This is a genomic window from Paenibacillus xanthanilyticus, assembly GCF_042682185.1.
Classification (GTDB): domain Bacteria; phylum Bacillota; class Bacilli; order Paenibacillales; family Paenibacillaceae; genus Paenibacillus_Z; species Paenibacillus_Z xanthanilyticus.
This window is the reverse complement of sequence record NZ_JBHUHA010000002.1, coordinates 1-115343: the sequence shown is the minus strand read 5'-3', so window position 1 is coordinate 115343 and position 115343 is coordinate 1. Positions and strand designations below refer to the sequence as shown.

Annotated in this window: 106 protein-coding genes and 1 pseudogene (1 of these 107 running past the window's edge); 89 read left to right on the top strand and 18 right to left on the bottom strand. The window is 57.6% G+C overall.

Annotated elements, in window-relative coordinates; genetic code table 11:
- Positions 1-206 carry the end of a glycoside hydrolase family 88/105 protein gene (locus ACFSKT_RS17570; RefSeq protein WP_377719685.1) on the top strand. 829 nt of this gene lie to the left of the window's left edge, so the window shows 206 of its 1035 coding nt (coding positions 830-1035); its start codon lies beyond the left edge, outside the window; the stop codon is at positions 204-206.
- 189 nt (positions 207-395) lie between these two features.
- Here the strand turns inward: ACFSKT_RS17570 and ACFSKT_RS17565 are convergent, their stop codons facing one another.
- Positions 396-743 carry a hypothetical protein gene (locus tag ACFSKT_RS17565; protein ID WP_377719686.1) on the bottom strand — a complete coding sequence of 116 codons (348 nt, stop codon included), beginning with the start codon at positions 741-743 and terminating at the stop codon, positions 396-398.
- 84 nt (positions 744-827) lie between these two features.
- Entirely contained in the window at positions 828-2747 is a 1920-nt protein-coding gene (locus tag ACFSKT_RS17560; RefSeq protein WP_377719687.1) for a terpene cyclase/mutase family protein, read from the bottom strand.
- A 745-nt stretch (positions 2748-3492) separates the two neighbouring features.
- Between ACFSKT_RS17560 and ACFSKT_RS17555 the strand changes: the two genes are divergently transcribed.
- The 5 genes from ACFSKT_RS17555 to cyoD all read left to right on the top strand — a co-directional run bounded on the left by ACFSKT_RS17555 (position 3493) and on the right by cyoD (position 8014).
- Entirely contained in the window at positions 3493-3735 is a 243-nt protein-coding gene (locus ACFSKT_RS17555; RefSeq protein WP_377719688.1) for a hypothetical protein, read from the top strand.
- 288 nt (positions 3736-4023) lie between these two features.
- A complete protein-coding gene (cyoA, locus tag ACFSKT_RS17550; protein WP_377720611.1) occupies positions 4024-5016 on the top strand; it encodes a ubiquinol oxidase subunit II in 993 nt (330 codons plus the stop codon).
- A gap of 21 nt (positions 5017-5037) precedes the next feature.
- The gene (locus ACFSKT_RS17545; protein ID WP_377719689.1) at positions 5038-7011 is read left to right on the top strand and encodes a cbb3-type cytochrome c oxidase subunit I; all 1974 of its coding nucleotides are present in this window, start codon (positions 5038-5040) and stop codon (positions 7009-7011) included.
- Positions 7012-7131: 120 nt separating this feature from the next.
- On the top strand, positions 7132-7677 hold the full coding sequence (gene cyoC, locus ACFSKT_RS17540) for a cytochrome o ubiquinol oxidase subunit III (protein WP_377720612.1): 546 nt from the start codon (positions 7132-7134) through the stop codon (positions 7675-7677).
- A gap of 1 nt (position 7678) precedes the next feature.
- Entirely contained in the window at positions 7679-8014 is a 336-nt protein-coding gene (cyoD, locus tag ACFSKT_RS17535) for a cytochrome o ubiquinol oxidase subunit IV (protein ID WP_377719690.1), read from the top strand.
- Positions 8015-8103: 89 nt separating this feature from the next.
- On the opposite strand, the gene ACFSKT_RS17530 is transcribed toward cyoD, so the two are convergent.
- A complete protein-coding gene (locus tag ACFSKT_RS17530) occupies positions 8104-8277 on the bottom strand; it encodes an aspartyl-phosphate phosphatase Spo0E family protein (protein ID WP_377719691.1) in 174 nt (57 codons plus the stop codon).
- Between the two features lie 590 nt (positions 8278-8867).
- Between ACFSKT_RS17530 and ACFSKT_RS17525 the strand changes: the two genes are divergently transcribed.
- From ACFSKT_RS17525 to ACFSKT_RS17515, 3 genes are all read left to right on the top strand, one after another.
- Positions 8868-9032: a hypothetical protein gene (locus ACFSKT_RS17525; protein WP_377719692.1), complete on the top strand. Its 165-nt coding sequence runs from the start codon at positions 8868-8870 to the stop codon at positions 9030-9032.
- A gap of 247 nt (positions 9033-9279) precedes the next feature.
- Positions 9280-10701 (top strand): FAD/NAD(P)-binding protein, encoded by a 1422-nt coding sequence (locus tag ACFSKT_RS17520; RefSeq protein ID WP_377719693.1) that lies wholly within the window; start codon positions 9280-9282, stop codon positions 10699-10701.
- 161 nt (positions 10702-10862) lie between these two features.
- Positions 10863-11189, top strand: coding sequence for an ArsR/SmtB family transcription factor (locus tag ACFSKT_RS17515; RefSeq protein ID WP_377719694.1), 327 nt, complete (start codon positions 10863-10865; stop codon positions 11187-11189).
- Between the two features lie 90 nt (positions 11190-11279).
- Here the strand turns inward: ACFSKT_RS17515 and ACFSKT_RS17510 are convergent, their stop codons facing one another.
- The 3 genes from ACFSKT_RS17510 to ACFSKT_RS17500 all read right to left on the bottom strand — a co-directional run bounded on the left by ACFSKT_RS17510 (position 11280) and on the right by ACFSKT_RS17500 (position 14063).
- Positions 11280-13196, bottom strand: coding sequence for a glycosyl hydrolase family 18 protein (locus ACFSKT_RS17510; protein ID WP_377719695.1), 1917 nt, complete (start codon positions 13194-13196; stop codon positions 11280-11282).
- Positions 13197-13349: 153 nt separating this feature from the next.
- Positions 13350-13631: a YxcD family protein gene (locus ACFSKT_RS17505; protein ID WP_377719696.1), complete on the bottom strand. Its 282-nt coding sequence runs from the start codon at positions 13629-13631 to the stop codon at positions 13350-13352.
- 3 nt (positions 13632-13634) lie between these two features.
- Entirely contained in the window at positions 13635-14063 is a 429-nt protein-coding gene (locus ACFSKT_RS17500) for a hypothetical protein (RefSeq protein ID WP_377719697.1), read from the bottom strand.
- Positions 14064-14198: 135 nt separating this feature from the next.
- Between ACFSKT_RS17500 and ACFSKT_RS17495 the strand changes: the two genes are divergently transcribed.
- A complete protein-coding gene (locus ACFSKT_RS17495; RefSeq protein ID WP_377719698.1) occupies positions 14199-14735 on the top strand; it encodes a DUF309 domain-containing protein in 537 nt (178 codons plus the stop codon).
- A gap of 87 nt (positions 14736-14822) precedes the next feature.
- Here ACFSKT_RS17495 and ACFSKT_RS17490 read toward each other — a convergent pair whose 3' ends face one another.
- Entirely contained in the window at positions 14823-15389 is a 567-nt protein-coding gene (locus ACFSKT_RS17490) for a beta-class carbonic anhydrase (protein ID WP_377719699.1), read from the bottom strand.
- A gap of 59 nt (positions 15390-15448) precedes the next feature.
- Positions 15449-15769 (bottom strand): iron-sulfur cluster biosynthesis family protein, encoded by a 321-nt coding sequence (locus tag ACFSKT_RS17485; RefSeq protein WP_377719700.1) that lies wholly within the window; start codon positions 15767-15769, stop codon positions 15449-15451.
- Between the two features lie 130 nt (positions 15770-15899).
- Between ACFSKT_RS17485 and ACFSKT_RS17480 the strand changes: the two genes are divergently transcribed.
- From ACFSKT_RS17480 to ACFSKT_RS17355, 26 genes are all read left to right on the top strand, one after another.
- Positions 15900-17414, top strand: coding sequence for a carboxypeptidase M32 (locus ACFSKT_RS17480; RefSeq protein WP_377719701.1), 1515 nt, complete (start codon positions 15900-15902; stop codon positions 17412-17414).
- 189 nt (positions 17415-17603) lie between these two features.
- The gene (locus ACFSKT_RS17475; RefSeq protein ID WP_377719702.1) at positions 17604-18290 is read left to right on the top strand and encodes a methyltransferase domain-containing protein; all 687 of its coding nucleotides are present in this window, start codon (positions 17604-17606) and stop codon (positions 18288-18290) included.
- A complete protein-coding gene (locus tag ACFSKT_RS17470) occupies positions 18283-19437 on the top strand; it encodes an NAD(P)/FAD-dependent oxidoreductase (RefSeq protein WP_377719703.1) in 1155 nt (384 codons plus the stop codon). Before ACFSKT_RS17475 ends, ACFSKT_RS17470 begins: the two co-directional genes overlap by 8 nt.
- A gap of 16 nt (positions 19438-19453) precedes the next feature.
- On the top strand, positions 19454-19927 hold the full coding sequence (locus ACFSKT_RS17465; protein ID WP_377719704.1) for a type II toxin-antitoxin system RatA family toxin: 474 nt from the start codon (positions 19454-19456) through the stop codon (positions 19925-19927).
- Entirely contained in the window at positions 19920-21152 is a 1233-nt protein-coding gene (locus ACFSKT_RS17460) for a beta-ketoacyl-[acyl-carrier-protein] synthase family protein (protein ID WP_377719705.1), read from the top strand. Before ACFSKT_RS17465 ends, ACFSKT_RS17460 begins: the two co-directional genes overlap by 8 nt.
- Positions 21153-21317: 165 nt before the next feature.
- Positions 21318-22322, top strand: a complete 1005-nt coding sequence (locus ACFSKT_RS17455) for an ABC transporter substrate-binding protein (RefSeq protein WP_377719706.1) — start codon at positions 21318-21320, stop codon at positions 22320-22322.
- Between the two features lie 37 nt (positions 22323-22359).
- Complete coding sequence (locus ACFSKT_RS17450) at positions 22360-23148, top strand: ABC transporter ATP-binding protein (protein WP_377719707.1); 789 nt, start codon at positions 22360-22362, stop codon at positions 23146-23148.
- Positions 23145-24017 (top strand): ABC transporter permease, encoded by an 873-nt coding sequence (locus ACFSKT_RS17445; RefSeq protein WP_377719708.1) that lies wholly within the window; start codon positions 23145-23147, stop codon positions 24015-24017. Before ACFSKT_RS17450 ends, ACFSKT_RS17445 begins: the two co-directional genes overlap by 4 nt.
- A 48-nt stretch (positions 24018-24065) precedes the next feature.
- Entirely contained in the window at positions 24066-25049 is a 984-nt protein-coding gene (locus tag ACFSKT_RS17440; protein WP_377719709.1) for an aromatic acid exporter family protein, read from the top strand.
- Positions 25050-25439: 390 nt separating this feature from the next.
- Entirely contained in the window at positions 25440-25994 is a 555-nt protein-coding gene (locus ACFSKT_RS17435; protein ID WP_377719710.1) for an outer spore coat protein CotE, read from the top strand.
- A 117-nt stretch (positions 25995-26111) separates the two neighbouring features.
- Positions 26112-27680 (top strand): putative amidoligase domain-containing protein, encoded by a 1569-nt coding sequence (locus ACFSKT_RS17430; protein WP_377719711.1) that lies wholly within the window; start codon positions 26112-26114, stop codon positions 27678-27680.
- A 56-nt stretch (positions 27681-27736) separates the two neighbouring features.
- Positions 27737-30547: a DNA mismatch repair protein MutS gene (gene mutS / locus ACFSKT_RS17425; protein WP_377719712.1), complete on the top strand. Its 2811-nt coding sequence runs from the start codon at positions 27737-27739 to the stop codon at positions 30545-30547.
- 34 nt (positions 30548-30581) lie between these two features.
- Positions 30582-32858 (top strand): DNA mismatch repair endonuclease MutL, encoded by a 2277-nt coding sequence (gene mutL / locus ACFSKT_RS17420; protein ID WP_377719713.1) that lies wholly within the window; start codon positions 30582-30584, stop codon positions 32856-32858.
- On the top strand, positions 32855-33625 hold the full coding sequence (locus ACFSKT_RS17415; protein WP_377719714.1) for a class I SAM-dependent methyltransferase: 771 nt from the start codon (positions 32855-32857) through the stop codon (positions 33623-33625). Before mutL ends, ACFSKT_RS17415 begins: the two co-directional genes overlap by 4 nt.
- Positions 33626-33627: 2 nt before the next feature.
- A complete protein-coding gene (gene miaA / locus ACFSKT_RS17410; RefSeq protein ID WP_377720613.1) occupies positions 33628-34608 on the top strand; it encodes a tRNA (adenosine(37)-N6)-dimethylallyltransferase MiaA in 981 nt (326 codons plus the stop codon).
- Positions 34609-34625: 17 nt separating this feature from the next.
- On the top strand, positions 34626-34868 hold the full coding sequence (gene hfq, locus ACFSKT_RS17405) for an RNA chaperone Hfq (RefSeq protein WP_148931185.1): 243 nt from the start codon (positions 34626-34628) through the stop codon (positions 34866-34868).
- A gap of 207 nt (positions 34869-35075) precedes the next feature.
- Complete coding sequence (locus ACFSKT_RS17400) at positions 35076-37826, top strand: PBP1A family penicillin-binding protein (RefSeq protein WP_377719715.1); 2751 nt, start codon at positions 35076-35078, stop codon at positions 37824-37826.
- 3 nt (positions 37827-37829) lie between these two features.
- Positions 37830-38573, top strand: coding sequence for a peptidylprolyl isomerase (locus ACFSKT_RS17395; protein ID WP_377719716.1), 744 nt, complete (start codon positions 37830-37832; stop codon positions 38571-38573).
- A gap of 205 nt (positions 38574-38778) precedes the next feature.
- Complete coding sequence (locus tag ACFSKT_RS17390; protein WP_377719717.1) at positions 38779-39336, top strand: ribonuclease FAU-1 family protein; 558 nt, start codon at positions 38779-38781, stop codon at positions 39334-39336.
- A complete protein-coding gene (locus ACFSKT_RS17385) occupies positions 39333-40007 on the top strand; it encodes a YdcF family protein (RefSeq protein ID WP_377719718.1) in 675 nt (224 codons plus the stop codon). Before ACFSKT_RS17390 ends, ACFSKT_RS17385 begins: the two co-directional genes overlap by 4 nt.
- Positions 40008-40169: 162 nt before the next feature.
- Positions 40170-41156 (top strand): AAA family ATPase, encoded by a 987-nt coding sequence (locus ACFSKT_RS17380; protein ID WP_377719719.1) that lies wholly within the window; start codon positions 40170-40172, stop codon positions 41154-41156.
- 25 nt (positions 41157-41181) lie between these two features.
- A complete protein-coding gene (gene hflX / locus ACFSKT_RS17375) occupies positions 41182-42474 on the top strand; it encodes a GTPase HflX (protein ID WP_377719720.1) in 1293 nt (430 codons plus the stop codon).
- A 55-nt stretch (positions 42475-42529) separates the two neighbouring features.
- Positions 42530-43834, top strand: a complete 1305-nt coding sequence (locus tag ACFSKT_RS17370) for a methionine gamma-lyase family protein (protein WP_377719721.1) — start codon at positions 42530-42532, stop codon at positions 43832-43834.
- Positions 43835-43896: 62 nt separating this feature from the next.
- Positions 43897-44307 carry a MerR family transcriptional regulator gene (locus ACFSKT_RS17365; protein WP_148931177.1) on the top strand — a complete coding sequence of 137 codons (411 nt, stop codon included), beginning with the start codon at positions 43897-43899 and terminating at the stop codon, positions 44305-44307.
- A 39-nt stretch (positions 44308-44346) separates the two neighbouring features.
- On the top strand, positions 44347-45675 hold the full coding sequence (gene glnA / locus ACFSKT_RS17360; protein WP_377719722.1) for a type I glutamate--ammonia ligase: 1329 nt from the start codon (positions 44347-44349) through the stop codon (positions 45673-45675).
- Between the two features lie 228 nt (positions 45676-45903).
- Complete coding sequence (locus ACFSKT_RS17355; protein WP_377719723.1) at positions 45904-46986, top strand: peptidylprolyl isomerase; 1083 nt, start codon at positions 45904-45906, stop codon at positions 46984-46986.
- Positions 46987-47197: 211 nt separating this feature from the next.
- Here ACFSKT_RS17355 and ACFSKT_RS17350 read toward each other — a convergent pair whose 3' ends face one another.
- Both ACFSKT_RS17350 and lexA read right to left on the bottom strand, forming a co-directional pair.
- Positions 47198-47371: a hypothetical protein gene (locus ACFSKT_RS17350; RefSeq protein WP_377719724.1), complete on the bottom strand. Its 174-nt coding sequence runs from the start codon at positions 47369-47371 to the stop codon at positions 47198-47200.
- 203 nt (positions 47372-47574) lie between these two features.
- Positions 47575-48195 (bottom strand): transcriptional repressor LexA, encoded by a 621-nt coding sequence (gene lexA, locus ACFSKT_RS17345; RefSeq protein ID WP_377501706.1) that lies wholly within the window; start codon positions 48193-48195, stop codon positions 47575-47577.
- Between the two features lie 190 nt (positions 48196-48385).
- Here lexA and ACFSKT_RS17340 point away from each other — a divergent pair, with 190 nt between their 5' ends.
- From ACFSKT_RS17340 to ACFSKT_RS17320, 5 genes are all read left to right on the top strand, one after another.
- Positions 48386-48766 carry a LysM peptidoglycan-binding domain-containing protein gene (locus ACFSKT_RS17340; protein ID WP_377719725.1) on the top strand — a complete coding sequence of 127 codons (381 nt, stop codon included), beginning with the start codon at positions 48386-48388 and terminating at the stop codon, positions 48764-48766.
- Between the two features lie 106 nt (positions 48767-48872).
- Entirely contained in the window at positions 48873-49061 is a 189-nt protein-coding gene (locus tag ACFSKT_RS17335; RefSeq protein ID WP_377719726.1) for a DUF896 domain-containing protein, read from the top strand.
- A 49-nt stretch (positions 49062-49110) separates the two neighbouring features.
- A complete protein-coding gene (locus tag ACFSKT_RS17330) occupies positions 49111-50097 on the top strand; it encodes an aldo/keto reductase (protein WP_377719727.1) in 987 nt (328 codons plus the stop codon).
- A 133-nt stretch (positions 50098-50230) separates the two neighbouring features.
- On the top strand, positions 50231-50752 hold the full coding sequence (locus ACFSKT_RS17325) for an MFS transporter (protein WP_377719728.1): 522 nt from the start codon (positions 50231-50233) through the stop codon (positions 50750-50752).
- A 19-nt stretch (positions 50753-50771) separates the two neighbouring features.
- Entirely contained in the window at positions 50772-51557 is a 786-nt protein-coding gene (locus ACFSKT_RS17320) for an HAD family hydrolase (RefSeq protein WP_377719729.1), read from the top strand.
- An 80-nt stretch (positions 51558-51637) separates the two neighbouring features.
- On the opposite strand, the gene ACFSKT_RS17315 is transcribed toward ACFSKT_RS17320, so the two are convergent.
- A complete protein-coding gene (locus ACFSKT_RS17315) occupies positions 51638-52177 on the bottom strand; it encodes a 1,2-dihydroxy-3-keto-5-methylthiopentene dioxygenase (protein WP_377719730.1) in 540 nt (179 codons plus the stop codon).
- 166 nt (positions 52178-52343) lie between these two features.
- Between ACFSKT_RS17315 and metH the strand changes: the two genes are divergently transcribed.
- The gene (gene metH / locus ACFSKT_RS17310) at positions 52344-55784 is read left to right on the top strand and encodes a methionine synthase (protein ID WP_377719731.1); all 3441 of its coding nucleotides are present in this window, start codon (positions 52344-52346) and stop codon (positions 55782-55784) included.
- A gap of 152 nt (positions 55785-55936) precedes the next feature.
- Positions 55937-56863, top strand: a complete 927-nt coding sequence (gene rnz / locus ACFSKT_RS17305; RefSeq protein WP_377719732.1) for a ribonuclease Z — start codon at positions 55937-55939, stop codon at positions 56861-56863.
- Positions 56864-56977: 114 nt separating this feature from the next.
- Here rnz and tlp read toward each other — a convergent pair whose 3' ends face one another.
- Complete coding sequence (gene tlp, locus ACFSKT_RS17300; RefSeq protein WP_377719733.1) at positions 56978-57193, bottom strand: small acid-soluble spore protein Tlp; 216 nt, start codon at positions 57191-57193, stop codon at positions 56978-56980.
- A 211-nt stretch (positions 57194-57404) separates the two neighbouring features.
- Between tlp and ACFSKT_RS17295 the strand changes: the two genes are divergently transcribed.
- The 17 genes from ACFSKT_RS17295 to ACFSKT_RS17215 all read left to right on the top strand — a co-directional run bounded on the left by ACFSKT_RS17295 (position 57405) and on the right by ACFSKT_RS17215 (position 76632).
- A complete protein-coding gene (locus tag ACFSKT_RS17295; protein WP_377719734.1) occupies positions 57405-58376 on the top strand; it encodes a metal-dependent hydrolase in 972 nt (323 codons plus the stop codon).
- A 150-nt stretch (positions 58377-58526) separates the two neighbouring features.
- Positions 58527-60782, top strand: a complete 2256-nt coding sequence (locus ACFSKT_RS17290) for a DEAD/DEAH box helicase (RefSeq protein ID WP_377719735.1) — start codon at positions 58527-58529, stop codon at positions 60780-60782.
- Positions 60783-60845: 63 nt separating this feature from the next.
- Positions 60846-62240, top strand: a complete 1395-nt coding sequence (locus ACFSKT_RS17285) for a ribonuclease H-like domain-containing protein (RefSeq protein WP_377719736.1) — start codon at positions 60846-60848, stop codon at positions 62238-62240.
- Between the two features lie 87 nt (positions 62241-62327).
- Positions 62328-63143 (top strand): TIGR01457 family HAD-type hydrolase, encoded by an 816-nt coding sequence (locus ACFSKT_RS17280; RefSeq protein WP_377719737.1) that lies wholly within the window; start codon positions 62328-62330, stop codon positions 63141-63143.
- 95 nt (positions 63144-63238) lie between these two features.
- Positions 63239-64054, top strand: coding sequence for a DNA-formamidopyrimidine glycosylase (mutM, locus tag ACFSKT_RS17275; RefSeq protein ID WP_377719738.1), 816 nt, complete (start codon positions 63239-63241; stop codon positions 64052-64054).
- Between the two features lie 6 nt (positions 64055-64060).
- The gene (locus tag ACFSKT_RS17270; RefSeq protein WP_377719739.1) at positions 64061-64897 is read left to right on the top strand and encodes a deoxyribonuclease IV; all 837 of its coding nucleotides are present in this window, start codon (positions 64061-64063) and stop codon (positions 64895-64897) included.
- Complete coding sequence (locus tag ACFSKT_RS17265; protein ID WP_377719740.1) at positions 64894-65199, top strand: cyclic-phosphate processing receiver domain-containing protein; 306 nt, start codon at positions 64894-64896, stop codon at positions 65197-65199. Before ACFSKT_RS17270 ends, ACFSKT_RS17265 begins: the two co-directional genes overlap by 4 nt.
- A 55-nt stretch (positions 65200-65254) precedes the next feature.
- A complete protein-coding gene (locus tag ACFSKT_RS17260; protein ID WP_377720614.1) occupies positions 65255-66040 on the top strand; it encodes an ABC transporter ATP-binding protein in 786 nt (261 codons plus the stop codon).
- A complete protein-coding gene (locus tag ACFSKT_RS17255; RefSeq protein WP_377719741.1) occupies positions 66037-67053 on the top strand; it encodes an SAM-dependent methyltransferase in 1017 nt (338 codons plus the stop codon). The genes ACFSKT_RS17260 and ACFSKT_RS17255 overlap by 4 nt, the downstream gene beginning before the upstream one ends.
- A gap of 89 nt (positions 67054-67142) precedes the next feature.
- Positions 67143-68795 (top strand): serine/threonine protein kinase, encoded by a 1653-nt coding sequence (locus ACFSKT_RS17250; RefSeq protein ID WP_377719742.1) that lies wholly within the window; start codon positions 67143-67145, stop codon positions 68793-68795.
- A gap of 218 nt (positions 68796-69013) precedes the next feature.
- Complete coding sequence (locus tag ACFSKT_RS17245) at positions 69014-69712, top strand: response regulator transcription factor (RefSeq protein WP_377719743.1); 699 nt, start codon at positions 69014-69016, stop codon at positions 69710-69712.
- Entirely contained in the window at positions 69709-71064 is a 1356-nt protein-coding gene (locus tag ACFSKT_RS17240; RefSeq protein ID WP_377719744.1) for a HAMP domain-containing sensor histidine kinase, read from the top strand. Before ACFSKT_RS17245 ends, ACFSKT_RS17240 begins: the two co-directional genes overlap by 4 nt.
- A 61-nt stretch (positions 71065-71125) precedes the next feature.
- A complete protein-coding gene (locus ACFSKT_RS17235) occupies positions 71126-71986 on the top strand; it encodes a carbon-nitrogen hydrolase family protein (protein WP_377719745.1) in 861 nt (286 codons plus the stop codon).
- A 55-nt stretch (positions 71987-72041) separates the two neighbouring features.
- A complete protein-coding gene (locus ACFSKT_RS17230) occupies positions 72042-72662 on the top strand; it encodes a GNAT family N-acetyltransferase (RefSeq protein WP_377720615.1) in 621 nt (206 codons plus the stop codon).
- 15 nt (positions 72663-72677) lie between these two features.
- A complete protein-coding gene (locus tag ACFSKT_RS17225) occupies positions 72678-73346 on the top strand; it encodes a GNAT family N-acetyltransferase (protein WP_377719746.1) in 669 nt (222 codons plus the stop codon).
- Between the two features lie 26 nt (positions 73347-73372).
- Positions 73373-74149, top strand: a complete 777-nt coding sequence (locus tag ACFSKT_RS17220) for an MBL fold metallo-hydrolase (RefSeq protein ID WP_377719747.1) — start codon at positions 73373-73375, stop codon at positions 74147-74149.
- Between the two features lie 506 nt (positions 74150-74655).
- Complete coding sequence (locus ACFSKT_RS17215) at positions 74656-76632, top strand: endonuclease MutS2 (RefSeq protein ID WP_377719748.1); 1977 nt, start codon at positions 74656-74658, stop codon at positions 76630-76632.
- 62 nt (positions 76633-76694) lie between these two features.
- Here ACFSKT_RS17215 and ACFSKT_RS17210 read toward each other — a convergent pair whose 3' ends face one another.
- Complete coding sequence (locus ACFSKT_RS17210) at positions 76695-77336, bottom strand: thiamine diphosphokinase (RefSeq protein WP_377719749.1); 642 nt, start codon at positions 77334-77336, stop codon at positions 76695-76697.
- Between the two features lie 269 nt (positions 77337-77605).
- Between ACFSKT_RS17210 and ACFSKT_RS17205 the strand changes: the two genes are divergently transcribed.
- Together ACFSKT_RS17205 and ACFSKT_RS17200 are read left to right on the top strand one after the other, a co-directional pair.
- Entirely contained in the window at positions 77606-78289 is a 684-nt protein-coding gene (locus tag ACFSKT_RS17205; RefSeq protein ID WP_377720616.1) for a trimeric intracellular cation channel family protein, read from the top strand.
- Complete coding sequence (locus ACFSKT_RS17200) at positions 78286-78768, top strand: low molecular weight protein-tyrosine-phosphatase (RefSeq protein ID WP_377719750.1); 483 nt, start codon at positions 78286-78288, stop codon at positions 78766-78768. Before ACFSKT_RS17205 ends, ACFSKT_RS17200 begins: the two co-directional genes overlap by 4 nt.
- Before the next feature lie 101 nt (positions 78769-78869).
- Here the strand turns inward: ACFSKT_RS17200 and ACFSKT_RS17195 are convergent, their stop codons facing one another.
- Positions 78870-79610 (bottom strand): alpha/beta hydrolase, encoded by a 741-nt coding sequence (locus ACFSKT_RS17195; protein ID WP_377719751.1) that lies wholly within the window; start codon positions 79608-79610, stop codon positions 78870-78872.
- A 288-nt stretch (positions 79611-79898) separates the two neighbouring features.
- On the opposite strand from ACFSKT_RS17195, the gene pdhA reads away from it, so the two are divergent.
- From pdhA to ACFSKT_RS17150, 9 genes are all read left to right on the top strand, one after another.
- On the top strand, positions 79899-80978 hold the full coding sequence (pdhA, locus tag ACFSKT_RS17190) for a pyruvate dehydrogenase (acetyl-transferring) E1 component subunit alpha (RefSeq protein WP_377719752.1): 1080 nt from the start codon (positions 79899-79901) through the stop codon (positions 80976-80978).
- 193 nt (positions 80979-81171) lie between these two features.
- Complete coding sequence (locus ACFSKT_RS17185; protein ID WP_377501648.1) at positions 81172-82149, top strand: alpha-ketoacid dehydrogenase subunit beta; 978 nt, start codon at positions 81172-81174, stop codon at positions 82147-82149.
- 102 nt (positions 82150-82251) lie between these two features.
- A complete protein-coding gene (locus tag ACFSKT_RS17180; RefSeq protein WP_377719753.1) occupies positions 82252-83562 on the top strand; it encodes a dihydrolipoamide acetyltransferase family protein in 1311 nt (436 codons plus the stop codon).
- Between the two features lie 4 nt (positions 83563-83566).
- On the top strand, positions 83567-84988 hold the full coding sequence (gene lpdA, locus ACFSKT_RS17175; protein WP_377719754.1) for a dihydrolipoyl dehydrogenase: 1422 nt from the start codon (positions 83567-83569) through the stop codon (positions 84986-84988).
- Between the two features lie 563 nt (positions 84989-85551).
- Entirely contained in the window at positions 85552-86055 is a 504-nt protein-coding gene (locus tag ACFSKT_RS17170) for a dihydrofolate reductase (RefSeq protein ID WP_377719755.1), read from the top strand.
- Between the two features lie 221 nt (positions 86056-86276).
- Positions 86277-87764 (top strand): glutamate synthase subunit beta, encoded by a 1488-nt coding sequence (locus ACFSKT_RS17165; RefSeq protein ID WP_377719756.1) that lies wholly within the window; start codon positions 86277-86279, stop codon positions 87762-87764.
- A 195-nt stretch (positions 87765-87959) separates the two neighbouring features.
- Positions 87960-88277, top strand: coding sequence for a hypothetical protein (locus tag ACFSKT_RS17160; RefSeq protein ID WP_377719757.1), 318 nt, complete (start codon positions 87960-87962; stop codon positions 88275-88277).
- 54 nt (positions 88278-88331) lie between these two features.
- On the top strand, positions 88332-89486 hold the full coding sequence (locus tag ACFSKT_RS17155) for a hypothetical protein (protein WP_377719758.1): 1155 nt from the start codon (positions 88332-88334) through the stop codon (positions 89484-89486).
- A gap of 18 nt (positions 89487-89504) precedes the next feature.
- Positions 89505-91871 (top strand): type IA DNA topoisomerase, encoded by a 2367-nt coding sequence (locus ACFSKT_RS17150; RefSeq protein ID WP_377719759.1) that lies wholly within the window; start codon positions 89505-89507, stop codon positions 91869-91871.
- Between the two features lie 239 nt (positions 91872-92110).
- On the opposite strand, the gene ACFSKT_RS17145 is transcribed toward ACFSKT_RS17150, so the two are convergent.
- Complete coding sequence (locus ACFSKT_RS17145; RefSeq protein WP_377719760.1) at positions 92111-92848, bottom strand: HAD family hydrolase; 738 nt, start codon at positions 92846-92848, stop codon at positions 92111-92113.
- 724 nt (positions 92849-93572) lie between these two features.
- On the opposite strand from ACFSKT_RS17145, the gene ACFSKT_RS17140 reads away from it, so the two are divergent.
- From ACFSKT_RS17140 to ACFSKT_RS17100, 9 genes are all read left to right on the top strand, one after another.
- Positions 93573-94298 (top strand): phosphonate ABC transporter ATP-binding protein, encoded by a 726-nt coding sequence (locus tag ACFSKT_RS17140; RefSeq protein WP_377719761.1) that lies wholly within the window; start codon positions 93573-93575, stop codon positions 94296-94298.
- Between the two features lie 91 nt (positions 94299-94389).
- The gene (locus ACFSKT_RS17135; protein ID WP_377719762.1) at positions 94390-95001 is read left to right on the top strand and encodes a DUF3298 and DUF4163 domain-containing protein; all 612 of its coding nucleotides are present in this window, start codon (positions 94390-94392) and stop codon (positions 94999-95001) included.
- Between the two features lie 86 nt (positions 95002-95087).
- A complete protein-coding gene (locus ACFSKT_RS17130) occupies positions 95088-95681 on the top strand; it encodes a response regulator (protein WP_377719763.1) in 594 nt (197 codons plus the stop codon).
- A gap of 92 nt (positions 95682-95773) precedes the next feature.
- Positions 95774-95986: a hypothetical protein gene (locus ACFSKT_RS17125; protein WP_377719764.1), complete on the top strand. Its 213-nt coding sequence runs from the start codon at positions 95774-95776 to the stop codon at positions 95984-95986.
- 68 nt (positions 95987-96054) lie between these two features.
- Positions 96055-97692, top strand: a complete 1638-nt coding sequence (locus tag ACFSKT_RS17120) for an amino acid permease (protein ID WP_377719765.1) — start codon at positions 96055-96057, stop codon at positions 97690-97692.
- Positions 97693-97989: 297 nt separating this feature from the next.
- Positions 97990-98664 (top strand): MOSC domain-containing protein, encoded by a 675-nt coding sequence (locus ACFSKT_RS17115; RefSeq protein WP_377719766.1) that lies wholly within the window; start codon positions 97990-97992, stop codon positions 98662-98664.
- A gap of 168 nt (positions 98665-98832) precedes the next feature.
- The gene (locus ACFSKT_RS17110) at positions 98833-99843 is read left to right on the top strand and encodes a phosphotransferase (protein ID WP_377719767.1); all 1011 of its coding nucleotides are present in this window, start codon (positions 98833-98835) and stop codon (positions 99841-99843) included.
- Between the two features lie 125 nt (positions 99844-99968).
- Positions 99969-100880, top strand: a complete 912-nt coding sequence (locus tag ACFSKT_RS17105; RefSeq protein WP_377719768.1) for a polysaccharide deacetylase family protein — start codon at positions 99969-99971, stop codon at positions 100878-100880.
- Between the two features lie 108 nt (positions 100881-100988).
- Positions 100989-102395, top strand: coding sequence for an aldehyde dehydrogenase (locus ACFSKT_RS17100; protein WP_377719769.1), 1407 nt, complete (start codon positions 100989-100991; stop codon positions 102393-102395).
- A 137-nt stretch (positions 102396-102532) separates the two neighbouring features.
- Here the strand turns inward: ACFSKT_RS17100 and ACFSKT_RS17095 are convergent, their stop codons facing one another.
- The gene (locus ACFSKT_RS17095) at positions 102533-103513 is read right to left on the bottom strand and encodes a YpdA family putative bacillithiol disulfide reductase (RefSeq protein WP_377719770.1); all 981 of its coding nucleotides are present in this window, start codon (positions 103511-103513) and stop codon (positions 102533-102535) included.
- Between the two features lie 185 nt (positions 103514-103698).
- Here ACFSKT_RS17095 and ACFSKT_RS17090 point away from each other — a divergent pair, with 185 nt between their 5' ends.
- Complete coding sequence (locus tag ACFSKT_RS17090) at positions 103699-104232, top strand: ADP-heptose synthase (protein ID WP_377719771.1); 534 nt, start codon at positions 103699-103701, stop codon at positions 104230-104232.
- Positions 104233-104332: 100 nt separating this feature from the next.
- Here the strand turns inward: ACFSKT_RS17090 and ACFSKT_RS17085 are convergent, their stop codons facing one another.
- On the bottom strand, positions 104333-104641 hold the full coding sequence (locus ACFSKT_RS17085; RefSeq protein WP_377719772.1) for an HNH endonuclease signature motif containing protein: 309 nt from the start codon (positions 104639-104641) through the stop codon (positions 104333-104335).
- Between the two features lie 377 nt (positions 104642-105018).
- Between ACFSKT_RS17085 and serS the strand changes: the two genes are divergently transcribed.
- From serS to ACFSKT_RS17045, 8 genes and pseudogenes are all read left to right on the top strand, one after another.
- On the top strand, positions 105019-106302 hold the full coding sequence (gene serS, locus ACFSKT_RS17080; protein ID WP_377719773.1) for a serine--tRNA ligase: 1284 nt from the start codon (positions 105019-105021) through the stop codon (positions 106300-106302).
- Positions 106303-106501: 199 nt separating this feature from the next.
- Complete coding sequence (locus ACFSKT_RS17075) at positions 106502-106888, top strand: VOC family protein (RefSeq protein ID WP_377719774.1); 387 nt, start codon at positions 106502-106504, stop codon at positions 106886-106888.
- Positions 106889-107024: 136 nt separating this feature from the next.
- Positions 107025-107987, top strand: coding sequence for an AAA family ATPase (locus ACFSKT_RS17070; RefSeq protein ID WP_377719775.1), 963 nt, complete (start codon positions 107025-107027; stop codon positions 107985-107987).
- A 32-nt stretch (positions 107988-108019) separates the two neighbouring features.
- The gene (locus tag ACFSKT_RS17065; protein ID WP_377719776.1) at positions 108020-109123 is read left to right on the top strand and encodes a DUF58 domain-containing protein; all 1104 of its coding nucleotides are present in this window, start codon (positions 108020-108022) and stop codon (positions 109121-109123) included.
- Entirely contained in the window at positions 109120-110424 is a 1305-nt protein-coding gene (locus ACFSKT_RS17060; protein ID WP_377719777.1) for a hypothetical protein, read from the top strand. Before ACFSKT_RS17065 ends, ACFSKT_RS17060 begins: the two co-directional genes overlap by 4 nt.
- A gap of 77 nt (positions 110425-110501) precedes the next feature.
- Complete coding sequence (locus ACFSKT_RS17055) at positions 110502-110861, top strand: hypothetical protein (protein ID WP_377719778.1); 360 nt, start codon at positions 110502-110504, stop codon at positions 110859-110861.
- A 141-nt stretch (positions 110862-111002) separates the two neighbouring features.
- Positions 111003-111359 (top strand): DUF3243 domain-containing protein, encoded by a 357-nt coding sequence (locus ACFSKT_RS17050; RefSeq protein WP_377719779.1) that lies wholly within the window; start codon positions 111003-111005, stop codon positions 111357-111359.
- Positions 111360-111498: 139 nt separating this feature from the next.
- Positions 111499-112052: pseudogene (locus tag ACFSKT_RS17045) on the top strand (SLOG family protein).
- Here ACFSKT_RS17045 and ACFSKT_RS17040 read toward each other — a convergent pair.
- The gene (locus ACFSKT_RS17040; protein ID WP_377719781.1) at positions 112043-112552 is read right to left on the bottom strand and encodes an MFS transporter; all 510 of its coding nucleotides are present in this window, start codon (positions 112550-112552) and stop codon (positions 112043-112045) included. The pseudogene ACFSKT_RS17045 and the gene ACFSKT_RS17040 overlap by 10 nt on opposite strands.
- Between the last annotated feature and the right edge of the window lie 2791 nt (positions 112553-115343).

The following is a 115343-nucleotide window of genomic DNA, read 5'->3' as shown; positions in this document are numbered from 1 at the left end:
AATACGTGAATCTCGCGATCGAAGGTATTCTGAGTCAAATCGATGAGGATGGCTCGGTTCGCTCCGTCTCGGCCGGCACGGCGGTCATGCGCGACATCGACGGCTACCGGGAAGTGCCGATCAAGCGGGTTCAAGGCTGGGGACAAGGCCTAGCGCTCGTCTTCTTGGCGGATTTGGTGCGCACGAAGCAGCGGGTATTCTCGTAGTGTTCATTTTGTGAAGTTAGATGGATTGGCCAGCCGGTTGACCGGCTGGCTTTTTGGCGTAGCGGCGGTATCGTTCCAACGGCAAAAAAACGTCCTTATGCGCAAGGCATATAGACGTTAGTTTGACGGACTTTATCCCGAATGAACCGGACGGCGCCGCCAACGACGGCGCCAACCGGCACACCATGCTTATTGTTGATAAGGTACATGCTGCTGTTGCGACTGGAACGCCTGCTGCTGCGCATTGAACGCGTATGGCGCTTGCTCGATTTGAACGCGCTGCTCCAGTTGTTTCGTCAACAGTTGTACTTGGTTCAATTGCTGAATGGCGACCTCGTGGCCGTGCAGGGCGTTCTGGATGATTTGCGCCGCTTGCTGCTCGCGTCTAGCCAATTGCTCCAGCTGCTGCGAATTTTGCAGCTCTTGGTGAAGCAGTTGTTGGTATACGGCGGAAGCTTGCTGCGTTTGATTGATCAGCTGGTGAATCGTTTGCTCCAGAAATTGGATTTGTTGCGTAAGGTTCGATTGATTGTACATGGTTGTGTTTCCTCCCAGATGGAATTTATCTACCTGGGTTAATTTGTCACGGCCCGGAATCAATTATGCATCGATTTCCAAAATTTAAGGAAAAAAATTCCCAAACTTACGGCGTGCATGCGCGAGGGCCAACAGCGGCCAATGAATCGGGTAACTTTCATAACGGGAATACACATGGCCGGGCAATGCGGCGCCTGTCGGATAATCGGCGAGCGCGGAAGGTTGACCATGATGGGTGGCTATCCAGTCGGCCGCGCGCGTAATGGCTTCGTTAGGTTTGGCATGCACGGCCGTCAGCGCATCGAGCGCCCAGGCGGTCTGGACGATCGTAGATCGGCCCAAAGGCGCATAATGCATGCCGATATCGCTGGCGCACGATTCGCCGTAGCCGCCGTCCGGGCGTTGAATGTCCAGCAGCCATTGCACCGCCTTGCGGATCGCCGGATGGTCGTGCGGTTCGCCGACCGCGGCTAGTCCCGTTAGCGCGGCCCACGTGCCATAGATGAAGCAGACGCCCCAACGACCGTACCAGGAACCGTCATTCCTCTGATCCTTGTAAAGCCAATGGACCGCGCGCTGAACAAAGGAAAGCCGATTCGTGAGGCCTGCCGTGTTCCCGAGATAGTCGAGCGCCCGTCCGGTCAGATCGGCGCAGGAGGGATCGGTCGCGGCGGCTTCGACGCCTTCGAGCGGCATCCATTGGATGACCGGATGATGATTATTGCGTTCGAACGCTCCCCAACCACCGTCGCTATTCTGCATTCCGATCAGCCAATTCAGGCCGCGATCCGCGGCGTTGCCCGCTTCGGGTTGGATACCGCGCAGCGGCTCGATCGCGCGCAGGGCTGCCGTCGTGTCATCAACGTCGGGATTGATCGAATTGATATGCGAAAACCCCCATCCCCCCGGTTCGGCGTGCTCCGCCTCGAGCGCCCAGTCGCCAGGTTTGTCGTGCTGACGGCCGAGCAAGTAGCGTCCGGCTTTGGCGATTGCCGGGTGATCGCCTCTTAGTCCGGAAGCCTGCAGCGCATGGCTGATGAGGGCGGTGTCCCATACGGCGGACGTCGTCGTTTGCAGATGAGATCCGTCACCGTCCGGAACGAGAAAGCCGATCAGCCCGTCGATAGCCCGCTGGATCAAGGGATCCTCTTTGTCGTAGCCAAGCGATATGAACGCGAACACCATCAGGATCGTCGAGCTGGCATAGCTGTATAGTGTGCCGTCGGCTTCGATTCGGTCCCGTATGTACGACTCGGCGGTGTCCAGCGCGCGCTGCTTAAGCAGTTTAGGCGCATGAATCCAAGCAGACGCCCATTCCTGAAGCATATCGAGGGGACCGCGCGAGAGATGGTCCGACCAGCTCGCTTCCGAAGCTTCGTTCGCGGATGAAGAGGCGAACAGCCAGCGGCTGCCTTCGAGTTCCTCCAATATAGGCACATGCGGGTTATGGAAGCGCGGCTTGCGTTCGCCGAGCACGAGCATCGGCGCCATGTGAACGCGGGCGTAGCCGGAGAAGTGGAAGAAGTGAAGCGGGGAGCTCTTCGGAAGCAGCAGCAGCACAAGCGGAATCGGAAAAAAGGCAGGCCAAGATTTGTACCCGGCCAGCGCGAGCAGAAATTTGGTCATTAAGCTGTTCACCCGTTTCGCCCCGCCCATCCGTTCGATCGCTTTCAGCGCCAGCTTCATATGCGGCGCCTCCGGCGAATCGCCGGCATGGAGCAGCGCCAGCACGCCTTCAATCGTCGCAGAGATATGGCCGTCCGACTCATCGGGATAGACCCGCCAAGCTCCGTCCTTATCTTGTCTCCCCCGAATCCGCCCCGCCAGCATACGAACTTCATTCTCGCGTCCAGTAATTCCAAGCAAGCTGATCATAACGACAAAATGACTGTCGGTCATCATGCCGCTCTCGACGAACCGGTAGCGCCACGAACCGTCCGGTTGCTGCTCATCGAGCAACCGGTTTACCAGCGAAGCGATGCACGCCTCTAGTTGTTCCTTCATATTATCCTCCTCGGCCAAGTCCCGATTTCCATTCGTTCACGAAAGTATATGAGCGCAAGGAAGGCGAACATAACCTGGGGATAGTAAGGGAGCGGGGTAGTGAGACGGCTAACTATTGAGCTACCGGCTAGAGAAGAAAATAAATGAGTCAGCAAATCACATAGGAATAAAAAATTATTAGTGAAGCGCTGTTTAAAAGTAAGCTTTGTCCAACGGACAAAAAGCGTGCTACGGCCAAAAGCTCCATATTCAAGAAGTCATTTCCAACCACTTGTGAGGACGCATCCCTTAGCCTTGTTCAAAAAGACCAAGCGAGTCCACCTCAATGTACACGTCAACGACGGCGGCATCCCACCAACGAGAAGAACGGGTGTCCATCGGGCGGAACGCTCGGAGCCCTCGGCGGAGGGGGAAGCATAAGTGAGCTTTGTCCGTGAGGACAAAAGCGTGCCTACTCGAAAGCTCCCGCCTACCACGAACCAACGCGACGCACGAAATCGGGTGTCCAGAGGGCGGAGTCCACGGAGCCCCCTCGGCGGAGGGGGTTGGGGGAGGGTTAACCTCCTGAGGAGTAGCTCCCCTATTTTATGGGTAAAGAACACTATCACAGCTTTTCAACCCGCGCTTGGCGAATAATTTGTCCGAATTTCGATCAAAATGTGAAAAATTTTTGAACACAAATCGCGAAATTGAGGTATAATAGAGCCATAGGAAGCGTTTACTTTACCGAACGGGAGTGACCATCATGAACAAAGAAATACGCGACGTGAAACGGATTTTCTCGACGATGAATATTATGGCCTGGTTGTGTTTGGCAATCGGCGTTGTTATGTGTATTTGGAACCTGAGCCACTTTAGCGACAAGAACCTGACGCTCATGGTCGGAATCGGATTCTTGGTCGGCAGCGTCTTCATCTATACGATCGGCACGGCGATCAACATGGTGGAGAACCGCAAGCATGGCTCCGACGGCCAGCAACGCATCTAACCGACATTCGTCGGCATAACCAGAAACTGTCGATTGACAAGCGATTCACTAGCGCAAGAACCTTTCGGGACAACCGGGAGGTTCTTTTGCGTTTGAGGCGGTTATTAGTAAATATCGTCGAAATGGTGAAGGAAATATTACAGAAAATCTAATTTTCGTTGACGCCTTTGTTAACGATGAGGAAATCGGAGAAGACTTCTGTTATGGTTATGGCATGAGACAAATTTCACAAAGTTCGACTACAATGAACGGCCGTAAGGAGATGAGGAAGTGAAGAAGCGCAGCGTTATGAAACGAATCACCGCAGCCTTCATGCTGACGCTGACGATGGTTCTGCTGTCGGGCTGTAACCCCATGGTGCTGGATCCCAAGGGTCCGGTAGGCGATTCGCAGCGGGATTTGATCTGGATTTCAACGCTGCTATGCGCAATCATTATCGTGCCTGTCCTGATTCTGACCGCCATTATCGTATGGCGTTATCGGGACAAACCGGGCAACAATGCGGCGTATAAGCCGAAATGGGAGCATAGCACGAAATTAGAGGCGATTTGGTGGGGCATCCCGATTGTCATTATCGTTATTCTTGCCGTCGTGACGGTTCGTTACACGTATCATCTGGAGCCTTCGAAACCGCTCGAGTCCGAGAAGGAGCCGCTCGTCATCGAAGTGACTTCGCTCGACTGGAAGTGGCTGTTCACGTATCCCGAGCAGAATATCGCCACAGTCAATTACCTGAAGTTCCCGGAGGATCGCCCGATCGAGTTCAAGCTGACGAGCGATGCGCCGATGAACTCCTTCTGGATTCCGCAGCTCGGCGGACAGATCTATACCATGTCCGGCATGGCCATGACACTGTTCCTGCAAGCGGATGAGCCTGGCGTCTACTATGGAGCCGGAGCGAACTTCACAGGCAAGGATTTCGGCAAAATGCGCTTCGACGCAACCGCGACTTCCGAAGAGGAATTCGCCGCATGGGTACAAGAAGTGAAGGGAACCGGCAAGGAGCTGACGATTGAAGGCTATGAGAAACTGGCTGAACAGGGCACGGCCGACATCCAGTCGTTCTCCGGCTATCCGGAAGGTCTCTTCAATACAATCGTGAATAAATACGCCTCGCCGGGATCGAGCGGCCATCACCATGGCGGCGAGTCCACCGAAAGCGCGGAGCAATCGAACACAAGCACCGAAGCAACGAAATCTACTGCCGATGATCAAGAAATGAACATGGACATGGACGCCGAAACGGACATGGATCATGAACATCATGCGGATCACGAATAACGGAAAGAGAGGAGAGACCGCATGTTAGAGAAAATTAAAGAGTTCGCCGGCGACTTTTTCGTCACGGGCGACCCGCTCATCTATGGCGCCGACGTCAGTATCGCGCTTGCGCTCATCTCGATCATCACGGTACTGACCTACTTCAAAAAGTGGGGCTGGCTGTGGCGCGAATGGCTTACGACCGTGGACCATAAGCGAATCGGGATCATGTATATCATCGCATCCATTCTCATGCTGTTCCGCGGCGGCGTCGATGCGCTGCTCATGCGGACGCAGATTGCTTTGCCGGATGTCCACTTCCTGGAACCGGAACACTATAACCAAATTTTCACGACGCACGGCGTTATCATGATTTTATTTATGGCGATGCCGCTCATGTTCGGCTTGTTCAATATCGTCGTGCCGCTCCAGATCGGAGCGAGAGACGTCGCTTATCCGTTCCTGAACTCCTTAAGCTTCTGGATGTTCTTCTTTGGCGCGATGCTGTTCAACATGTCGTTCGTCATCGGCGGCTCGCCGGATGCCGGATGGCTGTCATATGCGCCGCTCTCGGAGCTGTCGCATAGTCCCGGCGTCGGGCAGGACTTCTATATATGGGGTATCCAAATATCCGGTATCGGCTCCTTGGCAACGGGCATCAACTTTATCGTCACGATTCTCAAAATGCGCGCACCGGGCATGAAGATGATGCAAATGCCGATGTTCAGCTGGTCCGTACTGTCCAGCTGCGTGACGATCATATTCGCTTTCCCGATTCTGACCGTTACATTGGCGCTGCTGTTCCTTGACCGTTATCTGGGCGCGCACTTCTTCACGCTCGACGGCGGGGGCAACCCGATGATGTACGTCAACTTGATTTGGATGTGGGGTCACCCAGAGGTATACATCGTCATATTACCGGCGTTCGGGATCTACTCGGAGATCGTTGCGACCTTCTCCAAGAAGAAGCTGTTCGGCTACAAATCGATGGTCTTCGCGATGATGATCATCAGCGTACTGTCTTTCTTCACCTGGCTTCACCACTTCTTCACGATGGGCTCCGGCGCGGACGTGAACGCGTTCTTCGCCATAACGACGATGCTCATCGCGATCCCGACCGGGGTCAAAGTATTCAACTGGCTGTTCACGATGTTCCGCGGGCGGATTACGTTCACCACGCCGATGTTGTGGACGATCGCGTTCATTCCGTGTTTCGTCATCGGCGGTATGACGGGCGTCCTGCTGTCCGTCGCGCCAGCCGACTTCCAGTTCCATAACAGTTACTTCCTGATTGCGCACTTCCACCAAGTGCTCATCGGCGGCGTGGCCTTCGGTTACTTCGCAGGCTTGTCGTACTGGTGGCCGAAAATGTTCGGCTTCAAGCTGAACGAGAAGCTCGGCAAATGGGCATTCTGGCTGTGGAACTTCGGGTTCTACATCTGCTTCATGCCGCAATATTTCCTGGGGCTCGACGGTATGACGCGCCGCGTCAGCGAATACAGCTGGGACATGGGCTGGGGTCCGCTTAATTTGGTCTCCACGATCGGCGGTTTCTTAATGGGGATCGGCTTCTTGTTCCAAGTATGGCAGATCGCGCACAGCATCAAATTCATGGAACGCGACACGACAGGCGATCCATGGAACGGCCGCACGCTGGAATGGTCGATACCGTCCCCTGCGCCGCTCTACAACTTCGCGACTTTGCCGCAAGTGCAGGCGCAGGACGATTGGTGGGAAGACAAACAACGCAAGGCAAACGGCTTGCCATCAACGAAAAAGCCGCAGCCGCTTGAACCGATTCATATGCCGAAAAACTCGGCGATTCCGTTCATCATGTCCGTCTGCTGGTTCGTTGCGGGCTTCGGTTTCGTCTTCGATTGGCTGATCTTCGTCATCCCGGGCATGATCGGTGTCTTCATCTGCTTGCTGGCGCGTTCCTTCTCGTACGACACGGACTACTACATTCCTGTCGACGAGGTCAAACGCACCGAGGCTGCTTTAAGGGGGGCGAACTAAGTGTTGACACGCAAGTTTAGGTCGCGGCCGTTCACGGCCGCCCATTCCGATACGGCGCACGGCGGCCATGCCGCCGGTGGCCACGGCCATGACGAACACCACGAACGCGAACATGAATCGATGAAGACGTTCGGCTTCTGGCTGTTCCTGATGACGGACTGTATCCTGTTCGCGACGCTGTTCGCAACGTATATCGTCTTGAAGGGCAATACCAACGGCGGGCCAACCGCACACGAGCTGTTCCACATGCCGGGCATCATCGCCTCGACGTTCATCCTGCTCACGAGCAGCTTCACGAGCGGTCTGGCTGTGCTGGCGATGCATAAGAAGAATGTGAAGGGTCTCATCATGTGGCTCGGCGTCACCGTGCTGCTGGGCGCATCGTTCGTCGCGCTCGAAGTTACCGAGTTTATTACCATGGTGGAAGAAGGCGCGACGATCAGCACGAGCGCGTTCCTCTCCGCATTCTACACGCTGGTCGGCACGCATGGTTTGCACGTCTCGCTCGGTCTGTTCTGGATGATCGGCCTGATGATTCAGCTTTCGCGCCGCGGCATTACGCCGGTTACGGAACGTAAGGTCAACGTCATTAGCTTGTACTGGCACTTTTTGGACGTCGTGTGGATCTTCGTCTTCACGATCGTCTATATGATGGGGGTGATGTAAGATGGCACAACATCAAGACGGCGCGCACGGCCATGATGCGCACGGCGGTCACGGCTCGTTGAAATCTTACGTCATCGGCTTCGTCCTTTCGATTATTTTGACGATCATTCCGCTTGTGCTCGTCTTGAACGACTATGTGGAAGGCACGGCGGCCAACGTCGTGCTGCTCGTCACCGCGGTTCTGCAATTTTTGGTCCAGCTTCTGTTCTTCATGCATTTGCGCGAGGAGAACAAACCGCGTTACAATCTCATGTCGCTTCTGCTCGGCTTGTTGATCGTGCTGACAATCGTGCTTGGCTCGATCTGGATCATGACGTACAACACCGTGGCACATTAATTCGTATACGCTAATCAACAAAAAGAAGCAGCTCCTCGGTTATCCGGGGAGCTGCATTTTTGTGCGTATGAACAACCGCTTTGTCTATTCTACAAGGCGCAGCGCAGCTGTTGCGACAGCTCATAATGCAGCATGATGAGCAAATCGAGTTTTTGGCTGATCTCGACCACGACGGATGCGGTAAGAGGCGATTCAGACGACACCGTATTAAGCAGCAATCGAAGCTGCTCGATCTCGTTATTAATATCCGCTAGCGTAGTCATAAGCCGTGCCTCCTCGTCTAATTTGGTCTAACATCCTTGCGTTCGTTGACTTGCGTGAGCGAGCGGTTGGAAGGGAGAGAGCTAAAGGCATGGGATTAAGGAAAGAGTATGTAAGCCGGCATAGATGAGGTCGAGGAGCGTGAGGTTCCAGTGGGTAGTAGCTGTATCTGCGATCCGCTTGTTCCTCTCTGGGCAACCGTGCTTTGCGCTAAATAAGTATCCATGGCTGGAAAAGGAGGACGAACGCCGAGCGCAACGCCGCTACGAAGGCATTCCTCCATGAGTGTAAGGCAATCGATAACATCTGTAAACAGGCAAGCTATCGCTCATAGAAGCTACCCTTAAGGCTCCGGCGATTTTCGATTCGTCGAATCCGCCGCACCATCAAGAACGCATGCAGTCGGCAGCTCCCCTTTCATTGGTCATAGTACTTATTCGACGTTTTGTTCAACTTCCCTTTATTTTCCTCAAAAAAGTTGACATGCCTTGTCCGGTTGAAGGTTGCGAGTGGGAATTTCTTCCTCATACATAATATTCCATGAGTCGGATAAACTAATGAACGTTGTGCTGAAAGAAGGAGGTGTACGTACATGGCAAACTCGCAAAACGAATTGAACAAAGGCGAGGTTCAATCGACCAAATTGAACCAATTCCCGGTACCGGGCCAGAACGATACGGAGTTCTCGGCCGAGGAAGCGGCTGAAGCATTCGAGCAGCAATCTGCTGCAGGACGCAGCGCTCAGCAAGAACAATAGTGCGCAGGAACCAGACCTTACGGGGTCTGGTTTTTTCATTTCGGAATGCTTGGAGGGCGAGTCATGACCGAAGTCTTGTCATTTTGAACAAGATCGGATGGCGCGTTTTAGTTTTCCTGACAATAAATTGTCCTTTAGCTTCAATTAGCCGCATCGAAAGAGGTAAGATACCGTTATAGATCACATAGGATGTGCTTATATCTAACATAAATGATAAGGGATTCATGGCAGAAAGGCGGGAGATACGATGAATCTTGAGGCATTGCAAGCGCGTGTAAAGGCGGATTTGTCCTGTTTAGCCTACGGGGGACAAGATTGGCTTCAACCAAAGCGTCACCCGGAAGGCCATGTTTACGATGTGGTGGTCGTCGGCGGCGGTCAGAGCGGGCTGTCGATCGGCTTCGGGCTCCTTCGCGAGCGGATTTCCAACTTGCTGATTATCGACGAGAATCCCGAAGGTCTGGAAGGCCCATGGGAGACCTACGCGCGCATGATGACGCTTCGGACGCCGAAGCACTTGACCTCCGTCGATCTTGGTCTGCCTTCCCTTACGTTCCGATCCTGGTGGGAAGCGCAGCATGGCGCGGAAGGGTGGGAGACGCTCGGCAAAATCCCGCGTAGCGAATGGATGAACTATCTCCGTTGGTACAGACGGGTCCTCGACCTGCCGGTCGTAAACGATGTGAAGTTGAAGCTGGTAGAGACGGCTGGCGAAGGCATTCATCGACTGCATATCGAAGGCGCCGGCGCGCCAGCGAAGGAATTGTTGGCACGCAAAGTCGTCCTGGCGACAGGCATTCAAGGCGGGGGAGAGTGGCATGTGCCCTCGATGATCGCCCGTAATTTGCCGGCGGATCGATATGCCCATACGTCGCAGCGGATCGCGTTCGAAGCATTGAGAGGGAAGAAGGTCGCGATCCTAGGCGGAGGCGCCTCCGCCTTCGACAACGCGAACTTCGCACTGAACGAGGGCGTCGCGGAGGCGCACGTCTTCGTTCGGCGAAGCGAGCTGCCCCGTATCAATCCGATCCGCCAGATGGAAGGCTCGGGCATGATCGAACGATTCGCGGCGCTCGGGGATGCGGACAAATATCGGGTCATCGCGCATTTCTTCAAGCATAATCAGCCGCCGACGAACGATACGTTCGAGCGTGCGGCCGCCTGGCCAGGCTTCCGTCTGCACTTGGGCGCGCCATGGCTGAATGTTCGGTCTGCGGAAGAAGGGGCGATCGTGACGACGCCGCAAGGCGAGTTCGCCTTCGATTTTCTCATCATTAGCACCGGATTAGTGACCGATCCGGCGCTCAGGCCGGAACTGGCGCTCGTCGAACGCCATATCGCAAGATGGGGCGATCGTTACAAGGCGCCGGAAGGGATCGCGAATCCGCTCCTGGACGCGCATCCCTACTTGACGAGAGGCTTTGCCTTCCAAGGGCGCGATGAGGAAGGAGAGAAAAAACTCCGCGGCCTCTTCTCGTTTACCTACTCGGCTTTGGTCAGCTGCGGGGTATCCGCCTCCGCGCTATCGGGCATGAAATTCGCCGTGCCGCGACTCGTCGCCGAGATTGCGGATCAGCTGTTCATGGATGATCGAGAAGCCATTCTCGACCAGTTCTATAAATATGATGAACCGGAGTTCATCGGCAATGTACGCGATGAAAAGAAGTAAGGGCACTCATTCCTATATTTCAAGCGTGAAAGACTCCGACCTTCAGCAGGTCGGGGTCTTTGTTACATTTCCCGGCTCGCTCGTTCCTTGACAACAATATTCCCACATCAGTATATTCTTCATATGGAACGTATCTTGGCGAAGAATCGGAGGGGGAAGAAATGGATGTAGCAACTTTGAGCGCGCTTGCCGAACCCAACCGGCTTCAGATGGTCGAACTGCTTCGAGACGGCCCGCTGACGGTAGGGGAAATCGCCGATCAGCTCGGAATCCGACAACCGCAGGCGTCCAAGCATCTTAAAGTATTGAACGAGGCGCGTATCGTAGACGTGCGTCCGCAGGCCAATCAGCGCATCTATAATCTAAGACCGGAGCCGCTTCAAGACATGCAGACCTGGATCCAATCGTTTCGGCGATTGTGGGAAGATCGGTTCGACCGGCTGGATGCTTACTTGGAGGAGTTGCAAAAAGAAAACAAAACCGAATAGGCTGCGCATAAAAAAGAACCTGCATGGCGTGTTGCCGTGCAGGTTCGGTTTCGTATTGGAGTAAATATTGGAGGAAATAATAAGGGCTTCTTATTTGTACTGCAGCAGCATCGACCAGAGGTCGGCGCTTTCGTAACCGAGACGCCATGCGGCAACCCCGGCTAGATCGTATTTGCGCGCCAGCTCAACGCGAGCCTTAACGGTCGCTGTCGTCTCCGCCCAGAATACGTGCGTATAGCCATCCTTGGCATACGTATATTTGATTTGACCGGACTCGGCGTCATACGTGCCGGTTGCGCCATTCTCTTGGATGATGCGCGGCACTTCCTTCATATAGATCGCCTTGTTGTCCACTAGGTTGCCCGAAGCATCGATCCGCCATTCGCGAACATAGAACGGAATGCCGAGCATCAGCTTGTCGCGCGGTACCCCGTAGGCCAAATATTGCTCGATGCCTTCCTCGATCCAGTCCATCCCGCCGACGGAACCGGGCTCGTCGCTGCCGCTCCAGTGCTCGTCGTAGGCCATGATCATGACCGTATCGACGATTTGTCCGATGGCCGCGATATCGTAAGCGGTCAGCGCATTCCATTTGACGTCGCCGCGCGGCAGGTCGATAGAGAGGGTCATTCCTTTCGCATGAAGCGACTTGGCGAGATTGCGGACGAATTCGGTATAGAGCGCGCGGTCCCCCCCGTACATGCCTTCGAAATCCAAGTTCATGCCCTGCAGTCCAAGCGCATCTAGACGCGCTACGAGCGAGGCAATGAATTTCGTTTGCGCCGCCGGATTTTGCAGGAACGCGCGCGTCAGATTTTTATCGAATTGATTATGCACGAGCGGCTCGACCTTAATGCCCGACCCTTGAAGGGACGCGATTACGGCCGGATCCGAGTTGTCCATCATTGTGCCGTCCGCGTTCGTCAGCACGAACCAAGTCGGGGAGGTCGTATCCAAGCCCTGCGTCTGCGAGACCTGTGCCAGCACGGTCTTCGTGCTCGACGTTCCGTTCCAGCCCAGCACCTTCAGCTTGCTCACGTTATTCCAGAGCGCGCGGCCTTCGGCCGACATGACGACCGCGTTCTTTACCTGAGAGGCATGAGCGACAGCAGATTGACGGGTGAAAAATTGCTTCAGCACTTCGTCGTCTTTGACGACCTTGAAGTAGGGGATGTTCGTCCACCATTCCAGTCCGTCCTTCGTGATCGTCGTGCCGCTCAATGCTTTCGCATACGCGATTGCGCCCTCCAGATTGAAAAAGGATCGCACGGCGCGTCCATTCTGATTCACGACGTACGGCGCTGCATTCTGATGGACGACTTTGCCGGTCGACGTATTCAGGACCGCGCTGCCTGGAATGCCGGCCGAGGCACGGATTGCATCGGCCAAGAACCCGTACGATGCATCGTTTACCGCTTCGCCGGCAACCGTAACGATATAGATTGGTGTCGATGCGCGCTTAGCGGTTTTCTGCGCGGCGGTCAAGTTGTCCCATACCCATTGGTTGGCCGACAAATCCATGACGTGGGCATTGGCATAATATTTAGCCGCTAGCTTCGCCTGCGCAAGGGTGGCGAAGCTCCAAGCCGCTGATGTGTTGTCGCCTTGATAAAGCTGATATTTCGGATACGTATAGGATATCCAGCCCGGCTGCTGCAAATCTCGGATTTGGGCGAATTTCAGCTTCTTGGCGAACGCCTTCGCCTGATCCAACGTCTTGAATTCGCGTGCCGGGGTCGAGACGCCGTTCTCGTATACTTTGTAGCGCGGGAAGTTGTCCCACACCCAGACACGATCCGTAATTTTTTCAATATGGCTATAAGCGAAGCTTTTCGCGTAAGCGATCGCTTGGGTATCGGTCTTGAACTCTTTGAGTGCTTTGTCGTTTTGATAGACCCGGTATTTGGTCGTTAAATCCGTAGTGACGGTTGCGGCGGATGCGCCCGCAGTCAATACGCCCTGAGCGGCGATCATGCCGGCCAGCAGGAGGCTCCATTTCTTTGTCATTGGACTTATCTCACCTCGTTGTAGGATGTCTAGCTTTCTATTAGACGTACAAACGAGGCGGATGTTGCGTGAATTCGACAGATTCCGATATTTGGTAGAAGTGCGAAGCATAAAAAAGCCGGAACCAATGAGGTCCCGGCTTGTGTAAACGAATCAATGTTCGGCGATGTCCGCCCAAATCTCATCCTCGACGTCGAGCGTAATTTGGGAGCGGAAGACGCGTCTGTTGTACGTACTGAACATATATTGTTCGATCGCTTCCAACAGGTTGGCTTCCACCAGATACTGACTTCTGCCTTGCACCCATACTTCTGCGGTGAAACCTAAATTCTCATCCCAAGCTAGCTGTACCTCGACGTCGCTCGGGGAGACGCCTTTGCGGTCGGCGGTGTTCAGGCAGACCGCGTTGATAATTTCGTCCATCGAAATCCGCATGATTTAGTAGCCCCGGTATTGATCATTCGGATGATGGGGCTTGCGGCGGTTGCGGAAGTAACGAACGATGCCGCGAATCGCGACGAACAGCAGATAGATGGCGAACAAGTTGACGAGAAGGCCCAAGAAATCGCCCATGAAGCCCATATTCATAAACATGCTGCCGAACAGCAGGCCGGCGAGACCGCCGATCATCATCCCTTTCATGAAGCTGCCGCCGCTATTGAATCCGCGTTTGGTCGTGGCGCCCGTCGCAGCGGTATTTTTCGTGCCGGACGTGGTTTGTTGCACATTATCGGTTTTCTTTGGCGTCTGCGTATAGCTTTGCTTCGGCGATTTGAATGACCCGCCTCTCGGCTTCGCGCTTGCCGATCCCGCAAATACGGCGAAGATGAGCGTGAAAGCCATAATAAGCAGCATACTTTTCTTCATCTGTCGTTCTCCTCCTGATAAGACCCTTTTTGATTGTGTTGCCTTTCCATACAATTACGTCTAATATAATCAAAGGTTTCAACTTTCATTCGGAAACAAGTTTCTTCTTTCATCATATACGAGGCGGCAGGGAGGATGGAGAACATCGAAAGCGAAAAGGAGACGAGGTTTCCGGAGGCATATGTCCGCTATCTGGTGGAATTCCACGCCACGCGCGATTATTTCGAGTGCCATGAGCTGCTTGAGGAGCATTGGAAGCAGCATCCGGACGATCCGCTCGCCGATACCTGGGTCGGACTTATTCAACTGGCGGTAGGCTGTTACCATCACCGTAGAGGCAATCGCACCGGCGCGGTCAAGATGTTCGCGCAGGCGAAGCTTCGGCTAAAGGCGGATACGATGGAGGAGCTTGGACTTGACGGCGAGCGGTCGATCGCGCTGCTGAACGACAAACTCGAAGCCGCCGAGTCCGGCGATGCCTTCCTTGACATTCAATTGCCGATCGTCGATCCTTGGCTGTCCGGCGAATGCCTGCGTATGACGCGCGAGGAAGGCTTGACTTGGGGAGCGCCGAGCAAGGTGGACGAAGCGTTGACCGAGCGTCATCGCCTGCGCGATCGCAGCGATGTCCTAGCGGCGCGGGAAGCCGCGCGTAAAGCGAAAGGCCGTTAAGCCATTGAAGGCATATCGAATAAAAGAGCTTTCTCCGCTTGCCGTAACGGCAGGGGAGAAAGCTCTTTTTCATGAGATCGGTTCGTATTAGTGCTTGTCGTAACCGTTGACGATCAAATCCAATTTGCCCGTCTCGGGATGGATGATGAGTCCGTGGACCGGCGTGTTCGGCGGCAGCAGCGGGTGGTTGCGGACGATGCTGACGCTGTTCTCGACGCTCTCCTTGACGTTGTCGAAGCCCGTCAGCCAGCGATTCAGATTGATGCCGGAATGAACCAGCGTATTGATGACGTCATCCTGAATGCCGACATCCTTCACCTTGCCGAGGACCGAATCCGGGTTCAAGCCCGTCATGCCGCACTCGTAATGGCCGATGATCAGCACTTCTTCCGCGCCAAGCTCGTATACGGCCACGAGAATACTCCGCATAATGTTGCCGAAAGGCTGCGTGACGATCGCGCCCGCGTTCTTGATGATCTTCGCGTCGCCGTTGCGCAAGTTAAGCGCCTTGGGCAGCAGTTCGGTCAATCGCGCGTCCATACAGGTGACGACGGCCAGCTTTTTGTCCGGAAATTTGGTCGTACGGAATTCCTCATAGTTTTGGTTGTCCACGAAGGCGCCGTTATGCGCCAAAATCTGTTCCAGTCTGCTCATCTTGCCCCTCCCGCGTATTCGTTTGATTCGCTTGATTCGTTTGATCGGATTCGCCGCGACTACGATTTTAGCAGCCGGAGATTGGTCGTGTACGTCTGGTTGTCGCTCTTCAGGATGAAGGCGCTGCTAGACGCGCTGTAATCAATCTTCAGCTGCGGTTCGAAGAAAACCTCGTAGTTAGGCTCGTACCATACCGGATACGGGTTGCCGGTGCCTTGCGCGTCGCCGAAGAACGGCGCGTCGATCAGCTGCAGCGTCGGCACGCCGTTCATGACGCAGCCGCAGCCTTCCGTATCGTAAAGCAGCCGGAGCTGTTTGCCCGTGCCTTCGACTTCCGGCGAGAGGCGCTCAATCGCTGTAGGCGTAAATGTAAAATGCATAGGTATGCTCCTCTCCATCTCTGTATTTAGCAAGAGCCGAACCAATTAAAGTTGATTATACGATTTGCAAATTGTAGTATCAAGTAGTAGACGCGTTAGAATTCATTACATATTGAAAGGCGGCATGCTCATGAGCGCAATCGTGCAAGAAACATTAGAGAAGTTCCTTGAACGCATCAAACAGATCAAAAGCTACGAGGAAGCGCTTGGCGTTCTGTACTGGGATATGCGGACCGGAGCGCCGCGCAAAGGCGTGGAATCCCGTTCCAAGGCCATTGGCGTGCTGTCTTCGCAGGTGTTCGCCCTTCAAACCGGAGCCGATCTCGGCGAGTGGCTGACCGAGCTGGAGCGGCCCGAAACGCTGGACTCGTTGAGCGAAATCAACCGCAAGCTCGTGGTCGAGACGCGCAAGGACTACGACCGCAGCGTCAAAATTCCGCCGAAGCTGCATGAAGAATACGTCATCCTGACCACCGAAGCGGAATCGTTCTGGGAAGAGGCCAAGGCTAGCGGCGATTACGCGTCCTTCCAACCTTATTTAGACAAAATTATTACATATACAAACAAATTCATCGATTTATGGGGACCAAGAGCGACCCGCTATGATACGCTCCTCGATATGTATGAGCCGGGTATTACGACCGAAGAGCTCGACCGGGTATTTGGCGGCTTGCGCGAGAAGCTCGTGCCGCTCGCCAGCGCCATCGCGGCATCTCCGCATCAGCCGGATACGAGCATCTTGAAGCAAACGTACGACAAGGAAGCCCAGAAGAAGTTCAGTACGTTCGTTCTCGAGCAGATCGGCTTCGATTTCCAAGCCGGCCGCCTCGATGAGAGCGTACATCCGTTCGCGACGGGGCTGAGCACGGGAGACGTGCGGATTACGACTCGTTATTTGAACGACGACGTGACGAGCGCGCTGTTCGGCACGATCCATGAATGCGGCCATGCGCTGTACGAGCAGAACATCAGCAAGGAGCTGGACGGCACGACGCTTAGCACGGGTACCTCGATGGGCATTCATGAATCGCAGTCCCGCTTCTGGGAGAATGTCATCGGCCGCAGCCGTCCGTTCTGGAACCGTTACTTCGGGGATCTGCAGAAGCTGTTCCCGGGCCAGCTCGACGTACCGGTCGAGGAATTCTACCGGGCGACGAACGTCGTGCAGCCCTCCCTGATTCGGATTGAAGCCGACGAATTAACATATAACCTGCACATTATCATCCGGTATGAAATCGAGAAACAGATCTTCAACGAAGGCGTAACGGCCGCCGAGCTGCCCGCGCTATGGAACGCGAAGTACAAGGAGTATCTCGGCATTACGCCGGAGAACGACGGCGAAGGCGTGCTTCAAGACGTGCACTGGTCCGGCGGCGCCTTCGGCTACTTCCCGTCCTACTCCCTCGGCAACATGTACGCGGCCCAAATAACGGAGACGCTCGAGAAGGAAGTACCGAACGTGTGGGAGCTCGTCGAGAAAGGCGAGCTGCATCCGATCAAAGACTGGTTGACCGATAAAGTATACCAATACGGCAAGCTGCGTACCCCGTCGGAGTTGATTACGGCGATAACCGGCAAGCCGCTTGACCCTGATTATCTCGTCCGCTATTTGGAACGCAAATACAAAGATATCTACAAGCTGTAGCCTATTGATTTGACTTGCGTCTTCCGCGCATAAGGGTTTCGTAATGACAAGACGGTTTTGGAACGTTGGTTCCGAAGCCGTCTTTTTTGTGTGTAAACAAAGTATTTCCAATCCATCTGGATAAATCTTGCAAAAACATCGAACACTACGAAGGAGAACTAAAGGAGGGAGGGGAGCCCACTGAAACGGTTGACAGACAAGGAGCTGCTAGACGACGTTACGGCCGTCGGCGACGAGGAACTGGCGAGAAGTTTGAAGGAAGTATGGCACGTAAACCGCTATCTGGGCGGCAATCCGGCGTTGTTCCGGCATATGCGGAAGCTCATGCGGAACGCGCCCCGCGATCGGGCTATTCGGGTGCTGGACGTGGCAACCGGACTGGCCGACGTATCGCTGGCGCTCGAGTCTTGGTCGCGTCGGCATGCCATTCCGGTCGCCATCACCGGCGTCGATATTCATCCCCGCATCTTGAGACTGGCCGCCGAGCGGACCGCGCACGCGGAAGCGATCCGCATCGAGCATGGCGACGGGCGCGAGCTCCCCTATCCGGATGGCGCTTTCGATGTCGGCTTTTGCAATCTGGCGCTCCATCACTTCGAAGAGGCGGAAGCCGTACGCGTGCTTCAAGAGCTGTCGAGGGTGTGCCGATACGGCTGGGTAGTCACGGATTTGGAGCGTCATCCCGCCGCATACGCGGCCGCCAAGCTGCTGGCCAAGTTCGTCTGGCGCAGCCCGGTCACCCGGCATGACGGCCCGCTATCGGTCAGGAGGTCGTTCACGGCTGGGGAAGCCGCCGAATTAATCGCGCGCGCGAACGTCAACGGGACCGTCAAAAGGCATTTTCCCTTCCGCTTGGCGCTAATCGGCCATGGATAGCGCCGATGTCGCGATCGTCGGGGCCGGGCCGGCCGGGAGCGCGGCGGCGATCATGCTCGCCGGGCAGGGGCTGCGCGTCGTGATGCTCGAAGCGCAGCGCCATCCGAGGCGCAAACCGTGCGGGGAGACGGTCAACCCCGGCGCCGTGCAGGCCCTCGAGCGCCTGGGGCTGCTGCCTGCGACCTGCTTTCCGGGCGATATCGTTCGCATTCGGGGGTGGCGGCTTCACTACGGACGTTCGCTGCTGCAGGCGGATTTTCCTGAGACCGCCCTCGGAATTTCGTGTCCTCGCGAACAGCTGGACCAATGGCTCGTGTCGGAGGCCGTTCGCGCGGGCGCGATGCTCCTGGAGGACGCGCGTGTGGAGGGGCTTCTTCACGAAGCGGGAAGAGCCGCCGGCGTAACCTATCGGCTTGCGTCCGGCCGGTCGGGCGAGCTTCGCGCGCCGCTGGTCATCGGCGCCGACGGGTTGCGTTCGCGCGTTGCCCGGGCGGCAGGATTAACCCGCTCGGGATGGTTAAGGAAAGCCTCGTTCACGTTTCATGTGGAAGCGTCCGAGGAATTGGGCGATCGGATCGAGCTGCATTTGAAGAAAGGGATCGTCATCGGTCTGGCGCCGGTCGGCGGCGGGCTTGCGAATATGACGGTCGGGGTCATGAGCGAGCACGCGAAGCAAGCCGCCGGCAGAACCGAAGCGTTCATCGAGGAAACGGCAGGCCGACTGCCTTATCTGTCGAAACGGCATCCTCATATTAAGCCGATTGACGAGGTATTGGCCTGCGGACCGTTCGACCGCCCGAACGCGGCTGCCGCGCCGGGCGTCATGCTCATCGGCGACGCGGCCGGCTACTATGATCCATTGACCGGACAAGGAATCTACAAAGCGCTTCGCTCGGCCGAGCTGGCGGCACCCTATGCGCTCGCCGCCCTGCGGTCCGGGCTTGACTGGCCGCTGCAGCAGTACAGCTTGCGGCTGCGCGACGAATTCGCCGCCAGCGGCAGGTTGCAGCGGGTGATCGAATATGGAACCCGCCATCCGCTACTATTCCGCGGGGCGCTTAGCGGGCTAAAGTGGAACCGCCGGCTGCGCGAGCGCATCGCGGCTTCCATCGGGGATATCGGGATCGAACACGAGGTTGGAGAATGAAAGGAGCGGCTAGTCCATGCGGACGCTGAACGAGTTGGAAATTAACGGTCCGATCGAGACCGTGTTCGAGATAGCAAGACGAGTCGACCTATGGCCGGAGCGGCTCGCGCATTATCGCAGAGTGCGGGTGCTGGAAGGCGATCTGGAGACAAGCGGCGTCGTGGAGATGGCCGCCTACCGCGAGTTCGAGCGAATGAACTGGCCGGTCTGGTGGATCAGCACCGTGGAGGTCGACCGGGAAGCGGCTTGCATTCGATACCGGCATATTCGCGGCGTTACGAAAGGGATGGAGGTCGAGTGGCGTTTGACGCAAACCGGACCGGACGACACGCGCGTAACGATCGTTCACGAATGGAAACAGCCGCCGATCGGCCGTCGGATGGCGGGCGGGTTCATCGGACACGTCTTCGTTCATCATATTGCCGACCAGACGCTCGCCGGATTGAAGCTGGCGGCTGAATCGCGATTGGAGGCGGCGGTCAATGGCTAATCGGAGAGCGGTTGTGACAGGGATCGGCTGCGTGACGCCGATCGGGATCGGAGCGGACGAACTTTGGGAGGGCGTGAAGCGCGGGCAGAGCGCGGTGAAGCGGATCGACCGGTTCGAATCGGGCGGCTTAAGAAGCCGGATCGCCGCGCAAGTCGAGCGGTTCGATCCCTTGGTATATATGGATAAAAAACGCGCGCATCGGATGGACCGGTATTCGCAGCTGGCCGTCGCCGCGGGCAGCATGGCGCTGGCGCACGCCGGTATCAAGCCCGAGGAAGCGAATCCCGAACGGGCCGGCATCCTCATGGGCAGCGCTCTTGGCGGCATCGCCTACGCGGAGGAGCAATGCGGTCAATTCCTGACCGGGGGCTATCGTTCCGTTTCGCCGACGCTCGGCTTCTCGGTGTTCGGCGGGGCGGCTTCGTGCAACATGGCGATGGCATTCGGCTTCAATGGCTTGAACGAGACGAACGCGATGTCCTGCGCGTCGGGCGCGGTGGCCATCGGCCGGGCGCTCGCGGCCATCCGGCGAGGCGAAGCGGATTTCATACTGGCCGGCGGTTCGGAGGCGCCGCTTGCTCCGCTGTCGTTCGGGGCTTTCGATATGCTGCGGGCGATGTCGACGCGCAACGAAGCGCCTGAGCTGGCAAGCCGTCCGTTCGATAAGAACCGAGACGGATTCGTCATGGGCGAAGGCTCTGCCGTCCTGCTCATTGAAGAGGAATCCCATGCGCGGGCGCGCGGAGCCACGATTATCGCAGAACTCTCCGGCTTTGGCATCAGCAATGACGCTCACCATATGAGCGCGCCGCTGCCGTGCGGCTCCCAGGCGGCCCGGGCGCTCCGCCAGGCGCTTCGCGACGCGGACATGGGCGAGGACGAAGTCGGCTATATCAACGCCCACGGTTCGTCTACTCCGCTGAACGATGTCACGGAGTCGAAGGTGATTCGAACCGTCTTCGGCGACCGTCCGGTCGCCGTCAGCGGGACGAAAGGACTGTACGGACACCCGCTCGGTGCCTCCGGGGCGATCGAGGCGGCGATTACGTGCCTTTCGCTGCAGGCGGGATGGCTGCCTCCGACGTCGAATCTCGAGGAGCCGGATCCGCTCTCGCCGATAGACTTGATCGCCAGAGCCGGCCGCGATGCGCGCGCCGCGGCGGCGGTGTCCAATTCCTACGGGTTCGGCGGCATCAACGCTTCTTTAGCTTTTCGCCGGGCGTAATTCACCTGTTGAGCAACTTGAGGAACGTTTCCATTTTGGGAAACGTTCCTTTTTTATTGGAATTCGTTCTTTAGACCTGTTTTGGCAAGGAATCGCTGTAACCGCCGGCCTCCGTCCCGCATAGGCTACACTACATCTTTCTAGCGGAAAGCAGAGGTTATGAATATGAGCAAGAAGAGAATGGGCGCGCTGCTGTTGGCGCTTGCCCTTATGACGGGCCTGCTCGCCGGCTGCGGCGGCGGAAGCAGCGAATCCACGGTCAAAGTAACGATCGGCGAAGTGACGCGTTCGTTATTCTACGCACCGGAGTATGTCGCGATCGCGAAGGATTTTTTCAAAGAAGAAGGCTTGGACGTGGAATTGACGACGACCGCGGGCGGCGACAAAACGATGACCGCGCTGCTGGCCGGCAACATCGACGTGGCGCTCGTCGGCTCGGAGACGTCCATCTACGTGCACCAGCAAGGCTCGGATGATCCGGTCATCAACTTTGCGCAATTGACGCAGACGGACGGCACGTTCCTCGTCGCTCGCGAAGCCGTCTCCGGCAGCTTCGATTGGAACAGCTTGAAGGGGCAAGATTTCCTCGGCCAACGGAAAGGCGGCATGCCGCAGATGGCGGGCGAGTTCACGCTGAAGAAGAAGGGCATCGATCCGCAGAAGGACCTGACGCTGATCCAGAACGTGGACTTCGCGAATATTCCCGCGGCTTTCGCATCCGGCACGGGCAAGTTCGTGCAATTGTTCGAGCCGCAAGCGTCGATTTTCGAGAAAGAAGGCAAGGGCCATGTCGTTGCGTCCTTTGGCGTAGAGAGCGGGAAGCTTCCTTATACCGTCTTCATGACGAAAAGCAGCTTCATCAAGAAAAACAAGGACACGGTTCAGAAGTTCGCGAACGCCGTGTATAAAGCTCAGCAGTGGGTCGACTCGCATAGCCCGGAAGAGATCGCCGACGTCGTGCTGCCGTTCTTCAAAGACACCGATCGCGATATCGCCATCTCGGTCATCGACCGTTACAAGAGCCAAGGCTCCTACGCGACCGATCCGATCGTCGACGAAGCGGAATGGAACAATCTACTCGATGTCATGACCTCGGCCGGCGAACTCCAAGCGAAGCCGGCGCACGAAGACTTGGTGGATAACTCGTTCGCCGAGAACGCCATGCAATAACTTCGGGTTAGGTACATTCGGAAAGGAGTGACGACCGATGGATACGCTGCTGGAGCTGCAAAATGTCACGCATGTTTATGTCGGCGATCAGGGGGCGAGCATGGCCGTGGAAAATATAAGCCTCTCGATCGGACGGGGTGAATTTGTCAGTCTCGTCGGACCGAGCGGCTGCGGCAAAACGACCGTCCTCAGTCTCCTCGCCGGATTGCTCTTCCCGACGAAGGGCGCGGTCCTTGCCGGAGGCGAGCCGGTCGTGCGCCCTTCGTCCAAAGTCGGCTATATGCTCCAGCAAGATTTTCTGTTCCCGTGGCGCACCATTCTGGACAACGCCGCGATCGGATTGACGCTGAGCGGACGTCGTAACGCCGCTTCGCTCGGCGCGGTCCGGGAGCTGCTCGCCGAGCTCGGTCTGGCAGGAACGGAGGCGAAAATGCCTTACGAGCTGTCCGGGGGCATGCGGCAGCGGGTGGCGCTGGCCCGCACGCTCGCGACGGAGCCGGATGTGCTGCTGCTCGACGAGCCCTTCTCGGCGCTGGATATGCATATCAAGCTGCAGCTGGAGGATCTGGTGCACGCGACGCTGGCGGCGAGAGGGAAAACGGCGGTCCTCGTCACGCATGACTTAGCCGAGGCGGCCGCGATGAGCGATCGCATCGTCGTGCTCGACCCGAACCCCGGCCGGATTCGCGCGATCTTCGTCATCCCCGACGCGGTTCGATCGCTGCCGCCGACAGAGGCGCGCAAACTGCCGGAATTTCAGCGCGTGTTCGACGCGTTGTGGGAGGCGCTGGAGCAAGGCGAGCAAGCGGGGGGTGAAGGATCATGAGTCTGCCATCGGATTCAAAGGCTAACCTGCACGCTGCGGACGCGTCCGGACGCGAGCAAGATCAACAATGGATCGCCGGTCTGCACCGCGAGCACTTGGCACGGGCGCGCAGGACGACTTTGGCCGTGCGCATGACGCAAGCGCTGCTGCTCGTGCTGTTCTTCGGGGGATGGGAACTCGCAGGACGCAGCAAGTGGATCGACGTGCTGTTGTTCAGCTATCCGAGCAAGCTGTTCGATCAGCTGTGGCGCTCGCTCTTGGACGGATCGCTGCTGCCTCACACCGGGATTACGGTGCTGGAGACGATCGTCGGTTTCATGCTCGGGACGCTGCTTGGCACAGCGATCGCCGCCTTGTTATGGTGGTTCTCGTTCGTCTCGCGGGTCGCCGATCCGTATCTCGTCGTCTTGAACAGCATGCCGAAGGTGGCGCTCGGTCCGCTCTTCATCGTCGGGTTCGGACCCGGCATGCTGGCGATCGTCATGACGACGCTGTCGGTCACCGTTATCATTACGACCATCGTTATCTATAACCGCTTCCGCGAGGTCGCGCCCGGGTATATTAAGGTCGTCCGATTGTTCGGCGGCTCCAAATGGCAGGTGTTCCGCTACGTCGTGCTGCCGGATTCGTTCGCGGTGATCGTCTCGCAGCTAAAGGTGAACGTCGGTCTCGCGTGGGTCGGGGTCATCGTCGGCGAATTTTTGACGAGCAAATCGGGCCTTGGTTATCTCATCATTTACGGATTTCAGGTGTTCAACTTCACGATCGTCCTATCCAGCCTGCTCGTCATCGCGATTGTCGCGACAATCATGTATCGACTGGTCGCGGCGCTCGAGCATTGGTTGACGCGAGGCGGACGCGAGCGGTAGGATGGTAGAAAAGCCTGCTTACGCGGGCGCGCGTGCAGTGGAGGATTTATGGGAATACGGGTAATTAAGACGGCGCTGGCCGCGCTGGCGGCGATATATACCGCAAGTACGCTCGGACTCGACCCGGCGTTGTCGGCGGGGTTGCTTGCGATCCTCGGCGTCGAGGTGACGCGGAAGAGAGGGCTGCAGAGCGCTTTCGTCCGCTTTGTCGCTTCGGCGCTGGGACTTTTTTTCGCCTCGGTGCTGTTCGCTTCGTTCGGCTTTCATATTTGGGTGATCTCGCTCTTCATTCTCGTTGCTTTCCCCGTCATGTCGCGTCTTGCGCTGAAGGACGGCATTACGACGAGTGCGGTCATCGTCTTCCATGTCTACGCCAAGGCGGAAGTGACCGCCGCGCTTATCGTCAACGAAGTGCTGCTTCTGCTCGTTGGCTTGGGTTGGGCGACCGTGGTGAACCTGCTGTACATGCCGCGCGAGGATCGTCACCTCGCCGCGCTGCGTCATCGGACGGAAGCGCTGTTCAGCGGTATTTTCAGTCAGATGGCCCGCACGCTGCGCGATCCCGCTCACGTCTGGGACGGCGCCGAGCTGATCGAAGCGGGGGACTCGGTCGAGGAAGGGATCAGACGGGCGGAGCTGGCGCTGGAGAACCGGGTACCCGGCCAAGACGCGGACGAGCTCCGGTACTGGCGCACGTATTTCGAAATGCGGCGCTTGCAGCTGGAATCGATCTCGAACATGCTGGTGCGCGTGTCACTCGTCTACGAGAAGCTGCCCCAGGGCGAATTGGCCGCGGAGTTGTTCGATCTGCTGGCGGACGAAGTGAAGTCGGACGTCTACGAAGGCATCGTGGAACGGCATCTGAACGAGCTCGGCGCCCGCTTCAAGCAGATGGCGCTTCCGGCCAGCCGGGATGAATTCGAAATTCGTTCGGCGATTTTGGAATTGACGCACGAGCTGCACCGTTATTTGCATTTTGCCAAGAAGTGGAAGAAGCAGAAGACGGGACAGAAGGCGGAAGGCATCGCGTAAATCGCGTTAAATAGGCAGGCAGAGTCGGCGAAGCCGGCGCAGCCTGCGGCAAATCAGAACGAAAGGCTGCGTCCGGCACTGTCCGGGGCAGCCTTTCGCATATCAGGAGTAAAAATTGACGGCGCCGAGTACTACAGGAAAAGGTTCCATCGTATATTTGTAGGGAAGGTGAGCGAGAAGATTTCTACTATAATAGGCAACCGGTAGTCGGCCGAAAATTTCCCGAATTAAAGGTGGTCTGACAAAGGCGGAGGTCGGATTTCGTGGGGATGGCGCGCGGTCCGCGATCGGCAAACTAAAAAAACGCCGCAGCGAGCCGTAGTTTTATCAACAAACGCCTATGTCCTGCATACACTTTAATTGAATGATTGTATGGAGGAGGTTAACTCAATGTCTATTGCAGATAAACAGCTTCAACGTAGAGAGATATTAACGAAAGCTGTCTGCGGCAAAGGTCGTAAGTTTTCTACAGTAACTCACACCGTTACGCCGCCTCATCATCCCACGAGCATTTTGGGCGCCTGGATCATCAACCACCAGTACGAAGCGGTGCGTTCCGGGGACGGGATCGAAGTAATCGGTACTTACGATGTTAACATCTGGTATTCTTACAACAAAAACTCGCAAACCGACGTCGCGAAAGAGACGCTCTCCTACGTGGAGAACGTGCCGCTCTCGTACCTGGACCCGAAGCACCGGGCATCCACGGAGGAAGTAGCGGCTGAAGCCACGCAAGAGCCGAACTGCATCGAAGCGAACATTTCGAGCAGCGGCACGAGCGTCATCATCCGCGTCGAGCGCGAGTTCGCTGTCGAGCTGATCGCCGAAACGAAAGTCGTCGTCGCGGTATTCCCAAGCGCATACGACGATGGCAAGGATATCGACTTCGGCGATGACGGCGATTTCGAGGATTTGGATCCGGATCTGCTGGACGACGAACTGTAAGCTGGGGCTTGCGGTTCGTATACGCTATCGTATGCGGTAGCGAATTGATTTTCGAGGGCGAGAGCCCTCTTTTTTTTTCATAAAATCAGGATGCCCGTCTAGCGAGGCGATTCATTCATGCCGATGGGGGGAGTGGCCGTGTCAGGGGTCGGATGGATCTGGGATGGGAACAGCTGGCGAACGAACGAGGAACGTCATGAGGATATCCCCCAAGCGGGCGATGTCGTCCTCATAATCGGCGATGCGGCTCCGCCGGCTGTGTTTGCGCGTGCAAGCGCTCCGCTCGTGTTGAACGGCAGTGCGAAACGGTTTGCGGCCATGAGCCGGGAGGATATCCGCGAGCGGCTGCGACTCATTGGCGTTGACTTGAGCGGCGGCGTCGTTCGCAACGCAGCAGCGAGCGGCTGGCGCGCCGCGCGTCATATTCGCGTGCGCGTGTTCCAAGATCAAGTGCTGAATGCCAGTTGGGTGCGCGATTATGCTACGACGCATGGGCGCGCAGGCGAGAGGAATCAAGCATCGGCGTTCGGCGGCGGATATCGTGTACGGACCAACGCGCGGATGGATTCGGAGCCGCTTCATCCGCAGCAGGCGGCTTATCGTAAGGCGGCGGCGACGGCGATTCGGACGATTTACGCCTTGGGCTTGGATGCCGGCGTCGTGGAGCTGTCGCTGGAGGGGAGCAAGAAGTGCTGCGTAGAGGCGGTGCTTCTTCCGCAGGAAGCGCCGGAAGAAGGCTCGAGCCGCGGCGAGGCGAATTGGCTGGACGCCGCGGATCAGCTCGCGCGACGAATGGCGGATTCGGCAGGACAACGACGACGCGTCCCGGTGCTGATTGGCGCAGATCCCGAGTTTCTGCTCGTGAGCGGCAAAGGAAAGATCGTTCCCGCTGACCGTTATTTGGGCGGCGGACACGGCGCGGGGACGGACGCGGTGGTCATCGGCGGGAAAATCGCGCGGCCCGTCGCGGAGCTGAGACCGGCGCCGGACGTCTCGCCGGCGGAAGTCGTCTCCCGCATCAGAAGGCTATTACTGATGGCGCAGACGCGGATAGAGGACGCCAGCTTGCGTTGGGTCGCGGGCGCGATGCCGGTGGCCGGATTTGCGCTCGGCGGACATATCCATTTGAGCGGCGTGCCGCTCACGAACCGGCTGCTTCGGCTGCTCGACAGTTACGTGGCCATTCCGCTCGCGATGGCCGAAGCGGAGTCGGGCCGAGCCAGAAGGCCGAAATTCGGCCTTTTGGGCGATTGCCGGCAGCAGCCGCACGGCGGATTCGAGTACCGCACGCTGCCCAGCTGGCTCGTCTCCCCAATCGTGTGCGAAGCCGCGCTGTCCCTTGCTTTGTTATGCGCGTTGGAGACGAATAAACTACATTATTGCCCGGCGTCGGAAGCTCGTTATGCGGACGCCTATTACCGGGGAGACCGGATTACGCTGCGAGAGTGTCTGGAGCCGTTGATTACGAGTATGCGGGTCGTACCCTCGTATGCGAATCTCGCGAATGGCATCGAGCCGTTCATAGAAGCGCTGCGCCGGGGCGAGATCTGGGATGAAGCCCTAGATATACGCGGCGCATGGTCTATACCTTCAGGCGAGCGTGCCGATTCCGGCATATTGGCGGATATTGCTAGCCCTTCGGTCAGCCGTGGGCGGGGTGTGAACCATAGGGCCGATCTGCTATAATGGAGTTCTGGTGTTTACCGACACGAGGGAACGAAATCGATGCAGGAGGGGCGCGCATGGCGGCTTATACCCCGATGATTCAGCAGTACTTATCCATTAAAGAAGGCGCGAAAGACGCGTTTTTATTTTTCCGTTTGGGCGATTTTTACGAAATGTTTTTCGATGACGCGATCCTTGCGGCGCGCGAACTGGAGATTACCCTAACCGGCCGCGAAGGCGGCGGTGACGAACGCATTCCGATGTGCGGCATTCCTTATCATTCCGCGGATGGGTACATCGCGCGGCTGATCGAGAAAGGCTACAAGGTCGCGATTTGCGAACAGGTCGAGGATCCGTCGGCTGCCAAAGGGGTCGTGCGCCGCGAGATTATACGCACCGTCACCCCGGGCACGGTTATGGAGACCAAATCGCTGGCGGACAAGGCGAACAATTTTATCGTCGGCGTCTCGATCGCAGGAGGCGGCTACGGCCTGGCGGCCTGCGATTTGACGACAGGCGAGCTGTATGTAACGAGCGTCCCGCTCATGCTGGACGTCCTGACCGATGAACTGAATGTGTACCATCCGGCGGAAATTATCGGCGACGAAGAGGTATTGACCGCGCTGCAGCCGGTCGCGGCCGGTTGGAACCGTCCGGTGCTCTTCACGCCTCGCCAGACGATGGAACGGCAGGCGCTGGAATCACAGTTCGAACGCGAGCAGCTGGAGTCGTTAACCGAGCCGAGATACCGGGCGATTAGCCTGCTGACCGGCTATTTGACGGAGACGCAGAAGCGCTCGCTCGGACATGTTCGCCGCATTCGCGTATACGAGCCGAACCAGTTCATGATTTTGGATCCGTTCACGCGCCGCAATCTCGAGCTGACCGAGACGGTACGCGACCGCAGCAAGAAAGGGACGCTGCTGTGGCTGCTCGACAAGACGCGCACGTCCATGGGCGCGCGGCTCCTCCGGCGCTGGATCGACAAGCCGCTCTTGTCCAAGTCCGGCATCGACGCGCGTCTAGAGGCGGTGGACAAGCTGCATCGCGACCTTATCCTGCGGGATGACCTGCGGCGCGAGCTGTCGGAGATTTACGATTTGGAGCGACTGGTCGGGCGCGTCGCGTTCGGCAGCGCCAACGGTCGCGATCTGAACGCGCTGAAGACATCCCTCCAGCATGTCCCGGCGCTGCGCGCCATCTGCGAAAGCTCCGGCTCGGCGACGCTGCGAGGATTAGTCGCGGATGTGGACGATTGCGGGGACCTGGCCGATATGATCGGGACCGTCATCGTGGACGAGCCGCCGATCTCGGTCCGGGAGGGCGGACTCATCCGCGCCGGATACGACGATTACCTCGACCAGCTGCGCGACGCCAGCGTAAGCGGCAAGAAGTGGCTGGCCGACCTGGAGCGGCGCGAACGCGAGGCGACCGGCATCAAGTCGTTGAAGATTGGCTACAACAAAGTGTTTGGATACTTCTTGGAAGTATCCAAGGCGAACTTGTCCATGCTGCCGGAAGGCCGCTACGAGCGCAAGCAGACGCTTGCCAACGCGGAGCGCTACGTCACGCCGGAGCTGAAGGAGAAGGAACGTCTCATACTCGAAGCCGAAGAGAAGATGGTGGATCTCGAATATGCCCGGTTCGTCGAGCTGCGGGACCATCTGGCCAGCCATATGCATCGGCTTCAAAGGCTGGCGGAGATGGTCGCCGAGATCGACGTCTACCAGTCGATGGCGACGGTAAGCAGCGAGCAGCGCTTCGTGCGTCCGGAGGTGACGGAATCGTATGACCTGATCGTGGAAGATGGCCGTCACCCGGTCGTCGAAGCGGTCATGGAAGGCGTGCCGTTCATCGCGAACGGCACCGCGCTGACGGATGAAGCCTTCGCGATGCTGCTCATCACGGGACCGAATATGGCAGGCAAGAGCACCTATATGCGTCAAGTCGCGCTCATCTGCATCATGGCGCAGATCGGATGCTTCGTGCCGGCGAAGAAAGCGGTCGTGCCGCTGATCGACCGGATCTTCACGCGGATCGGCGCGGCGGACGACCTCATCGGCGGGCAGAGCACGTTCATGGTCGAGATGAAGGATATCCAGACGATGACCGAGAAAGCGACCGCGCGGAGTCTTGTCATCATCGACGAGCTCGGACGCGGCACCTCAACGGCCGAAGGGATGGCCATCGCGCAGGCGGTGATCGAATTCGTGCATACCGAGGTGAAATGCAAAGCGCTCGTCTCGACCCATTTTCACGAGCTGGCGCATTTGGAAGATTCGCTGCCTCGTCTTGCGAATGCCTGCATGGCCGTTCAGGAGAACGCGGGCGGCGTCACGTTCCTGCGGAAGCTCGTGCCCGGCGCTGCGGACAGCAGTTACGGCATCTATTGCGCGCAGCTGGCCGGCTTGCCGGAGAGCATCATCTCGCGCGCCTACATGCTGCTCGAATCGCTGGAGCAGCCTGCACACGACCGTCATGCGGCGAGGGAAGTCTCTCCAGCGCATGCGCTTGAAGCGGCGGCAGCAGCAGAAGTTCCAACTAGCTTAATGGCCGATTCCACTCGTTCAGTGGATCTGAGACCATCGCCATCCATGGGCGCCGTTGCCGAGTTTGCGGCCACCTATGAACAGCCTGGCGCAGCGGCGTCGATTGCGGATGCGGATTTTGATGCGGTCACGGGCGAGGCATCCGCTGCGACGGCGGCGCTCGTCCAGCTGTCGATCTTCGACGAGCCGGCTCCCGAGCCGGCGAGAACGCGCAAGGCGAGTCCGAAGGCGGAACAGCTGGCCGAACAGCTGCGCAAGCTGGATCTGTTCAACATGACGCCGATGCAGGCCATGCAGTGGCTGAACGAGATGAAGCTGAAACTGCAAAGCGACAAGTAACGTTCGGCGAATGCCGGGAGGAGGAGCTGCTAGAATGGGGAAAATCAACGTATTGGATGAACAGCTGGCCAACCAGATCGCGGCGGGCGAGGTCGTCGAGCGTCCTTCTTCGGTCGTCAAGGAACTTGTCGAGAATGCGGTCGATGCCGGGAGCACGACGATCGATATCGTCATCGAAGAGGGCGGTCTGACGCTCGTACGGGTCACGGACAACGGCAGCGGCATCGAGGCGGACGATATCGAGAAAGCATTCTTCCGCCACGCCACGAGCAAGCTGTCCACCAGCAAGGATTTGTTCCGGATCGCCAGCCTCGGATTCCGGGGCGAAGCGCTGCCGAGTATCGCGGCCGTCGCCAAGGTGGAGTGCGTCTCCGCCGTCGATGCGTCGGGTCTGGGCAAGCGGCTTGTCATCGAAGGCGGATCCGTGCGCAAAGTAGAGGACGCGAACACCCCGCAAGGGACGGATATCGCGGTCCGGGATTTGTTCTACAACACGCCGGCCAGGTTGAAATACATGAAATCGATTCAGACGGAAATCGGCCATATCGCGGATTACGTCAACCGGCTCGCCTTAGCCCACCCGGGCATCGCGTTCACGCTGAAGCATAACGGCAATGTGCTGCTCCGTACGCTCGGCACCGGCGATCGGCTTCAGGCGTTCGCCGCCGTATACGGGACTACCGCCGCGAAGGCGATGCTGATCGTCTCCGGCGATCATCCGGACTACACGCTGAGCGGCTATATTTCAAAACCCGAGCAGACGCGGGCGAACCGGAACGGCATTACGATCGTCGTGAACGGGCGGTATATCAAGAGCTACATCATCAATCAAGCGATCATCCAGGCGTATCATACGCTGCTGCCGATCAACCGCTTCCCGATGATCGTCCTGGAGCTCGGGATGCATCCGAGTCTGCTCGACGTCAACGTCCATCCGTCCAAAATGGAGGTTCGGTTCAGCAAAGAGCCGGAGCTTCGGCAGTTCGTCGAAGAATGCGTCGCGAAGGCGCTCGGCAAGCAGCGTCATATTCCCGGGCCAGCCCCGGCCGAGCGCGCCAAGCCGCAGTTCGTGCAGGAGCGGATCTCGTTCCATCAGCCGGAGCCGGCCGGAGCGGACATCCGCAAGCCGGAAGGTTGGATGGAACGTTTCAACGCGGGCGATAACCGCCCGACGACCAACGCCGCGTCCGGCGCGCGCGTTACGAACCTGTTCGGAGGCGCAGAGCGTTCGGAACAACGTTTCTCCAATGGCACGCCTCGCATGGATTCCGATCGCGCGAACGGCATGGGAGCTGCCTACCAATCGGCAAAGCCGGCTGTGCCTAAGGGCGCTGCCGAGCGGTTGTATGCGCCGCCTTCCGATACGTCATTCGCCGTACGGGAGACGGCGGCGAGCGGGGCTTTCGCGCCTGCCCCAGCCGGCTCCGACAGCAAGACAACGCATCCATCGCCGCCTGAGAATCCATCTAGTCTAGATACGAGGCCGCGTTCCTTAGAGGGACTGGAGGATTGGGATGACGACTTTGCGCCGCCTATTTCTCCCCCAGGAGACGCCGATGCTTCCCGGGAAGCATCGGTCGAACATGGTTTGGCGGATTCGCGGTTCCAACAGCCAATTGCTGATGTTGACAATCACGATGACCTGGACGCGGCAGCGATGTCGACTTCAGGCGAAGCATCGACTGTGGGGCAGGCAGAAGAGCCGCTTGGCGAACCAAACGCAGATTTCCCGGAGCTCTATTGGATCGGTCAGCTGCACGGCACGTATATCATTGCGCAGAATGAAGAGGGTTTGTTCCTGATCGATCAGCACGCGGCGCACGAGCGAATTAACTACGAGTACTACTTAGAGAAATTCGCGCGTCCGCAGCAGGCCAGCCAGCAGCTGATCGTGCCGATGACGCTGGAGTTCACTTCGACGGAGGCGGCCGCGCTGGCAAGCCGGATGCCGCTTCTCCTGGAAGCAGGCGTGGAGCTTGAGCCCTTTGGCTCCAACACGTTCCTTGTCCGGAGTCACCCCGAGTGGCTGCCGCGCGGCGAAGAGCAGCAGGTTATTGAAGAGATGACCGACTGGCTGCTGTCCGAGAAAGGCGCCGTCGACATCGGGAAGCTGCGGGAGAAATCCGCCATTATGTGCTCCTGCAAGGCGTCGATCAAAGCGAACGACCGGCTGACGCGCGAAGAGGGAGAAGGCCTGCTGCGCCGCCTGGCGTCCTGCAAGCAGCCCTACACCTGCCCGCACGGCAGGCCGATTGTGGTGCATATGACGACTTATCAATTGGAAAAAATGTTCAAGCGGGTGATGTCATGATCGTTACGACACCTCAGAAGCCATCGCCCGAATTAGTGAAGGCTGCGCAGCATCTGAGCGAAGAGCTCGGCGGTCGTTTCGTGCTTAGACGGCAGGAGACGCTGACCGGGCTTCGAAAAAAACACGGAGACGAGAGCCTGCTCGTCGTGGATCCGCAAGGGCTGCGCTATTATGATAACGCGGAGCAGCCGCTTTATTTCCATCCGAGCATGGCTTATGTTAGAGTAAAAAGGCTGCGCAAAGGCGAGCGGGACCCGCTGGTCGACATCAGCGGCTGCGAGCACGGGGATACGATCGTGGATTGCACGGCCGGGCTCGGTTCGGACGCGCTCGTGTTCGCGTACGCGTCGGGACCGTCAGGCAGGGTGATCGCCATCGAGAGCGAGCCGGTACTGTGCGCGGTCGTGCGCGAAGGACTGAAGACGTATGTCACGGCCCACGAGGACGTGAACGCGGCGATGCGCAGAATCGAGATGCGCGCGGGCAACCATCGTGCCTTTTTGGAGCAGCTGCCTGACAAGAGCGTGGACATCGTTTATTTCGATCCGATGTTCCGTCAACCGGTTCACGAATCCTCCGCACTGGCGCCGCTGCGGTCGCTGGCCAATCGCGATGCCTTGGATGAGGAAACCATCCGGCAGGCGGTCAGGGTCGCCCGCAAATCCGTCGTCATGAAGGAGCATGCGGGCAGCGGCGAATTCGAGCGGCTCGGCTTCGACTGCGCGCACGTGAACAAAATCGCCTATGGAGTGATCAAGCCGACATGAGCATGGAAGGAACGCAAGACCGCAAACCAAAGCTGCTCGTGCTGATCGGACCGACGGCCGTAGGCAAAACAAAGACGAGCATCGAGCTCGCCAAGCATTGGAATGCCGAGATTATATCCGGTGATTCGATGCAAGTGTACAAGGGTATGGATATCGGGACGGCCAAGATCAAGCCGGAAGAAATGGAAGGCGTCGCCCATCATTTGATCGACATTTGCGAGCCGGACCATCCGTTCTCGGTCGCCGAATTCCAGACGCGATGCGGAGAGTTGATCCGGGAGATCGGATTAAGAGGCAAGCTTCCGTTCATCGTCGGAGGGACGGGTTTATACGTCGAGTCGGTCGCGTACGGCTATGATTTTCCGGAGAGCGGCTCCGACGAGGCGTTTCGGCAGGAGCAGCAGTTGTATGCCGATACATATGGCGCGGAAGCGCTGCACGATAGGCTTGCGCAGGTCGATCCGGAGACGGCGCGGCGGCTTCATCCGAACGACGTGAGACGCGTCATCCGCGCGATGGAAGTGTTCCATGTTACCGGGCGCAAGCTGTCCGACAAACTGGAGGGACAGAAGCGCGAGTCGCCTTACGAACTGTGTATCGTCGGCTTGACGACGGACCGCGCGTTATTGTACGAGCGGATCAACCATCGGGTGGACGCGATGATCGCGGCGGGGCTCGTGGAGGAAGTGCGCGGACTGCTTGCACGCGGCGTGCCGCAAGATTCCGTCGCCATGCATGGTTTGGGCTACAAGGAGATCGTCGCCTACCTGAACGGGGAGATGACGCTGGAAGCGGCCGTCGAGCTGCTGAAGCGCGATACCCGGCGGTTTGCCAAACGGCAGCTATCGTGGTTCCGCCATATGCAGGATATCGCGTGGGTGGAAGCGAGCGAAAATATTCAGGAGAATTTGAAGGCGATTCATGCTATAATAGCAGGAAAGTTTAGGATGAAGCTTGAATCTTTCTCTGACCAATCTTTTTGACAATGGGGGTAACGTTCATGAACAAATCAATCAACATTCAGGATACTTTTCTTAATCAACTCCGCAAAGACAGCATCCCGGTGACGGTCTATTTAACGAACGGCTTCCAGATTCGCGGCGTCATCCGCGCTTTCGACAACTTTACGATCGTCATCGATACGGACGGCCGTCAACAAATGGTGTACAAGCATGCCATTTCGACGTTTACCCCGCAGCGCAACGTGTCGCTCATGCAGCAGGAACCTAGCAGCGAAGCGTAAGGCAATCGCTTCACTGGCATGAAACTTTTTCTTGGCATGATGCGTTTAATTGGATAACGGCACGAGAGAGCAACCCGCCACGTGCAGGGTTGTTCTTTTCTGTTTGAGGAGCGGACCCGTTTCAAGTGCCGCCGTTGCCGTTTACTAGTACTGGGTATAAATAGAGACGAGGGCATACGCTCGTCAAAGCAGGAGGGGAGTCGGCTCATGGCTGATGGACCGCGCGTAAGAAGGACATCGAAGAAAGGCTCGGAGAAGAAAGGCAAGAAAAAAATGAACGGCAAGAAACTGATGATTTGGCTCTTTTTCACGGGGGCGCTTGCCGTTATTTGCGGTATTATCGGCTACTTGCTGATCGTATTGAACGGCGAACGGATCTTGGCCGCGAATTGGGACAAGATGGACATGGAGGAAGCCTCCATCGTCTACGATATCAACGGCAACCAGATCGCCAAGCTGGCGAGCGTGAATCGCGAAATCGCGGAGTTCGACGAAATTCCGCAGCTGATGAAGGATGCCTTCATCGCGACGGAGGACCGCCGGTTCGAGGAGCACAACGGCGTCGACCTATGGTCGATCGGCCGGGCGGTCGTGAAGGATATCATCGCCCGCAGCGCCGTCGAAGGCGGCAGCACGATTACGCAGCAGCTGGCGAAGAATTTGTTCCTGACGCACGATAAGACGTTTTTCCGCAAAGCGACGGAAGCGTCGATCGCCGTGGCCTTGGAGCACAAGAAGACGAAAGACGAAATTTTGACGATGTATCTAAACCGGATCTTCTTCGGCAACCGCGCCTACGGCGTCAAAGCGGCCGCGAAGGTCTACTTCAATAAAGACTTGGGCAATCTCGAGCTGTGGGAAATCGCGACGCTTGCCGGATTGCCGAAAGCGCCGAGCGCCTACAACCCGATCCGGAATCCGGAGCGCTCGCGCGAGCGGATGGCGGTCGTGCTGCAGCTGATGACCAATCAGAAGTATATTACCGCCGCGCAGGCTGAGGAAGCGAAAGCCAAGGCGCTTCAATACGAACCGCCGGCCAGCAAGGACGACACGGCGAACGCGGACAAATATTGGGCGTTCGTCGACTATGCGATCGAAGAAGCCGCAGAGCGCGTGCCCGAGATCACGGAAGAGCAGCTCTATATGGGCGGATACAGCATTTACACCACGCTTAATCCGAAGGCGCAGTCCGTCATGGAGAAGGAATTCGCCAATGCGGACAATTTCGAGAAGAGCGTTGACGAGCAGCTTGCCCAAGGCGCGATGGTCATTCTCGACCATTCGAATGGCAATATTCAAGGTCTTGTCGGCGGCCGGGATTACGTGCGCAAAGGGTGGAACCGCGCCGTCGTGGAACGCCAGCCTGGCTCCGGCTTCAAGCCAATTACGGTATACGGACCCGCGCTCGCCACGGGCGACTGGTTCCCTTGGTCGACGGTCATGGACGAGAAGAAGTGTTACGGCGACTACTGCCCGACCGACTCGAACAAGAACAAATATATCGGCGCCATCCCGATCTCGCAGTCGATCAAGGAATCGCGCAACGCTTCCGCGGTGTGGCTCCTGAACGAAATCGGCGTGAAGACCGGTCTGGAATTCGCGAAGAAGCTCGGCTTCGAGCTGGACGCGACGCAGGACCGCAACTTGGCGATCGCGCTCGGCGGATTGACGCACGGCGTAACGCCGCTGCAGATGGCCACCGCGTACAGCGTATTCGCGAACGGCGGCATGTCGGTCGATGCGCACGCGCTCGTGCGGATCGTCGATAAGACGGGCGCGGAGGTCTATACGTACGAAGCGCCGAAGTCCAAACGAATCATGAGCGAACAATCCGCTTGGTATATGACCGATATTATGCAAGGGGTATTGGAGAAAGGCGGAACGGGCACGCAGGCGCGAATCGACCGTCCGGTCGCCGGCAAGACGGGGACGACGCAGCACGGCATCCCGAACTACAAGTCGAGCTATAACCGCGACGCTTGGTTTACCGGCTATACGGCAGAATGGACGGCGGCCGTATGGATGGGCTATGATAAGACGGACAAGAAGCATTTGCTCAAAAAAAGCAGCTCCCAAGCGGCGGCCATGTTCGGCAAAGTCATGAAAGCGGCGATGAAAGGCATGCCGGTCAACGACTTTAACAAGCCGAAGGACGTCGAGGAAGAGAAGCAGCCGGTAACCGTCGTGAACGATTTCAAGGCGGCTTACGACGCCGAGAACAAAATGATCCGGATGTCGTGGACGCCGGTCGACGGCGAGGGCATGACGTATCGCGTCTACCGGAAGGAAGCGTCCGAGACGGAGTTCAAGCGACTCATGGACGCGCTGGACAGCACGGAAGTGAACGACATGAGCGTCGCGCCGGGATTAACCTTCGAGTATTACGTCACGGCCTATAATGCGAAGACCGACGTCGAGAGCGGGGCTTCCGCCCATCTGACGGTCGCCATACCTGAGGAAGAACTGGAGCCGATCGAGCCGGTAGAGCCGATCGAGCCCGAGAATCCGGACGATTCGGGTACGCAAGGCAATGGCACGGGCGAGAATTCGAATGGCACGGAAGGCGACGGAACCGAAGACGGCATGGACGATGGGCTTGGCGGCGAATCTGGCGTGAACGACGGTACCGGGACGAACGACGGGACTGGCGCGAACGACGGTACGGGTACGACCGATCCGTCGACCGATCCGGGAGCCGGCCAGAACGGTGGCGGTACGAACGGCGAGCTGCCGCAGGACGGCAATGCAGGCACAGGTACGAACGGTACCCAGGGCGGTGCGAACGGAAGCGCCGGCAACGGCACGACGCCGAACAACACCGGGGCGACCGCTCCGATCGACGGGGCGAACGGCACGAATACGACGAAGCCGCCGACGGACACGCAAGCCGGCACCGTGCCGACATTGCCTGGCGAACCGACGGCGGTGCCGACACAACCAGTAAATAACGGAGGTTAGACGATGCAACGCAAACGGCTGTTCATGACTTTATTACTCTCGGCAGCGCTCATCGCCGCGACGGCTGGCTGCGGCGCGAAGCAGCAGGCCGAGGAAAACAACGGCGGGAACGCCACGACGGGCGGCGGAACAACCCAAACCGAAAGCAACGCCGGCAATACCGCAAACAGCGGCGGGAACACAGCCGCGGAGGATAGCGATTCCGCCTCGCAAGCGAAGTCGTGGGACAAAATGCCCGAGATGTCCATTGACACGTCCAAAACCTACTTGGCGCACTTCAAGACGAGCAAAGGTGATTTCACGGTGGAGCTATTCGCGAAGGACGCTCCGCAGACGGTCAATAGTTTCGTGTTCTTGGCGAACGAGAAGTTCTACGATGGCATCAAGTTCCACCGGATCATCGAGACGTTCATGATTCAAACAGGCGATCCGCTCGGGAACGGCACAGGCGGTCCGGGCTATGATATCCCGGACGAATTGGATAACGGCCATCAATATGAAGAAGGCATCGTCGCGATGGCCAACGCGGGTCCGAATACCGGCGGAAGCCAGTTCTTCATTTGCACGGGGCCGGATGCAGCCGGACTGAACATGCAGCCGAACTACACGATCTTCGGCAAAGTAACGGAAGGCATGGACGTTGTAACCGCGATTTCCAAGACGCCGGTGGAAGCCAACATGCAGGGCGAGCCTAGCCAGCCGACGGAAGAAGTGACGATCGACGGGCTTACGATCGAAGTGAAATAGTCAAGGAAGGGAGCGAACCTCGCTCCCTTTTTTTGCGTCTTGACAAGTGAAGCTGCGGGACAAGGCAGGCCAGGTTTATTTTAGGCGCTGGCTGGAGATGGCCGTTAGATTATGGTAAGCTTTTTTTAATGAAACGGAATATACTAGTAACACGCTACACGATAACGAAGGGTTCCTTGCGATCCTAACGGAAAGGTCGTTCCGTATGAAGAGAAAATTTTCAGACCGAGCCAACTGGCGACGCATCCTGCGCAGAAGCTACACGTGTCTGACGATGGACGGCGACGAGTTTAGAGGACTTGTGACGTTGTATCGCATTCACGAATTGCGCGAACCGCTTTGGAAAGAATACAATGGTCGACGGCTTTGCCTGGCTGACCGGGGTTACTTATGGATGCAGCATTTTCCCAAGGGCGAGCATTTCGTAGTCACGACGATGTTTGATGACAAGAACCGGGTCGTACAGTGGTATATCGATATTTGCAAAACCCAAGGGCTCACGGATCAGCAGGTTCCCTGGTTCGACGATCTGTATTTGGACGTCGTCGTTCTCCCTAGCGGCGAAGTGTTTCTTCTCGACGAGGACGAACTGGAGGATGCCGTGCGGCACGGCACGGTGACGAACAAGGACGCAGCGCTCGCGCGCAAGACGGCCGGACGTCTGCTGTCGTCGATCAAGAGCGGCCGATTCCGTTATTTCACGTTAAGCTTGAAGCACCGCAAGACGCTTGTCGTTCAGAACGGCGAGGTGAGCGAATCATGACGGCACCGGCCGTTAAGCCGCGTAAGAAGCAGCGCAAAAAAAGGCGGTTTCGCGTTTTTGCGCTGCTTCTCCGCGTCGCCTTTACCGGATGCGCGCTGCTCGCCTTCTGGTTCGGCTATCTGCTGTGGACAATCAACGGCTATACGCTGCCGAAACCGCTTCCGAAGGCCGACGCGGCGATCGTACTGGGCGCCGCGCTCTGGAAGGACAAGCCTAGCCCGGGTTTGCAGGAACGGCTGGATTATGCCTATACGTTGTTCAAGCAGGGCAATGTCCAGCATTTTATCGTGTCCGGCGGCTTGGATCACAACGGATCGAAGCTGACCGAAGCGGAGGGGATGCGGGATTATCTGGTCGCCAAAGGCGTACCGACGGAACGGATCGTCCTGGAGAACGATGCGCGCAGCACGTACGAGAACTTGCGTTTCAGTCAGCCGATCGCAGCGAAGCATGACTGGGACAGCCTCATTATCGTCACGCACGATTACCATGCTTCCCGGTCTGCCGATATCGCGGAATACTTAGGCTATACGAACACGGTGACGGCCGGGACCAAATCGGTGAAGCTATCGGCGACGTACAACCAGTCACGCGAGGTGCTGGCCTACACCAAATGGAAGCTCGACGAGCTGCTCATGCGCATGGGCGTTCGCTGGCCGGGCAGCTTCTAAATCAAGTGCTTGATGCTTATCCCGAATCTGTTAATATGCCCCATTCTGCAAGAATACAATGGGTAGTGCGGCGTACGTGAGCTAGACTCGCATAAGGCACCAGCATTAATCAGCTGCGAAGACGCCGGACGAAACAGGATACGAAGGATAGGTGATCGGGCAATGAACGAACGAGCCGGTACAGCCGGGCAAACGGGAGGCGCAAGGCCTTCCAGGCAGATTAATGTCGTGCTTCGCAGTCACGAGCCTTACGTAGCGACCGGTGCTGCTCCCACGCTGGAGCCCGAGCCACCGGTGGCGGTCAAGCCGCAGACGCCTGGCGATCCGTATTTGGACATTAGCAAGGAACTGGACGCCATGGTGGGTTTGGATAATGTCAAGCTGCTTATTTATGAAATCTACGCGCTGCTGCAAGTGAGCCGGATGCGGACAGAAGCGGGGCTTGCGAGCGGTTCGCATGTCTATCATATGATTTTCAAGGGCAATCCGGGGACCGGCAAAACGACCATTGCCCGCATCGTCGCCAAGCTGTTCAACAAAATGGGCGTACTGTCCAAAGGCCATCTCATCGAGGTGGAACGGGCCGATCTGGTAGGCGAATATATCGGCCATACGGCGCAGAAGACGAGAGACCTCGTCCGGAAGGCGATCGGCGGGGTGTTGTTCGTCGACGAGGCTTACAGTCTGGCCAGGGGCGGAGAGAAGGATTTCGGCAAGGAAGCGATTGACACGTTAGTGAAAGCGATGGAGGACAATCGCAACCAGTTCGTGCTTATTCTGGCAGGCTATCCGCTGGAGATCGAACAATTTTTGATGACAAATCCCGGTCTACCGTCGCGATTCCCGATCCAGATCGAATTTCCGGATTACAGCATCGATCAACTCATCCAAATCGCCGAACTGATGGCCAAGGACCGCGAATATACGCTGATGCCTCAAGCGCTTTTCAAGCTCAGGCAGCATTTGATGGCCGAGAAAACGGCGTCGCTGTATTCGTTTAGCAATGCACGTTATGTGCGTAATATTATCGAGAAGGGCTTCCGGCACCAAGCGGTTCGCCTGCTGCATCAATACCCGAGCGCTTCGCCGGGCAAGCAGGAGCTGATGGCCATTCGGCCGGAAGATCTTCGTTGGGACGCGAAAGGCTAATTTCGAAAGGAGCTGCGTAAGAAGGATGCGACCTACCACCTACGAAACCGAGCACGAGATGCAGGACCGCGCCATATTAGTGAGCCTCATAACGAACGAAGTCAAACGCGCATCAGGCGATCCGGAGCATTCCCTACAGGAGCTTGTCAACTTAGCGGAGACGGCGGGCGTGCTTGTGCTGACGTCACTCACCCAAAACAAAGAAACGCCGGACTCCAAATGGTTCATCGGCAAAGGCAAGGTCGAGGAGGTCCGCGCGGCGGCGGAGGAGCTCAATGCGACGACGGTCATTTTCGACCAGGAGCTGTCCGGGGCGCAAGTACGGAACCTGGAAGAAGCGTTGGACTTGAAGATTATCGACCGCACGCAATTGATACTCGATATTTTCGCGCAGCGCGCGAAGACGCGCGAAGGGATTATCCAGGTCGAGCTCGCCCAGCTTAGTTATTTGCTGCCGCGTTTGTCGGGACACGGCAAGAACCTCTCGCGTCTGGGCGGCGGGATCGGCACGAGAGGCCCGGGTGAATCGAAGCTCGAGACCGATCGCCGTCATATCCGGGACCGCATCTCCGATCTGAAAGGCCAACTGGAAGAAGTGGTTCGCCACCGGACGCTGCACCGCGAACGTCGGAAGAAATCCGGTGTCATCCAAGTTGCCCTGGTCGGCTACACGAATGCGGGCAAATCGACGCTGCTGCGCGAGCTGACGAATGCCGACGTCTACGTCGAGAATCAGCTGTTCGCGACGCTCGACCCGACTTCGCGGAACCTGAAGCTGCCAAGCGGCAAGGAAATCGTGCTGACCGATACGGTTGGATTCATCCAGAACCTGCCGACGGATTTGATCGCGGCTTTCCGCGCCACGCTCGAGGAGGTAAACGAAGCCGATCTGGTGCTGCACGTCGTCGACAGTTCTTCGCCGATGCGGAATGAGCAGATGGCTGTCGTTGACCGGATTTTAGGCGAGCTCGGGGCTTCCGGCAAGCCGCAAATCACGGTATATAACAAAATTGACCTGTGCGTGGCAGACGGCTCCGAGCTGCTGCCGGCAAGCAGCGGGGATGCCATCGCGATGAACGCTTACGATGCCGACGATCGCGGCAGGCTGCTTGATCTTGTGCAAAGCAAGGTGACGGGCGCGACGCGAACGTTCTTGTTCCCGGCCGAGCGGGGAGACTTGGTCGCGCTTGCCCACCGTGCCGGAGAAGTGATCGAGCTCGAGGTGAACGGCGAGATTCTTCGGCTGACGGTGGCGTTGAATAAACAGGACTACGAGCAGCATGGCCACAAGCTGGACGAATTCGTCGAACAAGCGTAAAATAGTACTTTCGTGCACAGATTTCGCATTGGAGACATAAGGAGAGACAACGGTTGTGAATGACTTCGCAAGACATGAGGAACCCCGGCAGGAGCAGTGGGAAACGCTGCTCGGCTGGGCAGAAGAAGCGGAAGAGCGCCTAAGCTCGATCTTTCGATCGCTCGATCGGACCGCGGAACGCAATCAATGGAAAGTAATTCGCGCTTTTCAGCGTCATAAAGTAAGCGATTTTCATTTTAACGGGTCGACCGGGTACGGCTATAACGATTCGGGCCGGGAGGTGCTAGACTTGGTCTACGCCGACGTGTTCGGAGCGGAAGCTGCGCTCGTTCGTCCCCATTTCGTCTCCGGCACGCATACGATCAGCTGCGCGTTGTTCGGACTGCTGCGGCCGGGAGACGAACTGCTGTACATAACGGGAAGACCATACGACACCTTGCATAAGGTCATCGGCAAGCCCGGCGATGGCAAAGGGTCGCTTCAGGATTTCGGCATCGGCTACGACGAGGTCGCGCTTCTGGATGACGGCGGCATCGACTGGGATGGCGTGGCGGCGAAGCTGACTGACCGAACGAAGGTCATCGGCATTCAGCGGTCCCGAGGATATGATTGGCGTTCTTCTTTTACCGTGGCGGACATTGCGGACATGGTGCGTCGCATTAAAGGAATGAAACCTGACGTTCGAATTTTCGTCGATAACTGCTACGGCGAGTTCACGGAAGAGCTGGAGCCAACGCAAGTCGGCGTTGACCTCATGGCAGGCTCGCTTATCAAAAACCCGGGCGGCGGACTGGCGCCGACCGGCGGTTACGTGGCAGGCACGAAGGAAGCAGTCGAACTGACGGCATACCGGCTGACGGCGCCGGGGATCGGCGGCGAAGTAGGCGCTACGCTCGGCACGCTCCGCTCCATGTATCAAGGCCTGTTCATGGCTCCACACACGGTGGGACAAGCCTTGAAGGGAAGCGTCTTGGCGGCCGCGATTTTCGAGCGGCTCGGCTTTGACAGCAGTCCTCGTCCGGAAGCGCCTCGCACCGATTTGATTCAAGCGGTTCGCTTCGAACGGCCGGAACAGCTGATCGCGTTCGTGCAAGGGATCCAGAAGGCGGCGGCCGTAGATTCGCACGTCGTCCCCGAACCATGGGACATGCCCGGCTACGAGCATCCTGTCATCATGGCGGCAGGTACGTTCATGCAGGGTGGCAGCTTGGAGTTATCGGCCGATGCGCCCATTCGGGAGCCTTACATTGCTTACATGCAAGGCGGTTTAACGTATGCCCATGTCAAATACGGCGTGCTGAATGCCCTTCACACTCTCGCGGAGCGAAAGTTAATTGTAATTAAACCTCACACAACTTGACACTTTTTTGGTAGAGGAGTTACAATAGGGGTATATATTCAGAACTGGAAGGTTGATGCGACATGGGTGATGATATTCGCAGAAATATGGCGTTGTTTCCGATCGGGATCGTCATGAAGCTGACGGACTTGACCGCACGGCAAATACGTTATTATGAACAGCACGAGCTGATCGTTCCTGCACGTACATCCGGCAATCAACGGCTATTCTCATTCAATGACGTCGAAAGACTGCTTGAGATCAAATCTTTAATTGAGAAAGGCGTCAATATTGCCGGTATTAAGCAAGTGATGAATCCGGTTTCAAAGGAATCCGAGGAAGCAACCGTCGTCACCGACCAGTCGGAAGTGAAACGTCGCGAGCTGTCGGATGCGCAGCTTCACCGTCTGCTCAAGCAGCAGCTGCTTGAGAAACGGCCGGGCAAAGCATCGTTGATCCAAGGCCAGCTGTCCCGTTTCTACAACAAGAAATAACGCAGCGATCTAACACTAATCCATGAAGGAGATGATTCTGTGAGCTACACGAAAGAGGACATCACCCGTATTGCGAAGGAACAGAACGTCCGTTTTATCCGTCTTCAATTTACCGACCTGCTCGGCACGATCAAGAACGTGGAAATTCCGGTCAGCCAATTGCAGAAAGCGCTCGATAATAAAATGATGTTCGATGGTTCTTCCATCGAAGGTTATGTTCGTATTGAAGAATCCGACATGTACCTTTATCCGGACCTCGACACGTGGGTTGTTTTCCCGTGGGTAACGGAAAACCGCGTCGCGCGTCTTATCTGTGACGTGTACATGCCGGATGGCACGCCGTTCGCCGGCGATCCGCGCGGCATTCTGAAACGTGCGCTGAAAGAAGCGGAAGCGATGGGCTTCACGGCGATGAACGTCGGACCGGAACCGGAGTTCTTCCTGTTCAAGACGGATGAGAAGGGCGAACCGACGACGGAACTGAACGACCAAGGCGGCTACTTCGATTTGGCCCCTACCGATCTCGGCGAGAATTGCCGCCGCGAAATCGTGCTGACCCTGGAAGAGATGGGCTTCGAGATCGAAGCCTCCCATCATGAGGTTGCTCCGGGCCAGCACGAGATCGACTTCAAATATGCGGATGCCATCCTGGCGGCCGACCAAATTCAAACGTTCAAACTCGTCGTCAAGACGGTTGCCCGCCAGCACGGCCTGCATGCCTCGTTCATGCCGAAGCCGCTGTTCGGCGTGAACGGCTCCGGCATGCACGCGCATCAATCGCTGTTCCGCGGCGAAGAGAACGCGTTCTATGACGAGTCCGACAAGCTTGGCTTGAGCCAAACGGCGCGTTATTACATGGCCGGCATTCTGCGCCATGCGCGCGCGTTCGCAGCGATCACGAACCCGACAATCAACTCGTACAAGCGTCTTGTACCGGGTTACGAAGCGCCTTGTTATGTGGCATGGTCCGCAAGCAACCGCAGCCCGATGATCCGCATCCCGGCTTCCCGTGGTCTGTCGACGCGCATCGAAGTGCGGAATCCGGATCCAGCGGCTAACCCTTACCTGGCACTCGCTGTTATGCTGAAGGCAGGTTTGGACGGCATAAAGAACAAAATGCCGCTTCCGGCGCCGGTAGACCGCAATGTATACGTTATGACCGAAGAAGAGCGCATCGACGAAGGTATTCCAAGCCTGCCGTCGGATTTGAAGGAAGCGCTCGACGAGCTGCTCCGCAACGAGGTCATCTGCGACGCGCTCGGCGACCATGCGCTTGCGCACTTCTATGAGCTGAAAGAAATCGAGTGGGATATGTACCGCACCCAGGTTCACCAATGGGAGCGCGATCAATATCTGACGCTGTACTAAAATAGATGTCCTTGGCTTGGCGTTGTCCGGAGGTATGATCTCAGTCAGCGCTTCAGCATCAAGCTGTTCAACTACAGCTGGAAACCACTTATATATTTTTAATAAAGTCTCCCTTTGATTTGCGTCGTTTGGCAATTCGAAGGGAGTTTTTTTTATGATTACAGATATAAAACGCAATGATTCAGACTATGGAGAGATCCGGAAAAGATTACAGCGGGAGGCTTAATTGTGGGTAAACTTATGGGCAATATCCTTTTTCGTCGAGTGGGCATAACGACACTGGTCATCGCGGGCATGATGCTCGCAGCAGGTGCAGGCGCCTATGCGGCCACGAAAATGACCTTGATCGTAAATGGCAAAAAATCAACCGTTGAACCTATATCCATTAAGGGGGTTACTTACGTCCCGCTCCGCTCTGCCGCTGAGATGCTTGGTGCAGAAGTCAATTATAATGGTGCTACGAAATCTGTGATGATTGCGAGCAAACCAGATTCGTCGCCTTTAGGCAATGAAGGCAATGGCGTGGTCGGTTCAGTTAACGGCGTTCCCATTACCAAAAATCAGCTTTACGCAGCGATGGCCGCAGTCGGCGGATCCCAAATGCTGGACAACCTGATACAAGAAGAGCTTGTGAAGCAGGAGGCGAAGAAGAAGGGGATCGTCATCAGCGACAAAGATGTGGATGCGGAAATGGCGCAGATCAAGAAGCAGTTCTCCTCCGATTCGGAATTTCATGCTGCTCTTCAGCAATCGAACATGACACTCGAAGATTTGAAGAAGCAAATACCGATGCAGTTACGTATTCGCAAGCTCGTGGAGCTGCGTGCGAAAGTGTCCGATGAAGAAGTGAAACAATATTTTGAGGCCAATAGAGCGATGTTCGATCAGCCTGAGGAAGTGAAAGCTTCGCATATTTTGGTCTCCACGAAAGCACAAGCCGATGAAATTATGATGCAGCTGAAGGGAGGCGCGGATTTTGCGAAGCTGGCGAAAGAACAATCGACCGACACGGGCAGTAAGGGAACCGGAGGCGATCTTGGTTTCTTCGGCAGAGGCGTAATGGTTTCTGAGTTTGAAGAAGCTGCGTTTTCGCTAAAGGTTGGAGAGCTGGGCGGACCGATCGAGACTGAGTTTGGCTTCCACATTATCAAAGTAACCGGCTATAAGGAAGCAAAGGCCGCTACGCTTGAAGGCAAAAAAGCGGAAATTCGAGAACAGCTCATCCGCCAGAAGATTGCGGAGCTTTCGCCTCAGTTGCTGGAAGAACTAAAGTCTAAAGCGCAAATTACGAATACGCTTAATGGGAGGTAGTGAAGGCGAAGGATTGCCTGCGCCACCCCGACGACCATGAATGACCAAGATGAAGAACCCTAGAAGCCATGTGCATCAGGGTTCTTCTCTTTGTTAACGACTGCGAGTGACATGCGCATGCGCCGAAGAGAAGTGAATACAAAAAAGAAGCGCGCACAAGGCGGCTTCCCGTTCGCCGGCACGAGGCCGGCTAAGATGAAGAAGGCGGAGCTTAGGATTTTCCGTGATCGACGAAAATAGAAATGACGACAAGAACGGCACTGATACCGTTTGCAAGATCATTGATCGTCTCGTCCGGAATTTGAATGCCGGCGCTGTCGAGCAGCAGTTTGGCCGCGCCAAGGATTCCGATGATCAAACCGGGTTGTTTCAGTTTCGTCAGCAACTTCATCACCTCGATCGAACTGGAATACGTTATGCTATGATGCCATGGTTCGAATCGATTGGACGAACGTTCGCATGCGAAAGCCTGAATTGGTCAAGTCGTTATGATGCCTATTATGCGTGAACGAACATGAGAGCAAAAGAAACAGGCAGACCTGACGACGTCTATCGTCGTAAGGTCTGCCTGTTCGATTACCTGTTCGATTAATGGATATCGCGGAAGAGTCCAATTACTTTGCCGAGAATCGTCACGTTGCGCAGCCGGATCGGCTCCATCGTCGAGTTCTCAGGTTGAAGACGGATGTGATCGCGTTCCTTATAGAACGTCTTGACGGTTGCTTCGTCATCCTCGGTCATCGCGACAACGATCTCGCCATTGTTCGCCGTCTGCTGCTGACGGACGATTACATAATCGCCATCATGAATGCCTGCTTCGATCATGCTCTCGCCCATAACGTTCAGAATGAAGACGTTGTCGTCTCCGACGCGATCAGCAGGCAGAGGGAAGTAATCTTCGATATTCTCGGTTGCCGTAATCGGTAGGCCGGCCGTAACTTTACCGACCACGGGTACTTTGGCGATCGCGAGCGGGAAAGGGATGCTCTCCATATCGGAGTCCAGTATTTCAATGGCGCGGGGTTTCGTCGGGTCGCGGCGGATCAAGCCCTTCTTCTCTAGCCGGTCCAAATGGCCGTGAACCGTCGAACTGGAGGCTAGTCCGACCGCTTCGCCGATTTCACGGACGGAAGGCGGGTAGCCCTTCTCCCGAACCTCGGTCTTGATGAATTCGAGTATCGCCTGCTGGCGGTTGGAAAGTTTCGACAAACGAGATCACTCCATAAGTTCATTTGTGTCAAATTATAACACAGAACCGGAGTTCGTACAAACATAAGTTCGAGAAACACAAGTTCGCATCGGGGTGCGAACAAATGTTCCAAATGTCGTTGACACCAAACGAGTGTTCGTGTTATTCTTAGTTCATCGAGAACAGAACAAACGTTTGGGGGAATCGAATATGGTAAACACGGTCTCTACTTATACATACACGGAACGGAAACAAGGTACGGCAAGACGCACGGCAGCGAACAAACGCGTCAAAAAGTTGAGAGCAAGCCATATTGCGAAATTCACGACAGTCGTTGCGTTCTTTTTCCTTCTTTTTATCGGATTCATGATTATGAAAGGCAATGCGACTACAGCCATTCCGGAAGCGCCGACGGCATCCGAACAGGTTATCGTAGTTGGCAGCGGCGATACGCTTTGGGCGATCGCAAGCGAAGTGAAGGGCAGCGGCGAGGATATCCGCGAAGTCATCTACTCCATCAAGCAGCGCAATGGGCTTCGAGAGAGAGCGTTGCATGCAGGCCAGAGCTTAATCATTCCGGCGGACCACTAGGTTCGCCGTTTTTTGTTGTTGTCTTGACAATGGACGAGCAAAAATGTCAAAGTAAAGAGTGGAATGTTGACTAGCATGAGCGTTACGGAAAGAGAGGCGTACCACTTTGGAGAAAATCATCGCACGTATAAACGAGCTGTCGCGCAAGCATAAGACCGTGGGGTTAACGGAGGAAGAGACAGCGGAACGCGCCGAGCTGCGCAAACAATATTTGGACAATTTCAAACGGAACTTCCGCGGGCAGCTGGATAATATCAAGTTTGTCGAGGACGAGGAAGACAACATCAAACATTAAGACATCAAGACCTCGAGCCGTTGGATCGAATACGAGGAGGAATGTCGATATGGAATACCGTTTATTAGGTAGAAGCGGACTTGCAGTGTCGGAGCTGTGCCTAGGCACGATGACGTTCGGCAATACGACGAGCGAGCAGGACTCCGTTGAGATGATTCATCGTTTTTTTGAGAAAGGCGGCAATTTCCTGGATACCGCGGACGTATACGTCTCCGGCCGCTCCGAAGAGATCGTCGGCAAAGCGATCCAAGGCCGCCGCTCGGAAGTCGTGCTCGCCACGAAGGTCCGGATGCCAACCGCGGATCATCCGAACGGGGCGGGAATCTCCCGCAAGCATATCATGGATGGCGTCGATGCCAGTTTGAAGCGTCTGCAGACGGATTACATCGACTTGTACCAGGTACATGTATGGGATCACGCGACGCCGATCGAAGAGACGCTCCGCGCGTTGGATGATCTCGTGACCGCTGGCAAAGTCCGCTATATCGGGTGCTCGAACTTTTTCGCGTGGCAGCTGATGAAGTCTTTGGCCGTCAGCGATATGAACCGGTACGTTCGTTTCATTTCCATTCAGCCCCAGTATAGCTTGGTTAGCCGGGAGATGGACCGCGAGATGATGTCGCTCTGCCGCGAGGAGAATATCGGCATCATTCCTTGGGCGCCGCTTGGAGGCGGTTTTCTTACCGGCCGATATAACCGGGAAGAACCAACGGCAGGCAGGCTGACGTCCAAGGTTGGTGAAAGCTCGTGGGCGTTGCGTAACTCGGACAAGAACTTCGCGATCTTGGAGGAAGTCCGGAAGATCGCCGGAGAGCTGGATAAGTCGCCGGCCCAAATTTCGCTCGCGTGGTTGTTGAGCCGCCAAGGGATCACCTCTCCGATCTTCGGCGCAAGCACGTTGGAGCAGTTCGAGGATAATATGGGCGCCGTCGGCTGGACGCTTCCGCGTGAGCTGTACGACCGCCTGGACGAAGTAAGCAAGCTGCCTTCGGAGTATCCGAATCGATTTATCGAGAAATTCGCACGGCCGTTTTAAGGCGCTGGGTTCAATCGGGGTTCGAGTAGAATCGCATGAAACCAAAAACAGGCATCATCCGTAATAGCCTGGGGGTTGCGCGTCGAGCGCGATCCCCGATCTCTATCTACCTGTAAATTAGGAGGCTCCCCATTTGTCATCAAGATCCTGGGAACGCAAAGTTCGCAAAAACCAGACACAGCTGAATAAGCAGCGCAAGAAATACGGCCAGACGCCGCTTCATGTGCAAAAGACAGAGGAAAAATTGGATACGTTCAAAGGCCGCAGTTTTATCATGCCGGCATTCCTCGTTCTCTTCATCGGGATGTACGTCATTACGACGTTCACGTCGGATTATTACAAAGATGCGGGCGCGATGTATTGGGTGACGATCGGCCTTTACGTGCTGATGGCAGTTATCTTCATTCTTCGCCGCCCTTATCTGTCGGTTGGCAAGGATTATGTCCGCACGCGCCGTTTCGGCGGAGACCGCAATCTATATACGGTTGCCATCAAGGCGATCAGCGTACAGAAAGGTTCGGTCGTCATCGAGCAGCAGAAGGGCGCAAATTGGGTATTTAGCCGCATGATCAACCGATATCCGACGGATGAGATGGCGGAACGCCTTCGCGCGTTCGCAGCCGTCCATAACATACCGTTCAACGAGAAAAATTAGACTGGAGTGCAAATGAAGCATGCCGAAGAAAGCCGTACTGTTTGATTTGGATGATACGCTGTTGTGGGACGAGCGCAGCGTGCAGGAAGCATTCGATGCAACCTGTGAATCGGGAGCGGCCCGAACGGGCCTGAATGCCAAGGAGTTGGAAGCTGCCGTGCGGGAAGCGGCGCGCGAGTTGTATGCATCGTACGAGACATTCCCGTTCACCAAAATGATCGGCATCAATCCCTTCGAAGGCTTGTGGGCGAATTTCTTGGCCGGCGAGCAGGAGGAGTTCCGCAAGCTCCAGCAGCTCGCGCCTCTCTACCGCCGCGAATCGTGGACGCGCGGTCTTAAGGCGCTTGGTATCGACCATCCGGAATTAGGCGCGGAGCTGGCCGAGCAGTTCCCGGCAGAGCGCCGCAAGCGTCCGTATGTCTATGAAGAAACTTTCCGTCTGCTCGAGCAGCTCAAGGGCAAATACATGCTGCTGCTGCTGACGAACGGCTCGCCGGATTTGCAGCAAGAGAAGCTCGATGGCGTGCCGGAGCTTGCGCCGTACTTCGATCATATTATCATTTCGGGCACGTTCGGCGAAGGGAAGCCGGCTGCTTCGATTTTCAAACACGCGTTAGAGCGTCTGGGCATCGAGCCGGAGGACGGCATTATGGTCGGAGACAAGCTGACGACCGATATTCTGGGCGCGAACACGATCGGCATGACTTCCGTATGGGTCAACCGTCATGGCGCGGTCCGGACGGACGAAATCATTCCTACCCACGAAATCAAGCATCTCGAAGAGCTGCTGCCGCTGCTGGCCTAAACTTCGCGCGTTCCCAACGAAGGAAACGCAAAACAACCCCCGTTCTCCTAGGAGAGCGGGGGTTATTGGTTAGGTATGAATTATTTCTGGAACGAAGGGTCCGCGTACGGGTGCGCAATCCAGCCTTCCGTCTCGATGAAGAGGCGTACGGCAACGATTTGACGGTTCTCCATCAGCGTGAAGAAGTGCGCCTTGTGCTCCGGTACCGAGATAACGTCGCCGGCTTCGAGCTCGACGTCGAAGTAGCCGACATCGTCGGTGCCTTTAATGATGAAAATGCCTTTTCCCGCCGTAATTGCACGGACTTCGTCTTCCGTATGTGTATGGACCGATTCGAACTTCTTCAACAGTTCGTCCAGGTTAGGCGTTGCGTCGGAGAGGGAGATGATATCCCACGTACGGTAGCCGCGGCGGCTTGCCAGATCGCGGATGTCCTCGTCATACACGGAGAGGATTTGCGCTTTCTCGTCGTCGGTCAGAACGAACTTCTCGCGAAGCTCTTCCGGCAGTTTGTCGGTATTCCAATGTTCGTACAGAACCTCTTGATTCTCAAGAAATGCGCGGACGTTCTCCTCGCCTTGAATGCGTTCGTCAGTATTGCGGATACGAATTTCAGCCATTCCAATCCCTCGTTTCGTTGGACTTTATTTCCGATAAGAATAATTATAGTATAAAACACAACCCCTGTCGACATTAGAACCTTTTCACCCGATGTCGATTCTGGTAGACTAAGGGTTAATGATTTTGGGGTTCTATAGTTGAAGGCGGGAAGGAAGAAGTTCACCGATGACGAAACCGACCATTCAAGAAATGATGGGCCGTCGCATCTTGATTCTCGACGGTGCAATGGGCACGATGATTCAACAGCGCGATCTAGGCGCCGCTGATTTTGGCGGCGAAGAGCTGGAGGGCTGTAACGAGATGCTCGTGCTGACGCGTCCGGATGTCATTCAGGACATTCATGAGGCGTACTTGGAAGCCGGCGCGGACATTCTCGAGACGAATACGTTCGGAGCGGCCAGCGTCGTGCTGGCCGAATACGATATTCCCGAGAAGGCCAGGGAAATCAACCTGGCCGCGGCTTCGATCGCGCGCAAGGCGGCGGACAAATTCTCGACGAGCGATCATCCGCGTTATGTCGCGGGCGCCATGGGACCAACGACGAAGACGTTGTCCGTGACGGGCGGCGTCACGTTCGACGAGCTGGTCGAGAGCTACTGGGAACAGGCTGTCGCGCTCATCGACGGCGGCGTGGATGCCCTGCTGCTGGAGACGTCGCAGGATACGCTGAACGTCAAGGCGGGCAGCATCGGCATCCGCCGCGCGTTCGAGACGACGGGCGTGACGCTGCCGATCATGATCTCCGGGACGATCGAGCCGATGGGAACGACGTTGGCCGGTCAGTCGATCGAATCGTTCTATATCTCGCTCGAGCATTTGAATCCGATCTCCATGGGACTGAACTGCGCGACCGGACCGGAATTCATGCGCGATCACATCCGTTCCTTGTCGGAAATCGCGCGTACGGCGATCAGCTGTTATCCGAACGCGGGCTTACCGGACGAGAACGGGCAGTATCACGAGTCGCCGGCTTCGCTCGCGCGCAAAATCGCGGATTTTGCCGAACAGGGCTGGCTGAATATCGCGGGCGGCTGCTGCGGCACGACGCCGGATCATATCCGGGCCATGGCGGAGACGCTGTCGAAATACCCGCCTCGGACCAAGCTGGGCGATCACCCGCCGGCGGTCTCGGGCATCGAGACGGTGTTCATCGAAGACGAGAACCGACCGATCATGATCGGCGAGCGCACGAATATTTCCGGCTCCCGCAAATTCAAGCGCCTCATTAAAGAAGGCAAGTTCGACGAGGCTTCCGAGATCGCGAGAGCGCAGGTAAAGGGCGGCGCCCATATTATCGATATCAACTTGCAGGATACGGATATCGATGAAGCCTATGCGGTACATCAGTTCTTGCCGCAGGTCGTCAAGAAGATCAAAGTGCCGCTCATGCTCGATTCCACCTACGATCATATCATCGAGCTCGGACTCAAATATTCGCAGGGCAAAGCCGTCATCAATTCCATCAACCTGGAAGACGGCGAATCAAAATTCGAGAAGATTCTGCCGCTGATTCACCAATACGGCGCGGCTGTCGTGTGCATCTTGATCGACGAGCGCGGCCAGGCGGTTTCGCGCGAAGCGAAGATGGAAGTCGCCACGCGCTCCTATGAGCTGCTTACCGGCAAGTATGGCATGGCGCCGGAAGACATTATTTTCGACCCGAATATGTTCCCGGTCGGCTCGGGCGATCCGCAGTACATCGGCTCTGCCGTCGAGACCATTGAAGGCATTCGGATGATTAAGGCGAAATATCCGAAGGCGAAGACGATACTCGGCCTCAGCAACATCTCCTTCGGTCTGCCCGACGCAGGCCGCGAAGTGCTGAACTCCGTCTATTTGTATCACTGTACGAAGGCGGGCCTCGATTACGCGATCGTCAACACGGAGAAGCTGGAGCGGTATGCCTCCATTCCGGAAGACGAGCGCAAGCTGGCGGAAGATTTGATCTACAACACGAACGACGAGACGCTCGCCGCTTTCGTGGCCGCGTTCCGCGACAAGAAGATCGAGAAGAAGGAGAAGGCGTCGAATTTGACGCTGGAGGAGCGGCTCGCTTCTTATGTCGTCGAAGGAACGAAGGAAGGGCTCATTCCCGACCTGGACGAAGCGCTCAAGAAATACTCCGCGCTGGAGGTCATTAACGGTCCGCTGATGAAAGGCATGGAAGAAGTTGGCCGTTTGTTCAACAACAACGAGCTGATCGTGGCCGAGGTGCTCCAAAGCGCGGAGGTCATGAAAGCATCGGTCGCCCATCTCGAGCAGTTCATGGAGAAGGACGAGACGTCGGTGAAAGGCAAAATCATTCTGGCGACGGTTAAGGGCGACGTTCACGATATCGGCAAAAATCTCGTCGAGATCATTTTGTCGAACAACGGCTACCAAATTATCAACCTGGGCATCAAGGTGCCGCCAGAGCAGATTATCGAAGCTTACCGGAAAGAAAAGGCGGACGCGATCGGCCTCTCCGGCTTGCTCGTCAAATCCGCGCAGCAGATGGTCGTCACGGCGCAGGATATGCGCAACGCGGGCATCGACGCGCCGATCCTAGTCGGCGGCGCCGCGCTGACGCGCAAGTTTACGAAGACCCGCATCAGCCCGGAATACGACGGCCTCGTGCTGTACGCCAAAGACGCGATGGACGGGCTCGATATCGCGAACAAGCTCGTAGATCCGGAGCATCGCAAAACCTACGAAGCCGAATTGGCGGAGCTCAAAGCATCCGGACATGCATTCGAAGAGGAACGCAAGCCGCTGCCTGAATTGAGCCGCGCGGTTCGCTCCAATATTTCGCAAGACGCGCCGGTCTATATTCCGCCGGACTTGAACCGTCACGTATTACGCAATGTGCCGCTTACGCGAATCGTGCCGTACGTCAATATGCAGATGCTGCTCGGCCACCATTTGGGATTGAAGGGCAGCGTGGATCAGCTCCTGAAGGAAGGCAACGAGAAAGCCGTCAATCTGAAAGAAACGGTGGACGGCATTCTGCAGGAAGGCGTGGCGAACGGCATTATTCAAGCGCACGGGATGTATCGTTTCTTCCCGGCGCAGTCGTCGGGCAACGATATTATTATTTACGACCCGGAGAATCCGGCCAACGAAATCAAACGTTTCACGTTCCCGCGCCAGCAGGTGGATCCGTATCTGTGTCTGGCGGACTTCTTGAAGCCGGTCGAGAGCGGCGTCATGGATTATGTCGGTTTCCTCGTCGTAACCGCCGGTCAAGGCGTGCGCGATCTGGCGAATGAGTGGAAGGACAAGGGCGATTACCTTCGTTCCCATGCGCTTCAGTCGGTCGCGCTTGAAGTGGCCGAAGGCCTAGCCGAGCAAGTCCACCACATGATGCGCGATACGTGGGGCTTCCCGGATCCGCCGGAGATGACGATGAAGCAGCGTCACGGTGCTCGTTACCAAGGCATCCGGGTGTCGTTCGGCTATCCGGCGTGCCCGAATCTCGAGGACCAAGAGCTGCTGTTCGATCTGATGAAACCGCAGGATATCGGCGTAGAGCTGACCGAGGGCTTCATGATGGAGCCGGAGGCTTCCGTATCGGCGATGGTGTTCGCGCATCCCGAGGCGAAATATTTCAATATCGACAAAACTTGATCGCGGGCGGCCCGATTGCCGCGTAGACGTCTGCAGAGGCGTTATACCGGCAATCAATCGCGCCATCATACCCTTCAAACAGCGGAATACGTTCCGCCGCTTGGAGGGTATTGCTATACATAAGCCATTTCGCGAAGAGAGGAGGTTCCGTCTTGCATCTTACCTTTTTCGGAACAAGCGCCGGACGCCCGACCAAGGCGCGCAACGTGACATCAGCCGCGCTCATGCTGCCGGAGCCGCTGCATACGTTCTGGCTGTTCGACGCCGGCGAGGGGACGCAGCACCGGATGCTTGGAACGAAGTACAAGCTGAATCGGCTGGAGAAAATATTCATTACCCATTTGCACGGCGATCATTTATACGGGTTGCCGGGTTTGCTGAGCAGCCGTTCGTATTTTGAAGGCGCGGTGCCGCTGCAGATCTATGGACCTCCCGGACTGCAGGCTTACTTGAATGCGGTGTTCCAAATTAGCGGCTCGCATATCGAATACGAGCTGTCCGTGAACGAGATCGAGCCGGGCATCATCGTGGACAATGAGCGCTTCAAAGTGACGGCGGGCCCGCTCGAACACCGGATACCTTGCTACGGCTACCGGATCGAAGAGAAGGACACGCCGGGCGCGCTTAATCTTGCCGCGCTCGCGGATCTCGGTCTGAAGCCGGGGCCGGCTTACGGCCAACTAAAGCGGGGAATGGACGTACAACTGGAGGACGGCGCGTGGATTCGGTCTGCGGACGTCTTAGGTCCACCTCAGAAGGGACGCATCGTGACGATCCTTGGCGATACGCGTCCATGCGAGGAAGCGGTCCGTCTTGCGCGGGATGCCGATCTGCTCGTGCACGAGGCGACGTTCGCGGCCGGCATGGAAGAGAAGGCGGCGGCTTACGGCCACTCCACGGTACTGCAAGCGGCCACGATCGCTTCGCGCGCAGGCGCGAAGAAATTAGCGCTAACGCACTTCAGCTCCAGGCTGGATGCGAATGCGCTGCTGGAGCTGGTCGAAGCAGCCAAAGGACTTATTCCCGACTCCGTGGCCGCCGAGGATTATATGGAAATTTCGATCGCGAGGCAGCAGTAAATCGATTGAGCATCTTCTTTGCCGGACAACAAAATTTAACCACCGAATAGAACGACAAAATCCCCCGAGCGCTGGCGCCCGGGGGATTTTCGTGCGTTTTGCGAAGCGTCCGGCTTATTGGTTCGCTTCGTCTTGAATTTCCGATCTGAACTTTTGAAGACTTTCTTTGCGGTGCTCGTTTTTGACTTGAATGTCGTTCAGCTCGGTGGCGGAAATTTCGTCCGCATGCTCGTCCAAGTATTGCTGGGCTTCATGCAGGTTTTGCTCCGTGTTCTGAACATGCTGCTGCAGGTGCGCGACATTGTCGGCGCGGTTATCCGGTTTAGCCATCGTGAATGCCTCCCATACACAATTCATGTAGTCGTGCCGTTGAAGCTCAACCCGAACTAGCTTGCGCGGACGGAGAAGGGAATATGCGCCGAATGGGGGGGAGGCGAATGTTTGTCCCCTTACAATTTCCTCATCTGACGGAAACGTTTGGCTGATGATCGGGCGCTACACTGATGGTGCGGAAGATTCATTTGAACGGGAGGACGAGAGAATGGATACCGGGAGCCATTTGTTATTCGGTTTGACGCTGGCGGGGTTAGCCGCGGTCGATCCGCACGTCGCCGCTCATCCGGAGCTGCTGCCTGCAATGGTATCGGCCACGATGATCGGCAGCCATGCGCCGGATTTCGATTCGTTCATGCGCTTGAAAGGGAAGGCGGCCTACATTCGAACCCATCGTGGAGTGACGCATTCGCTGCCGGCGCCTATCGTATGGGCGTTGTTGATTGGCTGCGGTTCGGCTGCGATTTTCGACCAGTGGTCATTTCTGCCCACGCTCGTACTTTGGACGTTTGCCGCGGTTTGTTTTCATATCGCGTTAGACTTATTGAACGGCTACGGGGTACAATGCTTGCGGCCTTTCTCGCGAAAATGGTGGCATCTGGACGCGCTTTGTCTGTTTGATCCGTATTTATTCGCGCTCCATACGGTATCCGCGATTGCTTGGCTGTTCCTGGACGTTGCGCCTGCCCCTTTATTTGCGGTCTCGTATGGATTGACCGCCTTGTATATTATATGGCGGCTCGCCGTGCATGGCCGGACGATGCGCATCGTCCGCGGCGTCTACCCGTCCGCCGGGACAATTTCGCTGCTGCCCAGCCTCTCCGGACGCGTCTGGCAGTTTACGGCGGAGATGGGGAATTCGTTTCGTATGGGGAAGGTGAGAGACGGCATCATTATTGAGGAGGCCGTCATGCCGAAGACGCCGGAGGACAGCTTGCCGCCGCAGGCGCGAGCGACCTTGGGAACCGACGTCGTGCGGACCTTCCTCGGATTCGCCGACCGCATCCACGTGAACGTCTCGCCCGTCGCCGAAGGGTACGAGGTCGTCTGGAGCGACGTCCGCTTCTGGACCAACAACAAAATGCCGTTTGGCACGGCCGTGACGCTCGACCCGCAGCTGAACGTGTTGCGCGAGCGGATCGGCTGGGACAAAAAAACGTGGGAGCCGCCTCACGTATAAGCTTGGAGGAAGTCCGCCATTCCGTCGACGTCGGAATGGCGGTTTTTTGCGCGTTTTCTTAAAGAGCGAAGGATTGTTTTTACAGGCGGCGGCTCTAGCAAAACGAACAAATATTCGCTAAACTGGTAGGTAGACCGAGGTGAAACCAATATGCTCCGTAAACAAACGTTACCGGAACTCATTCAAGAGCTTCGCGGACATGAAAATATAATCAACTGGCACGAAATGGAGCCGCAGGAGGCACGGACGAAACCGATGCCTGCCGGCGTTGACCCGCGCATCGCGGCGGCGCTCGCCAAACGCGGCATTCGCGAGCTATACTCGCACCAACATACCGCTTACGAAACGGTGGCTCGCGGCGAGAATATCGTAGCCGTCACGCCAACCGCTTCCGGAAAGACGCTTTGCTACAATTTGCCCGTCCTGTCGGCCATCGCGGCCGACGATACGAGCCGCGCGCTCTACTTATTCCCGACGAAGGCGCTTGCCCAGGATCAGAAGAGCGAGCTGAACGAGATTATCACGGAGATGGGCATCGACATCAAGAGCTATACGTACGACGGCGATACGTCGCCGGCGATCCGCCAAATCGTGCGCAAGGCCGGCCATATCGTCATCACGAATCCGGATATGCTCCATTCCGCCATTTTGCCGCATCATACGAAGTGGGTCAGCCTCTTCGAGAACTTAAAATATATCGTCGTGGACGAGCTGCATACGTACCGCGGCGTGTTCGGCAGCCATGTGGCCAACGTCATCCGCCGGCTGCGCCGCATTTGCAAGTTCTACGGCAGCGATCCGATCTTCATCTGCACGTCCGCCACGATTGCGAACCCGAAGGAATTGGCGGAGCAGCTGACCGGCAAGCCGATGCGGCTCATCGACGACAACGGCGCCCCGCGCGGACGGAAGCATTTTGTCTTCTACAACCCGCCGATCGTCAATCCGCAGCTGAACGTGCGCAAGAGCGCGACCGCCGAGGTGAACAGCCTGGCCAAGAAGTTTCTGCGCAACAAAATCCAGACGATCATTTTTGCCCGCAGCCGGGTGCGCGTCGAAATTATTTTGAGCCATATTCAGGAGCTGGTGAAGAACGAGCTCGGCACGAAGTCAATACGCGGCTATCGAGGCGGCTACTTGCCGAAGCAGCGGCGGGAGATCGAACGCGGCTTGCGGGACGGGGAGATTCTCGGCGTCGTGAGCACGAACGCGCTGGAGCTCGGCGTCGATATCGGCCAGCTTCAAGTCTGCGTCATGAGCGGCTATCCGGGCAGTATCGCCAGCACCTGGCAGCAGGCGGGCCGGGCCGGAAGACGTCATGGGGAGGCGTTGATTCTGATGGTCGCCAGCTCCACGCCGATCGACCAGTACATCGTCCAGAACCCGGAGTATTTTTTTGATCGGACGCCGGAAGCCGCGCGCATTAACCCCGAGAATCTGATTATCTTGGTCGACCATCTTCGCTGCGCGGCCTACGAGCTGCCGTTCAAGGGAGACGAAGAATTCGGACCGCTCGACGTGACGGACATTATGGAATATTTGGTCGAGGAGCGGGTGCTGACCAAGCGGGACGACACCTTCTATTGGGCGAATCAATCATTCCCGGCCAGCAGCATCTCGCTCCGTTCGGCGTCGCAGGAGAACGTGGTCATCATCGACCAGTCGAACGTCGCGGACGTCAAGATCATCGGCGAGATGGACCGATTCAGCGCCATGACGCTGCTGCACGACGAAGCGATCTATTTGCACGAAGGCGTCCAATATCAGGTCGAGAAGCTGGATTGGGACCACAAGAAAGCGTATGTCCGCGAAGTGGACGTCGAGTATTATACGGACGCCAACTTGGCGGTTCAGCTGAAGGTGCTGGAGATCGACAAGACGAACATACGCCGGACGGGAACGATTCATTTCGGCGACGTGACCGTCAACGCGATCCCGACGATCTTCAAGAAGATCAAGCTGTCCACGTTCGAGAATATCGGCAGCGGGCCGATCAATCTGCCTGAAGAGGAGCTGCATACCAGCTCCAGTTGGGTGGAGCTGAACGAGGACCAGCTCGATCCCGAGGTGCGGGGCGACCGGCTGGAGCAGGTGCTGCTCGGCATCGCCAACGTGCTGCGCCACATTATTCCAGTCATGGTCATGTGCGACCGCAACGACATTCACGTCGTCTCGCAGATCAAGGCCGTTCATTCGGGCAAGCCGACCATCTTCGTCTACGACCACTATCCGGGCGGCATCGGGCTCGCCGATAGCGTGTTCAAGCGATTCGACGAAATCAAAGACGCTGCGAAGAACCTGATCCGCCGCTGTCCGTGCAAGGACGGATGTCCTTCCTGCATCGGCACCGAAATCATCGGCATCGACGGCAAACGGCGGAGCATGGATATCCTCTCCTTCCTTTAAGCGGGAGGAAGCGAGAGGGCGTTAGTGAATCGGCTTCATTTGCAGAAGAAAGGAGGAGGTTCGATGAGCAGTCTGCGGGAGAAAATGATGCGTCTTCGCGGAAGCGCCGCGCCAGCCGCGGATACGGCCGGGCCGGCAGATGTTCTGCCGATTAGCGGGGAGAAATCTTCCGCCTCGCATCAATCAGCCGAAGCGGAAGCTGCGCCGGAGCGCGCGAACGAAGCGGACGTAGAACGTCTATCTTCAGCCTGGGACGGCCTGAACGTGCGCATCCACCATACGCCGCTTGGCGGCTTTCTGCTTAGGGAAACGCGATATCCGCTGGACTACCGCCACGGGGAGCACCGTCTTAACGAAATTGCCGACGTGCTGCAAGGGCTTGCTCAATTCCAGCTGCTCAGCGAAGCGAAGAGCATGGGCGCGACCAAAGTCGATCCGGGACTATTCCCGATGGCGATCGTACCGGAACGGATGCTCTTCCTCGACCTGGAGACGACGGGGCTCGGCGTCGGTACCGGCAACGTGCCGTTCATGGTCGGGCTCGGATTTATCGAGGAGGACGCCTATGTCGTCCAGCAGATGCTCATTCGCCATCCGGCGGAAGAGCGGGCCATGCTGCGTTATTTGAGCGAGAAGCTGCCGGCGTACTCGCATCTGGTGACGTATAACGGACGGACGTTCGATTGGCCGGTGCTCGCGGGGCGGTTCGTGCTCAACGGCTTGCGCGATTTTCGCTGGGAGCCGAATCACATCGATCTGCTGCATCCGTCCCGGAGCATCTGGCGCAATACGCTTGCCTCCTGCAAGCTGAGTCGCGTGGAAGAAGAGCGGCTGGGCATCGAGCGCGAGGACGACGTGCCGGGCTCGCTCGCGCCTGCCATCTATTTTCAATTCCTGGCCGACGGGAATCCGCAGCCGCTGCTCGGCGTGTTCCGTCACAACGAGATCGACATGGTGTCGTTGATGGCGCTCGTTATCCGATTCGGACATTTGCTCGGCGGGGCGATGGGAGGCAGGCTGGCCTACCCCGAAGGCGCAGAGGAGCAGCTGCGCACGGGTCTGTGGCTGGAACGGATGGGGCAGACCGAGGAAGCGGCCGCGTTGTACGCCAAGTTCGAAGCTGGCGGGAAGGCGGAGCCGCGGCTGATGCTGCAGCTCGCGGAGCGGGATAAGAAGTATGGCAATTGGGAACGGGCTGTGTTATTGTGGCAACAGGTTGCCGCTCTAATGACCGAGCATGCCCATCCGTCATGGGAGGCCCATATCGAGCTGGCAATGTATCATGAGCACCGTTCGAAGCAGCCGGGGCTGGCGCTGCAATTTACCGAGGCCGCGCTTGAACTGGCCCATGCACGGTACGAAGGGCAGCGCTTGGATGCGAAGAGCAGGGCCGAGATCGAAGCGATCCGCAAACGGATCGACAGACTGCGGGCAAAGCTGGCGAAGCGGTCCGGATAGGCGGCCTCCCGCAGGCAGCGATAGTACCGATTCGCGATCAGGCAGCCGGGCAACCGGCTGTTTCTTACATAAGAGGGGGAAACGTGAGTGGCAATACCGGCACCGATGCAAGGTCTCTTAATCGATTTGGACGGCACTCTATACCATGGCAATACGATGATCGAAGGCGCGGACGAGCTGATTCTGTTTTTACGCGAACGCAACCTTCCATACTTGTTCGTGACGAACAATTCGACCGCATCGCCGGAGACGGTCGCGGAGCGGCTGCAGGGCATGGGCATTCCGGCCGTGCCCTCCGACGTATGCACGTCCGCGCAGGCAGCGGCAGCATACGTAGCGGACCTGAAGCCCGGTGCCCGCGTGTTCGCGGTCGGAGAGTCCGGTCTGCTAGAAGCGCTTCGGGAAGCGGGATTGGAGCTGGTGGAAGAGCGTCCGGACTATGTGGTGCAAGGGCTCGATCGCGGCGCGACCTATGCCAGACTAGCCGACGCCGTCCGCTTCATTCGTGAAGGCGCTCCGTACGTGCTGACCAACCCGGATGTGCTGCTGCCGTCAGACGGCGGTTTCGTGCCTGGCGCCGGCTCGATCGCCGCGCTGCTCGAGCGTGCCGGCGGTCAACAGCCGACCGTCATCGGCAAGCCTTCTGCGATCTTGATGGACGCGGCGCTCGCCAGGCTGAATGTTTCGGCCGCCCATGCATGGGTCATCGGTGACAATCCGTTTACGGACATCGCGGCTGGCCATGCGGCCGGCTGCCCTTCCTTGCTCGTGCTCACCGGCTTCACGAACGCGGATAATTGCGAGGTGCTGCTGGAGCATGCAGGCTGCCGACCGGACGAGATCATTCCGGATTTGCGCCAGCTGAGGGAGCGGATTGAGGCTTTAGCCGTAGCCGATTCGTAAAGACGGGGTCTTTAGTTGGAATTGAGGCTTCGACTCGTTTACAATAGACGTAATAAACATAACGACTGCACCGCAGGGCAGGAAGGAAGAGAACGATGCCGGAATGGCCGGAAATGGAAAATTACCGCATACGTCTATCCGGGCTGATCGCCGGACAGACGATTACTGGCGTGGACGTAACGCGCGCCAAATCGATTAATGTGGAGCCTGCCCTTTTCGAAGCCGAGCTGACCGGAAGAACGGTCTGGTTTATCGAACGCAAAGGCAAAATGCTCATCTTCCACCTCGACAACGGAAAACGACTGCTTCTGCATCTCATGCTGGGTGGGGTGATGCATTTCGGCACCGACGAAGAAGCGCCGGAACGCTCCGTGCAGGTGGCGCTCCGCTTCCAACGCGGCACGCTCCGCTTCATCGGGCTGCGTCTGGGCTACCTACATCTGCTCACGCAGAAGGAAACCGAAGCCCAGCTGAAGGAACTGGGACCGGATCCGTTCGACCAACGGCTGACCTTGGAGCGGTTCAAGGAACGGTTCAAAGGCAAGCGCGGCGCGATTAAGACCGCACTGGTCGATCAGCATGTCCTGTCGGGCATTGGCAATTGCTACGCTGACGAAATGGCTTTCGAGGCGGGGATTCGGCCGGACGCCCGAATTCCGGAGCTTGCGCCGGAGTCATGGGAACGATTATATAGCGCGATGCGCACCGTGCTGCATGACGCCTTGAACAAGGGCGGCTACATGGAGCTTCCGCTGACGACGGACGATACGCTGACCGGCGGCTACAACGAGCACTGTCTCGTCTATGACCGGAGCGGGGAACCTTGCCGGCGCTGCGGCGGGACGATCGTACAGGCCGAGATTAGTTCGCGCAAAATGTTCTACTGCCCGAACTGTCAGCAGGCGAGGTAACCGGCCATGCTAGCCGGCTGCCACGTTTCAACCCAGGGCGGCTACAAAATGGCGGCCAAGCGCGCGATGCAAATCGGCGCGAACGCATTTCAATATTTTCCGAAAAACCCGCGGAGCCTCGCGGTGAAAGCCTTCGACGCGGCGGATGCGGCGAAGTGCGCGGAAATCAGCCGCGAGCATGGACTCGTGTCGATCGCGCATTCGCCTTATCCGACGAATATCGCATCGGAGGATGCGGGGCAGCGCGAACGGACGGCGATGTCGCTGCTGAACGATTTGGCGATCGCGGAGGCGTGCGGTTCGATCGGCGTCGTCGTTCATTTCGGCGTCTATAAGGGACCGGATCCGCTCGAGGGCTACCGCAATGCGGTGATCACGTTAAGCGCGGTCGCTTCGCAATGGAACGGCGCCGCCAAGCTGCTCATCGAGAATCAAGCCGGCGAAGGTACGGATATGGGGATGACGATCGAGGAGTTGGCTCAAATTCGTTCGCTCTGCCGCGACTCGCATAAGATCGGCTTTTGCCTGGATACATGCCATCTGTTCGCGGCCGGCGTTTGGCGCGGGGAAGCCGAAGCGGAATGGTTGACCAAGGCGGAGAAGCTCGGCGTGTTGGCCCATACGGAAGCTTTTCATCTGAACGACTCGGTCTATCCAAGCGGTTCCAAGCGGGATCGCCATGCCGTGATCGGAGAAGGTTATATCGGCGAAAAGGGGCTGACTTGGCTGCTGCAGCATCCGCTCGCGGCCGACAAGCCGTTCGTCATGGAGACGCCGTCCGGGAAGGATGGTACGCATCGCGATCAATTAGCGCTCATCCAGCGCTGGGGAGATAGAGCATGATCAACGTTTATTTGGACGACTTCCGTCCATGTCCGGCCGGCTTCGTGCTGGCGAAGAATGCGGAGGAGTGCATACTGCTGCTGGAAAGCGAGCAGATCGGCATCCTTTCGCTCGACTTCGATCTTGGCTGGGGGCAGCCGACGGGCCTGCACGTGGTGCAGGCCATGGTCGAGCGAGGGATTTATCCGCAGGACGTGTATTTGCATACGTCCTCGTCGTCCGGCAAAATGCAAATGTATCAACTGCTCCTTCGGCACGCGCCGGAGCATGTGCGTCTGCACAACGGGCCGATGGCGGACTGAGGCCGGCGACGATTCGTTCGTTTCATGGGAGTAACGGGGAAGGCGGGATAAGATGCTGATTCAGCTGAAGGATTTGGTGTTGAAGCGGGAAGCGCGCACGATTCTCGGCGGCGTAGACCTGTCGATCTCGGAAGGGGAGCACTGGGTCATTCTCGGACGCAACGGCTCGGGCAAGACAACGCTGCTCGAGATGATGACCGGCTATATGTTCCCGACTTCCGGCACGGTGGATCTGCTTGGCAATCGGTACGGCGAATGCGACGTGCGCGAGGTGCGCAAGCAGATCGGCTATATCAGCCAATCGATGGTTGAGAAATTAACGCTGCGCGATCCGGTCTGGGAAGTGGTCGCGACGGGCGAATACGCGTTTTTGCGGTTTTACCAGGAGATCGATCCGGCGGTGCGGGAGAAGGCGCTTGCGCTGCTGAACGAAGTAGGGCTTGGCCATACGGCCGAGCAGCCGCTCGGCACGCTGTCGCAAGGCGAGCGGAAGAAGGTGCTGCTCGCCCGCGCCTTGATGAGCGATCCGCGCATCCTCATCATGGACGAGCCGTGCGCCGGACTGGATTTGTACGAGCGGGAGAAGCTGCTGGCGGATCTTGGCCGGTTAAGCGAACGCAACATCGCCGTTATCTATGTCACGCATCATTTGGAAGAAATCATACCGCTGTTTACGCACGTGGCCATCGTGCGGGAGGGCGTGATCGCCGCGGCTGGACCGAAGCGGGACGTCTTGACGGATGAAATTTTAAGCCGGGCCTACGATTGGCCGGTAGCCGTCGAGTGGTCGCACGGAAGACCGTGGATTCGAGCAACGGCATCAGGAGGAGAACAAGGTTGACGCAATGGATTTGCACGGCGAACCGCGGGTTTGCCACGTACGCGATGGAGGAGCTTCGGCGGATGTTCGCGGAGATGAGAATCTCCCAGCTGACGCACGGAGAAGTATTTAAGATTGAACTGCCGCTAGAGCGCGAAGAACTGCTGCAGCGCATTCGCGAGCAGGAACCGATTTTTCTGCGCCATATTCAGCCCGTCGAACGGGTGCTGCCGCTTCAAGGCTCGGCGGATGACTTGCAGGAGCTGGCGGAGATCGCGCGCGGCGCGCGTCTGCGGCTGGAAGGAAGAGCGGTAGCCGTTCATGTGCGCCGCGCGGAGAAAAGTCCGTTCCCGTATTCGACGTCGGATACGAAAGCGGTGCTGGACGCCGTATTGGAAGAACTCGGGGCTGATCCGGTCGTTCAATCGCCGGACGTCATCCTGTCTTTATTCGCAGGCGACGAGCAGCTCTACGTCGGGATCGCGACCCCGGAAGAGATGCTGTCCGATTGGCCGGGCGGCGCGGTTCGTTTCCAACGGGAAGAAGGGCAAATATCGCGGGCGAAATTCAAGCTGCTGGAAGCGGAGCGGGCATTCGGCCTGAGATTGGAGCAATTCCGGGAAGGCTTGGATATCGGCGCGGCGCCCGGTGGTTGGACGCATTTGCTGCTGGAGCGCGGCCTGAAGGTGACCGCGGTCGACCCGGCAGAGCTGCACCCGTCGCTATTTCAGTATCCGCGGCTGACCAATTACCGGAAGAACGCTTCCGAGGTAAAATTCGAGCCCGGCACGTTCGATTTGCTCGTATGCGACATGAGCTGGAGTCCGATGCAGATGGTACGCCTCGTGCTGGATCTATCGGACGCGCTTGCGGAAGGGGCGACCGCGATCGTCACGATCAAACTTATGCACAAAAAGCCGCTCCAGACGATCAAAGACGTCATCTCCCGCTTCGGGACCGGCTTTAAGCTCCGCAAAGCGAAGCAGTTGTTCCATAACCGCGAGGAAATTACGCTGTACCTCGTCAAGAAATAGAATAGATCCGGGAAAGCATCCCGAATGGCAGAACGCAGGCGCGTTCTACGTTCGGGGTGCTTTTTTCATGTCTAAGGAGGAAGTGTCGGATGGAGGAACGAAACGGATTGGAGACCGGCATGCTCATTGCCGGCCGTTACCGATTGCTCGGGCTGATCGGCACGGGAGGGATGGGAGCGGTCTATGCGGCGGAGGATACGCGGCTAGGCGGCATGCTGAGAGCGATCAAGGCCCATCGGCCGCACGCGGCGGGGATGGAGAATCTGGCTGAAGAAGCAGCCCTTCTCATGCGGCTGAACCATCCGCGACTGCCGGCGATCGTCGATTACATTCCGCGGGATTACCATGGGATCGAGATGTTCGTCATGTCCTATATCGAAGGAATTCATTTGAAAGAGTTCACGGAACGCCGTCGAGAACGGCCGCTCCTCGTTGACGAGGTGCTTCGCATCGGAATTCAGCTTGCCGACACCCTCGATTATTTGCATGCGCAGCATCCGCCGGTCATCCACCGCGATTTGAAACCGACCAATGTAATGGTGCAGCACGACGGAATGGTGAAGCTAATCGACTTTGGCATCGCCCGGTGCTACAAGCCGGGGACGGAGCGGGATACGCGTCTGCTCGGCACCCCGGGTTTCGCGGCGCCGGAGCAGGAAGGGGGCGGGCAAAGCGATGCCCGAACCGACGTATACGGGCTCGGCGCGCTGCTCTATTACTTGCTGAACGGCGGTGTAGCACCCATAGTCGGGGGCGCCGCGTTACCAAGCAGGTTTTCTTGTGAGGATGCGAGTCGAAGAGAACTTGAAGCGGTCTTGGCGCGTATGTTGGCGGAACGACCTTCCGACCGCTATCCGAATATGAAGTCGGCGTGCGACGCGCTGCGGCAGGTGCGCGGAGAGTCGCGGCCGGCTTTAATCGCGAGACAAGCCGACTGGTCAGGAATAGGAACGACGAAGCTGGATCAGCAGCAGGCCGCGGGGCTTCGAGTTCCGGAGCCTGCGAGCGGCAGGCGTATCGTCATCGCCTCGATCAGCGCGGGAGCGGGCGCGACTAGCGTTGCTATAACGTTGGCGATGCTGATCGCCAAGCGCGGGTTGAGCTGTTCGGCACTTGAGCATCCCGCCGCCGGTCCGGAATGGCATGCGCTCCTGCATGCCGAAGGAGCCTCCCCTTCGCGGGGCGTGCTAGCGCCGCTTGCGCCGGGCTACGCCCGGTTCGAGAAGGGGGGCGTAACGTGGCATGCTCGCTTGCCGCGTGCGCTGCCTGAAGACGGACAGGGAGCATGCGCCCGGGCGTTTCGTATGATGGAGAGCAGCAGGGCAGGCGACTGCACGGTCATCGATCTGTCCACCGGATGGACGGAACCCGAAGCTGAGGAGCTCCTGACGGAGGCGGATGTAGTGCTATTCGTCGGCGATCCAGACGCCGCCAAATGGTCTGCGGTTAATCTTGCCGCAGCCGAGCGGCTTCGCTTAGCACGGCAATCCTCTTTGCGCATGACGTTATGGGCGGCGAACAAGGATATTCGCTTTAGGGAGCGAGCGCAGTGGCTATCGCTTTTTCCGGTGCGCCCCGCATTGTGGATTCCGTACATTCCGCCCGAGAAACGTCTTGAACTGTTGTGGAAGGGCAAATGGCTGACCGACGACCGGGTCCTGTTATCGCTTATCGAGAAAGTCTATGAACCGTTAATCGGCACGATCGTGGCGGATGCCGCGCACAAACCGCGCGGGCTATGATACAATATGGCTGCAACCGCAGCAACCAAATTTCTCCTATATAGCGGAGGGACATCCTAATTTAGGCAAGTTTCTTGGTGTGGCGATTGAAGGCGAAGACGCAAGCCATACGCTTCTTCATCGTCCTTCATCGTCCAAGCCTTGAAAACAGTCGCCCGCTTCTTTATCATGAAGAGGATAAAGGTGGGCGAGTCTAGTACAAGTAGGTGGACAACCAGATGAATGAACGTATATTGGTCATCGAAGATGAGGACGGCATTGCCCGTATTTTGCAGTTGGAGCTGGAGCATGAAGGATATACCGTCGGCCGGGCAGCCGACGGACGCACGGGGTTCGAACAGGCGTCGTCCGGTGAATGGGATCTTGTCCTGCTCGACGTGATGCTGCCGGAATTGAACGGGATCGAGGTCCTGCGGAGGCTTCGCCAAGGGGGGAACCCGATTCCGGTTATTCTGCTGACCGCGCGCGATACGATCCCGGATAAGGTAAGCGGCTTCGAGCACGGCGCCAACGACTATATCACGAAGCCGTTCGCGATGGAGGAATTGCTTGCCCGGGTGCGCAACCTTCTGCGCATCTTCGGCCAGCAGCCGCGCGAGGCCGAGAGCCCGGACGTGCTCAAGACGGCCGATCTCTCCATCGAGCTGCGCACCCGCAAGGTGATGCGCAAGGATACGCCGATCGAGCTGACGCCGCGCGAGTTCGAGCTGCTCGTGTTTTTGGCGGAGCATAAGAACGAGGAGAAGTCGCGCGAGGATATTTTATCGGAAGTGTGGGGCTACGATTTCATCGGCGAGACGAACCTTGTCGACGTGTACATCCGTTATTTGAGGCAGAAAATCGACAAAGGCTACCGCCATAAACTCATCCACACCGTGCGCGGGGTCGGTTACATGCTGAAGGAGCCGGACGCATGACGCTTCGCCGCAGATTTACGTTTTTCACGATTTTTTGGCTCATTTTCATTCTGATTTTATTTAATATTTTCGTTTATTTGTTCGTCATCAAAATCACGATACGCAGCGAAGAGCAGCTGTTGACCAACAAGGTGAATATCCTGCTCGAGGACCCCAGAATCGACCATTACTCCGGTTTGACGGCGACGGATTTGCTCCGCGATTATTACAATGTCAACGAGTTGATCCGCATTATCACGCCGGACGGGAAGGTCGTGAACGCTCAGGGCTCGGACAAGGAGCTGCTCGCGCTCAAGACGACGTTCAGCACGAAGTACGATACCGGGATGCTGTACATCGACGGCAAGCGCGTTATTTACATGAAAGTGCCGTTATACGAAGGGCAGCAGGTGATCGGCGTACTGGAGTTACATCGTAAGCTGAGCATGCTCGACAGCTACCTGAAGGTGCTCGTCATCGCGCTGACCATCACGAGCGTAGGGGCGATCTTGTTCGCCGTCATCGGGACGTATTGGTTCACTTCGAGGCTGACCTCGCCGATCCAGCATATGGTGCAGACGATGCGCGAGATCGACCGAAGCGGCAAGCTGCGCAAAATCGAGCTGGGCAGCAAGGAGCAGTCGGCCGAGTTAGAGCAGCTGGCCCGGGCCTTCAACCAAATGATCGAAAAGCTCGACCGCACGTTCGCCAGGCAGCGGCAATTCGTGGCCGACGCCTCGCACGAGCTCAAGACGCCGCTTACGGTCATTTCCAGCTATGCCAACATGCTGAAGCGGTGGGGACGAGACGATCAGAACGTGCGGGACGAAGCGGTCGAAGCGATTGCCAAGGAATCGCAGCGGCTTCAGAATCTGACCAAATCGATGCTGATGCTTGCCGAGGCCGAGCAGGAGGATTGGCTGAAGCTGGAGTCGTTCGACCTTGTCCAATTGGCCGACGAAACGGCGGACATGCTGCACGCGACCTTCCAGCGGATGATCCGCGTCCATACGCCGAAGACGGACGTCAAGATGATGGCGGACAAGGACAAGATCCGTCAGCTGCTCGTTATCCTGCTCGATAACGCCATCAAGTACAGCAAAGAGCCGATCGATATCATTATCAGCGTGACGAAAGGAACGGTCCGTCTATCCGTCGCCGACAAAGGGATCGGGATCCCGGAGCACGATATGCCGCACTTATTCGAACGTTTCTTCCGCGTCGACGGCGCCCGCAGCCGATCGACCGGCGGCGTAGGCTTAGGGCTGTCGATTGCCAAGCGGATCGTCGATCTGCATGAAGGGCAGATCGACGTCTTCAGCAAGCCGGACAAAGGAACGACCATTACCGTCGTGCTGCCGCATAAGAAATAAGCCATTACCCGGACTCGGCAGCGGTTCGGGAATCATTTTTCGAGGACGAGGAGCGAGGGCCATGAAATACAGAGTCGCCGCGGTACAATACAAACTTGAGGATATCGAGAGCTTTCAGCAATTTGCGCATCAGGTGAAGCATTACATCCGCAACGCATCCGAATACGGCGCGGATTTCGTGCTGTTCCCGGAATTTATGACGACCCAGCTGCTCTCCATCGGCGACGAATCCGGCGAAGCGCTCACGATCGACCGTCTGCCCGAGTTCACGGAGCAGTATATCGAACTATTCCAAGGACTTGCGGCCGAGTACCGGATGCACATAATCGGCGGCACGCATGTGATTGAAGTGGCGGAGGACAAGCGCCAGAACGCCGCGCATCTGTTTTATCCGGACGGCCGCGTGGAGGTACAGCCAAAGCTTCACTTGACGCCGACCGAGGTGGAAGGATGGGACATGGCGCCAGGCGATGCCCTTCGCGTATACGATACGCCGTTCGGCACGATCGCCATGCTGACCTGCTACGATATCGAATTTCCGGAGATCGTCCGGATGGCGCGTGCGAAAGGCGCGGACGTCATCTTCTGCCCGTCCTGCACGGATGACCGCCACGGATTTCATCGTGTTCGTTACTGCTGCCATGCGCGCGCGGTCGAGAATCAGGTCTACATCGTCACGACCGGGACTGTCGGTTCGCTTCGCAAGGTAGACTTGATGCGCGCGAATTTCGGCCAGGCGGCGATCATCTCGCCGAACGATATTCCGTTCCCGCCGGCCGGCGTACTGGCTGAGGGCGTAATTAACGACGACATGCTGGTCGTCGCGGATCTGGACCTCACGCTGCTGGCGGACGTTCGCGCTGCCGGCTCGGTGACGACATGGCGCGACCGCCGGACCGATCTGTACCCGGGCTGGGAGTGACCTTCACTTGCGCAAGGAGCTAATCGTGTTTGCGGACGGCAACCCGAAGAAGGTCATGATACGGAACTACGGGCCGCTTGACTTTGATGGTATGATCGACATCCAGCGTCAAAGCTTCCCGCCGCCGTTCCCTTCAGAATTGTGGTGGAACGAGGAACAGTTGAATGAGCATGTGACGCGTTTCCCGGAAGGGGCGCTGTGCGCGGAGGCGGACGGACAGTTGATCGGTTCCATGACGGGGCTGATCGTGGACGATCGGCAGCTGGCTGGCGGTCATTCGTGGTCGTCGATCACGGACGACGGTTACATTCGCAATCATTCGTCTCATGGCGATACGCTATACGTGGTGGACGTATGCGTCATACCAGCGTTCCGCAAGTACGGAATAGGCAAGTGGCTCATGCAGACGATGTACGAAGTCGTCGTGCATCTCCGTCTTCGACGGCTGCTGGGCGGCGGACGTATGCCGGGGTACCATCTTGCCGCGGATGAAGCCACGCCGGAGCAATACGTATCGGATGTCGTCGCCGGCAAGCGTCGCGACCCGGTCCTGTCGTTCCTGCTCCGCTGCGGGCGGCTGCCGGTCGGCGTCATGGCGCACTATCTCGAGGACGAAGAATCGCTGAACTATGCCGCGCTTATGGAATGGCGCAATCCGTTTACCAACCAAGCGTAACGAGGAGGCTGCAACGTGGAATACATTCGCATTCAATCGCTTCAAGATCCGCTTTTCGCAAGCATGCATAATCTCATGAAAGTCATTTTCCCGCCGGAAGAAGTGCTCGCGTTCGACAAATGGGAGGGGCCCCTTCAAGACGAGAGCATACATGTGTATGTGGCCGTGCATGAAGGAGAAGTCGTCGGGGCGACGGAGTATCGTTATTATCCGGACATGCGCGTGGCGATGACCGATTTCACGATCATCGGCAAAGCCGGGCTTGGCATCGGCCGATTCCTGCTTCGCGGACGCGAGCGCGATATCGCGAGGCTGGCGGCGGCCAGCGGCACCGAGCCGATCGGCATGTTCGCCGAAATTTACAATCCTTCGCAGGTGGAAGAGAAATTCACGGGACTTTCGCCGATGAACCCCTATGTACGCCGGGAAGTGCTCTCTCATATCGGATATAAGCGGATTGATTTCCCTTATGTTCATCCTTCGTGGGAAGAGAACGGCGAAGCGGTTAGCGGGCTCGATCTATCCTTCTTGCCGACTGATGAGGAACGGTCGGAATTGCCAGCTTCGCTCATCCGCCAGTTTCTGAATACCTATTACAGCGCGCTGCCGGCGAAGCCGGATGAATGGCATGCGATGATGGCAAAGCTAGGCGAGGTTGAACAGCTTCCGCTGCGACCGCTCTAAAACGTAAGGCAGCTTGGAGGAGAAACATGACGACGATTAATTTTTGGGGCACGGGGGACTCCATGGGGGTCCCTCGCGTTTATTGTTCCTGCGACGTGTGCGAGGAAGCGCGCAGCGGCGGCGTGAACCGCAGAAGGAGGCCGCTTGTGCATTTGGCGGATCCTTCGTTCGGCGAGATGCTGATCGACTGCGGACCGGATTGGCGGGAGCAGATGGAGATGGCGGGCAGTCGTTTTATCGACCGGATCTTAGTTACCCACGCGCATTTTGACCATATCGCGGGACTCGCGGAATGGGCGGATGCCTGCCGGTGGCTGGAGCGCCGCGGAGAAGCGTACGCGCGCGCGGATGTCATCCAAGACATTCTCACCCGTTATCCATGGCTCGAACGCAATGTCCGCTTTGTACCGCTCGAAGATACGGTAACGTTCGGCGATTGGCATGTGGATTCCTGGCTGGTCAACCATGGCAAGAACGGGTACTCGTACGCGTTCAAGTTTACTCATGCGGCTGACGGTCGGACTTGGGCTTACTGCTCGGATTCAATCGCGTTGACCGCCGAACAGCGAGAGCCCTTGTTCGGACTGGATCTGCTTGTGCTTGGCACGAGTTTCTATGAGGAACCTTACCCGATAGAGACGCGTTCGCTATACGATGTGAAGGAAGCGCTGGAGCTGCTGGAGGAATTGAAGCCGAGACGGACGTGGTTCACGCATATGTCGCATGATATCGACCTGCGCCGCCAATACGCCCTTCCGGAGAATATCGCTTTTGCTTTCAGCGGGCTTCAAGTAACCGTATAGAGGTGGGTGCTTGACGCGCGGCCGTTGTTGCGGTTATGATGAAGCTATCTTATATGGCAAGGGGAAATTTTGATGTTTGCTGGTGTTCTTAACTCGTAATTTCATATTCGACAGCGGAATAACGTACATGGAATTCTTGTCCTTCAAGACAAGTTCAATTTGTGTTATCCGCTGGCGAGTTGAGGAGTTAAGAACATGATGATTTCCGCCTGCATCGGCCGGAACAGCGTGCTCTTCGAGCACGCTGTTTTTTATTTGGGCTGTCTAGCGAAACAGAACGACATGGGATTGCAATCGGGTAGTATTGCAGCCAGCATCGGTCTGTTCATGCTAGGAAAATGTCCAATATGGAGCCGTTGTGATGAATGGGGCCGGGAGCGCATGCGCTTCCGGCCTTTTTTGCGTACTCGCAAGCAAACGGGGAGGCCTCGTTAGCCAAGCTTCTCTTGATCGCGATTTCCCTTTGACCCATGTAAATGAAAATGAACGCCAGGAGGCTCTCTGAGATGAACGAAACGAGCATGACGCGATTGGAATTCGACAAAATTAAAAGCCAATTGAAGGATTTTACCGTGTCCCCGGCCGGCGCCCGGCTCGTCGCCAAACACAGCCCGAGCGCGAACGAGAGCACAGTACGGGCATGGCTGAATGAAACCGAAGAAGCGGCCAAGCTGCTTGCGACCGGCGCGAGCGTCCCGCTGTCGGCCATGGAGGGGATCGAGCCCTTCATGCAGCTGCTGGGCAAAGGCCGGATTTATAACGAGCAGGAGCTGCAGTTCCTCGCTTCATGGCTCGCGGCCGTCGCGCAGATGCGGCGTTATATGGCTTCCAAGCAGGCAATCGCTCCAACCGTAAGCGCCTATGCCGACTCCATGCACGAATGCGCGAGACTCCGGGACGAATTGGATCGCTGCTTGCGATACGGACAAATTACCGATCAAGCTAGCGCTTATTTGGCGGATATCCGAAGGCACTTGGCCGCGGCGGAAGATCGGATCGAGCGACGGTTGAATCAGACGATAAGCAAGTACAAAAACGCGCTGCAAGAGCAGATCGTCAGCAAACGCAACGGGCACTACGTTATTCCGGTCAAGCGCGAGCTGCGCAAGCAAGTGCCGGGAACGGTCTGGGACGAATCGGCGAGCGGGCAGACATTATTCGTGGAACCGGTCGACGTCGCTGAGCTGCAGGCCGAGTGGCAAATGTGGAAAGCAGAGGAGGAGCGGGAACGAACCGTCATTCTGTCCGGTCTGTCGGAATTGGCGGAGGAACATGCGAGCGAGCTCAAATGGAACGTCGAAGCGATGGCGTCATTCGATTTTATTTTTGCAAGAGGGAAGCTATCTCGGACATGGGACGGACGAGCGCCGAAGCTGTCCGCGCAGCCAGTCATCAAGCTTGTGCAGGCGAAGCATCCGCTGCTAGGCGCATCGTCCATGCCGCTTAACGTGGAGATTGGGAGCAGCTGGAAGCAGCTTATCATCACAGGTCCGAACACCGGCGGCAAAACCATCACGCTGAAGACGATCGGGTTGTTTGCACTCATGACGCAATACGGACTGCTCATTCCCGCCGCCGAGGGGACCGAGCTAGGATTGTTCACGCATATCCTGGCGGACGTGGGAGACGGCCAAAGCATCGAACAATCATTAAGCACGTTCTCCGCGCATATGGCAAACCTGAAAGAAATGCTGGACGCTGCGGGCGAGCGCTCCCTCTTGCTGTTGGATGAGCTTGCGGCAGGCACTGATCCCGGCGAAGGGATCGCCCTTTCGATCGCCGTTTTGGAAGAGCTGCTTAGCCGGGGATCGTTGGTCGCCGCGACGACGCATTTTAACGAAATCAAACGGTTCGCGGCGAGCACGGACGGCTGCGAGAACGCAAGGATGGCATTCGATCCGCAGACGCTTCAGCCTCTTTACCGACTTGAGATCGGTGAAGCAGGTGACAGCTACGCCTTCGCGATCGCGAGACGATTCGGATTGCCGGAGCGGGTTGTTGCCAGGGCAGAGGCGCGCGCTGCATTGACGAGGGGAGAGACGACTGTAAGCCATGCCGCGATCGAGCCGTATACAGGCGCCGATAAGCAACGGATGTCGCGAAAGGGAAAGAATCAAATCGGGGCAGTGAAGCCTGTGCTAGGGAACACCGATGCCGTCCGTACATCCGAAGGAACGCCGAAGCGGGCGCTGCAAGTCGGCGATTGTGTATGGATTCATCCGCTGAAGCGGACGGGGATCGTGTTCCGGGCGGCGGATGAACGAGGCGAGATTATCGTGCAGGTGCAAAAGCAAAAGCTGACGTTCAACCGGAAACGGCTGTCGCTCTACATTCCTTCGGATCAGCTGTACCCCGGGGAAGATTACGACATGGATATCGTGTTCGAGAGCAAGGCGAACCGCAAGGCGCGGAACCAAATGAAACGCAAATATGTCCCTGGCCTCGCGATCGAGACGCCTGGCGACGATCCGGCTAACCGTTAGGGCACCGGATCGCTGCGTTCCTTGACAAGAAGAAGAGAGATATCAGTGTTTCGTCATTCGGCTTAGTCCCGGCTTTCAATAACGAGAAGCAGCCCTTCTCTAACGCTAACCGTCCCTTCATTCGCTTCCAGGACATTGCTGATGCCGAGCGACTGGCCGATCTCTAATGCTGCATTTTGCAGCGGGTAGCGGAAACCTTGCAGATCGATGCCGCTCACGACGGGCGTAAGCGGCAGCAGCGATACATGGCTATAACCGCCGGCTGTCAACGTTAGCTTGCGGTCCGTAAGCCGGATACGATTATGGGCATCGACAATCGATGCCCGGACGTTGCGGCCGATTGCGTCGCGAAGAAGATGTACATTGGCCAGCGAATGGTCGAACCGGGACCCGAGCGCGCCCACGAGAATTACTTCCCGCGGCTCCATCGCAAGTGCGAAACGATAGGCCAATTCCGTGTCGGTGTAGTCTTTATCGATCGGATCGCAGGTCTCCACGCGGCGGCTGCATCGTTGAATCATCGCGAACTGCTCGTCCGTCACGGAATCGAAGTCGCCGATGGCGATGTCGGGCGCAAGACCGTTGGCCGCTAGGAAATAAGCGCCGCTGTCCGCTCCGATCAAATAGTCATCCGGCTGCGCCAGCTCGATCGCCCATTGCCCAAGCTGCCCGCCCGTGAATATCAAAATGCGTTGATTGAACATAGTCGTCTATCCTTTCATAATTGCTGCTTACGCACCAGTATACTAAGGAAAGACGCCCCTTGACCAGTTAGCCGGATTTCTAGATAGGCGAAGGTGCCGTATCGCGGTACCTGATTCGTGTCCAGCGCTGCAAAAAGTTTCTTGCGCCCAGCGGGACTCGCGGATAAAATGGGAATGTGAAAAATACGGACACCGTTCGACAAAGAGTTCGGGCATCGAAGAGTCGATCGGGCAGGCGGAGGCATCATTTCTTGAATTGGCATGTGGATATGGACGTCTTTACGATTTTCAGCATTATCGGCACGATCGCCTTCGCGGTGAGCGGCGCGATTGTCGCGATGGAAGAGGAGTACGACATTTTAGGCGTCTACGTGCTGGGACTCGTGACGGCGTTCGGAGGCGGCGTTATCCGCAATTTGCTCATCGGCGTGCCGGTCACGACGCTTTGGACGCAGGGGATGCTGCTCAAGACAGCCGTGGTCGCGATGACGATCGCGTTTATCCTGCCGGTCCGATGGATTCAGCATTGGAGGCGTAGCGAGGCGTTTTTCGACGCCATCGGGCTCTCGGCCTTCGCGATCCAAGGGGCCTTGTACGCGACGGGCAAGCATCCGTTATCCGCTGTAATCGTTGCGGCGATGCTGACGGGAATCGGCGGCGGCATGATTCGCGACGTTCTGGCTGGCCGCAAGCCGCTCGTGCTTCGCGACGAGATCTATGCCGTATGGGCCATGCTGGCCGGAGCGGCCGTCGGGTTGGGATGGTTCGCGACGCCGCTGGAATTATTAGCGCTGTTCATCATCGTGGTCGTGTTCCGCATGATGTCCGTTCATTACAAATGGCGGCTGCCGAGACGCTCCTTGAAGTACGCGCTGGCGCAGTCCGTCCATCAAGATGAACATCAGCAGGCATTAGCGGCAGACCATGCCGCGAAGAAAGGAGATCGTCTATGATTGGCGTGTTATTCGTTTGTCTGGGCAATATTTGCCGTTCCCCCATGGCGGAAGCGGTATTCAGGAGCAAGGTGGAGCAGGAGGGACTGGCGGATACGATTCGGGTCGATTCCGCGGGCACCGGCGACTGGCATATTGGCAAAGTTCCGCATGAGGGGACGAGGCGATTGCTGGACGACCACGGCATTTCGTACGAGGGGATGCGGGCGCGTCAGGTAAGAATCGACGATTACGCCGATTTCGACTATATCGTGTGCATGGACAGCAACAATGAACGCGATGCGCGTGCGGTATTCGGCAGCAAGTGCGATGGGCATCCGAAGGTATTCAAACTGATGGACTTGCTTCCGGAACGCAAAGCCTGCGATGTGCCGGATCCGTACTATACGGGTAATTTCGAGGAGACGTACGAGCTTGTAAGCGAAGGGTGCGATCGGTTATTGAATCGGATTCGGCAGGAGAAGCTCGCGGGCGTGTAAGGGGCAATCCTCATATCGAAACAAATAGAGACAATAGAAAGACCGTATTCGCATAGGGCGAAGACGGTCTTTTTGCAGCTCCGGCAGATGAACGGATACGATTAGAATTCGGGCTTGATAAAGGTTTTGATCGAAGCTGGAATATGTTTCTGCCAAAATCCCCATACGTGCTTGCCTTCATGCTCGCTATAATGCGTCTTGGCCCCTTTGGATTCCAGAATGCTCTTCATCTTGCGATTGATCGCCACGAAATTGAAGACGCCGCGGTCGGTCTCATAGGCATCTTCCTGTAAGCCGACGATCATGAACAGCTCCATGTCGCTCAAATCGCCCGCTTGGGAAGCGATAGCTTGCGAGACGGGGTAGAATGCACCGGATAAGGCGATAACGCGATTGAACAGGTTCGGATGGCGCAGCGCGATATGCAGCGAGACGGTACCGCCGAGCGAGTCGCCGGCGAGAATGCGGTCAGTCGGTAATCGGCGGGCGGCGTATTTGCCTTCTATATAAGGTAGGAGTTCCTCGGCGAAAAATCGAACGTACCCGTCGTGGAGTTCTCCGTCAGGCGCATATTCGCTCGTCCGTTTCGACTTGTCGACGTCAACGCCGACGATGATGAACGGTTCGATGCCCTCGTCCAATATGAGCTGGGTCGCGATGGTCGCGACGCGTCCGAAGTTGAAGAAATCTTCGCCGTCCTGACAGTAAACAACGGGGTAACTCAACACTTCATTATATCCTGGCGGCAGAAAGACGCGCAGATCGCGTTTGCCCTCCGGCAAGTGGCGGCTTTCGACTTCGTCCTTCACGATGGTGCGCTTCAAGTATCGGGCGTCGGTCATATGAAATATCTCCTTTCGGTTGCATGAGTTCATGGGATTAAGGGTAAACAAAAAGAAGGGAAAGAATGCTCGCCGCCTTATAAGGCGGCTTTTCGCTTGTTGTATTATTCTGTACCATAGAATAAATAGGTCTGTTACATATACAATTCAAATGGATAGTTCCCCAAATGTGCGAATTATCATAGGTGAAAACGATTTTATGCTTTGACCATTCGGATTAAACAGGGTTATAATCATTCTATAACAGTAACCTGTGTTTTTTCAAATATTAAGCTGAGGTGAACCTTAATGAGCAAGCTGTTAAACAAGCTGCCTTACGAAGTTCAGACGGAACCGGTTTATCCGTTGTCCATTCTCTCGCCTGAAGGCGAAGTCGTAAATCCAGATTTAATGCCGAATCTTTCGGATGATCAACTTAAAGAACTGATGTACCGCATGGTATTTACCCGCACTTGGGATGAGCGCGCAGTTAACCTGGGCCGCCAAGGCCGTCTCGGTTTCTACGCGCCGGTATCCGGGCAAGAAGCTTCCATGATCGGCAGTGAATACGCGTTGAACAAAGAAGACTTCATCGCGCCAGCTTACCGCGACATGCCTCAGATCGTATGGCACGGTCTTCCGCTGTACCAAGCGTTCCTGTACTCCCGCGGCCATCAGCATGGCGGCCAAATTCCGGAGGGCGTTAACGTTCTGATGCCTCAGATTATCATCGGCGCCCAGATCCTCCACGCGACAGGCGTCGCAATGGCGTTCAAGAAGAAGAACGAGAAGCGCGTTGCGATCACGTACACGGGCGACGGCGGTTCCTCCGAGGGCGATTTCTACGAAGGTCTGAACTTTGCCGGCGTTTACAAACTTCCGGTCATCTACTGTGTGCAAAACAACGGCTATGCAATCACGACGCCGTTCGCGAAGCAGACAGCGGCTCCTTCGATCGCGCACAAAGCGATTGCTGCCGGCATCAAAGGCGTGCAAGTAGACGGCATGGACGTGCTGGCCGTATACAAAGCGGTTCACGAAGCTGCGGAGCGCGGCCGTAACGGCGAAGGCGCGACGCTGATCGAATTGCTCACGTACCGCTTCCGTCCGCACTCGATGGCAGACGACGCGACGAAATACCGTACCAAAGATGAAGAGAACGAGTGGGCGCTGAAAGATCCGCTCATCCGCTTCGGCAAATTCCTTGAGAAGAAAGGGCTTTGGACCGAAGAGGATACGAACCGCGTGAAAGAAGAAGCGAAAGCGACGGTCAACGAGCACATCAAGAAAGCGGAGCAAACGGAAAAAATGACGGTTGCCGGCTTGATCGATACGATGTTCGAAACGACGCCTAAGCATCTGGAAGAGCAGAAAGCCGACTTCCAATAAGAACGTATACGCAGCGGGGAGTCCGCTCCCCCTTCAGATATAAAGTTTCGCACGAAATGAGTTTTGCCGCGAAGAAGATCGATGGAGCATTTTCTTCACAAGACTCTACGATATAGGCAACGAGACCGAATGCTTTTCGAAGCGCGTTTTGTTGCAAAGGAAATCGAAGAACTTTTAGGAGGAACCAACAACCATGGCACAAATGAATATGTTGGAAGCGATCCGCGACGCGATGCGTCTGGAAATGAAACGCGACGCTAACGTTGTCGCCTTCGGCGAGGACGTAGGTAAAGTCGGCGGCGTATTCCGCGTTACGGAAGGTTTGCAAGAAGAATTCGGAGAAGACCGTATTTTCGATACGCCGCTGGCGGAATCCGCGATCGCCGGTATGGCAGTAGGCATGGGTATCCAAGGCTTCCGTCCGATCGCCGAAATTCAGTTCGTCGGCTTCATTTACGAAGCGCTGGACCAAATGTTCGTACAAGCTGCGCGCATGCGTTACCGCTCCGGCGGCCGTTACAATTCGCCGATCGTATTCCGCACGCCGTTCGGCGGCGGCGTTAAAGCGGCCGAGCTGCACACGGACTCGCTCGAAGGTCTCGCGATCCAGACGCCAGGCATTAAGGTTATCGTCCCTTCGAACCCTTACGATGCGAAAGGGCTCATGATCTCCGCGATCCGCGACAACGATCCGGTATTCTTCATGGAGCATCTTAACTTGTACCGCGCATTCCGCGCAGAAGTTCCGGAAGGCGACTACACAGTCGAGATCGGCAAAGCGAACATCGTGCGCGAAGGTAAAGATGTCACGATCATCGCGTACGGCATGATGGTGCACACGGCCGTCAAAGCAGCCGAAGAGCTCGAGAAGCAAGGCGTAAGCGCGGAAGTCATCGACCTTCGCACGCTGCTCCCGCTCGACATCGACACGATCGTGGCTTCCATCCAGAAGACGAACCGCGCGATCGTCGTGCAAGAGGCGCAGAAGACTTCCGGCGCCGCTGCCGAGATTATCACGCAAATCAACGAGAAGGCCATTCTTCACCTGGAAGCTCCTGTCCTCCGCGTAGCGGGTCCGGATACGGTTTATCCGTTCGCCCAAGTCGAAGACGCATGGCTCCCATCGCAAGCCCGCATTATCGCGGCAGTCAACAAAGTACGGGAATTCTAAACATATCATTTCAACCCCATGGATATGAGGCAAGATTGATTGGAGCGGATGCGGGGGCTTGTCCCCCGTGCCGCTTCACCAACCTTTGAGGAGGTAACGCAAGTGGCAAAGTTTGAATACCGGTTCCCTGAGCTGGGCGAGGGCCTGCACGAAGGCGAAATCGTCAAAATGCACATTAAGCCCGGAGACAGCGTAACGGATGACGATATTATCATGGAAGTACAAAACGACAAGGCGATCGTGGAAGTACCTTGTCCGGTGAACGGCAAAGTATTGGAAGTGTTCACGAAAGACGGTCAAGTTTGCCATGTTGGCGAAGTCGTCGCGATCATCGACGCGGAAGGCGATCTGCCTGAAGGCGCGGTTCCAAACAGCGAAAGCGCACCGGGAGCTGACGCGCCGAAGGCTGCGGAAGCGAGCAGCGAGGCTCCAGCGCAAGCGGCGGCACCGGCAGATCAAGCGGCACCGGCTGCTCCTTCGAACGCGAACGTGCTTGCGACGCCTAGCGTTCGCAAATTCGCGCGCGAGAAGGGTGTTGACATCGCATCGGTATCGGGTTCCGGCAAGAACGGCCGCATTACACGTGAAGATGTCACCGCATTCGCATCCGGCGGCGGCGCTGCAGCGGCACCAGCTGCAAGCGCGCAAGCGGAAGCGGCTGCGCCGGCTCAAGGCGAAGCCAAAGCAGCTCCGGTTGTTGTGGCAGGCGAACGTCCTGAAGAACGCGTACCATTCAAAGGCATCCGCAAAGCGATCGCGAACGCGATGTCCAAATCGGTGTACACGGCTCCGCACGTTACGATCATGGACGAAGTCGACGTAACCGAACTTGTCGCTCTGCGTACGAAAGCGAAACCGATGGCCGAGAAGAAGGGCGTCAAGCTGACTTACCTGCCATTCATCGTCAAGGCGCTCGTGGCAGCATGCCGTCAATTCCCGATCATGAACGCGATGCTCGACGAGCAAAGCCAAGAGATCGTATACAAGAAGTACTACAACATCGGTATCGCAACAGATACGGACAACGGCCTCATCGTGCCTGTTATCCATGATGCGGACCGCAAGAACGTATGGATGGTTGCAGACGCGATTCGCGATCTGGCAACTCGCGGCCGCGACGGCAAGCTGACGCCTGCCGAAATGAAAGGCAGCACGATCTCTATCACGAATATCGGTTCCGCTGGCGGCATGTTCTTCACGCCGGTCATCAACTTCCCAGAGGTTGCAATCCTCGGTACAGGCCGCATCTCCGAGAAGGCTGTCGTGAAGAACGGCCAAATCGTAGCTGCACCTGTTATGGCGCTCTCGCTTAGTTTCGACCACCGTCTCATCGACGGCGCAACGGCTCAAAACTTTATGAACTACATCAAGCAGCTGCTGGCTGACCCGCAACTGCTCGTAATGGAGGTATAAACCCATGGTAGTAGGAGACGCATCACTCGATATCGATACACTAGTCATTGGCGCAGGCCCGGGCGGTTATGTTGCCGCAATCCGTGCAGCCCAGCTCGGCCAGAAAGTTATGATCGTCGATAAAGGCAAATGGGGCGGCGTATGTTTGAACGTTGGCTGCATTCCGTCCAAGGCGCTGATCAATTCCGCTCATCACTATGAGCATATGAAGCATGCGGACCAATTCGGTCTTTCCGTGGAGAACGTATCGGTCGACTTCACGAAAGTTCAGGACTACAAGAACTCCGTCGTCAACAAAATGACGAGCGGCGTCGAGATGCTCCTGAAAGCGAACAAGGTTCAAATGTTCCAAGGCGAAGCCATGTTCATCAACGAGAACGAAGCGCGTCTGTTCAACGAGCAAGAAGCGCCGCGCTACCGCTTTAAGAACTGCATCATCGCGACGGGCTCCCGTCCGATCGAACTGAAGCCGTTCCCGTTCGGCGGCCGCATCTTGTCTTCGACAGAAGCGTTGTCCCTGAACGAAGTGCCGAAGAGCATGATTGTCATCGGCGGCGGCTACATCGGCATCGAGCTTGGTCAAATGTACTCCAAATTCGGCACGGAAATCACGATCCTCGAAGGCGCGGACACGATTATGCCGGGCTTTGACAAGGACATGAGCTCCCTCGTCGTGAAGCACCTGAAACAAAATAAAGTCGAGATCGTCAACGGCGCGCTTGCGAAATCCGCTGAGCAAACCGACAAAGACGTCACGGTAACTTACGAAGTAAACGGCGAGACCAAATCCGTCACGGCAGACTACCTGCTCGTCACGGTTGGCCGTCGTCCGAACACGGACGGCGAGCTTGGTCTGGATCTGATCAACGTTAAAATGACGGATCGCGGTCTGATCGAAGTCGACGACCAATGCCGTACGTCGATTCCGCACATCTACGCGATTGGCGACATCGTGCCGGGCGCGGCGCTCGCGCACAAAGCTTCCTACGAAGCGAAAGTCGCGGCGGAAGCGATCTCCGGATTGCCATCCAAAGTCGATTACAAATGTATCCCGGCTGTCGCATTCTCCGATCCGGAGTGCGCGGCGGTGGGTTACACCGAGAAAGAAGCAAAAGAAAAAGGCTACAACGCGAAATCCAGCAAGTTCCCGTTCGGCGGCAACGGCCGCGCGGTTACGCTCGGAGGCGCGGACGGCTTCATGAAGCTCGTTCATGACGCGGACACAGGTCTCGTACTGGGTGCTCAAATCGCGGGCGTGGAAGCTTCCAACATGATCGCGGAGCTTGGCCTTGCGATCGAGATGGGCGCAACGATCGAAGACATCGCCCTGACGATTCATGCGCATCCAACGCTTGGCGAGATCACGATGGATACGGCTGAATTGGCGATGGGTCACCCGATCCACACGCTGGCCCCTAAGAAGTAATAGAATAAGCTTGGTTTCTTGAAGAGCTGACGTACTCATCCTCGAGTGCGTCGGCTCTTCTTTAATTCCAAAGCAATCGCTTACATAAGGAGGAGGGTCTTCTTTGCATCCGGCTGCTTGTGGAGAAAATAGGTTCGTTCGGGTTTTCATGAAATTTTGTCGAATATTCGCTCGAAAGCAAACGACAAATGCGTTGGAAAATGGTATGATGGGAGATATAACGTTTGGTGTGAGCTGTATTGAATGGCGTTCATGGGGTGTCATTTGAGATCATTTCCGGTTGTTTCCATCCTGAATGGAGATGAAACAAGGCCAATTCAGGATGGAAGCTCGGTTGTAGGTTCGTTAGAAGGAGGGAATTTGGACTTTTCCAAGGATTTCCGTGATCGATGCGCGATATGCGGGGTGGAAGACCCTTTACGGCCATGTGGATATGTTGTAAAGTGGCGATACGAATATTCGTCGATCAATTGCCAGTAATGTTCGGTTATAGGGATGTTTAGAAATATCGCCCGACCAGAAACGTGATCGCCGCCATTATAATGAAGAAAGGGGCCGTGCGAATGGCTGTTATTCAAATTGCCGCAATGGCCCGCAATCGGGCAATCGGATTAGACAACAAGCTCTTGTGGCGGCTGCCGGCGGAGATGGCGCACTTCAAGCAGACGACAACGGGCAAGACTGTTCTGATGGGCCGCAAAACATACGAGTCGCTCGGCAGGCCGCTGCCGAACCGGCGCAACGTCGTGCTGAGCCGCGAGATGCTGCAGGCTCCTGAAGGCTGCGAGCTGGTCCGATCCGTGGAAGAAGCGCTGGGGAACTACAACCAAGGTCTATATGGCGAGGATTTGATGGTCATCGGCGGTGCGAATATTTATGCACAAATGCTGCCGTTTTCGCATAAAATCCTGCTTACCGAAGTGGAGGCCGACTTTGAGGCCGATGCTTATTTTCCGCTGCTCTCCGAGCTGGAATGGCAGGTATCGTCGCGCGATTGCCGGTCGGCTGACGAGAAGAATGCTTACGATTTCTGCATCCTGACGTATGATAGAATTGCCTCTCTTTAGCTAGCAAACAGCTTTATGATTGTGACGCTTATATGCGTTAAAGTGCAAATGATTATACGGAAAATCCATTTAACAGCGCTAGGTGCAATTGCTACGATATTGTAAATGGTTTTGGCCCGGGTACGAAAGTTTGATCTTGAATAAAAGCTAGAATCCCGATATAGTTTGATAGAGATATGCTGTACCAGGGTAACGGGAAAAAGGATGGAGGATAAGCGATCATGTCTACACCAACAGGATTTATGGACTACAAGCGCGAGCTGCCCGCTGACCGCAGTCCGCTAGAGAGAATAAAGGATTGGGACGAATTCCACAAGCATTTCAGCAGCGACCAGCTCCGTACGCAAGGCGCGCGCTGTATGGATTGCGGCACGCCATACTGCCATACTGGCATCGAGATGCCTGGCGGCACATCCGGCTGCCCGGTCAACAATCTCATTCCGGAATGGAACAACTTAATCTACCGCGGTCTGTGGCGCGAGGCGCTTGACCGTTTGCATAAAACGAACAATTTCCCGGAATTCACGGGCCGTGTATGTCCGGCGCCATGCGAAGGCTCCTGTACGGTAGGCCTCATCGGCGATCCGGTCACGATCAAGACGATCGAGCAGTCCATTATTGACAAAGGCTTTGAGGAAGGCTGGGTCGTACCGCAGCCGCCGCTCGTTCGCACAGGCAAACGCGTTGCCGTCGTCGGCTCCGGTCCTGCAGGCCTTGCTTGCGCGGCGCAGCTGAACAAAGCCGGTCACACGGTAACGGTATTCGAGCGCGCGGACCGCATCGGCGGTTTGCTCACGTACGGTATCCCAACGATGAAGCTGGATAAGAAAATCGTGCAGCGCCGCGTCGATCTGCTCGAAGCGGAAGGCATTCAGTTCACGACGAACACGGAGATCGGCAAAGATATTTCGGCTGATCAGCTCGTATCCGATTTCGACGCGGTCGTCCTGTGCGGCGGCGCGACAAAAGCGCGTGAAGTGGAAATCGAAGGCCGTGACCTGAAAGGCATTCATCTGGCGATGGATTACTTGAACGGCACGATCAAGAGCTACCTGGATTCGAACCTCGAGGACGGCAATTACATCTCGGCTAAAGATAAGAACGTCATCGTCATCGGCGGCGGCGACACGGGCACGGACTGCGTCGCGACGGCGCTCCGTCACGAATGTAAATCGGTTACGCAATTCGGCACGCACGCGAAAGCGCCGCTGGAACGCGATCAAGCGAGCAATCCTTGGCCGCAATTCCCGAACGTATATACGCTTGACTATGCGCACGAAGAAGCTCGCGCCTTGTATGGCGAAGACCCGCGCCAATTCTCCGTCCTCACGAAGAAATTCGTCGGCGACGAGAACGGCAACGTGAAGGAGCTGCACACTGTGCAAATCCAGCGTACGGTTGATGTGACTGGCCGCCGTATTTATACGGAAATTCCAGGCACCGAGCGCGTCTGGCCGGCAGATCTCGTCTTTATCGCAGTCGGTTTCGAAGGACCGGAGAATACGATCATCAACCAGCTGAGCCTGGAGCAAGATCGTCGTTCGAACGTGAAAGCGAAATACGGCGACTATCGCACCAGCGTGGATAAAGTGTTCGCGGCAGGCGACATGCGCCGTGGTCAAAGCTTGGTCGTATGGGCGATCAACGAAGGACGCGAAGCCGCACGTGAAGTCGACCGCTACCTGATGGGAACGACAATGCTGCCATAAGCAGCTGGAACGGCAATCATACTATATGAGATGCACGCAAGGAGCGCCTACGGGCGCTTTTTGTTTCAAATAGAGGTTGATTTATAAGTTTCACACTTATAAATCAACCTCTATTTCACCGGAATGTAACGCGCTACGCCATCAAAGACGGCGATAGCCGTTTCACCTTGTTTCTTCATTAAAGGAGCTGCGAATATGATTCAATACGATTCGGATGACATCCGCGAGCTGCAGGTGACGGCATTTCATCCTACGATAGAACGAAGGGACGACCAATGGATGGACATTGAGCTGCGAGTGGACGTGGAAGACGAGTCCCGGATCCACGAGTCGATAACGGAGTTGACCGCTCTCGTCATCTGTACGCATGGCGGGGATATTGCGCAGATCGTGCCGCAGGACGCGGGATGCGATTGCGATTTTCAGTTTACGGCGAGCGAGAAAGAGCAAATTCGCGCATTCGTAGAATCAGCCGAAATTCAAGCGAGAATCCTACTTTTAGCCGCGCTCTAGGAAGGAAAGTTGTGGTAAAATAAGCGTACCATAACTTGTCCGGGGGAATGCTCGATGCGGAGTGAAAGCGCCGTCTTTTTGACGCCGGCCGATGTTCGAAACATTCAGCAATACGTGATGCGCAAGTACGCCGGCTTATCTAGCGATCGGCATGCCGAGATTGTCACTGACGCCATGCGGCGAATCGTCATGAAGCAGCTCCCTGCTTTCGGGGAAGAGGAACGGATGCTCTTAACCGGACAGCTGCTGGACGAAGTCGTCGTCCGCCAACAGATTCCCGTTGGCCCCGAGCATGTGTTTGCCGCCTGTTTGCGGAGGGATGAGACGGCTAGCGAGTGGATGGAGGCATTGCGAACATGGACGGAGGAGCGCCTCCAGCGCCTGCTTGACCCGCAGCGGTTTTATCCGTACATCCGGCAGGCAAGAGCGCAGCTGTCGTTAACCGACGCCGCTCATGAACTTCGGCCCGGCCAGTGGCGTCTACTTGAAGAGGAAGCCGCATTATGGGAGCTTAGCACGGGGGCAGAGTCCGCGATTTCCGATACGAGTCATGTGTCCGTGGCGGACGTTCGTGTCGTTCCGGACAAGCCTTGGTCCCTGCAGGAGCGGCCTAGGTTGTATGCGCTGCTGTCCGCGTTAGTGCTGGCCGCTTCCTTCGTATATGGATGGTTGACGTTAGCGCCCATGCTGCCCCAGGAGCTGCAGCCCCCCGTCGCGCTGCGACCCGTGGAGCCGACGCCAGCTCCGATTCCGCGTCCGCGGCTGAACGAGCTGCCGGACGAGTTCCGTTACGCAGACGTGAATGTCGTGCGCCTAACCTCCTATTTGGATGCGAAGAATTCCCTCTTGGCGGAATCGGAGTACCGGGATATCATTCTAAATATGGCGAAGGACAAGGATATTCATCCGCTGCTGCTATTCGCCATTACGGGGCAGGAGCAGGCATTTGTGCCGAGGTCGCATAAGAATGCCATGCTTATGATCAACAACCCGTTCAACGTCTATCATAGCCATCTGGAATATAATACGGATTTGAAGGATGCCGCAAGGATTGCGTCGAATACGATCAACAACTTGAGCAAGGACCGCCCATCCGGCATCGACGCCATCACGTGGATCAACCGCAAATACGCGGAGGACAAGAACTGGGCGAAAGGCGTCACCAGCATCTTTCGGGCAATGAAGCGCTACGTAGAGCATAGCGAGTAGGAATAGAGAGGCGATTCATTGAAAACGTTAATTATCGCAGAAAAACCGGATATGGGACGGACGATCGCGGCCGTTCTGGAGCCGAAAGCGCAAAATAAACGCACTTATCTCGAAGGCGAGCATCATATCATTACATGGGCGATCGGGCACCTCGTCAGTTTGGCGGAGCCCGATCGGTATGACGAGAAATATAAGCGATGGAATGCGGCCGACCTGCCGATCATCCCGGAACGGTTCAAGCTGTGGCCGAATCCGCGGACGACGGATCAGCTCAAGACGATCGGGGAGCTGGCCAAACGCTGCAATAAGCTGGTCAACGCCTGCGACGCCGGGCGCGAGGGACAGCTTATTTTCCATTTAATCAAGCAATATCTAAAGCTGTCGCAGCCGGTCGATCGGTTATGGATATCCGATTTGACGCCGGAGACGATTCGCAAAGGGTTCGACGGGCTCAGGAGCGACGCCGAGTACGATTCGCTCACCCGTGCCGCCCGCGCCCGCAGCGAAGCGGACTGGCTGGTCGGCATGAACGCGTCGCGCGCGTTTACGATCAAGCACAAGACGCTGCTGTCGGTCGGACGCGTCCAGACGCCGGTATTGGCGCTGCTTTACGATCGCCACAAGGAGATTACGGCGTTCAACAGCGAGACGTATTTCATCGTCCAAGCGTTGTTTACGCAATCGGATTTCAGCTATAAGGGGATCTGGCAGGGCGACCGAATTATTGAGAAGGAGAAGGCAGACGCGCTTGCCGCCAAAGTGAAAGGGAAACCGGGACGAATCGTCAGCTACGAGAAGACGGAGTCCAAGGAATATCCATTCCGGCTGTATGATTTGACGCTGCTGCAGCGCGAGGCGAACGGCCGCTTCGGCTATCCGGCGAAGAAGACGCTCGACATCGCACAGGCGTTGTACGAGAAACATAAAGTCATCACATATCCGCGTACAAGCTCAAACTATGTGACGGAAGAAAACATTCCGGTCATGGGGAACGTGCTGAACATGCTCAAACAAACCTCGGCGTACGGTCAATTAGCCAACGGCGCGGATCGCAGCCGCGTGCATAAAGGGAATAAGGCGGTGTGCAACCCGGCGAAGGTAGAAGACCACCATGCGATATTGCCGACGCCGAAGAGGCCGGGGACGCTCAGCACGGAAGAACAGAATATATACGATATGATCGTGCGCCGATTCCTCTCCCACTACTATCCGCCAGCTCGCTATAACCATCACGAAGTCATCACGGAGGTGGAGGGCGAGCAGTTCCGCACCAAAGCGAAGGAACAGCTCGAGCCAGGATGGCGAGTCGTATTGGGGAATGAGAATGGAGAGACGCCCAAGGCGAAAAGCCGCAAGAAGAAGGGCGACGAGCAGCAGGAGGAGCAGGACGACGAGCTCATGGTGACCGACCGGCCGTTCTCGGTCAATCCGGAAGAGGCGGTACGGTGCAAAGACGCGTCAGGCATCGAGAAAGCGACGCAGCCGCCTAAGCCGTATACGGAGGGCACGCTGCTAAAGGCGATGGAAAGCGCGGGTAAGTCGATCGAGGACGACGAGCTGCGCGAAGCGATGAAGCAGACGGGTCTCGGCACCCCGGCGACGCGGGCGGCGACGATCGAGCGGCTGAAGCAGGTCGGGTATATCCAGACGGCGGGCAAACGGCTTGACATTACGACCAAAGGCTGCGCGGCGATCGAGCTCATCCGCGGAGCGGGCGTCGAGCTGCTCGCCTCGCCGGAGATGACCGGTCGCTGGGAGCAGCGTCTGCATCAGATCTCGAGAGGCGAAGCGTCGGACGAGCAGTTCATGCAGAAGGTCAAGCAATTCGCCGAGATGATCGTAGGCAAAGTGAAGCAGCAGCCGCAAGCGCAAGCGTCGATTTTCGGTGAAGACGAGGGGAAAGGCGGCGGACCCGGGAAAGGCCGGTCCGGTGCGCGCGGAAGCAAGAGCGGCAAGTCGTCCGGCTCATCCGCTGCATCCGGTTCGTCGCGCGCCCCTCGCGCGGCTCGTTCGACGGCTGCCGGCGAAGCTGCCTCCGGGACTGGCGCGGCGAAGAGCCGATCCCGAGCGTCAACGGCCGTTGCGGTCCGGGATTCGAAGCCCTCCGGCGCGCCGGAGTGGATCGCCGACTGTCCGCGCCCGGGCTGCGGCGGCAAGCTCATCGAAGGCAAACGCGGTTATGGCTGCATTCGATACAAGGAAGGCTGTTCGTTTGTCATTTGGAAAGACCAGCAGGGCAAAGCGGTGACCGCCGCGATGGCCAAGTCGCTTGCGTCAACCGGACAAACCCGCAAAATGACGATCAAGCGGTCGGACGGAAGCTCGGTTAGCGGCAAGCTCGTCTTGACGGATCCGTCAGCCGGCACGGTCGAGTTCCGGGAATAAACCAACTCCATCATCGAAGCGTGTTCTCGCCATCAGGTCATGTAGATTGACTTGATGGCGTGGGAGCGCGCTACAGGACATGAGAAGCGGAATGCTGCTTGCCCAATCTTCGGGTTATGATCGATGGCGCTAATCCGATCGCAGCGCGAACGGCAAAGCCCCTCCGGTTGAGAAGAAGACGCATTGCATGCGCGTCTACGCTTACTCCAACTGAGGGGCTTCTCTATATGTTAACCTATTTACATTCGTCCCAAGTAACCGTGTATCGTATCCGGCACTTCCTTCAGCGCCTGCAGGGTAAAGAACGCGCCTTTGGGCTCGACCTCAATCCCGACGATATTGAACACCCATTCGCTGTCGCTCTTCATATGAATCGCGTGTATCCCGGCGGTTAGCGCAGGCACGATATCGGTGCGAATGGAGTTACCGATCATCCAGGTCGACGTACGGTCGAAACCGCCAGTTGCGATAATGTCTTCCATGGCCTCGATATTTTTGTGGGAGCGAACGTAGATCCGATTTTCGAAATAACGCTCGAGCTGCATCGCTTTGATTTTGCGCTCCTGGATCAGCAGCTCTCCGCCCGTATATAGGTGAAGCTCATGGCCGCTGGTTGCGAGCGCGTCCAATGTCTCTTCCATATGCGGGTATGGCTCGACTTGGTGTTCGTATACGCTTCTGCCCAGCTTCCAAAGAAAATCTTCTTCCACGGGGGATAACGCGCGGCCGTAGAGAGAGGCGAAATAGCGGTACGTGCCGATGAACGATTCCGGAAAATGGTCGCTCTTGAAGCCTTCGGCGTGGACGCCGGCTAGATCGATCTCCGTTTGTTTCTCGCGAATGACCGCCTCGGTCAGCCCGTAGCCGCCAAACCACATGGTCATGGAATCGACGAACCGGTCGATGACGTGATAGAAATATTTATTGCAGTAAATAAGCGTATCATCCAAATCAAACAGAATCTTCTGCTTCGTCATAACATGGCTCCTTCTCCAAGTGATTCCGTCGTCTTTTCAATCTACCGCACTCGTATGCCCCGCGTCAAACCGAATAAACGAAGCACCCGAAACAAATAATGTAAGCGGAGGTGAGCTAAAGCCATGCCTTATAACAAAGCGGATGCAAAAGAGAACAAGAACAACGAGTCGAAGTTCAGGGTCCGTTCGCGTACCCCGAACCTGGAAAAACTCGCGAACCGCCCTGCGAGCTTGAACGGAATCAACAAGCAGCTTCCTTAATCCTAAGGCGGGATCGGACGAGTGTCATCCGCCACAAGCACAACAAACGCGCGTCACCGTGGCTCTTGCCGGTGACGCGCGTTATTTTAACGGTATTAAGCATATTTTTGAATCTTCTCCGTCAAATTCTTCCGTATAAAAGCCAGCCGCCGGCGGACGTAAAAGTCGTAACTCTCGCCTCTCAAATCCCGTGGAGAGACGACCGACTCCGCCTCATTGTCAATTATCGTAAGTGAGCCGTCCGAATAAAATTTAAACGTCAAATCCCGGAATGGACGACGGGTTTCAATAAAACGATAGTTTTCACAACGTTGCAAGGTGATCAACTCCTTTAGAATGGTAGAGGGAACGTTTGTTCTTGTTTTGATTATACCAAACATTTGTTCGGATGGAAACTATTTTTTGAATAATTTAAACTAGAATGATAGATGGCAAGAACTGTTGGCAAAGGAGCGCACCGGGCATGATCAGAGTAACGAAGTTGTCGAAGCAGCTACCCGGCAAAGTGAACATTTTATCGGATATAAGTTTCGAGGTTGGAGCCGGAGAGTTCGTCGCCATCAAAGGCGCTAGCGGAAGCGGGAAATCGATGCTGCTGCGCTGTTTGGCGCTGCGCGAGCCGTGGAGCTACGGCGATTATGAAGTTGATGGCGTTTCCATCTTCAAAAAAGGATTCTCCGGCAAGCTGAAGGTACGCCGCGAAATCGCATACCTGGAGGAGAAGCCTGAGCTGCTCCCGAACAAAACGGCGCTCAAAAACGTGCTCATCGGGGCCACGCATCAGACGCCGGTCTGGCGTCGCGTGACGGGGATGATCCGCAATGACGACTACATGGGCGCAATGGATATGATCGAGAAGATGGGCTTATTGGATAAAGCACATCAGAAAGGCGACAAATTGAGCGGCGGCGAGAAGCAGCGCATCGCGATCGCAAGGGCGCTCGTGCACGGGGCGAAGGCGCTGCTCGTCGACGAACCGGTGTCGGGCCTTGACCCGCATACGGCCGAACAGGTGCTGAGCGATCTGAAGCGAATGTGCCAGACGCAGGGGATCACAGTCGTGGCCGTCTTGTCGCAGGGCGATTGGGCGGAGCGGTTCGCCGACCGCATTCTGGGCTTGAATGCCGGCAAGCTCGTGTTGGATATTAAAGGAAGACGGATGACCGCGCGAGAGAAAATGTTGATTTAACCGACGTAACCGAAAGCGAACCTGAACCCCGGGCATCCGCCCTGCATATAATGGGAGGTACTTCATTATGAGCAGGCAGGTGTCAGGCAGGATGGCATTTCAATTTCCGGTTCACGTGCAAGCATCCCGAATTACGTTACCCAAGGCGGAATTGTGGATTCCGGTCGTAAGCGGCGTACAGAACGCGGCCGCGCGCAACGCGATCAACGCCGCCATTCGCCAGCAGGTACGCGAGCTCGCGGCGGACCAAGGATCGCTCGACGATCCGCGGGCGGAGATGCAGGGCTATTTCGAAGTCAAGACGAACGAGAAAAGCATTCTCAGCTTATCGCTGTACAACTATGCCTATACGGGCGGTGCTCACGGGCTGACGCTTCAGAAATCGCTGACGTTCCATATCGGGACGGGCAAGCGTTATTCGCTCGCCGAGCTGTTCAAGCCAGGCAGCCCCTACGTGAAAAGGCTGTCTGATCTAATTAAAGCGCAAATTGCGGAGAGACAAATCGCTACCTTGGGCGAGTTTGTAAGCATCGCGCCGAATCAGTCGTTCTATGTGGCGGACCGCGCGCTGGTCATCTATTTCGACCTGTACGAGCTGGCACCGTACGCGTTTGGATTCCCTTATTTTCCGATCTCGGTGTTCGAGCTGGCGGATATCGTGAATCCGAACGGGCCGCTTGCGCCCATGATCGTGAACGACTAACGTTCCCAAGTCCGACGTTCATATTCACTTAAAACACGCGCGCTGAACAAGCGTCAGCAGCGCCCGCTTGAAGGAGAAACACCACCATGCTCTACATGCTCATCATTCTACTTATCGTACTTGCGGCGCTGTTCATTTGGCGGAGAGCCGGCACTAAACGCGCCGGTCGGCCTGGCGAGACGCAAGAAGGATTAACCTCATTAAACAATCGGGACGCGCGCGAAAACGAACGGCCGCTCGCTTCGCGGGCCGGCGTGGCGGAAGAGGATCGGGCGTACACGCCGCCAACTTCCGCAGCACCGGTCATCGAAGAAAACGGACCGCCCACCGTTATGATCGTCGACGATCAAACCGCCATTCGCATGCTGCTGCGCGAAGTGTTCGAGCTGGAAGGGTTGCGCGTGTTCGAATTCTCGCACGGCAAGTCCGCGGTCGAGACGCTGAAACAGAAGCGGGTCGACTATATTCTGCTCGATCTCAAAATGCCGGACATGGACGGCATTGAAGTGCTGACCGCAATCCGTGCGCATAACCGGACCGTCGACGTGGCGATGATTACGGCTTACGGCGATCCGCTGAAGCTCGATGCCGCCCGCAAGCTTGGGGTGACGACTTTCTTTACGAAGCCTTTCGAGATCGACGATGTCAAACAAAGCGTGCTGGCCCGGCTGAACGGGTAAAGGAGGCGCGTATTATAGCCAGACTGTGGATAGGCGCGCTCGCGCATTTCATTTTCGGTTTGCTGTTTCCCTATGTGGCGGTTGGGGCGACAATGTTGATCTATGGGTTCATGGCGCCGTCCACGGAGGCGGAGAAGCTGCGCGGCGCGGTCATCGCGCTTGTCTATGTGCTAGCGGTCGCCGTCGTGAACGTCTATGCTTTATGGAAGCTGCCGGCAAGAAGCAAGTGGAAGCGTCTTGCCATGCATGTGCTCATATTTTCGTTCGCCGCCGGAACGATGTTCGCTCTGCTTCGCTGGTCTTAAGCCGGCGAAGCTTTTTTTGTGCTTGCGCGACCCTATGCGACATACAGTCAAATAGGGGGTGCCTTGTCATGCTGGCCGTCATTGTCGGTTTTTCGCTCTTCATATTCGTATGCGTCGCCGCGCTGCTGCTCGGACATGTGGCGCAAAGACATGTTGCATCTGCGCGGCCTTGTCCGGTACCCGACGATTCGACTTCCGTCATCATCGGAAGAGACACGCATGGCTCGAATTCTTGGGGACAAGCCCGGCGGCAGACGCGTCGCATGAGCGGCTTTGCGGCCTTTGGTTTTTCGTTCTCCGGCATGGGGCTTATCGGATGCGGATGCTGGCTGCTGCTGCCCGCCATCGCGCAAGGAGGGCCTGCCGCGCTCGGCATCGGTTGGCCCGTTATCGGGTTGTTTGCCCTGCTGGCGTCTTGCGTGTACGCAGCGTCGGCTTCTGGCATGCCTTCACCCGGAGGCGTTTACCATTGGGTATCGGCAGTAGGGGGGAAGCGATGGGGCTTGCTGGCTGGCGGGCTTCATATCGCAGGGCAGGCGGTTCTGTATGCCGTATCGAACGTGCTTGCGGCATCTTGGTTGAATACGACCATGTCGGAAGCATTCGGATATAGAGCGGCTCCGGTTGGCCATTACGCCATATTGGCGGTTTTATTCGCGGCGCAATTATGGACGAGCGCGCGCGGCTCGGATCGGCTAGGCCGTCTATTCGTTGCGGCGGCGTGGCTTGAGATCGCAACCATGGTCGGCGTGGTTGTCGTGTTCGTGGGTGCGGGGGAGTTTGGCTATTGGCCGATTCAAATGCTCTATGAGCAAAAGCACCCGGTCGACGTGCTGGCCGCAAACCCGGAAGCTGAATCGGTGCTGCTCGGTCTGCTGCTGTTATACCGAGGAGTGATCGGCGGCGAGAGGGCGGCGGCGATTGCGGAGGATACGGAAGAAGCGAGCATCCACACGCCATGGGCGATCTTTTTGTCGACGGCGTATGCAGTCATATTCGGCTATATCCTGTTTGCGGTTCTGCTCGTTCAAATCCCGTTCTCGCCGGAAGCGGGAGGACTCCTGGCGGGGATAAACGCGATTCTCGGCGGCGATGCCTCGTGGTTATATCCGGCGGCGGCCGTTATCGTGTTGTGGTCCGCTTGGTGCTCGGGCGCGGGAAGTCTTGCGTGCATCGCGCGAACGTGGGTCGCCATGGCGCGGGATCGCACCGTTTCGCGAGGCGAGCGGTTCCAGACCGATGCTCGCCGCGACGCGCGAGCACGCCTGCTTGTCATCAGCGCCGCCTGCTGCGCCGCGATCAGCGTATCCGTCACGATGCAGCACACGCTAGGCGGCGGATCTGGGCTGCCGATCCAGCCGCTGCTGCTTGCTTTCTTCCTGCTCCATGCGGGATTGGCGTTCGCGGCCGGCGGCAGATGCGCCGCGCGGGTAGGGGGCATCGCCGTAGCTTCAGGCCCGTGGCGGCTAGGCCGGCTGGAGCCGTGGACGGAATGGATGACCGCAGCATGGGCGATCGCTTGGTTAGGCATCATCGCCTGGTTTCTAAGCGCGATCTCTTGGTGTGTGCTCGGATTCGCGGCACTTCTCCTCTTGCTGGCCGCCTTCAGATGGAGAAGGCCAACCGGGATGGCGGGGCAGCCGTTGTTATCGGCCTCTAGAGCCGGCTTGGAGCAAAATTCGCACCGGGTTCATCGCTCGAATTGAAAGAAAATTTCCGCAATAATCCGGGAAATGATTGATCATTTCCCGGGGAAGCGCAGGAAGCAACAAGAGCGGCGATGTTTCGACAGCGAGACATCGGAAAAACCAAAGTCGTGACGAAAGGGCGCGAGCGATGCGGAGGCGGAGGTGTCCAAAGCGGCAGCATCAGGGCGGTTTAGACGATTAGGCGCTGTCGGCGGACGGCGCCGCGGCAGCAATCGTCGCTCAAGCCGCAGGATTGCCAACTCTTTCCGGCGCAGACTATAATGACGATATTGAGAAAAGGGAGAGTGAGCGCGAATGGGTGAGCAGTTGGGCAAGCTGGTGTCGCTGAACGTTGCGCTGCCGAGTGCCGTCATGCACGGCAGCAAAGAAATTCAAACCGGAATCAACAAGGAGCCCGCGGCCGGCCGGCTCTTCCTGACGAAGACGGGTCTGCATGGCGACGGACAGGGCGATCTGGTCCATCATGGCGGCGAGGACAAGGCGGTGTGCGTTTACGCGCTGGAGCATTTTCCGTATTGGGAGGAGGCATGGGGCAAGCCGGTGCGGCCAGGCGCCTTTGGCGAGAATTTCACCGCGGAAGGGTTAACGGAGGACGCGCTGCGGATCGGCGACGTGCTGCGGATCGGTTCGGCGCTCGTCCAAGTGAGCCAACCGAGACAGCCGTGTTTCAAGCTGGGCTTGAAGCATGGCTTGCCGGAGCTGCCTGTTCGCGTGCAGGAGAATGGATACACCGGTTTTTATTTCCGCGTGCTGGAAGAGGGCGAGGTCGGCGCAGGCGATTCATTCGTGCTGGAGCGTCGGGATTCGGCAGGCATCACCCTGCAGGAAGCGAACCGCGTCATGCATACGGACAAGAAGGACGCGGCGGGAATCGCGAACGTGCTGAACGTGGCGGCGCTGTCCGCAAGCTGGCGGGAGACGCTCGGCAGCCGGCTGGCGAAGCTCGAAGCGGACGCTGACCGAACATAGCGCAGCCGCATGTTCGAAGACTAGCTTTGAACGAACGGATCGGCGTCAACGGGATTCGCTTGGCGAATTGCCTGGCGCGGTCAGCCAACATTGGCTTGCGGATCCGTGCATTTCTTTCATCGCATTAAAGATTCGGGTACTTAATTAACGATACAAGACGGAGGCAGCATGAACGGATCGACTGGCGGCGAATTCGCCGCTTTTTTGAATGCATACGACTGGACGAGCCCCTGGCGGGCGGAGCGGGAAGAGAGCGGCATGAACAACACGACCCGCATGATTTATGCCGGAGACGAAAGATACGTGCTTCGGGTGTATGACAACCATCGCGACGAAGCGATCGTGCATGTCGAGCATGCGGTCCTGCTGGCGCTGAGCGGCAAGGAGCTGGGACTGAAGGTTCCGGGGCCGGTACGCAACCGGGAAGGCAGCACGGTCACGAAAGGGCCGGAAGGCAAGCTGGCCGCATTGTACCATTATATCGAAGGACACCGGCCGAGTCCGGTGCATCCGGCGCATATTCGCGGACTTGGCGAAGCCGCCGGCAAGCTGTCGTCCAGACTCGCAGCCGTGCAGATCGATGCGAGGCCTCTGTACGACGCGTATTATCGGTTCGAAGATACGCATCAAGCGATGGCAGGCAGCCGATTGGTCGAACTCGCCGGCGAGCAGGGCCTGCTTGAAGAGGAGGGCGCACGGCTCGAGACGATGATTCGTCTGCGCGACGACTTGATAGAGGCCGCGGGCCGTGCCGCCCGGCTGCCGCATCAATGGATTCACGGCGATATCGTGTTTACGAACAGCGTGGCTCTTGGCGATCGGATCGTGGGGCTGCTCGACTTCGAATTCGCAACGATTGACGTTCGCGCCATGGAGCTTGCCGTGGTATTAGCCGAGTTCCCGGGACCGGATACGGAGCTTGCGCTATATCGGACCCGCCTGTTCTGCGAGGGCTTCGGTTCGGCGATCCGGCTGAACGCGGAGGAGGCGGACATGCTGCCGGAGCTGATGCAGCTGCGCATGATGGACGTCTTCCTTCATTTTGCCGGAAGGCTGGCTGACGGCGCGGACGATCTCGAAGTATGGCGCGGACAAATTAGACGCACCAGCTTCGTATGCGAGTGGATCAACCGCAACCGAGGCGAACTGGATCGGATTTTGCGCGAAACCTTAACCTGACCGGCGTCGCTGGATGCCACCTCCGCGCGTGTTCGACTCGAGGCGGCGGGTATGAAACGCAAGTTCCGCCATATAATCGGTCGTAAGAGATCCCACTTCATCCTTGCTTGGAAGGGAGCCATCCTATGTCTACAGCTGAGCGGCTCGGATTCGGGCCACAAGACCGGTTGCTCATCGTCAACGCGGACGATTTCGGATTATGTCACGCCGTGAATCAAGGCATTCAAGCGCTATTGTCGGATGGGATCGTCTCTTCGGCCACGCTAATGACACCATGCGGCTGGGCGAGGGAAGCGGCGCTTTGGAGCGCCCGCCATCGCCACCTGGACGTCGGGGTCCATCTGACGTTCACGAGCGAATGGGACGCCGTCAAATGGGGGCCGGTCTACCGGGGCGGCTCCACCCAGTCGCTCGTTACCGACGAAGGGTATTTTCATAAAGACGCGAAGTCGTTCGAACGGTTCGCCGATCCGGCGGAGGTTCGCTTGGAGCTGGTGGCGCAGATCGAGATGGCGCTCGCGCTCGGCGTGGAGCTGACGCACGCGGATAACCATATGGGCAGCCTATACGGAATTCAGACCGGTCGGCATTTCATCGAGGAAGTGTTCGAGGTGTGCGCGGAGTACGGGCTTCCGTTCCGGCTGCCCAGGAACCTGCTGCTCGAGGATGGGCAGGTGGCACCACCGGAGCTTGCCAGCCAAGCCGGGCGCATGGCGAAGCTCGCCGACGAGAAGGGCGTCGTCGTCTTGGATTATTTGTTAGGTCTGCCGTTCCGCGGCGCGCCCGGCGAGACGTACGAATCGTTCAAAGCGCAGATGATCGCGCTGCTTCGCAATTTGCATCCCGGCGTCTCGGAGGTAATCATCCACCCGTCATTCGTGACCGACGAGCTGATGGCGTTTCACGGCGAGCCGCTGCGGCGTGGGATGGAGATGGAGTTGTTCCGGGACCCCGATATCCGGCGCACCATCGCGGAGGAGGGCATCCTGCCCGTCCGCTGGCGCGATTTGCGGGAGCTGCAGCGGGCGAAAGGTTAATTCGGTGATTCGCGGGCGAACCCTTGCGCATCCTCACTTTGGGGGTGGCAAGGGTTTGTTGTATACTTGGAGGTAAAGCACCATGGAGACAAGCGGGAGGGAAGCAGCATGAGCGATGCAACTAGTGGTAAGCTGACCGGGCAAGACGAAATTTCGGCGCTCGTCTTGAGGCAGAAGCGCTTTTTCTCGGAGGGTCGTACGTTGTCGCTGGCATTTCGGAAGGAGCAGCTGAGCCGACTGAAAGCGGCGGTCAAAACCTACGAACAGGAAATCCTGGACGCGCTGCTTGCGGATTTGAACAAAGCGGCCGACGAAGCCTTCATGACGGAGATCGGTCTGTTATATACGGAAATCAACGAAGCGATGAAGCGGCTTCGCAAGTGGGCCAAGCCGAAGAAAGTCCGGACCCCGCTCTTGTTCTTCGGGGCCAAGAGCTACATCATGCCTGAGCCTTACGGCACCGTGCTCGTCATCGCGCCATGGAACTATCCGTTCCAGCTGGCGATCGCGCCCGTGATCGGAGCGATCGCGGCGGGCAATACGGTGATCGTCAAGCCGTCCGAGCTGACGCCGCACGTGTCGGCGGTGCTGGCCAAGCTGTTCCACTCGGCGTTCGATCCGGCATTCGCGGCGGTCGTGGAGGGAGAAGTGGAGACAAGCCGCGCGCTGCTCGCACAGCCGTTCGATTATATCTTCTTCACAGGCAGCGTCGCCGTTGGCAGGACGGTGATGGAATCGGCGGCGAAGCGGCTTATCCCGGTCACGTTGGAGTTGGGGGGCAAAAGCCCGTGCATCGTCCACCGCGACACCAACCTGAAGCTGGCGGCGAAGCGAATCGCGTACGGCAAGCTGATGAACGCCGGGCAGACGTGCGTGGCGCCGGATTATTTGCTGGTCCACCAATCGATCAAGTCCGAATTCGTGCGGGCATTGAAGGACGCCTTCCGGGAATTCTACGGAGACAATCCGATCGAGTCGGCGCGCTATGGCAAAATCGTCAACGAGCGGCATTTCGACCGGATTACCGGTTATCTGGAAGGAGGCGGCACCATTACGCACGGCGGCCGCTATGACCGCGGGAAGTTGAAGATCGAGCCGACGTTGATCGAGAACGTCACTTGGGAGCAGCCCGTGATGCAGGACGAGATCTTCGGACCGATTCTGCCGATTCTTACCTACGACCGGATCGAAGAAGTCATTCACGCCGTTAACGACCGACCGAAGCCGCTCGCGCTGTACCTCTTCACGGATGATGGCGCGATCGAGCGGGACGTGCTGGCGCGCATCTCCTTCGGAGGCGGCTGCGTGAACGACACGCTGATGCATCTGGGTACGTCGAACTTGCCGTTCGGCGGCGTCGGCGAAAGCGGAATGGGCAGCTATCACGGCAAATTCAGCTTCGATACGTTCTCCCACCGCAAAAGCGTGCTGAAGCAGACGATGCGCTTTGACTTGGCGCTGCGGTATCCGAGCGATAAGAGCCGGATCGAGCTGCTGCGCAAGGCGATGAAATAGCTGGAACACAGCGATTGGCGCGGCTTGATTCGTTCATGGATGTTGCGGGAGACCAATAGGCTGTCGGGCGCAAATCGAATGGAGCGGGGCTTTTCGCCAAGCATGCCAATAAGCCGCCGAAGATCGGCGGCTTGGGGTTAACGGCGGGCAGCAAGCAAGTGGGCGGCGATTTTGCGGCCGTGGAAGCGACCCGTCTCGATGAAAATTTCGTTCGCTTCGCGTCTGGAGGCGACGACGCCGGCGAGGTAAATGCCCGGCACGTTGGTCTCCATCGTCACGTCGTTGAACGTTGGATAGCCTTCTTCCTCCATCGTGACGCCGACCGAAGCGAGGAAGCCGCGGTCGGGATGAAAGCCGGTCAGCGCGAGCACGAAGTCGTTCTCCATCGTCTCGGAGCGGCCTTCGCTTGTTACGACGAGGTGAAGCGGTCGGATCTCGGTCACTTGCGAACGGAACCGCATGGCGATTTTGCCTTTGGCGACGAGGCTCTCGAACAGTGGCCGCACCCAAGGCTTGATGCTGGGGGAATAGGCTTCGCCCCGATATATTACGGTAACCTCCGCGCCGGCTCGCTCTAACTCCAGTGCGGCATCGATGGCGGAATTGCTGCCGCCGATGATCGCGACCTTCATCCCCGTATAGGGGTGCGCTTCGCGGAAGAAATGGCTGACCTTGTCCAGCTCTTCGCCCGGGATGCCGAGCTTGTTCGGATGATCGAAATAGCCGGTCGCAATGACGACGTTCCGCGCGCGGTACGTCTTCTCCGTCCGGGAACGGTCCGTGCTCCGGACGAGCCATCCGCCTTCCGGCAGCTTGTCCAGCCCGTGCACCGCTTCGTACGCGTGTACCCGCGCCTGGCGGCGCAGCGCGACGGTACGGTAGTAATTAAGCGCCTCGAGCCTCGAAGGCTTATCGTGCGCGGTCGTGAACGGAATGCCGCCGATCTCGAGCAGCTCCGGCGAGCTGAAGAAATGCATATAAGTCGGATACTGCGAGATCGAATGGACGATGTTGCGCTTCTCGATGATCAGGGCGTCGATGCCGGCATCCTGCAGCTCGATGGCCGCGGCCAAGCCGCATGGGCCGGCGCCGATAATGATCACTTGCTCTTCTGTCATGGCGGAACGCCTCCTATACGTGATTTGCGGTACGGTTATTGTAACATATAACCGGTGGACGGCTCCGCATTTTGACGCTGTGTACAGGCGTTCGGATAGTGTATAATAGATTCACGCTTGCCATCATCATGTTATGATCCTATTGGCAAATGCAAGGGTTCAGGCGAACTAAAGGGGGAGATAGAATGCGACGCCGCTTTGTTATTGAGGCCGTCATGGTGGCTACATATGGACAATTGCTCGTGCCTAGCCGGCCGGTCGATTTTGTCTTGCCATATTCCACGGTCTTGGAATTGTATGATATGAAGGAAAGCGCGGAGCCGGTGATGGACGATCCGGAGGAAGACAAACACGTGAAGCTGAAAATCGCGGAGCTGATCAGTTTCTTCGAGGATCCGCTGAACCGCAAAAAGATCGAACGCGCGCTTCAAATGCCGTGGCGGGAGAGCTCGCCGCTGCTGCTGAACGACATGATTCAATTTACAATCGTGCACGGGATCGACAACGCGCAGTACGGCGAATACTTCGACCCGATCGAAACGGAGCTGCTGCTGACGGCGATGAAGCTGGATATTCCGCTGCTGTCCGATCAGTTCGAGTTCCAGGACCGGCTGATCGAAGCCGAGGTTCCCGTGCAGGTTTACGATATCGAGGACTACGAGTTCGCGGTGGAGGAAGGGCTGTCGCCCGCGGAATGGGAGACCATGCGCGATTTGTGATGGTGAACGGAAGACCGGCGAGGCGGCTGCGAAGGCTGCTTCCCCGGTCTTTTGTCTTGATTATGAACGCGACGGGATCGAAAGTCTCGCCCGAACACCGCTACCGCTCCCTTACGCGCGCGGACTTGCGGACTTTCGGCAGCACGCCGGGCGGCTGCTTGCGAATGTATTTCACGTAAGCGGCGACGCGTTCATCCGCCAAGAGCGCCTCGATCGTCGTCAAGCCCAGGCGCACCAGATCCTCGTTCGTGTAGAGCGCGTGTATTTGCCGGTGACAGGTTCGGCATAGCAGGACCGTCTCCATGAACGTGCCGCCCATCTCCTTCGGCGTCAAATGATGCTCGGTCCGCTCGACCTCGTCTCTGCCGCATAACGCGCATCGGCCTACGTTTGCTATTTGCTTGGCCACGAAATTAAGCTCCTCTCTTGCCGGATATTGGTTAGCTTGCGGTGGGCAGGACGGGAATATGCGGATCGTGCGGAAGCTATAGCGCCGCTGGCTTGCGCTTGCAATCCCGCTTTGCTATAATGTGCACTAACAATTACACAGTAGACCATGCCGATGAAGAGCATCCAACTCGGAGGCGTTGCGAACGGATTGTCTCCGATTAGATCGGCACGGCGTCCTCTAAGTATTCCGGGTCCGTCCCGTTACAGGCGGAGCAAAGCGAGTCGGCGCATGCAGCCGGCTAAGTTGGGTGGCACCGCGAGTGAAGCGCTCCTCGTCCCATATTGGGATGAAGAGCGCTTTTTTGCATTCCATCGAACGAGAGGCAGGAGAGACGCATGTTAGACATTCGATTGATTCGAGAACGGGCAAACGAAGTACAAGAGGCGGCAGACCGGAGGGGCATCCCATGCGATGTCGCGGAGCTGCTCGATATCGACGAGCGATACAGACGGCAGCGGGGGCAGGCGGAAGCGATGCGCGCGGAGCGCAATGCGCGTTCGGCTAGAATCGCAGCCCTTATTCGCGACGGACGCGAAGCGGAGGGGACGACGGAGAAGCGGGAGGCCGCCGAGCTTGCCGCGAGGATGGCGCAAACCGAAGCGGAGCTCAAGCAGTTGGAGCGCGACCGGGATCGTCGATTGCTCGAAGTTCCGAATTGGATCTCGCCGGATACGCCGGATGGCGTCACAGATGAGGATAACGTCGAAATACGCAGGTGGGGGGAACCGTCGGCAGCGGATTTCCCGATGTTTAGCCACGTGGAATTGGGCGAGAAGCTGGGTCTGCTCGATCTGCGCCGGGGCGTCAAGATCGGCGGCAGCCGCCAGTATGTGCTGAAAGGCGCGGGGCTCATGCTGCATCGGGCGGTACAGCAGCTGGCGCTCGACTTGCTCGGCGACGAAGGCTTCACGCTGCTCGACGTGCCGGTCATGGCGAATGAGGCCGCTTTTACGGCGACCGGCTTCTTCCCCGCGTTCCGCGACCAAGCCTTCGAGCTCGAAGGAGAGAGGCGCTTCTTGGCCGGAACGGCGGAGGTCCCGCTGGTAGCCATGTATGCGGGAGAGACGATCGATTTGACGGAGCCGCTGCGGCTCGCGGCCGCGACGCCTTGTTTCCGGAGCGAGGTCGGCAAGGCCGGCAAGGACGTTCACGGTCTGTATCGCGTGCATCAATTCGCCAAGGTGGAGCAGGTCGTCATCTGCCGGGCGGATCCCGCACTTGCCGATCGGTGGCTGGCACGAATCTTGTCGCACGCGGAGAAGCTGCTGCAGCTGCTGGAGCTGCCCTACCGGGTTATGGCCGTTTGCACCGGGGACCTTTCGTACAAAAATTACAAGCAATTCGACCTTGAAACGTGGATGCCGAGCAGGCACGCCTACGGAGAGACGCATTCGGCATCGAACCTGCTTGATTTTCAAGCCAGACGCGCGGGGATCCGATACCGTGACGAGGAAGGACAGCTGCGTTTTGCGTATACGCTGAACAACACGATGGCGGCGACGCCCCGCATTCTCATCCCGCTCCTGGAGAATCATCAGCGGGCGGATGGATCGGTACGCGTTCCCGAGGCGCTTCGGCCATATATGAGAGGGATGGAAGAAATCCGGCTTCCGGTGTAGCATCGGATAAGGGCAGGCGAAGTAGCGCGAAGTCGATTCATACAATTGTGGAAGCTTTCCGGCGAGACGAGATCGCCGGAAAGCTTTTTGCTGTCGTGACGCTTGTTAAATAGGGAACATATGTTCTATAATGTTCCTATCCTTTCTCGTCCGCCGGCGTCGTGGACGAAAAGCTTGTTCTTACGGAGGAGGCTTATCCATGCTTCATCACATTGAGCTTTACGTATCCAATCTAGAACGCAGCGACCGATTCTGGTCTTGGCTGCTGGCACAGCTCGGCTATGAGCGATATCAGCGCTGGGCGTATGGCGTCAGTTACAGGGCCGACGATGCCTATATCGTGTTCGTGCAGGCCGAGCTGCGGTATATGGACGTGCCGTACCATCGGAAGCGCGTGGGATTGAACCATCTCGCTTTTCGCGCGGCATCACGCGAGCAAGTGGACGCGATGACGGAGGCGCTTCAAGCGCGCGGCGTTACGCTGTTATATGCGAAGGGCCATCCTTACGCCGGGGGCGAACACCATTATGGCTTGTATTTCGAGGATCCGGACCGGATCAAAGTGGAGATCGTCGCGCCGGCTTGACTTCTCCGGCGTCTCTGGCGGAGAACCGCGAACGACAGGCTAGGAATGGACATGGCGCGCGATCTCGATACCCGTTATACTAAATGGGAAATGCTCCCTATCAACCTTCGCGTATTCACGAGAGGAGAAAACGTACATGAGCTTCCAAACCGTCCAGCGGCTGGCCGATCGTATCCGCGGCAACGTCGGCTCCGTCATCGTCGGGAAAGAAAACGTGATCGACCATATGCTGATCGCCATAATCGCCTCCGGGCACGTCCTGCTCGAGGACGTGCCCGGAACGGGCAAAACGCTGCTTGCCAAAGCGGTCGCCCGCTCGATCGGCGGATCGTTCAAACGGGTGCAGTTCACGCCGGACCTGCTGCCGTCGGATATGACCGGCATTCATTTCTATAACCAGCGAAGCGGGGAATTCGAATTCCGGCCTGGCCCGCTGTTCGCGAATATCGTCCTGGCCGACGAGATCAACCGCGCGACGCCCAGGACGCAATCCAGTCTGCTGGAGTGCATGGAGGAAGGGCAGGTAAGTATTGACGGCACGACGTTCACGCTGGAGAGGCCGTTTCTTGTCATCGCCACGCAGAATCCGGTCGAACAGCAGGGGACGTTCCCGCTGCCCGAGGCGCAGCTCGACCGCTTCTTGTTCAAAATCCGGATGGGCTATCCGTCGGCAGACGAGGGGATTGCGATCATGAAGCGGTTTCTCGCGGCGAACCCCCTGGAAGAGCTGGCGGCTGTCGCGGAGCCGTCGGAGATGATCGAGGCTCAGCGTCTCTGCCGAACCGTGCGGGTGAGCGAAGAGCTGCTCCGTTACATGCTGGCGATCGCGGAGGCGACGCGCGCGCATGCGGAAGTCGCGCTCGGGGTGAGTCCTCGCGGCACGCAAGCGCTGCTTCGGGCATGTCAGATCCGCGCGGCGCTGTACGGGCGGGATTACGTGCTGCCGGACGATGTGAAGGCGCTCGCGGTTCCCGCCCTCGCCCACCGGATCGTCGTACGAGGCGGGCTGCGGCTTAAAGGGAACGCAGCCGACGATGTCATCGCCTCGGTGCTCGCTCAGATCGAGGTGCCGGCGGATGCGCCGCTGCACGCGGGTTAGCCGATGAAGCGGCCGGAATCGAAGGTGCGGCGATGACGATTCATTGGGTAATTCTCATCCTTGTCCCCGTGCTCGTCGCCCAGCGGCTGCTGTTCCGCTTCTGGGGAATGCGCAAGCTGTCATATGAGCGCGCTTTCAGCGTACGAACCTGCTTCGAGGGCGAGCGTATCGAGATGATTGAACGGATCCGCAACGAGAAGCGGCTTCCAGTTCCGTGGCTTCGCGTCGAATCACAGCTGCGAAGCGGTATTGTGTTCGGCGGCGGCGACAATTTGGATGTAAGCAGCGGCTCGCTGTACCAGAACCACGCGAGCCTGTTCAGCTTGGGCGGACGACGTCAGATTACCAGGCGTCATCCGGTTCGAGCCGCCAAGAGAGGCGTATATCGACTTTCGTCCGCCGCGATCTCGTCGGGCGATTTGTTCGGCTTGTTCCGCGCTTGGAGAACCGTCCCGTTGAACGCGGAACTGACCGTCTATCCGCTTCCCGCGGAACGAAGCGAGCTAGGCTTGCCCGCCCACAGCTGGCAAGGCGATGTAACGGTTCGCCGGTGGATCATGGAAGACCCGTTCCTCGTAAGCGGCGTGCGGGCTTACCGGGATGGGGACCCGCTGAAGAGCGTCAACTGGGGAGCGACCGCCCGCACAGGCACGCTTCAAGTACGCAAGCACGACTATACGGCCGATTATCGGTTAACCGTCCTGCTGAACGTGGAGGACCATGCGGAGATGTGGCAGGCCGTGACCGATCCGGAGCTGATCGAGCATGGTATCCGCAAGGCGGCCGGCTTGATGCAGCTTGCGGAGGAACAAGGGCTGGCCTTCAGCTTCGCTTCGAACGGTCATGATGTGGACGAACCGGGCCGGCACGTCTCGACCCTGCGGGCTGCGGGACGCGAACATTTGATGCAGGTCCTTGATGCCATGGCCCGGCTGATCATCCACCGCTGCATCCCGTTCGAAGCGCTGCTGCGCGAAGCCGGGGCAGATGAGGAAGAACGATGCGATATCGTGGTGGTATCCGCGTTCTGGAGCGATGCCTTAGAGGACGCGGCCGAGCTGCTGCGGCAGCGGGGCCACCAGGTGAACTGGCTGCCGATCGAAACACCGGCGGACGAGGAGGCGGACTTGTCATGAAGCGAATCCGCGAAGCAAGTCTAGTCTTCTTCCAAGGTCTGATCGAGTTCATCGTATATTTACCGCTGATCCTCGCGGCGAATGGCCTCGTGCAGCCGGCGGCATGGGAGCACAGCTGGTGGATGGTACTGCTGCTGAGCTATCCGGCCGGTTATCTGCTGGGCATGCGCGCGGCGTTTCGCCAGCCATCCGTGACCTTGCTGCTTGCTGCTCTCTGCGGAACGGGAATCGGCGCGCTTCTGCTGCCCGTCGCCTCTGCAAGTACAGCCGCCGCGGCCGCCGTTGGAAGCACGACGGGCTTGTACCGCGGAGCTCGGGCGGCGCTTGCGCCATGGCCGGTTAGGTTTACGTCGGCGCATTTCAGTATCGGGCTGCTGATCTACGTCCTCTTTTCGGTTATTATGCAGCGCAACGAACGCTTCGCGGTATCCCCGCTCCTCTTAATGGCGGGAGGTTTGGCTTCGCTGCTGGCGATGCTGCTCGTCGTGAATCTACGGACGATAAGCGCGGAATCGGCCGCGCCGGGAGCGTCCGCACGAACGGACGCGGCGGTCCGTAACCGCAACATCCGTCTTACGATGTTGGTCGCATTGACTACGCTGCTGCTCGCCGCCAGCGGAACCTTGCGGCAATGGTTCGGCGCCGTCTGGGGCGAGGCGGCCAAGTGGATCAGCCGTCTGCTGGCGCCGAAGGAGCCGGCGTCTAATCCTCCTCCGCAATCGGCGCCGGAAGCGCCGCCGCCTTCGATGCTGCCGGCCGGGGAACCATCCGATCCTTCTCCATGGTGGGATTGGATCATGTATGGATTCTTAGGCGTTGTCGGTCTGTTCATCCTCATTGCGCTTATTCGCCGACTGCCGCTCGTTCCGTCTGCGCTGCGGGCTTTGGCCGCGCGACTAGCCGCCTGGCTGCGCCGTGAACGGATCACGGACCGGGCCGACTACCAAGACGAGGTCGACCGGATCGCGGGACCGAAGCGCAAGCGGCGATCGCTCTTTACGTTTGGCAGACGCCATGAAGCGAACCCCGTAGCGGCCGATCCGTCCAGCCGGCTTATCTTCCTCTATCGGACGTGGTTGTCCGACCGCAAGAAGTCGGGACGGCCGTTCGAGCCCTCGCAGACTCCGATCGAGATGGGGCAAGAAGAAGCCAAGCGCAGCGGCGGTGAGGCGAACGCGGGCCGCTTGGGGATCCGGTTAACGCAAACCTATTCCGCCTATCGGTATGGCGGCATCGAGGCGGAGGACGTGGAGTTGGAATGGATGGATCGCGAGATTCGGCAGAAAAAAACCAAAAAATAACGCGCTGGTTACATAAAGCAAACGAGACTGCGCATATTAGAACTATTCTTTAGGCAAACAGGGAGGTTCTGAACGATATGCAGCAGCAACCGAATCAAGGGATCAACAGCCAGCAGCTTTCGTACGAGCAATTCCAACAACAAGTGCAGCAGCAGAAGGAACAAGAGCGCGTACAAGCGCAGCAAGCGCTGCGCAACGTTGGCCTCGATTCGCGCTCCCAGCAGGTGAACCAAGTGCTGATGGAGCTTCAAGGCATTCAGCAGGAGCTTGCCATCGCGGAGAACCAACTGCAAATGCAGATGGACGCGCAGAAACGCCAAATCCAGGCCATCGGGCAGCGGATTCGTCAGGCGGAATCGCAAGTGAGAATGTCGATGAACGCGAGTGCCGCGTCCGGCGCGGTTCCGCCGATCGCCTCGACGGGATTTACACAATAACGGTGCAGCCGTCCCAATTGCACATCCGAACCGCCTTGTGCCCGATCGCGGCATAAGGCGGTTTTGTGCGCTGCACCTGATTCAAGCTCGTCTCCTTACGGTAAAGATACGTGTACTGATTACCTAAAGGAGGCGTTAACGATGACGGAACGTAACCATGCCATTTTGAAGGACGGAGAGCTTCAAACCGGCAAAATCGAGGAAACGATCGAACGGATCAACCCGGCGAAAAAGGACGAAATTCTCGCGGATTTCGAACAATTCCGCTCCTACTTGAGCAAGCGGGTCAAGATGGCCGAAGCGATCGGGTTGAACGAAGAGCAGTTGGCCGTCGCCGCGCAGAAGGTCGCTCAGTATCTTGCCGAACATGAAGAACCTCGCAACGCCGAGGAGAACTTGCTTCAGCAGCTGTGGAAAGTCGGGGAAGAGCAGGAGCGTCACGCTTTGGCGCATTTGCTCGTCAAGCTGGCACAGAGCAAACAAGCGGACACGCATTAATCCATACATGAAGAAGCCTGGGCTCGCGGAAATTCATGCCGCGCAGTCAAGGCTTTTCTTTTTGCATTCCCGGACCGATCCGGGTAAACTGAGGGAATCCGATTACAATTTCATCTCCATATGAGGCAAGGAGCTAGGCATGAAAAATTTGCTTGCAACCGGTACCGGGCGCATGAGCTGGGCATCTTCGATCAAAAGCACAAAGGCATTCCGCTCATCAAGAAGGCCATCGAGAACAAGCTCGTGCCGTTGATTGAGGACGGGCTGGAATGGGTGATCACGCCGGGGCAGTTCGGCGTTGATCTCTGGGCATGCGAAGTGGCCATCTCGCTCCGCGAACGTTATCCGGCGTTGAAGCTTTCCATATTGGCCGCTTATCTCAATCCGGAAGAGAAGTGGAACGAAGCGAAGCAGGACTATTACCGGGGGATACTGAAACAGGTGGATTATTACGCGAGCGTCAGCAAGCAGCCCTATGAAGGGGTCTGGCAGCTGAAAGCGCGCGACGAGCTGCTGCTGCGCAAGACGGACGGCATTCTCCTTTTCTATGATGAAGAGAACGGAGAAGCCAGCCCGAAGTTTATGAAGCAGCGCGCCTGGAAGAAGCATGAGGAAGAAGGGTACGGCTATATGATACTGACGGGCGAAGACGTCCAAAACGCGGCGGACGAGCAGAACTGGGACTATAGCTGAACAACCTTGAGCGAACAGGCGAAAGCGGACAGCTTCTGTTCCGCAGCAGCAGGCGGCGCATGGCAGCGCCGCCTGTTCGATGTTCGAAGGGAAAAGGAAGAACGCTTCCTCTTTAACGTTCTTCTTTCCACATGATGCTGAACCGGAAAACCGTGAACAGCGCTATGTTGGCGCTCCCCGCAACAAGGAAAACGACGGATGGCCCCAAGCAACGCGATACCCAGCCCGCGAGCAAGATCGTCATAGATGATGAACAGCATGATGCTCTGCATGACGACAGACTCGAGCATCCAGTGCTTTTTGCTCGCGCGGTCGATCCACACGCCGATGAACGCGGCGAGGCATAGATTAGGCAGAAATTCGACCGCGCACATAACCGACATCGCGACGGACGAATCTGTTCGGTCATACAGCATGAGCGGCAGCGCCAGCTTATAAATCTTGATGCCGGCCGTCTGGATGCCTCCTGCCGCCAGAAGAAGGATGAAGTTACGGTCCAAATCTACGGATGAGCGTGCATGGCCGCCCCGGTAGATATCGATTTCATGGGAATCTCCTCTTTACGCTGGTTATGATCCCCAGTATACTTTTCTAAAAGAAGAAGAAATAGCGAAGGGTATACGGAATTGTTTCGCCTTTTGCGGGAAACGGAGCCGGGTGGCATGGAGACGGAAGATTATTATTTTATGCTGCGCAAACAGTTCGCCGATGCGCCCGTTCATCCCCCCCCCCCCCTCCCGCCCGCCGCCCCCGAGACAGCTCCCCACGGTACGTCCCCCCCCCCCCCCACCCCGGAGCCGACCGCATCACTCTCCCCCCCCAGCCCATCGCCCGCACCCCCTGACCCCCCCGCCCGCCCACCGGGGCCGTAGCACTTCGCCGTCTCCAACGCTCGCCGAGCAGGCCGCCGTCCCTACCCGAGCACCTGGACGAGGTCCCGGCCACGTGCAGACCGTGGTGGACGAGCGCGTCGCGTTCGGTCCGCTCGCGCTGCAGGAGGCCGGCTGGGACGTGCCCGAGACCACGGCCAACTTCGCGCTGTGGCTGCCGCTGGGTGCATCAGACCGCCGCGCTCGCACGACGACGTTTCAGCCAGGCCCGAGCGCCTCGTGCGGTGCGCGTTCGCGGGCGAGGGCGTCCGCGTCACGATGGTGAGGTCGAGGCCAACGACCGCGTCCTCGAGAGGTGCGCGCGCGTTCGGTCTGAGTCGATCCGAGGTGCGCGCGCCGCCGAGGGGAGTAAGGCCGCGTAGCTCATCGCCCGTCAGACGCGCAATCCCGGTGACGGCAGCCGAGCGTCCCGAGTACGCCGTCCGGGGCACAGGCACCCAGGGAGCGCGGACCCCCTGGCCCTCTTCTCCCGTGACCCGCGCGCTGCGTCCCCGCGCGCAGCGCGGACGTGACCGGCCGCGCCTGCCGGTCTACGTGCTGCTGATCGACGATGCGCGTGCCCCTGCACCGTGCTCACCTCCATGTGGGACCTCGGCGAAGCAAGGGCTGCCACTGCGCAAGGTCACTCGATCATCCTGTCACGCCGGCGCTGACTCTGGGTGTGCTCCTGAACCGCCACGTCCGTTCGGACGAGGACATGGCGCCGCCCCGCCCGCTCGAGGCGCTGCGCGGACGGACGGTGCGCGCATGTCGAGGTCCTCCTGTGACGCCCGCGGCGATACACCGTGGCGTGGAGACCCTGAAGGAGCCGGCGTGAGCGCCGGCGGCAAGCACGAGGCAGCACATCCGGCGGAGCCCATCCACATCGGCGCGGCGGCGGACATCCCGGCGGCGAGTCGCTCGCGTGATCCGGCGCAGACGGCGGGCCCCACGCGCGACGACGTCGCGGTGTTCACGCCGAGACGGCGCGTTCTACGCGATCGACGACACCTCGCACCACGAGGACCGCATCCCTGGCCGAGGGGTGGCCGAGGGACGCAGCGTCGAGATGCCCGCTGCGCCGCCGAGTTCTGCCTCAGGCCGGCGCACACGCGCGTGTGCTGCTTTTGGCCACCGAAGCCGGTCGCACGCATGCGGTGGAGGCGCAGGGGCACGGTCAGCTCTACCTGACGCCGGGCGAGCATGAGCGCGGGCCTCGTGACCTGTGGCGGACGACGGCGGGGCTCCCCGGCGGGCGCTCCGCCTATTCCGTGCTCGTTCGCTCGGCGGCGGCTGGCTGGTGTTCTCTCTGTGCGCGAGCTGCGGCCGTCGCGGTTTTCGCGGGCGCGCTGACGATCGCAGCGGACCGAGGGCCTGCCCTACGACCGACCGCCGCTCATGTCAAGGACTACCTGACCGGGAGACGGACGGAGCCCGGCGATGCGCTCGCCCGCCGTCGTGGTTCGCCGGAGCACGGAGTGGACGGTCGTGGACCGCGCGGGCTGAGGGCTCGAGCCGGCGAGTGCGGACGCGCGGCACCGCGTGCGGCTGAAACACGGGGAGGCCCGGGACGGGCACCGGACGTCGCGTGGTCCTCGCGACGGTGCGGTCGGTGGCAGCGCCCGCTGGCGGGCCGGCGCCGACGATGCGCGAGCTGATCACCCCTGCCAGCACTATCGCGCCACGACGCGGACGCCCTCGTGGCACGTCTGCACTCTGGGGACGCGCGATGGCGGTGATCGGCGCGGAGGCATCAGAGCGCCGAGGACCGCGTCGTACGGCCCGCGCGGCCTTCGCACCTGACGTCACGCTCGTGATCGAGCACACGAGACGCCTCACTGACCGCCGTCGGACGACGGCGCCGATCCACCGCGCGCCTGCACGCACTGCACGCCGAGAACGGGGTCGAGCTGGAGGTCGGGCGCGTCGACGGCGGATCGAGCACGCGGACGAGGCGGTGGACGAGTCCCTGGCGGCGGACTCCCACGCCCACCGCGTCCACTCTCGAGGACGGCCGCACACGTGGGACGCCGACGTCCGTACGTGCGGCCACGCGGCACTCGTCCCGGAGGACCGCACTCGCCGAGAGGCCGGATCGAGCCAGCGGACGGCGTGGTGGTGGACGCCGCGGGCCGAGACGTCCGTGCTGGGGATCCTCGCGTCGGGCGAGCCGTCGCGCGCGCTGGGGTGGAACTCGGCCTGGCCCGCTGCTCGCGGACTGGGAGCGAGCACCCATAGCAGGCTGGGCGTCGCGGCCGCCGCCCCGCGCCCTGATGCGGCGAGACGCCGGTCCTGCGCCGGCGCGCCGTGGTTCTGGTCGGACGGCACGGCGCGCACGTCGAGGCCGTGGGGGACATGGCGCTTCCCGACGGCGGCCGGCACGTCCAACCGCGAGGTGCGGGGCCGGACGGGTGGCGAGCTT

What these genes read in the sequence shown, in the direction of transcription:
- lpdA (WP_377719754.1), top strand. Translation starts at nt 83,567, where the DNA reads ATGGTAGTAGGAGACGCATCACTCGATATCGATACACTAGTCATTGGC.
- ACFSKT_RS17440 (WP_377719709.1), top strand. Translation starts at nt 24,066, where the DNA reads ATGGGAATACGGGTAATTAAGACGGCGCTGGCCGCGCTGGCGGCGATA.
- ACFSKT_RS17195 (WP_377719751.1), bottom strand. Translation starts at nt 79,610, where the DNA reads ATGACCGACGCCCGATACTTGAAGCGCACCATCGTGAAGGACGAAGTC.
- ACFSKT_RS17050 (WP_377719779.1), top strand. Translation starts at nt 111,003, where the DNA reads ATGACGGAACGTAACCATGCCATTTTGAAGGACGGAGAGCTTCAAACC.
- ACFSKT_RS17530 (WP_377719691.1), bottom strand. Translation starts at nt 8,277, where the DNA reads ATGACTACGCTAGCGGATATTAATAACGAGATCGAGCAGCTTCGATTG.
- ACFSKT_RS17365 (WP_148931177.1), top strand. Translation starts at nt 43,897, where the DNA reads ATGGGTGATGATATTCGCAGAAATATGGCGTTGTTTCCGATCGGGATC.
- ACFSKT_RS17205 (WP_377720616.1), top strand. Translation starts at nt 77,606, where the DNA reads ATGGACGTCTTTACGATTTTCAGCATTATCGGCACGATCGCCTTCGCG.
- ACFSKT_RS17265 (WP_377719740.1), top strand. Translation starts at nt 64,894, where the DNA reads ATGATCAACGTTTATTTGGACGACTTCCGTCCATGTCCGGCCGGCTTC.
- ACFSKT_RS17520 (WP_377719693.1), top strand. Translation starts at nt 9,280, where the DNA reads ATGAATCTTGAGGCATTGCAAGCGCGTGTAAAGGCGGATTTGTCCTGT.
- cyoA (WP_377720611.1), top strand. Translation starts at nt 4,024, where the DNA reads ATGAAACGAATCACCGCAGCCTTCATGCTGACGCTGACGATGGTTCTG.
- ACFSKT_RS17315 (WP_377719730.1), bottom strand. Translation starts at nt 52,177, where the DNA reads ATGGCTGAAATTCGTATCCGCAATACTGACGAACGCATTCAAGGCGAG.
- ACFSKT_RS17090 (WP_377719771.1), top strand. Translation starts at nt 103,699, where the DNA reads ATGCGACGCCGCTTTGTTATTGAGGCCGTCATGGTGGCTACATATGGA.
- cyoD (WP_377719690.1), top strand. Translation starts at nt 7,679, where the DNA reads ATGGCACAACATCAAGACGGCGCGCACGGCCATGATGCGCACGGCGGT.
- ACFSKT_RS17230 (WP_377720615.1), top strand. Translation starts at nt 72,042, where the DNA reads ATGATACGGAACTACGGGCCGCTTGACTTTGATGGTATGATCGACATC.
- ACFSKT_RS17165 (WP_377719756.1), top strand. Translation starts at nt 86,277, where the DNA reads ATGTCTACACCAACAGGATTTATGGACTACAAGCGCGAGCTGCCCGCT.
- pdhA (WP_377719752.1), top strand. Translation starts at nt 79,899, where the DNA reads ATGAGCAAGCTGTTAAACAAGCTGCCTTACGAAGTTCAGACGGAACCG.
- ACFSKT_RS17220 (WP_377719747.1), top strand. Translation starts at nt 73,373, where the DNA reads ATGACGACGATTAATTTTTGGGGCACGGGGGACTCCATGGGGGTCCCT.
- metH (WP_377719731.1), top strand. Translation starts at nt 52,344, where the DNA reads ATGACGAAACCGACCATTCAAGAAATGATGGGCCGTCGCATCTTGATT.
- ACFSKT_RS17395 (WP_377719716.1), top strand. Translation starts at nt 37,830, where the DNA reads ATGCAACGCAAACGGCTGTTCATGACTTTATTACTCTCGGCAGCGCTC.
- ACFSKT_RS17100 (WP_377719769.1), top strand. Translation starts at nt 100,989, where the DNA reads ATGAGCGATGCAACTAGTGGTAAGCTGACCGGGCAAGACGAAATTTCG.
- ACFSKT_RS17130 (WP_377719763.1), top strand. Translation starts at nt 95,088, where the DNA reads ATGCTCTACATGCTCATCATTCTACTTATCGTACTTGCGGCGCTGTTC.
- ACFSKT_RS17270 (WP_377719739.1), top strand. Translation starts at nt 64,061, where the DNA reads ATGCTAGCCGGCTGCCACGTTTCAACCCAGGGCGGCTACAAAATGGCG.
- ACFSKT_RS17105 (WP_377719768.1), top strand. Translation starts at nt 99,969, where the DNA reads ATGTCTACAGCTGAGCGGCTCGGATTCGGGCCACAAGACCGGTTGCTC.
- ACFSKT_RS17155 (WP_377719758.1), top strand. Translation starts at nt 88,332, where the DNA reads ATGCGGAGTGAAAGCGCCGTCTTTTTGACGCCGGCCGATGTTCGAAAC.
- ACFSKT_RS17290 (WP_377719735.1), top strand. Translation starts at nt 58,527, where the DNA reads ATGCTCCGTAAACAAACGTTACCGGAACTCATTCAAGAGCTTCGCGGA.
- ACFSKT_RS17560 (WP_377719687.1), bottom strand. Translation starts at nt 2,747, where the DNA reads ATGAAGGAACAACTAGAGGCGTGCATCGCTTCGCTGGTAAACCGGTTG.
- ACFSKT_RS17055 (WP_377719778.1), top strand. Translation starts at nt 110,502, where the DNA reads ATGCAGCAGCAACCGAATCAAGGGATCAACAGCCAGCAGCTTTCGTAC.
- ACFSKT_RS17460 (WP_377719705.1), top strand. Translation starts at nt 19,920, where the DNA reads ATGGCTAATCGGAGAGCGGTTGTGACAGGGATCGGCTGCGTGACGCCG.
- ACFSKT_RS17565 (WP_377719686.1), bottom strand. Translation starts at nt 743, where the DNA reads ATGTACAATCAATCGAACCTTACGCAACAAATCCAATTTCTGGAGCAA.
- tlp (WP_377719733.1), bottom strand. Translation starts at nt 57,193, where the DNA reads ATGGCTAAACCGGATAACCGCGCCGACAATGTCGCGCACCTGCAGCAG.
- ACFSKT_RS17135 (WP_377719762.1), top strand. Translation starts at nt 94,390, where the DNA reads ATGGCATTTCAATTTCCGGTTCACGTGCAAGCATCCCGAATTACGTTA.
- serS (WP_377719773.1), top strand. Translation starts at nt 105,019, where the DNA reads ATGTTAGACATTCGATTGATTCGAGAACGGGCAAACGAAGTACAAGAG.
- ACFSKT_RS17505 (WP_377719696.1), bottom strand. Translation starts at nt 13,631, where the DNA reads ATGCGGATTTCGATGGACGAAATTATCAACGCGGTCTGCCTGAACACC.
- ACFSKT_RS17465 (WP_377719704.1), top strand. Translation starts at nt 19,454, where the DNA reads ATGCGGACGCTGAACGAGTTGGAAATTAACGGTCCGATCGAGACCGTG.
- ACFSKT_RS17115 (WP_377719766.1), top strand. Translation starts at nt 97,990, where the DNA reads ATGGGTGAGCAGTTGGGCAAGCTGGTGTCGCTGAACGTTGCGCTGCCG.
- ACFSKT_RS17075 (WP_377719774.1), top strand. Translation starts at nt 106,502, where the DNA reads ATGCTTCATCACATTGAGCTTTACGTATCCAATCTAGAACGCAGCGAC.
- ACFSKT_RS17470 (WP_377719703.1), top strand. Translation starts at nt 18,283, where the DNA reads ATGGATAGCGCCGATGTCGCGATCGTCGGGGCCGGGCCGGCCGGGAGC.
- ACFSKT_RS17250 (WP_377719742.1), top strand. Translation starts at nt 67,143, where the DNA reads ATGGAGGAACGAAACGGATTGGAGACCGGCATGCTCATTGCCGGCCGT.
- hflX (WP_377719720.1), top strand. Translation starts at nt 41,182, where the DNA reads ATGCGACCTACCACCTACGAAACCGAGCACGAGATGCAGGACCGCGCC.
- ACFSKT_RS17285 (WP_377719736.1), top strand. Translation starts at nt 60,846, where the DNA reads ATGAGCAGTCTGCGGGAGAAAATGATGCGTCTTCGCGGAAGCGCCGCG.
- mutL (WP_377719713.1), top strand. Translation starts at nt 30,582, where the DNA reads ATGGGGAAAATCAACGTATTGGATGAACAGCTGGCCAACCAGATCGCG.
- ACFSKT_RS17295 (WP_377719734.1), top strand. Translation starts at nt 57,405, where the DNA reads ATGGATACCGGGAGCCATTTGTTATTCGGTTTGACGCTGGCGGGGTTA.
- ACFSKT_RS17210 (WP_377719749.1), bottom strand. Translation starts at nt 77,336, where the DNA reads ATGTTCAATCAACGCATTTTGATATTCACGGGCGGGCAGCTTGGGCAA.
- ACFSKT_RS17145 (WP_377719760.1), bottom strand. Translation starts at nt 92,848, where the DNA reads ATGACGAAGCAGAAGATTCTGTTTGATTTGGATGATACGCTTATTTAC.
- ACFSKT_RS17320 (WP_377719729.1), top strand. Translation starts at nt 50,772, where the DNA reads ATGCCGAAGAAAGCCGTACTGTTTGATTTGGATGATACGCTGTTGTGG.
- ACFSKT_RS17235 (WP_377719745.1), top strand. Translation starts at nt 71,126, where the DNA reads ATGAAATACAGAGTCGCCGCGGTACAATACAAACTTGAGGATATCGAG.
- hfq (WP_148931185.1), top strand. Translation starts at nt 34,626, where the DNA reads ATGAACAAATCAATCAACATTCAGGATACTTTTCTTAATCAACTCCGC.
- ACFSKT_RS17430 (WP_377719711.1), top strand. Translation starts at nt 26,112, where the DNA reads ATGCCGATGGGGGGAGTGGCCGTGTCAGGGGTCGGATGGATCTGGGAT.
- ACFSKT_RS17170 (WP_377719755.1), top strand. Translation starts at nt 85,552, where the DNA reads ATGGCTGTTATTCAAATTGCCGCAATGGCCCGCAATCGGGCAATCGGA.
- ACFSKT_RS17070 (WP_377719775.1), top strand. Translation starts at nt 107,025, where the DNA reads ATGAGCTTCCAAACCGTCCAGCGGCTGGCCGATCGTATCCGCGGCAAC.
- ACFSKT_RS17385 (WP_377719718.1), top strand. Translation starts at nt 39,333, where the DNA reads ATGACGGCACCGGCCGTTAAGCCGCGTAAGAAGCAGCGCAAAAAAAGG.
- ACFSKT_RS17490 (WP_377719699.1), bottom strand. Translation starts at nt 15,389, where the DNA reads ATGAGCAGACTGGAACAGATTTTGGCGCATAACGGCGCCTTCGTGGAC.
- ACFSKT_RS17435 (WP_377719710.1), top strand. Translation starts at nt 25,440, where the DNA reads ATGTCTATTGCAGATAAACAGCTTCAACGTAGAGAGATATTAACGAAA.
- ACFSKT_RS17495 (WP_377719698.1), top strand. Translation starts at nt 14,199, where the DNA reads ATGGAGAACATCGAAAGCGAAAAGGAGACGAGGTTTCCGGAGGCATAT.
- cyoC (WP_377720612.1), top strand. Translation starts at nt 7,132, where the DNA reads ATGAAGACGTTCGGCTTCTGGCTGTTCCTGATGACGGACTGTATCCTG.
- ACFSKT_RS17445 (WP_377719708.1), top strand. Translation starts at nt 23,145, where the DNA reads ATGAGTCTGCCATCGGATTCAAAGGCTAACCTGCACGCTGCGGACGCG.
- ACFSKT_RS17390 (WP_377719717.1), top strand. Translation starts at nt 38,779, where the DNA reads ATGAAGAGAAAATTTTCAGACCGAGCCAACTGGCGACGCATCCTGCGC.
- ACFSKT_RS17415 (WP_377719714.1), top strand. Translation starts at nt 32,855, where the DNA reads ATGATCGTTACGACACCTCAGAAGCCATCGCCCGAATTAGTGAAGGCT.
- ACFSKT_RS17510 (WP_377719695.1), bottom strand. Translation starts at nt 13,196, where the DNA reads ATGACAAAGAAATGGAGCCTCCTGCTGGCCGGCATGATCGCCGCTCAG.
- ACFSKT_RS17400 (WP_377719715.1), top strand. Translation starts at nt 35,076, where the DNA reads ATGGCTGATGGACCGCGCGTAAGAAGGACATCGAAGAAAGGCTCGGAG.
- ACFSKT_RS17185 (WP_377501648.1), top strand. Translation starts at nt 81,172, where the DNA reads ATGGCACAAATGAATATGTTGGAAGCGATCCGCGACGCGATGCGTCTG.
- ACFSKT_RS17455 (WP_377719706.1), top strand. Translation starts at nt 21,318, where the DNA reads ATGAGCAAGAAGAGAATGGGCGCGCTGCTGTTGGCGCTTGCCCTTATG.
- mutM (WP_377719738.1), top strand. Translation starts at nt 63,239, where the DNA reads ATGCCGGAATGGCCGGAAATGGAAAATTACCGCATACGTCTATCCGGG.
- ACFSKT_RS17380 (WP_377719719.1), top strand. Translation starts at nt 40,170, where the DNA reads ATGAACGAACGAGCCGGTACAGCCGGGCAAACGGGAGGCGCAAGGCCT.
- ACFSKT_RS17555 (WP_377719688.1), top strand. Translation starts at nt 3,493, where the DNA reads ATGAACAAAGAAATACGCGACGTGAAACGGATTTTCTCGACGATGAAT.
- ACFSKT_RS17160 (WP_377719757.1), top strand. Translation starts at nt 87,960, where the DNA reads ATGATTCAATACGATTCGGATGACATCCGCGAGCTGCAGGTGACGGCA.
- ACFSKT_RS17125 (WP_377719764.1), top strand. Translation starts at nt 95,774, where the DNA reads ATGTTGATCTATGGGTTCATGGCGCCGTCCACGGAGGCGGAGAAGCTG.
- ACFSKT_RS17450 (WP_377719707.1), top strand. Translation starts at nt 22,360, where the DNA reads ATGGATACGCTGCTGGAGCTGCAAAATGTCACGCATGTTTATGTCGGC.
- ACFSKT_RS17525 (WP_377719692.1), top strand. Translation starts at nt 8,868, where the DNA reads ATGGCAAACTCGCAAAACGAATTGAACAAAGGCGAGGTTCAATCGACC.
- ACFSKT_RS17340 (WP_377719725.1), top strand. Translation starts at nt 48,386, where the DNA reads ATGGTAAACACGGTCTCTACTTATACATACACGGAACGGAAACAAGGT.
- ACFSKT_RS17515 (WP_377719694.1), top strand. Translation starts at nt 10,863, where the DNA reads ATGGATGTAGCAACTTTGAGCGCGCTTGCCGAACCCAACCGGCTTCAG.
- ACFSKT_RS17480 (WP_377719701.1), top strand. Translation starts at nt 15,900, where the DNA reads ATGAGCGCAATCGTGCAAGAAACATTAGAGAAGTTCCTTGAACGCATC.
- ACFSKT_RS17245 (WP_377719743.1), top strand. Translation starts at nt 69,014, where the DNA reads ATGAATGAACGTATATTGGTCATCGAAGATGAGGACGGCATTGCCCGT.
- ACFSKT_RS17545 (WP_377719689.1), top strand. Translation starts at nt 5,038, where the DNA reads ATGTTAGAGAAAATTAAAGAGTTCGCCGGCGACTTTTTCGTCACGGGC.
- ACFSKT_RS17065 (WP_377719776.1), top strand. Translation starts at nt 108,020, where the DNA reads ATGACGATTCATTGGGTAATTCTCATCCTTGTCCCCGTGCTCGTCGCC.
- ACFSKT_RS17120 (WP_377719765.1), top strand. Translation starts at nt 96,055, where the DNA reads ATGCTGGCCGTCATTGTCGGTTTTTCGCTCTTCATATTCGTATGCGTC.
- ACFSKT_RS17240 (WP_377719744.1), top strand. Translation starts at nt 69,709, where the DNA reads ATGACGCTTCGCCGCAGATTTACGTTTTTCACGATTTTTTGGCTCATT.
- ACFSKT_RS17215 (WP_377719748.1), top strand. Translation starts at nt 74,656, where the DNA reads ATGAACGAAACGAGCATGACGCGATTGGAATTCGACAAAATTAAAAGC.
- ACFSKT_RS17330 (WP_377719727.1), top strand. Translation starts at nt 49,111, where the DNA reads ATGGAATACCGTTTATTAGGTAGAAGCGGACTTGCAGTGTCGGAGCTG.
- ACFSKT_RS17200 (WP_377719750.1), top strand. Translation starts at nt 78,286, where the DNA reads ATGATTGGCGTGTTATTCGTTTGTCTGGGCAATATTTGCCGTTCCCCC.
- ACFSKT_RS17095 (WP_377719770.1), bottom strand. Translation starts at nt 103,513, where the DNA reads ATGACAGAAGAGCAAGTGATCATTATCGGCGCCGGCCCATGCGGCTTG.
- ACFSKT_RS17060 (WP_377719777.1), top strand. Translation starts at nt 109,120, where the DNA reads ATGAAGCGAATCCGCGAAGCAAGTCTAGTCTTCTTCCAAGGTCTGATC.
- ACFSKT_RS17500 (WP_377719697.1), bottom strand. Translation starts at nt 14,063, where the DNA reads ATGAAGAAAAGTATGCTGCTTATTATGGCTTTCACGCTCATCTTCGCC.
- ACFSKT_RS17485 (WP_377719700.1), bottom strand. Translation starts at nt 15,769, where the DNA reads ATGCATTTTACATTTACGCCTACAGCGATTGAGCGCCTCTCGCCGGAA.
- mutS (WP_377719712.1), top strand. Translation starts at nt 27,737, where the DNA reads ATGGCGGCTTATACCCCGATGATTCAGCAGTACTTATCCATTAAAGAA.
- ACFSKT_RS17110 (WP_377719767.1), top strand. Translation starts at nt 98,833, where the DNA reads ATGAACGGATCGACTGGCGGCGAATTCGCCGCTTTTTTGAATGCATAC.
- ACFSKT_RS17140 (WP_377719761.1), top strand. Translation starts at nt 93,573, where the DNA reads ATGATCAGAGTAACGAAGTTGTCGAAGCAGCTACCCGGCAAAGTGAAC.
- miaA (WP_377720613.1), top strand. Translation starts at nt 33,628, where the DNA reads ATGGAAGGAACGCAAGACCGCAAACCAAAGCTGCTCGTGCTGATCGGA.